At 71.2% G+C, this 115,343-nt stretch carries 92 protein-coding genes and 1 tRNA gene (1 of these 93 running past the window's edge); 41 read left to right on the plus strand and 52 right to left on the minus strand.

What is annotated here, in order from left to right:
- Nucleotides 1–103: 103 nt before the first annotated feature.
- From ACLQ23_RS25150 to ACLQ23_RS25180, 7 genes are all read right to left on the minus strand, one after another.
- On the minus strand, nt 104–892 hold the full coding sequence (locus ACLQ23_RS25150) for a DUF6602 domain-containing protein (protein ID WP_355598393.1): 789 nt from the start codon (nt 890–892) through the stop codon (nt 104–106).
- Entirely contained in the window at nt 889–1,434 is a 546-nt protein-coding gene (locus ACLQ23_RS25155) for a Mov34/MPN/PAD-1 family protein (RefSeq protein WP_355598395.1), read from the minus strand. The genes ACLQ23_RS25150 and ACLQ23_RS25155 overlap by 4 nt, the downstream gene beginning before the upstream one ends.
- Before the next feature lie 55 nt (nt 1,435–1,489).
- Complete coding sequence (locus ACLQ23_RS25160) at nt 1,490–2,884, minus strand: ThiF family adenylyltransferase (RefSeq protein ID WP_355598397.1); 1,395 nt, start codon at nt 2,882–2,884, stop codon at nt 1,490–1,492.
- Entirely contained in the window at nt 2,881–3,930 is a 1,050-nt protein-coding gene (locus tag ACLQ23_RS25165; protein WP_355598399.1) for an SMODS domain-containing nucleotidyltransferase, read from the minus strand. The genes ACLQ23_RS25160 and ACLQ23_RS25165 overlap by 4 nt, the downstream gene beginning before the upstream one ends.
- Before the next feature lie 262 nt (nt 3,931–4,192).
- Nucleotides 4,193–5,212 carry a tyrosine-type recombinase/integrase gene (locus ACLQ23_RS25170; RefSeq protein ID WP_355598401.1) on the minus strand — a complete coding sequence of 340 codons (1,020 nt, stop codon included), beginning with the start codon at nt 5,210–5,212 and terminating at the stop codon, nt 4,193–4,195.
- Nucleotides 5,209–5,544 (minus strand): AbrB/MazE/SpoVT family DNA-binding domain-containing protein, encoded by a 336-nt coding sequence (locus ACLQ23_RS25175; protein WP_355598437.1) that lies wholly within the window; start codon nt 5,542–5,544, stop codon nt 5,209–5,211. Before ACLQ23_RS25175 ends, ACLQ23_RS25170 begins: the two co-directional genes overlap by 4 nt.
- Before the next feature lie 257 nt (nt 5,545–5,801).
- Nucleotides 5,802–5,888, minus strand: a tRNA-Leu gene (locus ACLQ23_RS25180).
- A gap of 231 nt (nt 5,889–6,119) precedes the next feature.
- Here ACLQ23_RS25180 and ACLQ23_RS25185 point away from each other — a divergent pair.
- The 5 genes from ACLQ23_RS25185 (at nt 6,120) to ACLQ23_RS25205 (ending at nt 16,098) form a co-directional block, all read left to right on the plus strand.
- Nucleotides 6,120–8,618 (plus strand): tetratricopeptide repeat protein, encoded by a 2,499-nt coding sequence (locus ACLQ23_RS25185; protein ID WP_425881202.1) that lies wholly within the window; start codon nt 6,120–6,122, stop codon nt 8,616–8,618.
- A gap of 225 nt (nt 8,619–8,843) precedes the next feature.
- The gene (locus tag ACLQ23_RS25190; protein WP_425881203.1) at nt 8,844–11,468 is read left to right on the plus strand and encodes a fibronectin type III domain-containing protein; all 2,625 of its coding nucleotides are present in this window, start codon (nt 8,844–8,846) and stop codon (nt 11,466–11,468) included.
- 27 nt (nt 11,469–11,495) lie between these two features.
- The gene (locus ACLQ23_RS25195; protein ID WP_355594116.1) at nt 11,496–12,491 is read left to right on the plus strand and encodes an AAA family ATPase; all 996 of its coding nucleotides are present in this window, start codon (nt 11,496–11,498) and stop codon (nt 12,489–12,491) included.
- 14 nt (nt 12,492–12,505) lie between these two features.
- A complete protein-coding gene (locus tag ACLQ23_RS25200) occupies nt 12,506–13,702 on the plus strand; it encodes a DUF58 domain-containing protein (protein WP_355631549.1) in 1,197 nt (398 codons plus the stop codon).
- Nucleotides 13,678–16,098, plus strand: a complete 2,421-nt coding sequence (locus tag ACLQ23_RS25205) for a DUF3488 and transglutaminase-like domain-containing protein (RefSeq protein ID WP_425881204.1) — start codon at nt 13,678–13,680, stop codon at nt 16,096–16,098. Before ACLQ23_RS25200 ends, ACLQ23_RS25205 begins: the two co-directional genes overlap by 25 nt.
- Nucleotides 16,099–16,318: 220 nt before the next feature.
- Here the strand turns inward: ACLQ23_RS25205 and ACLQ23_RS25210 are convergent, their stop codons facing one another.
- Together ACLQ23_RS25210 and ACLQ23_RS25215 are read right to left on the minus strand one after the other, a co-directional pair.
- Nucleotides 16,319–17,110, minus strand: a complete 792-nt coding sequence (locus ACLQ23_RS25210; protein WP_355631551.1) for an SDR family oxidoreductase — start codon at nt 17,108–17,110, stop codon at nt 16,319–16,321.
- The gene (locus tag ACLQ23_RS25215) at nt 17,107–18,090 is read right to left on the minus strand and encodes an LLM class F420-dependent oxidoreductase (RefSeq protein WP_355631562.1); all 984 of its coding nucleotides are present in this window, start codon (nt 18,088–18,090) and stop codon (nt 17,107–17,109) included. The genes ACLQ23_RS25210 and ACLQ23_RS25215 overlap by 4 nt, the downstream gene beginning before the upstream one ends.
- A gap of 171 nt (nt 18,091–18,261) precedes the next feature.
- On the opposite strand from ACLQ23_RS25215, the gene ACLQ23_RS25220 reads away from it, so the two are divergent.
- On the plus strand, nt 18,262–19,125 hold the full coding sequence (locus ACLQ23_RS25220) for a DUF1028 domain-containing protein (RefSeq protein ID WP_355631554.1): 864 nt from the start codon (nt 18,262–18,264) through the stop codon (nt 19,123–19,125).
- Nucleotides 19,126–19,137: 12 nt separating this feature from the next.
- Here ACLQ23_RS25220 and ACLQ23_RS25225 read toward each other — a convergent pair whose 3' ends face one another.
- A complete protein-coding gene (locus tag ACLQ23_RS25225) occupies nt 19,138–20,025 on the minus strand; it encodes a phosphatase PAP2 family protein (protein ID WP_355594104.1) in 888 nt (295 codons plus the stop codon).
- A 161-nt stretch (nt 20,026–20,186) separates the two neighbouring features.
- Between ACLQ23_RS25225 and ACLQ23_RS25230 the strand changes: the two genes are divergently transcribed.
- Nucleotides 20,187–20,927 (plus strand): DUF3159 domain-containing protein, encoded by a 741-nt coding sequence (locus ACLQ23_RS25230; RefSeq protein ID WP_355594280.1) that lies wholly within the window; start codon nt 20,187–20,189, stop codon nt 20,925–20,927.
- A 340-nt stretch (nt 20,928–21,267) separates the two neighbouring features.
- Here the strand turns inward: ACLQ23_RS25230 and ACLQ23_RS25235 are convergent, their stop codons facing one another.
- Entirely contained in the window at nt 21,268–24,174 is a 2,907-nt protein-coding gene (locus ACLQ23_RS25235; protein WP_355594102.1) for a glycoside hydrolase family 48 protein, read from the minus strand.
- An 842-nt stretch (nt 24,175–25,016) separates the two neighbouring features.
- Here ACLQ23_RS25235 and ACLQ23_RS25240 point away from each other — a divergent pair.
- Nucleotides 25,017–26,360, plus strand: a complete 1,344-nt coding sequence (locus ACLQ23_RS25240) for a GH1 family beta-glucosidase (RefSeq protein WP_355594100.1) — start codon at nt 25,017–25,019, stop codon at nt 26,358–26,360.
- A gap of 77 nt (nt 26,361–26,437) precedes the next feature.
- Here ACLQ23_RS25240 and ACLQ23_RS25245 read toward each other — a convergent pair whose 3' ends face one another.
- The 3 genes from ACLQ23_RS25245 to ACLQ23_RS25255 form a co-directional block, all read right to left on the minus strand.
- On the minus strand, nt 26,438–26,860 hold the full coding sequence (locus ACLQ23_RS25245; protein ID WP_053652618.1) for a roadblock/LC7 domain-containing protein: 423 nt from the start codon (nt 26,858–26,860) through the stop codon (nt 26,438–26,440).
- Complete coding sequence (locus ACLQ23_RS25250; protein WP_355631556.1) at nt 26,857–29,403, minus strand: sensor histidine kinase; 2,547 nt, start codon at nt 29,401–29,403, stop codon at nt 26,857–26,859. The genes ACLQ23_RS25245 and ACLQ23_RS25250 overlap by 4 nt, the downstream gene beginning before the upstream one ends.
- 99 nt (nt 29,404–29,502) lie before the next feature.
- On the minus strand, nt 29,503–30,915 hold the full coding sequence (locus tag ACLQ23_RS25255; protein ID WP_355594096.1) for an FGGY family carbohydrate kinase: 1,413 nt from the start codon (nt 30,913–30,915) through the stop codon (nt 29,503–29,505).
- A 261-nt stretch (nt 30,916–31,176) separates the two neighbouring features.
- Here ACLQ23_RS25255 and ACLQ23_RS25260 point away from each other — a divergent pair, with 261 nt between their 5' ends.
- Entirely contained in the window at nt 31,177–33,093 is a 1,917-nt protein-coding gene (locus ACLQ23_RS25260) for an anthranilate synthase family protein (RefSeq protein ID WP_355594094.1), read from the plus strand.
- A 92-nt stretch (nt 33,094–33,185) separates the two neighbouring features.
- On the opposite strand, the gene wrbA is transcribed toward ACLQ23_RS25260, so the two are convergent.
- From wrbA to ACLQ23_RS25280, 4 genes are all read right to left on the minus strand, one after another.
- Nucleotides 33,186–33,803 (minus strand): NAD(P)H:quinone oxidoreductase, encoded by a 618-nt coding sequence (gene wrbA, locus ACLQ23_RS25265; protein WP_355594092.1) that lies wholly within the window; start codon nt 33,801–33,803, stop codon nt 33,186–33,188.
- 129 nt (nt 33,804–33,932) lie between these two features.
- Complete coding sequence (locus tag ACLQ23_RS25270) at nt 33,933–34,301, minus strand: DUF3037 domain-containing protein (protein WP_355594091.1); 369 nt, start codon at nt 34,299–34,301, stop codon at nt 33,933–33,935.
- A complete protein-coding gene (locus tag ACLQ23_RS25275) occupies nt 34,298–35,056 on the minus strand; it encodes a HipA family kinase (RefSeq protein ID WP_355594089.1) in 759 nt (252 codons plus the stop codon). Before ACLQ23_RS25275 ends, ACLQ23_RS25270 begins: the two co-directional genes overlap by 4 nt.
- Before the next feature lie 104 nt (nt 35,057–35,160).
- Nucleotides 35,161–35,553 carry a DUF4190 domain-containing protein gene (locus ACLQ23_RS25280; RefSeq protein WP_355594087.1) on the minus strand — a complete coding sequence of 131 codons (393 nt, stop codon included), beginning with the start codon at nt 35,551–35,553 and terminating at the stop codon, nt 35,161–35,163.
- A 140-nt stretch (nt 35,554–35,693) separates the two neighbouring features.
- Here ACLQ23_RS25280 and ACLQ23_RS25285 point away from each other — a divergent pair, with 140 nt between their 5' ends.
- The gene (locus ACLQ23_RS25285; RefSeq protein ID WP_425881205.1) at nt 35,694–36,797 is read left to right on the plus strand and encodes a winged helix DNA-binding domain-containing protein; all 1,104 of its coding nucleotides are present in this window, start codon (nt 35,694–35,696) and stop codon (nt 36,795–36,797) included.
- A 61-nt stretch (nt 36,798–36,858) separates the two neighbouring features.
- Here ACLQ23_RS25285 and malQ read toward each other — a convergent pair whose 3' ends face one another.
- From malQ to ACLQ23_RS25310, 5 genes are all read right to left on the minus strand, one after another.
- Complete coding sequence (gene malQ, locus ACLQ23_RS25290; protein WP_425881206.1) at nt 36,859–38,805, minus strand: 4-alpha-glucanotransferase; 1,947 nt, start codon at nt 38,803–38,805, stop codon at nt 36,859–36,861.
- Nucleotides 38,806–38,918: 113 nt separating this feature from the next.
- Nucleotides 38,919–40,127, minus strand: coding sequence for an ABC transporter ATP-binding protein (locus tag ACLQ23_RS25295; RefSeq protein WP_355594081.1), 1,209 nt, complete (start codon nt 40,125–40,127; stop codon nt 38,919–38,921).
- A 10-nt stretch (nt 40,128–40,137) separates the two neighbouring features.
- A complete protein-coding gene (locus tag ACLQ23_RS25300) occupies nt 40,138–40,974 on the minus strand; it encodes a carbohydrate ABC transporter permease (protein WP_355594079.1) in 837 nt (278 codons plus the stop codon).
- Nucleotide 40,975: 1 nt separating this feature from the next.
- On the minus strand, nt 40,976–41,956 hold the full coding sequence (locus ACLQ23_RS25305; RefSeq protein ID WP_334549271.1) for a sugar ABC transporter permease: 981 nt from the start codon (nt 41,954–41,956) through the stop codon (nt 40,976–40,978).
- A gap of 114 nt (nt 41,957–42,070) precedes the next feature.
- Nucleotides 42,071–43,360 carry an ABC transporter substrate-binding protein gene (locus tag ACLQ23_RS25310; RefSeq protein ID WP_425881207.1) on the minus strand — a complete coding sequence of 430 codons (1,290 nt, stop codon included), beginning with the start codon at nt 43,358–43,360 and terminating at the stop codon, nt 42,071–42,073.
- A 523-nt stretch (nt 43,361–43,883) separates the two neighbouring features.
- Here ACLQ23_RS25310 and ACLQ23_RS25315 point away from each other — a divergent pair.
- The 5 genes from ACLQ23_RS25315 to ACLQ23_RS25335 all read left to right on the plus strand — a co-directional run bounded on the left by ACLQ23_RS25315 (nt 43,884) and on the right by ACLQ23_RS25335 (nt 46,688).
- The gene (locus ACLQ23_RS25315) at nt 43,884–44,705 is read left to right on the plus strand and encodes an Ig domain-containing protein (RefSeq protein ID WP_355631058.1); all 822 of its coding nucleotides are present in this window, start codon (nt 43,884–43,886) and stop codon (nt 44,703–44,705) included.
- Nucleotides 44,706–44,997: 292 nt separating this feature from the next.
- Nucleotides 44,998–45,477, plus strand: coding sequence for a hypothetical protein (locus ACLQ23_RS25320; protein WP_355631061.1), 480 nt, complete (start codon nt 44,998–45,000; stop codon nt 45,475–45,477).
- Nucleotides 45,478–45,571: 94 nt separating this feature from the next.
- Nucleotides 45,572–45,745, plus strand: coding sequence for a VOC family protein (locus tag ACLQ23_RS25325; protein WP_355594071.1), 174 nt, complete (start codon nt 45,572–45,574; stop codon nt 45,743–45,745).
- A gap of 185 nt (nt 45,746–45,930) precedes the next feature.
- Complete coding sequence (locus ACLQ23_RS25330) at nt 45,931–46,362, plus strand: hypothetical protein (RefSeq protein ID WP_355594069.1); 432 nt, start codon at nt 45,931–45,933, stop codon at nt 46,360–46,362.
- Between the two features lie 47 nt (nt 46,363–46,409).
- Nucleotides 46,410–46,688, plus strand: coding sequence for a hypothetical protein (locus tag ACLQ23_RS25335; protein ID WP_355594067.1), 279 nt, complete (start codon nt 46,410–46,412; stop codon nt 46,686–46,688).
- 424 nt (nt 46,689–47,112) lie between these two features.
- Here the strand turns inward: ACLQ23_RS25335 and ACLQ23_RS25340 are convergent, their stop codons facing one another.
- The 3 genes from ACLQ23_RS25340 to ACLQ23_RS25350 all read right to left on the minus strand — a co-directional run bounded on the left by ACLQ23_RS25340 (nt 47,113) and on the right by ACLQ23_RS25350 (nt 49,408).
- On the minus strand, nt 47,113–47,787 hold the full coding sequence (locus ACLQ23_RS25340; protein WP_355594278.1) for an HAD family hydrolase: 675 nt from the start codon (nt 47,785–47,787) through the stop codon (nt 47,113–47,115).
- Nucleotides 47,788–47,907: 120 nt separating this feature from the next.
- Nucleotides 47,908–48,486, minus strand: a complete 579-nt coding sequence (locus ACLQ23_RS25345; protein ID WP_355594065.1) for a TetR/AcrR family transcriptional regulator — start codon at nt 48,484–48,486, stop codon at nt 47,908–47,910.
- Between the two features lie 61 nt (nt 48,487–48,547).
- Nucleotides 48,548–49,408, minus strand: coding sequence for an SDR family oxidoreductase (locus ACLQ23_RS25350; RefSeq protein WP_425735967.1), 861 nt, complete (start codon nt 49,406–49,408; stop codon nt 48,548–48,550).
- A 125-nt stretch (nt 49,409–49,533) separates the two neighbouring features.
- On the opposite strand from ACLQ23_RS25350, the gene ACLQ23_RS25355 reads away from it, so the two are divergent.
- Entirely contained in the window at nt 49,534–50,142 is a 609-nt protein-coding gene (locus ACLQ23_RS25355; protein WP_425735966.1) for a TetR/AcrR family transcriptional regulator, read from the plus strand.
- 120 nt (nt 50,143–50,262) lie between these two features.
- On the opposite strand, the gene ACLQ23_RS25360 is transcribed toward ACLQ23_RS25355, so the two are convergent.
- Nucleotides 50,263–50,880 (minus strand): TetR/AcrR family transcriptional regulator, encoded by a 618-nt coding sequence (locus tag ACLQ23_RS25360; RefSeq protein WP_355594059.1) that lies wholly within the window; start codon nt 50,878–50,880, stop codon nt 50,263–50,265.
- A gap of 100 nt (nt 50,881–50,980) precedes the next feature.
- Here ACLQ23_RS25360 and ACLQ23_RS25365 point away from each other — a divergent pair, with 100 nt between their 5' ends.
- Nucleotides 50,981–52,138, plus strand: a complete 1,158-nt coding sequence (locus ACLQ23_RS25365; RefSeq protein WP_425735965.1) for an FAD-dependent oxidoreductase — start codon at nt 50,981–50,983, stop codon at nt 52,136–52,138.
- Between the two features lie 122 nt (nt 52,139–52,260).
- On the opposite strand, the gene ACLQ23_RS25370 is transcribed toward ACLQ23_RS25365, so the two are convergent.
- Nucleotides 52,261–54,966: an MGH1-like glycoside hydrolase domain-containing protein gene (locus tag ACLQ23_RS25370; protein WP_355594055.1), complete on the minus strand. Its 2,706-nt coding sequence runs from the start codon at nt 54,964–54,966 to the stop codon at nt 52,261–52,263.
- A gap of 42 nt (nt 54,967–55,008) precedes the next feature.
- Between ACLQ23_RS25370 and ACLQ23_RS25375 the strand changes: the two genes are divergently transcribed.
- From ACLQ23_RS25375 to ACLQ23_RS25425, 11 genes are all read left to right on the plus strand, one after another.
- A complete protein-coding gene (locus tag ACLQ23_RS25375) occupies nt 55,009–56,952 on the plus strand; it encodes an amylo-alpha-1,6-glucosidase (protein WP_425735964.1) in 1,944 nt (647 codons plus the stop codon).
- Nucleotides 56,953–57,090: 138 nt separating this feature from the next.
- The gene (locus tag ACLQ23_RS25380) at nt 57,091–58,425 is read left to right on the plus strand and encodes a glycosyltransferase family 4 protein (RefSeq protein ID WP_355594051.1); all 1,335 of its coding nucleotides are present in this window, start codon (nt 57,091–57,093) and stop codon (nt 58,423–58,425) included.
- A gap of 83 nt (nt 58,426–58,508) precedes the next feature.
- A complete protein-coding gene (locus tag ACLQ23_RS25385; protein ID WP_425735963.1) occupies nt 58,509–60,278 on the plus strand; it encodes a protein kinase domain-containing protein in 1,770 nt (589 codons plus the stop codon).
- A 119-nt stretch (nt 60,279–60,397) separates the two neighbouring features.
- Complete coding sequence (locus tag ACLQ23_RS25390; protein ID WP_425881208.1) at nt 60,398–62,059, plus strand: serine/threonine-protein kinase; 1,662 nt, start codon at nt 60,398–60,400, stop codon at nt 62,057–62,059.
- 102 nt (nt 62,060–62,161) lie between these two features.
- Nucleotides 62,162–62,971 carry a metal-dependent hydrolase gene (locus tag ACLQ23_RS25395; protein ID WP_355594045.1) on the plus strand — a complete coding sequence of 270 codons (810 nt, stop codon included), beginning with the start codon at nt 62,162–62,164 and terminating at the stop codon, nt 62,969–62,971.
- A 387-nt stretch (nt 62,972–63,358) separates the two neighbouring features.
- A complete protein-coding gene (locus ACLQ23_RS25400) occupies nt 63,359–64,441 on the plus strand; it encodes a LacI family DNA-binding transcriptional regulator (protein ID WP_425881215.1) in 1,083 nt (360 codons plus the stop codon).
- An 86-nt stretch (nt 64,442–64,527) separates the two neighbouring features.
- Nucleotides 64,528–65,832, plus strand: a complete 1,305-nt coding sequence (locus tag ACLQ23_RS25405; RefSeq protein ID WP_425881209.1) for an ABC transporter substrate-binding protein — start codon at nt 64,528–64,530, stop codon at nt 65,830–65,832.
- 66 nt (nt 65,833–65,898) lie between these two features.
- Nucleotides 65,899–66,861, plus strand: a complete 963-nt coding sequence (locus ACLQ23_RS25410; protein WP_053652591.1) for a carbohydrate ABC transporter permease — start codon at nt 65,899–65,901, stop codon at nt 66,859–66,861.
- Nucleotide 66,862: 1 nt separating this feature from the next.
- Nucleotides 66,863–67,750 (plus strand): carbohydrate ABC transporter permease, encoded by an 888-nt coding sequence (locus tag ACLQ23_RS25415; RefSeq protein ID WP_355594041.1) that lies wholly within the window; start codon nt 66,863–66,865, stop codon nt 67,748–67,750.
- Complete coding sequence (gene yicI, locus ACLQ23_RS25420; RefSeq protein ID WP_425735962.1) at nt 67,747–69,987, plus strand: alpha-xylosidase; 2,241 nt, start codon at nt 67,747–67,749, stop codon at nt 69,985–69,987. Before ACLQ23_RS25415 ends, yicI begins: the two co-directional genes overlap by 4 nt.
- Entirely contained in the window at nt 69,984–71,393 is a 1,410-nt protein-coding gene (locus tag ACLQ23_RS25425; RefSeq protein ID WP_425881210.1) for a GH1 family beta-glucosidase, read from the plus strand. The genes yicI and ACLQ23_RS25425 overlap by 4 nt, the downstream gene beginning before the upstream one ends.
- Nucleotides 71,394–71,891: 498 nt before the next feature.
- On the opposite strand, the gene ACLQ23_RS25430 is transcribed toward ACLQ23_RS25425, so the two are convergent.
- A complete protein-coding gene (locus ACLQ23_RS25430; protein ID WP_355594274.1) occupies nt 71,892–72,485 on the minus strand; it encodes a nucleotidyltransferase family protein in 594 nt (197 codons plus the stop codon).
- 170 nt (nt 72,486–72,655) lie between these two features.
- Nucleotides 72,656–74,365, minus strand: coding sequence for a bifunctional 3'-5' exonuclease/DNA polymerase (locus ACLQ23_RS25435; RefSeq protein WP_355594035.1), 1,710 nt, complete (start codon nt 74,363–74,365; stop codon nt 72,656–72,658).
- A gap of 137 nt (nt 74,366–74,502) precedes the next feature.
- On the opposite strand from ACLQ23_RS25435, the gene ACLQ23_RS25440 reads away from it, so the two are divergent.
- A complete protein-coding gene (locus tag ACLQ23_RS25440; protein WP_355631096.1) occupies nt 74,503–76,293 on the plus strand; it encodes an ABC transporter ATP-binding protein in 1,791 nt (596 codons plus the stop codon).
- A gap of 50 nt (nt 76,294–76,343) precedes the next feature.
- Nucleotides 76,344–78,041, plus strand: a complete 1,698-nt coding sequence (locus ACLQ23_RS25445; protein ID WP_425735976.1) for an ABC transporter ATP-binding protein — start codon at nt 76,344–76,346, stop codon at nt 78,039–78,041.
- Between the two features lie 117 nt (nt 78,042–78,158).
- Here the strand turns inward: ACLQ23_RS25445 and ACLQ23_RS25450 are convergent, their stop codons facing one another.
- From ACLQ23_RS25450 to ACLQ23_RS25470, 5 genes are read right to left on the minus strand one after another with little or no spacing between them, the layout of a single operon-like run.
- Nucleotides 78,159–79,085 (minus strand): carbohydrate ABC transporter permease, encoded by a 927-nt coding sequence (locus ACLQ23_RS25450; protein ID WP_355594528.1) that lies wholly within the window; start codon nt 79,083–79,085, stop codon nt 78,159–78,161.
- Nucleotides 79,085–79,993 (minus strand): carbohydrate ABC transporter permease, encoded by a 909-nt coding sequence (locus ACLQ23_RS25455; protein ID WP_355594526.1) that lies wholly within the window; start codon nt 79,991–79,993, stop codon nt 79,085–79,087. Before ACLQ23_RS25455 ends, ACLQ23_RS25450 begins: the two co-directional genes overlap by 1 nt.
- A gap of 18 nt (nt 79,994–80,011) precedes the next feature.
- Nucleotides 80,012–81,448 (minus strand): N-acetylglucosamine/diacetylchitobiose ABC transporter substrate-binding protein, encoded by a 1,437-nt coding sequence (ngcE, locus tag ACLQ23_RS25460; RefSeq protein WP_355594524.1) that lies wholly within the window; start codon nt 81,446–81,448, stop codon nt 80,012–80,014.
- Between the two features lie 27 nt (nt 81,449–81,475).
- A complete protein-coding gene (locus ACLQ23_RS25465; protein ID WP_425735960.1) occupies nt 81,476–82,225 on the minus strand; it encodes a sugar isomerase domain-containing protein in 750 nt (249 codons plus the stop codon).
- Nucleotides 82,222–83,184: a MurR/RpiR family transcriptional regulator gene (locus ACLQ23_RS25470; RefSeq protein ID WP_355594522.1), complete on the minus strand. Its 963-nt coding sequence runs from the start codon at nt 83,182–83,184 to the stop codon at nt 82,222–82,224. The genes ACLQ23_RS25465 and ACLQ23_RS25470 overlap by 4 nt, the downstream gene beginning before the upstream one ends.
- A 192-nt stretch (nt 83,185–83,376) precedes the next feature.
- Here ACLQ23_RS25470 and ACLQ23_RS25475 point away from each other — a divergent pair, with 192 nt between their 5' ends.
- Nucleotides 83,377–84,363 (plus strand): N-acetylglucosamine kinase, encoded by a 987-nt coding sequence (locus ACLQ23_RS25475; protein WP_425735959.1) that lies wholly within the window; start codon nt 83,377–83,379, stop codon nt 84,361–84,363.
- 178 nt (nt 84,364–84,541) lie between these two features.
- Here ACLQ23_RS25475 and ACLQ23_RS25480 read toward each other — a convergent pair whose 3' ends face one another.
- The 3 genes from ACLQ23_RS25480 to ngcE (ACLQ23_RS25490) are packed head-to-tail and all read right to left on the minus strand — an operon-like array spanning nt 84,542 to nt 87,819.
- A complete protein-coding gene (locus ACLQ23_RS25480) occupies nt 84,542–85,441 on the minus strand; it encodes a carbohydrate ABC transporter permease (protein ID WP_355594518.1) in 900 nt (299 codons plus the stop codon).
- A complete protein-coding gene (locus tag ACLQ23_RS25485) occupies nt 85,438–86,346 on the minus strand; it encodes a carbohydrate ABC transporter permease (protein ID WP_355594516.1) in 909 nt (302 codons plus the stop codon). Before ACLQ23_RS25485 ends, ACLQ23_RS25480 begins: the two co-directional genes overlap by 4 nt.
- A gap of 60 nt (nt 86,347–86,406) precedes the next feature.
- Nucleotides 86,407–87,819 carry an N-acetylglucosamine/diacetylchitobiose ABC transporter substrate-binding protein gene (gene ngcE, locus ACLQ23_RS25490; RefSeq protein WP_425881211.1) on the minus strand — a complete coding sequence of 471 codons (1,413 nt, stop codon included), beginning with the start codon at nt 87,817–87,819 and terminating at the stop codon, nt 86,407–86,409.
- A gap of 193 nt (nt 87,820–88,012) precedes the next feature.
- On the opposite strand from ngcE (ACLQ23_RS25490), the gene ACLQ23_RS25495 reads away from it, so the two are divergent.
- Nucleotides 88,013–89,434, plus strand: coding sequence for an acyltransferase family protein (locus tag ACLQ23_RS25495; RefSeq protein WP_425735957.1), 1,422 nt, complete (start codon nt 88,013–88,015; stop codon nt 89,432–89,434).
- Between the two features lie 64 nt (nt 89,435–89,498).
- On the opposite strand, the gene ACLQ23_RS25500 is transcribed toward ACLQ23_RS25495, so the two are convergent.
- The gene (locus ACLQ23_RS25500; protein WP_425735956.1) at nt 89,499–90,797 is read right to left on the minus strand and encodes an aspartate aminotransferase family protein; all 1,299 of its coding nucleotides are present in this window, start codon (nt 90,795–90,797) and stop codon (nt 89,499–89,501) included.
- A 161-nt stretch (nt 90,798–90,958) separates the two neighbouring features.
- Between ACLQ23_RS25500 and ACLQ23_RS25505 the strand changes: the two genes are divergently transcribed.
- Nucleotides 90,959–91,924, plus strand: coding sequence for a hypothetical protein (locus tag ACLQ23_RS25505; protein WP_355594508.1), 966 nt, complete (start codon nt 90,959–90,961; stop codon nt 91,922–91,924).
- Here the strand turns inward: ACLQ23_RS25505 and murD are convergent.
- Nucleotides 91,912–93,270 (minus strand): UDP-N-acetylmuramoyl-L-alanine--D-glutamate ligase, encoded by a 1,359-nt coding sequence (gene murD / locus ACLQ23_RS25510; protein ID WP_355594506.1) that lies wholly within the window; start codon nt 93,268–93,270, stop codon nt 91,912–91,914. The genes ACLQ23_RS25505 and murD overlap by 13 nt on opposite strands.
- 82 nt (nt 93,271–93,352) lie before the next feature.
- Between murD and ACLQ23_RS25515 the strand changes: the two genes are divergently transcribed.
- Nucleotides 93,353–94,693 (plus strand): hypothetical protein, encoded by a 1,341-nt coding sequence (locus ACLQ23_RS25515; protein WP_425735955.1) that lies wholly within the window; start codon nt 93,353–93,355, stop codon nt 94,691–94,693.
- A 34-nt stretch (nt 94,694–94,727) separates the two neighbouring features.
- Here the strand turns inward: ACLQ23_RS25515 and ACLQ23_RS25520 are convergent, their stop codons facing one another.
- Entirely contained in the window at nt 94,728–96,506 is a 1,779-nt protein-coding gene (locus tag ACLQ23_RS25520; protein ID WP_355594502.1) for a PucR family transcriptional regulator, read from the minus strand.
- Between the two features lie 43 nt (nt 96,507–96,549).
- Nucleotides 96,550–97,452: a TrmH family RNA methyltransferase gene (locus ACLQ23_RS25525; protein WP_425735954.1), complete on the minus strand. Its 903-nt coding sequence runs from the start codon at nt 97,450–97,452 to the stop codon at nt 96,550–96,552.
- A 26-nt stretch (nt 97,453–97,478) separates the two neighbouring features.
- Between ACLQ23_RS25525 and ACLQ23_RS25530 the strand changes: the two genes are divergently transcribed.
- Complete coding sequence (locus tag ACLQ23_RS25530) at nt 97,479–99,326, plus strand: thiamine pyrophosphate-requiring protein (protein WP_355594498.1); 1,848 nt, start codon at nt 97,479–97,481, stop codon at nt 99,324–99,326.
- On the opposite strand, the gene ACLQ23_RS25535 is transcribed toward ACLQ23_RS25530, so the two are convergent.
- Nucleotides 99,292–99,915 (minus strand): TetR/AcrR family transcriptional regulator, encoded by a 624-nt coding sequence (locus ACLQ23_RS25535; RefSeq protein WP_355594496.1) that lies wholly within the window; start codon nt 99,913–99,915, stop codon nt 99,292–99,294. The genes ACLQ23_RS25530 and ACLQ23_RS25535 overlap by 35 nt on opposite strands.
- A 123-nt stretch (nt 99,916–100,038) precedes the next feature.
- Here ACLQ23_RS25535 and ACLQ23_RS25540 point away from each other — a divergent pair, with 123 nt between their 5' ends.
- Nucleotides 100,039–100,392 carry a DUF1330 domain-containing protein gene (locus tag ACLQ23_RS25540; protein WP_355594494.1) on the plus strand — a complete coding sequence of 118 codons (354 nt, stop codon included), beginning with the start codon at nt 100,039–100,041 and terminating at the stop codon, nt 100,390–100,392.
- Nucleotides 100,393–100,520: 128 nt separating this feature from the next.
- On the opposite strand, the gene ACLQ23_RS25545 is transcribed toward ACLQ23_RS25540, so the two are convergent.
- The 4 genes from ACLQ23_RS25545 to ACLQ23_RS25560 form a co-directional block, all read right to left on the minus strand.
- Entirely contained in the window at nt 100,521–102,722 is a 2,202-nt protein-coding gene (locus ACLQ23_RS25545) for a transglycosylase domain-containing protein (protein WP_425881212.1), read from the minus strand.
- 194 nt (nt 102,723–102,916) lie between these two features.
- Entirely contained in the window at nt 102,917–103,684 is a 768-nt protein-coding gene (locus tag ACLQ23_RS25550) for a hypothetical protein (RefSeq protein WP_355594490.1), read from the minus strand.
- A 150-nt stretch (nt 103,685–103,834) separates the two neighbouring features.
- The gene (locus tag ACLQ23_RS25555) at nt 103,835–104,941 is read right to left on the minus strand and encodes an SPFH domain-containing protein (protein WP_355594488.1); all 1,107 of its coding nucleotides are present in this window, start codon (nt 104,939–104,941) and stop codon (nt 103,835–103,837) included.
- Between the two features lie 4 nt (nt 104,942–104,945).
- Nucleotides 104,946–105,419: an NfeD family protein gene (locus ACLQ23_RS25560; RefSeq protein ID WP_355594486.1), complete on the minus strand. Its 474-nt coding sequence runs from the start codon at nt 105,417–105,419 to the stop codon at nt 104,946–104,948.
- A gap of 109 nt (nt 105,420–105,528) precedes the next feature.
- Here ACLQ23_RS25560 and ACLQ23_RS25565 point away from each other — a divergent pair, with 109 nt between their 5' ends.
- The gene (locus ACLQ23_RS25565; RefSeq protein ID WP_355594484.1) at nt 105,529–106,842 is read left to right on the plus strand and encodes a serine hydrolase domain-containing protein; all 1,314 of its coding nucleotides are present in this window, start codon (nt 105,529–105,531) and stop codon (nt 106,840–106,842) included.
- A gap of 57 nt (nt 106,843–106,899) precedes the next feature.
- On the opposite strand, the gene ACLQ23_RS25570 is transcribed toward ACLQ23_RS25565, so the two are convergent.
- The gene (locus ACLQ23_RS25570; RefSeq protein WP_355594482.1) at nt 106,900–107,712 is read right to left on the minus strand and encodes a DUF3097 domain-containing protein; all 813 of its coding nucleotides are present in this window, start codon (nt 107,710–107,712) and stop codon (nt 106,900–106,902) included.
- A 232-nt stretch (nt 107,713–107,944) separates the two neighbouring features.
- Between ACLQ23_RS25570 and ACLQ23_RS25575 the strand changes: the two genes are divergently transcribed.
- Nucleotides 107,945–108,739, plus strand: a complete 795-nt coding sequence (locus ACLQ23_RS25575) for a hypothetical protein (protein WP_053652565.1) — start codon at nt 107,945–107,947, stop codon at nt 108,737–108,739.
- A gap of 132 nt (nt 108,740–108,871) precedes the next feature.
- On the opposite strand, the gene ACLQ23_RS25580 is transcribed toward ACLQ23_RS25575, so the two are convergent.
- The 4 genes from ACLQ23_RS25580 to fabG form a co-directional block, all read right to left on the minus strand.
- On the minus strand, nt 108,872–109,738 hold the full coding sequence (locus ACLQ23_RS25580; RefSeq protein WP_355594480.1) for an HAD-IIA family hydrolase: 867 nt from the start codon (nt 109,736–109,738) through the stop codon (nt 108,872–108,874).
- Nucleotides 109,690–110,718, minus strand: a complete 1,029-nt coding sequence (locus ACLQ23_RS25585) for a ferrochelatase (protein ID WP_355594478.1) — start codon at nt 110,716–110,718, stop codon at nt 109,690–109,692. Before ACLQ23_RS25585 ends, ACLQ23_RS25580 begins: the two co-directional genes overlap by 49 nt.
- A gap of 127 nt (nt 110,719–110,845) precedes the next feature.
- Nucleotides 110,846–111,613 carry an enoyl-ACP reductase FabI gene (fabI, locus tag ACLQ23_RS25590; protein WP_053652562.1) on the minus strand — a complete coding sequence of 256 codons (768 nt, stop codon included), beginning with the start codon at nt 111,611–111,613 and terminating at the stop codon, nt 110,846–110,848.
- Between the two features lie 27 nt (nt 111,614–111,640).
- Nucleotides 111,641–112,345 (minus strand): 3-oxoacyl-ACP reductase FabG, encoded by a 705-nt coding sequence (gene fabG, locus ACLQ23_RS25595; protein WP_167943372.1) that lies wholly within the window; start codon nt 112,343–112,345, stop codon nt 111,641–111,643.
- Nucleotides 112,346–112,570: 225 nt separating this feature from the next.
- Here fabG and ACLQ23_RS25600 point away from each other — a divergent pair, with 225 nt between their 5' ends.
- The 3 genes from ACLQ23_RS25600 to ACLQ23_RS25610 all read left to right on the plus strand — a co-directional run.
- Complete coding sequence (locus ACLQ23_RS25600; RefSeq protein WP_355594476.1) at nt 112,571–113,809, plus strand: sensor histidine kinase; 1,239 nt, start codon at nt 112,571–112,573, stop codon at nt 113,807–113,809.
- Nucleotides 113,806–114,468 carry a response regulator transcription factor gene (locus tag ACLQ23_RS25605; protein WP_355594474.1) on the plus strand — a complete coding sequence of 221 codons (663 nt, stop codon included), beginning with the start codon at nt 113,806–113,808 and terminating at the stop codon, nt 114,466–114,468. The genes ACLQ23_RS25600 and ACLQ23_RS25605 overlap by 4 nt, the downstream gene beginning before the upstream one ends.
- A gap of 102 nt (nt 114,469–114,570) precedes the next feature.
- A protein-coding gene (locus ACLQ23_RS25610; RefSeq protein ID WP_355594550.1) for an alpha/beta hydrolase crosses the window boundary here: on the plus strand, nt 114,571–115,343 show its 5' portion. It continues 130 nt past the right edge of the window; only the first 773 of its 903 coding nucleotides appear in the window; it begins with the start codon at nt 114,571–114,573; the stop codon falls past the right edge of the window.

Genomic DNA, 115,343 nt, shown 5'->3' on the forward strand with positions numbered 1-115,343 from the left:
ACCCAACCGCATCGACAATGAACGATCACACGCGCGGGGCCGGAACGCCCGACATCAGCCGTGAACGATCGAGGCTAAAGGTCGTAGGCAGAGTCGCGGCCTCTCATCGTGCCGGAACCTCTGTTGGCAGTTCACGAGACGCGAGCACGGAAGTGTAAGCGTCGATGTTCATGGCTGAGACCGTGCCGATCTGTTGGAGCCGAGCAAGGAGCCGCATCGCAAAGAAGGCTAGGCCGACCTCGGCGTCCGCAGTGACGAGGCCGGGATCTGCCGTGGTGTTTTCGGGCAGCTCGAACGCGCCGTGTTCGAGGCCGCAGCCCAGATCGATGCGCTCGTCCTCGGTGAGATCATCCAAGCCTCTACGCAGGGCGCGGCCGAAGGGTGGATTCCAGTCGCTCCGGCAGGCCAGCAGGCCGCCGAGGATTCGCGGCGGCGGCTTCGGATTGTTGACGGTGCCGCCTGCGTGCACGATGGGTGCGGTGGTGCGATGCAGCCGGCGGACGCTGGCCAACTTTTCCCCGGCCTCACGTAGATATTCGCGGTTGAGTTCCTGCTTGGCTTCGAAGACGGCGTAGACGCTCTCTGCGGGCAGGAAGAGGGCACCGCCCATCTCCCGGAACAATGGGGTGAAGTGCCGGTCGAATACGACGACGTCGAGTTGGAGGCTTTGATGGCCGCAGCTGTCGACGACGAAGGCTTTGTCAACGGCGTATCGCCTCGGCAGAAAGTCGCGAAGCATCGTGATCCATTCGGCTTCGCTGCCGTCACCGATGGTTGGCATGTGACCGACGAGCTCCGGTGCGGCCTCCATGACGGCCCGAAGGCGTTTCGACTTCGCGGCGAAGGCGGAGCGCAGATTAAATGGCCGGTTGTCGTCGGATTCGGCGCTCAAGAAGACTCCCTTGTCGTAAGGGCCGTGGCTTCGGCTTCCAGGCTGGCTGCCGGGTCCTCGGTGATCGCCACCTCAGCCTCGTCGATCTGGACGGGGTTGATGGCGGCCACGGGCCAAATGTCTTGGCGGATCGCAGCGCGGCCGTGGACATGCGAGAGCCCTTGGGCTGGGTCGGCTAGAACGACGAGTGCTACAGGCCCTTGGGTGAGGCGGGCGATGGCTGCGAGGGCGCGCAGGTCGGTCCGGCTCGGGCCGATATCAGCGGGATGGGTGTGCCATTCGCCGACGTATCCCACCACGGGCGGGGCATCGCCGCGTCCGATGGCCATTCGCGCTTGTGCTTGGCGGTAGCGCCGCAGGTAGCCGCGCCGGCTGCTCTGCGGATCTGCGACCGTGACCGTACGGGTCACCACAATGAGGCGCGGTGTGCGGAAGCCGAGCAGAATGCCGCCGGTTTCGTTCGGAAGCGCCGCCATCCCGTCGGCGATCGTCGCGTCGAGTGCTTGCCGGGTGATGAGGATTTCAACCTTGTCCGCAGTCACTGATCCCGCCCTTCGGCGAGGGCACGTTGTTCGCCAGGCGTGGCGACACCGGGATTCAGCAGCAGGCCGATGGCGTGGCGGACGGCAAGGGCGGCGGCCTCCCACACCGCCGCCGGTGGTGTCTGGCTGATGGGGCTGCCACACCCGGTTTCGTAGACGTCGCTGCGGGGTGGCGGCAGTTGCGGGAGTGGCAGCGGCTGCTCGCCGTCACGGACGGGAGTGTGGTCGACTCGGATGGCGTAGCGACGAGCAGGGTGAGAGCGTCGGCAACGGATCGCAGCCGCTCATCTCGCCACTGCAGGGCACCGAACTTGGGACGTGTCTTGCGCAGCGCTTCCGCGACTGCACGGGCCTTCGGCAACCCGATCGCATCGCCATCAAGAAGGTGGCGTGTGGTGTTGCCCGGCAGAAGGAGGTCACTGTCGATCAGCACCAGTTCCCCGACGCCGCTGCGATGTAGCAGGTCAGCGACTACGGACCCGATAGCGCCGACGCCGACGACGGCGACTCGTTTGCTGCCGAGTTCCTCCGTTCGGGGATGTGCGCGGATGGTTCGCGTGGCGAGGTCGTCGGGAGCCGTCTTCAAAGACTTCAAGGTCACCTTGTCCTCCCTGTTGGCGGCGAGGGCGAGTCCCAGTACTCCTCGAACGTCGCGGTGACGGTAGATCAGCATCACCCTTCGCAGGCCTTCGTCATAGGCGCGGGTCAGAGCACGGGCACCGTCAGCGCCAACTGCGTCGCAGAGATCGTCCCAGTCCCGGATCGGGCCGTCCAGCTCCTTGGCTGCCAGTATCAGCACAGTGTCGGGTGGCCAGATTCGGTGGCCGCTGGCGCGGCCCTGCCGGCGAGGCGCCGCTACTGGGCCGACGCGAAGTACGCCGTGCCGTTTCCGGTGCAGCTGAAGCACTGTGCCCTCGTGTCCGGCCAAATTGCCGTACAGGATGAGGGCTCGTTCCTCCGAGGGGGGCAGGTACCGGTCGAGGTCCAACGCTGGTACGTCTTCGCTCCACCCTGCCGCATCCTGGGCCAGCCAGGCACGGGCTTGGTCCAGCAACTGCTCGCCGCCGGCCCAGGGGATTCGGGTGTGATCTGCTTGTATGAAGAGGCACATCGCGCCGTCGAGGTCGCGGTGCCAGCCGTTGCTGGCCTCGTAATAGTTGTCGGTGAACGTTCGCCCTGTTACCTGCTCAGCCCAGCCACGGCTCAGCGGCATGACCTTCGGTGCGGTGAAGGGAAAGGCGTCCTCAAGAACGATCTCGACCAGCGTCGTTCGCGTCGACCCGTTGTCTCGATTGGCTGGCCGGAACGTCAAACCACCGCGCCAGCGGTCCTTTGGGCCGCCAACACGCCGGAAGCCGGCGTGGGCCAGCACGTCGAGGAGCGCATCGCGAGCGACGGCCCTGCCGATACGCAGCGCTTCCGCCGCGTCGCTTCCTTCGACGGTGGTCATCCGAACCGGCGGTTACCTGCTGGGACGGTACGGTCTCCAGCGGTCACGGACGTGAACCGCTGGGCGGTGCCGTCAGCGTTGCAGTCCGCAGGCATCGGGAACACGTAGTCCGTGTCCCCTTGGTCATCGACGGCCTTGCCGAGTAGATCACGGAAGGTCTTCGCAGCAGCGCAGCGATTCTCGCTGGCCAAAGCCTCCTCGGCTCGACCAGCAGCGTCCAGAAACGCATTGGCGAGGTCGCGTCTGTCCTCGTCCTCAGCCCGGACGACCACCTTTTCGCCTGGGATCGTCGGATCATCGAGCCCGAGGCCGAGTACGAACGCGTCGTGCAGGACGTTGCCGGTCTCCCGTAGTGCGCTGGCGTAGTAGTCAGCCTGCGTCGGCCCCTCAACCAGGCCGGTGCGGAAGGCGTGCAGGGCGGCAATCTCGACGGTGAGCCCACCGGGCTTGCGCTTACCCATCAGGCTTCGGCGCGTCTGCCGCAGCAGCTTGACAGTCGGCACGTAGAAACCGTCGAAGTTGTCCTCGTTGTTCAACTCACTGGTGAGACCTGTCAGCTCGTGAGGGTTCGTCGCCTGCCAGCCCTGCGGATCGTCACCGTCTTCGCGCTTCGGCAGCTGCCAGGCCTCGACGCCGGTAGGCGAAGTCCACGGCCGCGCCGGGACGGCGTCTACGTACAAACCACCGTATTCCGGGAAACTCACCTGCAGGCTACGCGCCTGCCGGTGTACCCGTGTCTTGCCGTCCACTGACGGGAACACCCTTCTCAGTACACGCTCGAACTCGCCCAGCAGCGTGCTCGGTAAGACGTCACTACCGACATCCGTCAGCCGGCCGAAGACGTCGACGTCCTTGATTCGCCTGATGCTGACGTGCCGCTTGTAGCTACCGATCAGCAGCCGCTGGAAACCCCAACCTGCGATCACGGAATCGGCGGCGAGCGCGTCACTCACCTCTGCGTGAGCCAGCGGCGCGTTCGTCTTGTCGGCCTCCGTCGGCTCAATGTTCCTCAGTGCGTCGTCGAACTGCGTCACCAACGCCGGCATCGCCTGATCTCCTCCACGTACCTACCTCACTTCTCAAGAGTGAGTGGCTGGCTGTGCGCCTTCCCGTAGGCGGAGCCGCAGGGATGCCTGGCGTGGCATCCTCCGTCCTCCTGCTCACCGGCAAGCGACAGTAGCGGGAGGGTCTGACAAGAACTGCGGGGAAGAACCGCATCCGCCCGTCCCGCGTTCATCGATCTTGTTGTGAAGTAGCTTGCGCAGGTGGGCCAGACCCAGCGGTCAGGCCCACCCGCTGTCAACACGCTCAGGCCAAAGGATGGGCTTCGTTGGTCAGGGCAGCTAGAGCGGCGGCGACCTCCTGGAGGCTCGCCCGAACGTACGTACTGGTGGTGCCAACATCGCTACCGCTGTCGGAGTGCCCGGCGTACGCGCGAGCCACGGCGTAGCCGAAGTTCCGCTCGACCCACGTCAGCGTCGTGTGCCGCAGCCAGTGCGTGCTGATCTGCTGGACGTAGACCCACGGTAGGTGCTCACCGATGCGCACCCACAGGTGGTCGTAGCGTCGGTAGGTGATCGGCTGCCCATTGCGGTAACGCAGCAGCTGGCCCGTTCCCACCGCCTGGCGTTCCTCGGCATGCTGCTGCAGATGTCTCATCAGCGTCGGTGACACCGGCTGCCACCGCACCGTGTCGCCCTTCTCCCGCAGCAGGATGAGGCACTGGTCCGGGTCCAGGTCGACCGGGCGCAGGGCCAACGCACCGCCCCGACGGCACGCCGTCTCGGTGTGCAGCCGCAGCAGCAGGCTGTCCAGCGCCGGATCGTCGCCCGTGCTGGCGGCGACGGCGTTGATCTCCGCCAACCTGTTGTCGGCCACCGCCCGTCTGGTGCTGGGCAGGCGCCGCGGCTTGGCCACCTTGAGGGCCGGGTTGTCCGCAGCGGCGACGTACCCGTCGGCAACGGCCCGCTTGTACAGGCACCGCAGTGCCGCAATCAGATGCTCCGCCGCACTGCGTCCGCCACGCGCGTTACGCCGGGCCACCACATGCGTCTTGGTGTACTCGGCGAGCTGCTCAATCTCCGACGGCGTCGGCTCATCAAGCCGCCGCTGCCCCCACTGCTCCAGGACTCGCTTCCAGTACGAGCCGTACGCTCGCCGCGTACCGTCGCTGACCGCTGCCGCTACCACCGGCACGTACTCGGCGAACGTCGGCGCGGGTGGACGGTCCGACGCCGCCTCAACGAGGTCAGCCGGCGAGATCCCCATCCGCGCCAGCAACAACCGCGCGGCGTCGAGTTCCGCCCGGCCAACGGTGGTGTCACTCATGCCTGACCACCGCCCAGCAGGTCTGCGTGAACCGCCACGACCATCGCATCCAGGGCGGCGGGAGGATGCACCACCAGCAGGCCGTCAGCCGGGTTGGCGGCCAGGAGCACGCGGTCACCGGCGGTCAGCCCGCACCAGTGCCGGACAGCCGCCGGCAGGTGGAGATGGCCTTGTCCGGTGACGGTGAAGACGCCCTGCCGGTCCAGCCGGACGACGATGACGCCGGAGGCCTCGCGGATGTGCAGCCGCGTGCCCGGCCCCCAATCAAGGGTCCGGATGACCGTACGGTCGGCGATTCGACCGCTGTTATCGATGGCAGCCAGCCCGTACACCAACGTGTTGGCGCGCGGCGTCGGTAGTACCGGCAGGGGCAATGGCGGGCGACGGACGCCTCCACCACGTGGCCGATGCGGGCTCTGCTCCCGGTCCGACAGCCTCACGGGAGGGATGACGGGAGCCACGGAACGATCAGCCACGACAACCGCCCCCGATCGAGACAGGCTCGGTCGAGGGCGTCGCTGAGATGAGATTTGCGTGGTCAAGCGTGCTTGACCACCAGTACGCGAAACACAGCATGGATGCTGCAATTTGGTGTCCGAGGGGGGACTTGAACCCCCACGCCCTATACGGGCACTAGCACCTCAAGCTAGCGCGTCTGCCATTCCGCCACCCGGACCTGCTCGTTCAGCCTACCTTGCCACCCCGGATGATCTTTCATCGGAGGCCAGCACGGCGGGCCGCACGGGGAGTTACTGTACACGGCGCTCGTGGATCATGCACATCGCGTACCAGCGGCTTCCTCCCGGCCTTCTCGACGCTGGTCAGATCGGTTCGCCAACGGTCAACAAAGCCGTGTCGGAGGCGCGTCCGGGTAGCGTCGGCGGCTCTGTGCCGGCAGCATTGCCACGTGTCCCATCCCTCTCCCCTGGCTGCCGTCCAACGTCGGGCTCTCGCCCTGCGCACCGCGGGCGACCTCATCTCGGCCCGGCAGTTGCTCGCGGAGGTCGTCGAGTCCGCCCGTCCGCCGTACGGCACGGATCACCCCGAGATGCTGCACACGGCGCACCTGCTTGCCCGTTTGCACCGCGAGTCGGACGACCCGCTCGCCGCCCGCCGGGTCCTGGAGGAGGCGTTCGCGGCGGGTGAGCGACGCTGGGATCATGGCGAGCCGACGATGCTCGCGCTGGCCCTGGAGCTGGCCGAGGTCGCCGAGGAGTTGGGCAACCGGCACGAGGCCCGCCGTAACTACACCCGTGTCGCCACCGCGGGGCCCGCCGTGCTCGGGGAGCACCACCCGGCGGTACGCGCCGCCCGCCACTACCTCGGCGCGGCCAGCCCCAGCACCGGCGGTCCGGCCCATCCCGTCTCGGCCCCGCCCAGCCCTGACCCGGTCCGGCCGCACGTCACACCGCCGACGCCCACCTCGGCACCGACCCCGACCACGACGCCGACGTACACCCCGGCCCCGGCAAGCGTCGTCGACTCCGGCGCCCGCACGGCGTTGTCCGGCCCGACGCTCTCGCTGGCGACCCTGGCCGCTATGCGCCCGGCGGCCGACGGCTCTCCACCACCCACGTCGGCCTGGGCGCCCGTGCCGCCGACGCCTCCGCAGGATCCTCCGACGGTACGCACGCCCGCCGCCCCTGCACCGCCAACCGTCAGTGAGGATCAGCCAGCGCCGGCTTCCTCTGCCCGACCCGCCCCGCCCGAATCCGACACCCGGCCCGCGCCGACGGCTGCCGCACCGGTCCCACCGCCGCGTACGCCTTCCACACCCGCAGTGCCTTCCCCGCCGCCGACGCCAACCCTGTCCCCCGCTACCTCGAATCCTGCGGCGTCAGCCGTGGCTGTCCCGCCCAGCCCCACGCACCCGGCGCCGCCACGCCAGCGGTCCGCACAGCAGCAACTGCCACCGGCGACGCCCCCTGCCGAGGATCAGCCGCAACAGCAGCCGACGGCCGTACCGCCGCGCCAGCGGTCCGGGAACCAGCCGACCCACCCTGACGCCGAAACGCCGACGGCACGGCTGCCGGCCGCGCCACCTCCTCCGCCGCCGCCGCCGGTCACCCCGCGATGGGACAACCCGACGATTCAGGTACGCCAGATCGAACCGCTCCTGGCCGAGGAGGCAGCCCGGGTGGCAGCCTCCCGCTCTGGTGGGTCCGGTAGCGCCGTCGGCAGTTCGGGGCCGGACCCGGCGGGCAGCGGCTCGGCGGTCAGCAGCGCGATGGACGGGTCCGCCGTGAGCCAGGCGGTTCCCGCCATGCCTCCTCGACCCGTCTCGGCACCTGCCGCAGATTCCCGCTCGGTCTCCAGCCCGCCCGACCACACGAACCCCACGTCCGCACCACCAGCGCACGCCCGCCCGGTGTCCGGTCCGCCGGGGCACGCCTACCCGGTGTCCGGTCCGCCCGGACACCAGCCCGTGTCCACGCCACCCGGGTACACCCACCCGACGTCCGGACCACCTGGACACACCCACCTCGTGTCCGGGCCACCGGTCAGCGCGCAGCCGTGGGGGCTTGGTGCCTCGGCCTGGAACAGCAGCGCGCCGCCGCAACCAACGCCCGTCAGCGCGCCGCCCGCTGCGGACCCGGACGCGACAGTGGTTCGCGGCGAGATCACGTCGGGCGCCAGGCACCAGGACAGGTACGGGCCTGAGCCGGGCAGCGCCTCCGCGCCGACGGAGGTCTTCCCGACAGTCCAGCCGGCGACCGGGGCCGGGGCGTTGTCGCCGCACCCCGTCCCGTCGCCTCGCCGCGAGGCGGCGACGCCGGCCTGGGCGCCGCGCTCCGATGCAGGCCCGACCTCCGACCAACAGGCACACCAGCGGGGGTACGCGCACCAGCCGTACCCGCCGGCACCGGCTCCCCACGCGGTGCCGGGCCAGTACCCGACCCGCCAGCCGTACCCGGGCGAGCAGTACCACCAGGGCCAGCGGTATTCCCAGCCGTACGCCCAGGATGGCGGCACGTGGGGACGTCACCGCGGGGCGCTGATCGCCGCGGCGGTAGCGGTCGGGGTGGCCGCGGTCGGGCTTGGCGTCGTGCTGCTGAACCGCGACGATGCGCCGCCGCCTTCCGGGGCCGCTACGACGACGGCGGCTCCGACGGCGGCCGGGCCTGCACCGGGTGATCTGAAGCTGCGGGACGACTCGGCCACGATCACGCTGACCTGGACGGATCCGTCGGGAGGCGCGGTGCCGTTCATGGTGGCCGGCGGTCGGACAGGGCAGGCGCTGGGGGTGCTGGCCACTGTGGATCCGGGTCGGACTAGCTACACGGTAAGCGGTCTCAGGTCGCGAGTGGACTACTGCTTCACGGTGCTGGCTGTCTACTCCACTGACAGCTTTGCGACTTCCGGGCAGGTATGCACCGAGCGGGACCGGTCCACCCCGCCTACCTGAGCGGCACCCGCATCCGCGCCGTGGGGCGTGGCGGGGTCGGAACAGCCGCGATCGCAGCCGTCGTCAGGCTGAGCTGGGCGTCCACAACGCACACGCTCGGTATCCACAGGGGTGACGGTGCGGGTTCCCCCGCCAGCGGCCGGGCCATATGATGGCACCCGGCTCTGGGGAGGGGTCGCCGCGAGGCGGACGCCACCTGCCATGACTCAGGAGAGGCAGCCGGCTGTGGCCAGCATCGACGACGCCGAGCAGACCGACGCCCCCCGTTCCCGCTCCCGTCTGCGGGGTGGGCTGGTGACTGTCGGCACGGTGACCGCGCTGCTGGCCGCCATGGGGCTGACCGTCCTCGGGTTGGGTGCGGCGGACAACGCGGTGGCCAACTATGACGCGAGTTCCTGGCTGTGGAGCGCGGCGCGCAGCGAGCTGGCCCGCGTCAACGGGGTGACGGCCCGGGTGGATACGCGTACCGAGCTTCCTGGTGCCCGTCGGCATCCGATGCAGGTCACCCAGACCGATCGGCTGTTGATCCTGCGTGATCTTCAGACCGGGCAGGTCAGCTCACTGGATCTGGCCACCCTGCAACTCACCGCGACCACACCGACCACCCCTGGCCTGGGTGTGAGCGTCGCCCTGCACGAGGACGCGGCGTTCATCGTCGACGCGGTGCAGGGTGTCGTGCGTCAGCTCGACCCACGGTCGTTGAGCCCTGTCGGTGAGCCGGTGCGGTATCCCCCGGGCATCACCGGCGGCGCGTTCGACGGTAAGGGTCGGCTCTGGATCGCGGTGCCCAGCGAGGGCACCGTCTCGGCTGTCACCGCCGCGAAGCTGCCGTCGGCGCCGGCTTCGGCCGCGCCCGCCAACGGCGGGCTCAGCCCGGAGCGGGTCGAGACGTACGACGTGGCCGAGGCCAGTCACGAGCTCGTGGTCTCCACCCTGGACGACGGGGTTGCGGTGCTGGACCGTACGGCAGGGCGGCTGGTGCGGGTGCAGCGCGGTGAGGTCCGGCGGACGCCGTTGACGCTGCCCGGTCCGGCGGCGCTGCCGGCGCGCACCTCGGGGCCGCGCGTGCCGGTGACGGTGCCCGCGGAGCGGCGGGTGCTCGTGGTGGGTGACGCCGGTGCGGAGCAGTCGTTCACGGTGCCGGGCGGCGGCGACCGGCTGAGCCCGGCGGTGGCCTGGGCGGACCGGTTCTACTGCGCGGACGAGGCCACCGGCACGATCTACTCGTTCGACGCGGGCGGTCAACTGGTCGGCACCGTGCAGGGCAAGACGCCCGGGCCGCTGGAGCTTGAGGTGCGGGAGAACCACCTCTTCATCAACTCGCCCGACTCGGCGACCGCCCGGGTGGTGGACGACAAGCACCAGATGCGCGAGGTCGACAAGTACGCCAACGACGTGCTGGGTGGTGACCCTCCGCCGGCTCCCCCGCCGCCGCCTCCGCCGAAGAAGCCGCAGGTGGGCAAGCCGAGCGCGCCGCGCAGCGTCACCGCCGCCGCCGGCAACGCCCAGGTCCGGGTGAGCTGGCGGCCGGCCGCCGCGAACGGCGCCGAGATCATCAGGTACGTGGTGGAGGGCGCCGGTCAGCGCCTCCAGGTGGGTGCCAACCAGCGTTCGGTGGAGGTCAAGGGCCTGACCAACGGCGAGACGTACCGGTTCGCGGTGCATGCCGTGAACGCCAAGGGCAACGGTCCGGCGCGAAACAGCAACCCGGTGACGCCGACGGCCGCGGTGCCCGACCCGCCGGCGAGCGTCACCGCGCAGGAGCGGCCGGACGGCACGGTGCTGGTCAAGTGGCCGGCCGCGAACGGGCAGGGCAACAAGATCGCCAAGTACGCGGTGACGGCCAGTTCGGCGGGGACGAACGCGCCGGCCGGTGAGTCGACGAAGACGGAACTGGTGGTGCCCGCCGGGGATCTGGAGTTCGGCACGCAGTACGCGTTCACCGTGGTGGCGGTGAACGACAAGGGTGCCGGCTCGGCGGCGTCGCCGGTGAGCAACACAGTGGTGCCGTACGCGGCGCCCGGCCGGCCGCTGGACCTGCGCGCTGCAACTGTCGCCGACCAGCCGGGTGCGGTAACTGTGCAGTGGTCGCCGGCGGACGCGAACGGCCGCGCGGTGACGAAGTACCTGGTGGACGTCGGCGGCAAGACCCGCGAGGTGACCGAAACCCGCGCGACGGTCACCGGTCTGGGCGACGGTCAGAACGTCGCGGTGAAGGTGAAGGCCGTCAACGAAGCGGGTCCTGGCCCGGAGGCGACGGCCACGGCCCGGACTGTCGCAGTGCCCCGGGTCACGGTGACCGGCTCGTCGGCGACCGCCACGTCGGCGACTGTGACGTTCACAGTGGACGCTGGCGGTGGGAAGGCCACCTGCTCGGTGAGTACGCCGGGTGAGCCGGCCAAGACGGGCGCGTGTTCCAGCATCACGATGTCGGGGTTGACGCCGGGTACGGCGTACACGTTCACGGTGACCGCGAGCAACGCGGCAGGCAAGAACACCGCGACGAGGGCGCAGCGGACCGACGCGCTGTACGGCATCGCGACCTGCCGCAACGGCGCCTCCGGGCCGGAGTCGACCTACTGCGACAAGGACGTCGACGGCCGCAACGGAAATGAGATCTTCTCGGTTCCCCGGCAGGACAACGACAAGCAGGTGGGCTGGGCGAAGCCGGGCAAGCGACTCCAGGCGTACTGCAAGAAGTCCGGCGAAGAGGTGTACGCCTACATCTACAACAACGACAAGCGCAGCACCTGGTGGGTGCAGGTTGACTACGAGGGGAAGAACTACATTCCCTGGGCCTGGCTCAACCTTGAGGGCGGCGACAACATCAACGTCCTGCCCACCTGCTAGACCTGCCATGCAAGGAGCACAGCGACCGTGAACACCCACGAGCCGCTCACCCAGCCGGAGGTGCAGGGTTTCGCCGCCCTGGCCGCCCGGCTGGCCGAGAACGTCAACGCGGTGGTGCTCGGCAAGCCGCAGGTCGTCCGGCTGGCGTTGACAGCGCTGTTCGCCCAGGGCCATGTGCTCCTGGAGGACGTACCTGGAGTCGGCAAGACGACGCTGGCGCGGGCCATCGCCGCGACGGTGAAGGGCGAGTGGCGGCGGATCCAGTTCACCCCCGACCTGCTCCCCTCGGACGTGTCCGGTGTGACGATCTTCAACCAGGCGAGCAGGGACTTCGAGTTCCATCCGGGGCCGGTCTTCGCCAACATCGTCATCGCCGACGAGATCAACCGGGCGTCGCCGAAGACCCAGTCGGCGCTGCTTGAGGTGATGGAGGAACGCACCGTCACCGTGGACGGTGTGCGGCATCCGGTGCCGGCGCCCTTCCTGGTGGTGGCCACCCAGAACCCGGTGGAGATGGACGGCACCTACCGGCTGCCGGAGGCGCAACTGGACCGGTTCCTGGTGAAGCTATCCGTCGGATACCCCGACGAGGCGGTCGAGGTGGAGGTGCTGCGCGGTGCGACAGTACGCTCCCCCGAGGCACTCGCCCCGGTCACCGACACCGCCACCGTCGGGGAGATGGTCCGGATGGCCCGACGGGTGCACATCGCGGAGCCGCTCTACGCGTACGCGGTCCGGCTTGCCGCCGCCACCCGCACCCATCCGCAGGTACGCGTCGGGGTGAGCCCCCGGGGCGTGATCGCGTTGACGCGCGCGGCGTGCGCGTACGCGCTCATCGACGGTCGAGGGTGGATCATGCCGGAGGACCTGAAGACGCTCGCCGAGCCGGTGTTCGCGCACCGGCTGCTGCTCACCCCGGACGCCCAGGTACGCGGGATGACCGCCCCGGAGGTGCTGCGCCAGGCCATCGCCTCGGTGCCGGTGCCGCTGCCGTCGGGGCAGCCCGCCCCGGTGCAGGGCTGACCGGCAGCAGCGTCATGGGGATCACCGCCCGCGGGGTCGGGCTGCTCGTCGCCGCCGTCGTCCTGCTCGGCGTGGGCTTCCGGTTCGCGTACCCCGAGTTGACGGTGTTGGGCGCGGCAGCCGGCGCGGCCGTCGGCTACGCGGCGCTGACAGCGGCCTGGCGGCCCCGGCTGCTGGTGACCCGCCGGGCCGATCCGGACCGGGTGGCGCGCGGCGAGCCGGCCAGCATGACGTTGACCGTCCGCAACGGTGGGCGACTGCGTTCGGCGAACCTGCTGGCCGAGGACCGGTGCGGCGACCGGTCGGTGCCGGTGCCGCTGCTGCGGTTGCGACCCGGGCGGGACACCGAGGTCCGCTACGACGTGCCGACGCACCGCCGTGGGGTGGTGCCGGTGGGGCCGCTGCGGGTCACCAGGCGCGACCCGCTGGGGTTGGTGGCGTTGGCCCGCCCGTACGGCGAGACGACGCCGGTCTGGGTGCACCCTCGGATCCACCCGCTGACGGCGGTGCCCACCGGCGCGGGGCGCAGCCTCGACGGCCGGGTGGACGGGGTGCCACACGGGTCGATCACGTTCAACTCGTTGCGGGAGTACGTGGTCGGTGACGAGTTGCGGCGGGTGCACTGGCGCACCAGCGCCCGGGTCGGCGAGCTGATGGTCCGCGAGAACGTCGACACCAGCCTGCCCCGCCTTGTCGTACTCCTGGACAACCGCGCAGTGGCGCACCCGGATCGGGTGGACGGGGTGGCCGAGTCGTTCGAGGCGGCGTGCGAGGCGGCGGCGTCGCTCGTCACGGCGGCGCTTCACGCGGACCTGCCGGTGCTGCTGCTCCTGGTCGGCCCGGAGACGGACGGCACGGAGTCGATCAGCCGGGAGGCGACCGGCCCGGAGACGGTCGAGCCGCGCAGGTCAGCTGGGCCGCTGGACCGGCTCGCCGCCGCCGAGTTGTCCGGCGACGGCGACGCGCTGCGGGCGACAACCACCCGACTGCGCCAGGACCGGCTCGGCGACACGTTGATCTTCCTGACCGGTCCGGCCGGTCGGGGCGAGCTGGGGCATGTCGGGGCGCTGCGCGGCGCGTACCCGTCGGTGGTGGTGGGGGTTTTCGGCGCGGCCGAGCCGACGCCGGCGGGCGCTACGGGCCTTGTGGTGATCGACGCGGCGGACGGCGCGGGGTTCGCCGCCGAGTGGGACGGGGTGCGCCGGTGGTGACGGACGTCGGCCGGCAGCGGCAGAGCGGCCCGAGCATCGGCGGCCCGGCCTCGCCGCCGGACGGCTCGGCATCCCGGGGCGTCGGCACTGTCGTGCGGGCGCTGCGGGCGGCCGTCGTGCCGTTGGCGCTGATCGGGCTCACGGCGCTCGCCGGGCTGGTGCTCGGCCGGGTCTACGCGGGTGATCTGCTGACCTGGCTTGTCGTCGGCGCGGCGGCGGGATCGGTGCTGGTGAGCGTTGCCGCTCGGCGGCTGCCGTCCTGGCTCGTCGCGCCGGTGTCGGTGGCCGCGATGGCCGGTTGGACGCTCTGGTCGCTGCGGCTGGCCGCCGCCCACGCCGACCTGCCCGGCGACCTGTTGACGGTGAGCGCGGACGCGGCGCGCAACGGCATCCCCCGGCTGCTCACCGCGATGATTCCGGTGGAGCCCACCCCGGACACGGTGCTGGTCCCGGTGGTGGCGGCCTGGCTGGCCGGCCTTGCCGGCGCGGAGGTGGCCTTGCGCACCGGCCGTGTGCTGCTGGGTTACCTGCCTGCGGCGGGCCTCTACGCCGCCGCCCTCTACGTGGTCGGTCCGAACGCCGAGCCGGCGATCGGCGCGACGCTCGCGTTCGTCGCTGTCGCGGCGGTCGGCCTGGCAGCACCGTCGGGCCCGCCGCCGGCCGCCGGCGATCCGGTAGCAGGCCTTCCCCGAGGGGTACGCGCAGCGGTGCGGCTCCGGTTGACGGCCACGGCTGCGCTCGGTGTGGCGCTTGTGGTCGGGCTTGTCGCCCTGCTCAGCCCGATGATCGCCGGGCAGGTCGACGGGCGGCCAGTGGATCCGCGCCGGTACGTGGAGCCTCCGCAGGTGGAGACCCTCGACGAGAACCCCCTGATCCGGATCTCCGGTTGGGCGCTGCACCCGGAGCAGAAGCTCCTCGACGTGAGCACGGTCCGCGACGGCACGCCGCCCGGCGGCAGCTTGCCGAACCCGGACGGCACCGCACCGGATGGCGACGCCGACGAGGCAGCTGGCGGCCCGGACGCCTCCGGCGGCAGCGTGCGGATCCGGTTGGCGGTGCTCAGCGACTACGACGGGGTGACGTGGCGGGTCGGCGCGACGTACCGCAACGCGGGCCGGATCCTGCCGGCCACGGCACCGGCGCGGGACAGCACTGTGGAGACCATCCGACAGGACATCACAGTCGCCGAGCTGAGCGGCGGGTTGCTGCCGGCCGTGGCGACGCCCCGGGAGGTAAGCGGCGCGCGGGTGGCGTACGACCCGGAGACCGGGACGCTGATCCGGCCGGAAGGGCTGACGCCGGGGTTGCGGTACACGGTGACGTCGGCCCGGGAACGCCCGGACAACAACCTGCTGGCGACCGCGAACGTGCCGGCCGGCGAGGAGGTGGCCCGGGTGCTGCGGGTCGCCGACGGAGCACCCGACCCACTGCGGCGGCTGGCCACGCAGCTCGCCGAGGACAACGGCGCCCCGTACGCGCGGGCCACGGCGATCGAGCAGTTCCTCGCCGAGCACTATCGGGTGGCGGCGGACGCGCCGAGCGGTCACGCGTACCCGAATCTGGGTTTCTTTCTTTTCGGACCGCGCAACGGCGGCGGGCAGGAGGGCACCTCGGAGCAGTTCGCTGCGGCGTTCGCGGTGCTCGGGCGGCTCTGCGGGCTGCCGACCCGGGTGGTGGTGGGCTTCGAGTCCAGCGGGCAGGGGCCGGTACGGGCAGGCGACGCGTACGCCTGGCCGGAGGTGCTGTTCGACGGTCTGGGATGGGTGTCGTTCGACCCGCTGCCCCGCCCGGACAACGAGCCGAGACCAGTGGAGGAGGATTTCCGTCCGACGCCGGATGACCCGCCCCCCTCGGAGGCGCCGGCGCCCACTGTCGAGCCGACCGCGTCGCCGGAGCCGGTGAACGCCGCCGAAGGGCCGGACGGGTCCGGCGTGTCCACCCCGGTGCTTGTCGCCGGTGGCAGCGGTAACCTGCTGCTACTGGTCGGTGCCGTGTTGCTCGCCCTGTTGGCGATGCGCCGCTCGCTGACCCGCGCCCGGCTCGGCAGGGGTGACCCCGGTGAGCGCATCGCCGGCGCCTGGCGGGAGGTCACCGACGCGCTTCAGCTGGCCGGGCGGCCGGTCGGCGACGACCTGGCGGCGACCGAGGTGGCCGGGCGGGCCCGGCAGGCGCTGCTCGACGCCCGCGTCGACCGGTCCGACGGGAGTGTTCCCGGGGTCGACGACCTGGCCGCCCTGCTCAACCAGGTGGCTTTCGCGCCCGGTGCCGCCACCGCCGCCCAGGCCGATCGTGCCGGTGCGGTGGTCACCGCCTACGTGGACGGGTTGCGGGCCGCCCGCCCCTGGTGGCGACGGCTGCTCTGGTCCATCCATCCCGGCCCGCTGCGCCGCCGCTGACCGGCCTGTCAGCGGCCAGAAATCCGGCACGATGTTGCCCGCCAAGCCGCCCCAGGCCCGGCCGAGCCAGACCAAGCGGGGCCGAGCCGAACGGGGCCGAGCCGAACGGGGCCGAGCCGGGCGGGGCCGGGCGGGGCCGAGCCGAGCGGGGCCGGGCGGGGCCGGGCCGAGCGGGGCCGGGCCGCGCCCGGCAGGTGTGAGCAGGCCCGGCCGTGCCAGGTCAGGCGGTCAGGCGGCGGACGAGCTTGCGGAGGCCGGCCTGCCAGCCGTCCGGGTCCTCGGCGCGGCGGCGCGCGTAGTCGGCGACCTCCGGGTGCGGCAGGATCAGGAACCGCTCCTCGGCGAGCCCGGCGATTGCCGCGTCGGCGACCTGGTCGGGGGTGAGGACCGCGCCGGACGCCTCGATCACGCGGGCGCCCAGGTGGCCCTCGCGGATGCCGTCGGCGAGCATCGGGGTGTCCACGCCCTGCGGGCAGAGGGCGCTGACCCGGATGCCCCGATCCCGGTAGGTGATGGACAGCCACTCGGCGAAGCCCACCGAGGCGTGCTTCGTGGCGGTGTACGCGGCGTCGCCGACTGCGGTCAGCACTCCCGCCGCCGAGCAGGTGTGCAGCAGGTGCCCGCCGCCCCGGGCGAGCATCCCGGGCAGCACGGCGCGTGCCGAGTAGACGTGGGCGAGGACGTTCACCCGCCACGCCCGGTCCCAGCCGGCGTCGTCGACCTCCACTCCCCCGCCGGTGGTCACGCCCGCGTTGGCGCAGAACAGGTCGATGCGGCCGAAGCGTCGTTCGGTGTCGTCGACCACGGCGCGGACCTGCTCCTCGTCGGTGACGTCGAGGCCTGCGGCGTGGGCGACCGGGCCGATGCTCTCGGCCACCGCTCGGGCGGCGTCGGCGTCCAGGTCGGCGATGACGACGGCCGCGGCGCCCTCGGCGGCGAACCGGCGGGACAGCGCGGCTCCGATGCCCCCGGCGCCGCCGGTGACGACAACGATCCGGTCGGTGAGGTTCACGCGGACGCTCCCGAGGGCTCGGTGCCCAGTTGGGCGATGAGGGTGGTCAACGCGGCGGCACCCCCGGCGGTCACCTCGGGCGTGGGCAGCAGGGCGATGATTGGTACTTCCACTCCGGCGTCGGCGTAGCGGCGCACCTGGGCGCGGCAGTGCTCGGGTGAGCCGTGCAGCACCAGCGCGTCGACCACCTCGTCGGGCACCGCCGCGCTGGCCCCGCGCCGGTCACCGGCGGCCCACGCGTCCCACATCGGCGCCAGCGTCTTGTCGCGGCCGAGCCAGCGGTGGAACTCGGCGTACGCGGGGACCGTGAGATAGCTGGTGATCAGCCGCCGGCCGAGCGTACGGGCGTAGGTGGCGTCGTCGGTGGGGCAGACGAAGATGCGGGCGGCGACCTCGAAGCCGGGGCGGCGTTCGCCCAGCTCGGCGAGGGCGCGGGGCACGTCGTCGGCGCTGAGCCAGTTGAGGATGACTCCGTCGGCCTCGGCGCCGGCCAGCCGGAGCATCCCGGGGCGCAGCGCGGCGAGCACGATGGGCGGCGGTACGGCCGGCGGCCGTTCGAGGGTGAACCGGCGCACTGTGAAGGTGTCGTAGACCTCGTCGACGGTTTCCCCGCGCAGTGCGGCGCGCAGGAAACGCAGGACGTCGCGGGTACGCCGGAACGGCTCGTCGAACCGCACCGCGTTCCAGTCCCGCACGAGCACCGGCGAGGACGCGCCGATGCCGAGCGAGAACCGGCCCGGTGCGGCCTCGGCGAGCGCCGAGGCGCTCATCGCGAGCAGCCCGGGGCCCCGGGTGAAGACCGGGGTGATCGCGGTGCCCAGCCGCAGGCGGGGCTGCCAGGCCGCCGCGAGCGCCAGCGGGGTGAACGCGTCGGCGCCGGCGACCTCGGAGGACCAGACGTCTGTGAATCCGGCGCGGTCGAGCGTCGCGTAGACGGCCGCGTGGTCGGCAAGCGGAACTCCGCTCAACGGCACTGTCATGCCCCATCGATTCGTCACCGATCGATCGTGCCCGCTGACCGGGCCCGCGAGCAAGATCCCCGTCCTGGGCAGAATCGCCGGTCCCGCCTGCGCGGCGGTCGCGTCGGGCGCCCTGGTCGCGGCATCCGCGCGGGCCGATGTGCTGTCGGCAGGGCAGGCTAATCTCGGCTGGTGACCTTCTCCCTCGTCGCCCGCTCCGCCGACGGCCGCCTGCACGGCGTGGTCGTGGCCAGCAAGTTCCTGGCGGCCGGGGCGCTCGTGCCGGCCGCGGAGGCCGAGATCGGCGCGCTTGCCACCCAGGCGCACGTCAATCTCGCCTACCGGCCGCAGGGGTTGGCCCTGCTGCGCACCGGGGTTGCCGCCGCAGACGTGGTGGCCGGTCTGGTCGCCGCCGACGGCGACCGCGCGCACCGCCAGCTCGGTGTGGTGGGGGCCACCGGTCCGGGCGCGACCTGGACGGGCCCGGCCTGTCATCCGTGGGCCGGCGGCCGCACCGGCGACGGCTGGGCCGCGCAGGGCAACATCCTCGCCGGTCCGGAGGTCGTCGACGCGTTGGCCGACGCGTGGCTCGCCGGGTCGGCGCTGCCGTTCGCCGATCGGCTCGTGGCCGCGCTGCGCGCCGGTGACGAGGCCGGCGGTGATCGGCGCGGCCGGCAGAGCGCCGGTCTGCTCGTGGTCGAGCGCGGCGGTGGGTACGCCGGCACCAGCGACGTGCTTGTCGACCTGCGGGTGGACGACCATCCGGACCCGGTGACCGAGCTGGAGAGGCTGCTCGCCGTGCACACACTGCTGTTCAGCAGGCCCGACCCGGCGACCCTGCTCGACCTGAGCGGCGCGGTCGCCGAAGAGGTGGCGACGCTGCTCGCCGCGCTGGGTCATCAGGTGGCCGCCGAAGACCCGGAGGAGGCGTTGTTCTCCTGGGCCGCTCTGGAAAACCTGGAGGAGCGGCTGGTGCCGGGGCGCATCGACCCGGTGGTGCTGACGCACCTGCGCAGCGTCGCACCGCACGTGCCCGCGCCCCGACAGGCGAGCTGACCCCCGGCCGGCTCAGCCCTTGACGCGGGGCACCAGCCGGTGCACGACGGTGAGCACCAGCGCCATGACCACCGCCATCGTGCCGGCGATGCCTGCGGCGCTGCCCGCGTACGCGACGAAGAGGGGTCGGCGGCTCAGCTCGGTCGGCCAGGTGTCGCGAAGGCCAACCAGCCACGCCAGGGCGAGCCCGCAGACGATAAGCGCCAGCACGCCGGCCACGCCGAGCACCGCGCTGGCGACCCGGTGCGCGTCGCCGGGGGCGACCTCGGCCTGCTCCCGCTGGGTGATCAGCAGCACCAGCCCGGCCAGCGCAGCCCAGACACCCACCACCAGGTACGCGGCGACGGCGTCACTGGGTCGGTGCCATCCGGCCGAAAGGGTGGCGACCCCGGCGGCAGCGGCGTAGGCCGCGCCGATGAACGCGCCGGCGGCCCGTACCTTCCGGGGCAGGACGAGCATCAGCGCGACCGCCACCGAGGCTGCCACTGCGGTGTGCCCACTGGGGAGGCTGTTGCCCACCCCGGCGCGCTCCGGGTCGACGCCGTAGTCCGGGCGGGCCAGCCCGTACTTGAGCAGTTGGGTGGAGACGTTCGCGCCGGCGATGAGCAGGGTTGCGGTGACGGCAAGGGCGATGCGGCCCCGGATGAGCGCGATGAAGCCGATCATCGCGGTGGCGGCAAGCAGGGACACCACCGACATCGCGTTGAGGAGTCGGTCCACTGGACCGTCGATGCGATCCTGACCGATCTGGTTACCGGTGAGGGCGACAGTGTCGACCCACTGGCCGATCCCGGTGTGTACGGCCACCCGCCAGACGGCGAGGAAGGCGGCCGCCTGAACGAGGGCCAGTACGACCAACCAGACCGCGGTCCAACCCCTTGCCGTCGCGCGCATCCGCACACCGTAGCGGCAGGAGCGGGCCGGTCGGCTGGTGGCCCACCGCCTGTCGACGGTTAGGTTGAAGCGGGGTGGAGGAGGTTGCTGTGGACGGCACACCGGAGCGGAAGTCCGGCCAGGTCAGCCCCGCCTCGGAGCGGCGGGAGGCGGAGCCCGGCGGGCAGGTGCGCGCCGAGTCGTTGGCGGATCTGCTGGGCGGCCGGCGCGGAGCCATCGACGCCACGCTTCCTCCGGTGGCGTTCGCGGCGGGCTGGCTGATCGGCGGCGAGTCGCTGTGGGCAGGGGTCGGAGCGGCGCTGGCCGTCGGCGCGGCGGTGGCGGGCGTACGGCTGCGGCGGGGTGACCGCCCACGTTCGGTGCTGATCGGCCTGCTCGCGGTGTGCGTCGCGGCGCTCGTCGCGGTCCGTACCGGCCGGGCCGAGAACTTCTTCCTGATCCAGTTGCTGTCGAACGCGGCGAGCGCGTTGGCCTGGGCGGTGAGCATCGTGGTGCGGTGGCCGCTGCTCGGGGTGGTGGTCGGCACGGCGTTGGGTCAGCGCGGCCGGTGGCGGCGCGATCCGGTGCTGCTGCGCGGGTACGGCAGGGCCAGTTGGGTGTGGACGGCCACCTATGTGCTGCGGGTGGCGGTGTTCGTTCCGCTGTACCTGGGCGGGCAGGTGCTCGCGCTCGTTGTGGCCCGCGTCGCGTTGACCTGGCCGCTCGTGGCGGCGGCGCTGGCGGTGAGTTGGGTGGTGCTGCGCCGGTCGCTGCCGGCCGGGCACCCGGGTCTGCGGCATCCGGTCCTGGCCGACACTGTCACCGGGGCACCTGAGGCGCCGAGCGGCATCCCGGCCCACCTACCGGAGCCGGGACAAGGACCCGAGCCGGGACAAGCGCCGGAGCCGGGGCAACCGCCGGGGCGGTGACACCCGCCGGAGGCGGCTGACCGGCGGCGGGCGGCGGCGCTCGCCGGGCAGAAAAGTGGAGAGGCCGCCACGGGGGGAGCGGCCTCTCCGGTCAGGTACGTTACTCCGTCGTGGTCGTCGGCGTGATCCCACGTCAGCCAGAATTTCTGGGCTTTTTCGCGACTGTCTCCACTCCGGGCGGTGGGGTGGGCCGGTCGACCCGCTGCGTTGGCCGGATGACCGGCCCACCCCGGCCTGACCGTGGGTGTCAGGCCGTTCCGCCGGCCGGGTTCCTCAGTTCCCCCGAACCCGGCCGAACCCCGGGGTGGGCGGGGGCACGCTCGCCCACCCCGGGTCGTTGTCAGCCGTTCGGGAACAGCTTCCCGTAATCGGCGTACGCCATGGCCACGTCGGCCTGCGCCCAGAAACGGTGGTAGTTGAAGCTGGGCTCCGGACCACCGTCCAGGTACGCCTGGACCTTGGGCCAGTCCGGGTCGTTCTTGTAGAAGGACCGGATGTCGAGGAAGCTCTTGCCGGCGGCGATGGCGTCGCCGTTCGGCATCTTCCCGGTCCAGCCCGGCGGGACGTAGAGGCCCTGCCCGGTGGACGCGTCGTAGGTGTCGTCGAAGCGCCGGTAGTCGCCACGCTTCTCGGTGGTGGAGACACCCTTGGCGTCACTGGCCGCGGAGAGGGCGTCGAGCAGCCCCTTGGCGGTGTCCTTGGCCGCCACGTTGCCGGACTTGGCCGCGTACGCGATGAGGGTCCGGGCGTAGGCGGCGGCGACGCCGACGTCCTGGCCCTTGACGGTGACCTCGACGTGCAGGTTGGTGTTGGGCTGCGGGTTGCTCGGGTTCCAGGTGGTCGGCTGGCCGGTCCACTTCATGTCCGACGGGATCGACCAGTTGGTGCCGACAGTGGTGTTGGCGATCGCCCACGGCACCCACTTGTCCAGCAGGGCCTTGGCCTTCGCGTTGCCGGTCTGGAGGTACAGCTCCGCGATCCGCTGCATCGACCAGGCCTGCATGCCGAACCACTGGTTGGACGGCGGGTCGTTGTAGACCGGGTCGACGTCGTAGAACATGCCGTAGAAGGTGCTGGTGCCGGCCGGCGGCTGGGCGTAGCTACCGTCCCAGCTGTTGGTGGCGCCACCGGCGATGCCGCCCTCGGCGGACTGGAGCCAGGTGTAGAACTCCAGCTGCCGCTCGAAGCTCTTGGTCCAGTCGTCGACAGCTGTCGACGACTGCGGCTTGAGCTCCGGGGTGTTTGTCAGCGCCCAGGCCGCGAACGGGTTCTGGTAGCCGAAGTGGTTGTGGCTGGAGCCGATCCGCCAGGACCAGTTCTGGCTGGCGTCGTACGCGCCGCCCCAGGCGTAGTACCAGGAGAGCAGGTAGTGCGCCGACTCCCGGCCGGTGCCCGCGGGACAGGTGCTGGCACCGACGCAGTTGCCGATCTTCTTGAAGTACTTGTCGAACATCGCGTACCGCAGGTAGTCGCCCATCTTGGCGGCCTTGGCAACGGTGGCGGCGACGTCGGCCTGCTTGTTCTGCTCCTTGGCCCAGGTCAGCGCCCAGTACGCGGCCTGCACGGCGCGGGCGTCGGCGTCCGGGGCGTTCGTGTACTTCCACTGCTTGGCGGGGGCGCCGGAGTCCTTGACGAACAGGTCGAGGTAGCCGTACTGGCCGCCGTGCTTGAAGGTGTCGCAGGACGGCTGCGGGATGGTCTCCCACACCGACTCCTGCGTGCCGCGCTGGAAGGTGTTGATGTACGCCGGCTTGGTGGTGCCGTCACCGCAGTGGCCGAAGCCGTAGGTGTTGTCGACGTCCATCAGCCAGTGCATGCCGTAGATGTCGCCGGTGCCGTAGGTGGACTGCAGCTCCGCGCGGAGCGGGTCCTGTCCGACCGGGACGTTCGGGTTCAGCGCCGAGGGGTACTGGCTGGGCAGGTTGTATTCCGCGGCGTACTGCGGAGTGCCCGCGGAGCCCGCGGTCGGCTGGTCGGCGTGCGTGGGGATGATGTACTTCTCCATCACCGTCCAGGCGTTGTTGAACGGTGCCCAGTTCTGGGTGACCTGACCGTAGTAGGCCTCCAGCCAGAGCCAGAAGCTGAACGCCTCCGAGGTGGTCTCGTGCCCGTGGTCGGGCGCCTCGACGATGAGCGTCTCCACCGAGTGGTACGGCACGCCCTCGGGGCTGAAGTAGCCCGAGTTCTTGATCTTGCCGTACTGCTCGAGGAACTTCTTGATGTAGGCGTTGTCGCCGCCCGGGGTGTCGTTGTCGATCTCGGTGGCGGCGACCGCCAGCGAGGCGATTCCGGTGGCGGAGGCGGTGATGGTGGCGCTACCGCCGACGGTGTCGGCGTCCTCCGCCGCGGCGACCGTGACGGTGACACCGGTGTTCCAGTTGGACGGAGTCAGCGTGACGGTGGCCGGCGTGACAGTGATGTCGGTGTCGCCGGTGCGGGTGAGGGTGACCGGCACGTTCGCCGTCGGCGCGGCGCTGAGCTTGAGGTTGAAGGTGCTGGTGCCACCCTCGTTGACGCTCACCGCGGACGGAGTGGCGACGAGCGTCGGCCCGGTCGCGGCCCCGACGGTGAACGCCTTCTCGGCGACTCCGATGCCATTGGCGTTGTCGTACGCCTTGGCCTGGACGGTGTAGCTGCCGGCCGGCAGGTCCTCCTGCGTGTACGCGTACGGCGCGGTGGTGTCGGTGTTGATCAGCAGGCCGTTGCGGTAGAACTCGACCTTGCTGATGGTGCCGTCCGGGTCGCTGGCGGTGGCGGTCAGCGGCACGTCGGCCGGCGCGGTGAACGGCCCGGCGGGCAGGTCGAGGGAGACCGTCGGCGGCTGGTTGGCCGGGGTGCCGTTGCACGGGGTGCCGTTGAGGGTGAACGAGGTCGGCTTCGGGTTGCTGCCCGTGTGGGAGCCGTTGAAACCGATGGTGGTGGAGGCCCCGGTGCCGAGGTTGCCGTTGTACGACTCGTTTGTCGCGGTGACCTCGCTGCCGGACTGGCTGAACCTCGCCGACCACCCCTGGGTGACCCGCTGGCCGCTGTTCGGGAAGGTCCACTTGAGCGTCCAGTTGCTGATCGGATCGCCCAGGTTCTTGATGGTGACGTTGGCGGTGAAGCCGGTGTTCCAGTCGTTCGTCGCATAGACCACGTCGCAGGCCGGTGCGGCCTGCGCGGCACCGGCCGGCAGGGTCACCCCGCCGACGGCGAGCGCGGCGGCGGCGAGGATCGCCACTCGGCGGCGTCGTGCCAGTTGTCTCATGTGCGCGGTGTCTCCTCGGACCAGGCCGGGACGGACCCGGCGGGGCGCCTGCCCGCGAGTGTGGTGGTGTGCGGGGGATTCGAGGCGCCGGAATGGTGGTCGCCCCGGGCCCGGCCGGGGTGCGGCGGTGCGGCCAGGCGGGAGGGGGTCCCGCCGGCTGCGATCGGGTGCCGCGACCGGCGGTGATACTGCCGGCTGCCCTCGGCGGACCCCACGCCACGCGATCTGGCTCTGTCGCGTTGAATCGACAGTGTGCCATGGAAGCGCTCCCACAGCAAGCGCAGAGGGGCCCGGATCAGACACTTGTTTCGATCTCGTTTTGGGTCTTTCACAAAGGCGTGACGGGCGTTACAGTCGCAACATCGGTCGATGGGAGCGCTTCCATCGACAAAGGTTCCAACTAGAAGATCACCGAGGTTGTCCTCGCGACGACTTCGGGGAACCAGCCCGAAGGCTGACGGCGGGCCAGCCCGGACGCCGCCGTCAGCCATCGTCCCATCACTGGGAGGGAGGTGGAACCAGAGCCACTCGCGTGGCCCGGCTCCCGCGCGACACGCACGGCAGGACCCAAATTCCGCCCGTGCGTGTGCAGTTACGGTGGGGACGGGGGTTGCCCTCCCCCGTCCCCACACACTAAACCCCCGTACACGATGGGAAAAGAGGCCGACGGACAGGCGCGACGCGCCGCCCGGTCGGCCTCGTTCGCTGTCCGGGGCCCCCACCCGCCTCGACCCGGTAGCCCGAGCCGCCAAGCGGTCGGCTGACTGGGCGGGGGCGTTCCTGACCTATCCTGGGAGCGCTCCCGAATCTCGGCGGTGGCCCCGTACCCACGAGGAGAATCCATGTCGATACCCACCGGGCCCACCGGCCCGCTGCGCTTCCCCAGCGACTTCGGCTGGGGTGCCGCCACCTCCGCGTACCAGATCGAGGGCGCCACCAAGGAGGACGGCCGCGGCGAATCGGTCTGGGACACGTTCAGCCGCGTCCCCGGGCGCACCCGAAACGGCGACACCGGCGACGTGTCCGCCGACCACTACCACCGGTACGTCGAAGACCTCGACCTGATGCGTGACCTGGGGCTGCGCAGCTACCGCTTCTCCATCTCCTGGCCGCGCATCCAGCCCGACGGCACCGGTGCGCCCAACCAGCGCGGACTGGACTTCTACCGGAGGCTGATCGACGGCCTGCACGAGCGTGGCATCGAGCCGATGGCGACCCTCTTCCACTGGGACCTGCCGCAGGCGTTGCAGGACGCCGACGGCTGGGAGTCCCGCGACACCGCCCACCGCTTCGCCGACTACGCCGACGCCGTCTTCTCCGCCCTCGGCGACCGGGTGTCCGTCTGGCTCACCATCAACGAACCCAAGACCGTTGTGCAGAACGGCTACCTCATCGGCCACCACGCGCCCGGCCGGCAGGACCCGGACGCCGCCTACCTCGTCGCCCACCACCTGCAACTCGCCCACGGTCTCGCGGTACGCGCGCTGCGCGCCGCCAACAGCACCAGCCGGATCGGCCCCGCGCTCAACCTGCACCCCTGCTACCCCGCCGACGACTCGCCTGAGGCGGCCGCCGCCTCCCATCTCTACGACGGCTACGAGAACCGCCTCTACCTCGACTCCCTGCTCAAGGGCAGCTACCCGCAGGACGTGCTTGCCGACCTGGGCTCGCGCAGCCGGATGGTCCGCGGCATCCGCGACGGCGACCTGGCGGTGATCTCCTCGCCGGTCGACCTGCTCGCCGTGCAGTACTACACGCCGATCTACGTCACCGCCGACGGCCGCAGCGAGCAGCGCTGGCCAACCTCCGAGGCCGAATGGCAGCAGATCTACCCCGACGGGATGTACGACATGCTGACCCGGGTCACCCGCGACTACGGTCCGATCCCGCTCACGGTCACCGAGAACGGCCTGCCCACTCCCGACACCCTGGGTACCGACGGCACCGTCGACGACGCCGGCCGGATCACGTTCCTGCGCGACCACCTGGCCGCCGCGCACCGCGCCATCGCCGCCGGCGTGCCGCTGGAGAGCTTCCACGTCTGGTCACTGCTCGACAACTTCGAGTGGGCCGAGGGCTACGACCAGCGCTGGGGTCTGGTCTATGTGGACTACCCGACCCAGCGCCGCGTACTCAAGCGCAGCGCCCACTGGTACCGCTCCGTGATCGCCGAGGGCGGTTTCTGAACGGGGCGCCCGGACAGCCGGGCCCGGACGGCTCGGCTCCCGTGAGCCGGTGACCGTCCGGGTCACGCCCGGACCCCTCAGCGAGGCAACGCCTGCTGCAACTCCGCCCGTAGCGCCGGGGTGAGCATCTCCCCCGCCTGCTTCGCGAGCCGCGCCATCTCGTAGCCCACCACGCCGATGTCCGCGTCGCCCGCGGCCAGCGTGGCCAGGATCGAGCCGTCACGCACCTGCATCACCAGGAAGTAGCCACGGCCCATCTCGACCACCGTCTGCTTGACGATGTCGCCGTCGAACATCTGCGCGGCACCGGCAGTGATGCTCATCAACCCCGAGGTCACCGCGGCGAGCTTGTCGGCGTGGTCCCGCGGCAGGTGATCGGAGATCGCGACCAGCAGCCCGTCCGAGGACACCACCACCGCGTGCGCCACACCGGGCACCCGCTCCGCGAACGCGCTCACCAGCCAGCTCAGATCCCGCGCCTCCTGGCTCAACGTCGTCACTGTCGTCGTCCCCCTTCGTCGTGCCCCCACGAGGATGACACGGGTATCTCGGTGGTGTCCTCGGCCTCCGCACGCCGTACCCCGCTGTAGAGCCGGGAAAGCATGCCCCCCACCGCCGCCGGATCCGGATCGACACGTGTCGGCGTCGAGTCCGGCTGCGCCGGGCGGGTGACAGCGGAAAGCTGCGCCATCGGCACCCGTACCGGCAGGCCCCGTTCGTTCGTGCCCGCAGTCACCGGCGTCGCGGGCGGCATGGCCGGGCCGGTGACCGCCGGGCCGGCCGGCCCCTCACGGGACCACCACCCGCTGCCGTCGGACGCACCGGCCGGCGCGACCGGCGGGGCCAGCACATCCTCGGCGCGCACCGGCACCGGGCGGGCCTGCCGCGGCACGGCAGCCACCGGCGGACGACCGGCGAACGGCAACTCCATCGGCGCGGCGGCTGGCGCTGCCGCTCGGGAAGCCCTGGCCATCCGCTGCGCTCCGATGCCGCGCGCCGCGCCAGCCGCCAGCATCCGGGCCGGCATCGGCGGATCCAGCTCCACAGTGCCCGCCGGAGCCAGCAGGGAGGCGGGCAGCATCAGCCGGGCGACAAGGCCGCCGCCGTGCCCATCGTCGAGCCGCACGAGTACGCCCAGCCGGGCGGCCAGGTGACTGACCACGAACAGGCCCATCCGCTCGACCGTCGCGACGTTGGCAGCCGGTGGACTCGCCAGCACCGCGTTCGCCTCGGCGAGCGCGGCCGGCGTCATGCCGAGACCGTTGTCGGTGATGTCGATCTGCACTGCCGACGCCTCGACGCGGGCGGTCACCACGACTGCCGTGTCCGGGCGGGAGAACGCTGTCGCGTTCTCCAGCAACTCGGCGAGCATGTGCACCAGGTCGCCCACCGCGTGCCCGACCACGTTGACGTCGCCCGCCGGTTCCAGGCGGATTCGCTGGTACTGCTCGATCTCGGCGGCGGCGGCAAGCAGCACGCTGCCGAGACCGACCGGGCGGTTCCGCCGGCGGGTGGATTCCGAGCCGGCCAGCACCAGCAGGCTCTCGTCGTTGCGGCGCATCCGGGCGGCCAGGTGGTCGAGCTTGAACAGGTTCTCCAACTGGTCCGGGTCGCTCTCCTCGCGCTCCAGATCGTCAAGCAGCTCCAGTTGGCGCTCCACAAGCACCTGGCTGCGTCGGGCCAGGTTGACGAACATGCTGTTGACGGTGCGGCGCATCCGCGCCTGCTCGACGGCGACGGTGACCGCGCTGCGGTGCACAGCTACGAACGCCTCGGCCAGCTCGCCGATCTCGTCGAGCGAACGCACCACCGGCGGCGCGACGTCGATGTCGGTCACCCCGCCGTTCACCGTCCGCAGCCGGTCCAGCGCGTCCGGCAGCTCGATCTGCGCGATCCGCAGCGCCTGACCGCGCAACAAGCGCATCGACCGGGCAACCGACCGGCCGACGAGCAGCGAGATGAGCAGGGCGGCCAGCAGCACCGTGACGATCCCACCGACGACGAACAGGGTGTCCCGCAGCTGGCTGGAACTGACATCGTCGGCCTGCCGCACGGCGTCGTCGAGCACCCCCGCTTCGAGCTGACGCAGCAACTCCTGACGCTGCTGGCTCGCCGACCACCACTGCTCCGAGGGCAGCACCGCCGGGGTCGCCTCACCGGAGGGCAGGCTGCGCTCCTCCAACTGGGTGGCGACCTGGAACATCGGGTTCACCGAAGCCGTGTCGTACCGGCGGATCTGGTCGATGGTGGCGGCCACCCGGAACGCCCCCAGCGCGGTGAGCTGCTGGGCGCGCAGGTCGGAGAGCAGAACCCGGTCCTCGGTGCCGTACCGGCCGGCGCGGGAGGCGGCATAGAGCTGGGCGCGGATCCGGGAGGACAGCTCCTTGACCCGGGCCAGCTGGACGTAGCGCAGCACGGCGTCGCTCAACGCCGGTCGTTCCTGACCTGGCGTCGGCTCGTCAAGCAGATCGAGCAGCGCGTCGACGGCCCGGTGGTAGTTGCTCAGGATGGTGTCGTTGCTCAACACCGCAGGCGGCACAGCCACCCGGATGTCGACCACCTTGTCGTACGCCTCCAACGCCTCGGAGTAGGCGACCCGCCAGGACGCGTCGGCGTTGGCGAGCGGCCTGGCGGCCCGGCGCAGGTCGTCGACGGCCCGGTCGGTGGCCGACTGCAACGGCCTCAGGGCACTGGCCGCGGCCTGCCGGTCACCACCCCGGCGCAGCTCGCCCAGCTCACCCGCCGAGCGGTCGCGCTCCTGCTGGAGGTGATGCACCACTGCGGTGATCTGCCGGCCGATGCCGACCTGCCGGGCGAAGTCGTTCAGCTCGGTCGTCCGCCCGACGAGCGCGCTGGTCTGCACGCTTGCCAGCACCAGGAACGCCACCGACGGCACCACCAGGACGGTGGCCAGCTTGGTGCTCATCCGCCAGTCGCGCAGCCGGAACGGCGAGCGGCGCCGATGCGGAACGACCCGGACGTCGAAGCGACGCCGACGATGGTTCGACACCGAACCGTTCGTCGGATCGGGACCTGCCGCCACCCTGCATCCTCCGTCCTGCCGCGTCCACCGCGACCCGGGGAGCGCAGTCCATCCAACCAGGCCCGGAAGCCCTGTCAACGGTCCGGTCAGACCGAAAGTTCAGGAAGAATACTGCTGGTGCGGCCGACCTGTCGTCGTCGGTGGAACCGGCTCATCCGTCCGGCCGATGTCGGCGAGGTCGGCCGCGTCGCAGCAGCGGCCCATCGCCACCAGGGCCGCACCTGTGGCACCGACCTCCGGGTTGCGTTGGTGCGACACCGGTCGCGGCGCGAGCGTGGAGGCGAACGCCTGACGCCACCACACCGAGGCGGCCACCGCGCCACCGCCGAGCACCACGTCGACAGGACGGTCGATGGTGGATTCCAGCACCGCGAGGTCGTCGGCGACCAGCCCACAGAGCCCCTGCATGAGACCGGCCAGGATGTCCACGGCCGTGGTGCCGAAGCTCAACCCGCGCAGCTCGCCCGTGCCCGCCGGCGCGGTCCCGGGCGCCCGGTCACCGCCGAAGCGGGGATCCGCCGGCCGGCCACCACCGGGCGGCACCAGCGCCAACGCCGCGTCAAGTTCGTCGGCCGCCGGCAACCGCAGCTCCCGCTGAGCCCAGGCGAACAGGTTGCCGCCGCTGGAGTACGCAGCCCCCGTCACCACATGCTCGTGGTCGACCCGGTAACGCCAGAGCCGTTCGGGCAGCCGGGGCATCGGCTCGCCGGCCGGGATCCGCTGCATCAGGCGTACGGCGGCGGAGGTGCCGACCGTGATCGCGGCCCGACTCGGGTCGACGCAGCCCGACCCCACGTTGGACGCCCCGCCGTCGCCGACCGGCGGCGCCCAGCGCGCCTGCGCCAACTGGGGCCAGCGTCGCGCCCAGTCGGACCGGAGCCGACCGTGCCAGTTCAGCTCCCACAGCGGTGGCAGCTCACCGGGACGCGTCCCGGCCAGCGCCAGCGCCTCCTCGTCCCAGCGCAGGCTGCCCAGGTCCAGCAGGCCGGTGCCGGACGCCTGGGAGATCGACATGGGGGCCGCCTCCAGCAGCTCACCCAGGACGTACTCGGGCAGGCCGACGAAACGGGCGATCGAGGTGCCGGACTGCGCTCGCAGCCAGGGCAGGCGCATCGACCAGTAGGAGCGGTGCCACCAGCAGCCGGTGCGCTGGTGGAAGTCGTCCGGGTCGACCGGACCCGCCGCGCCCTCGGCCGCCGTGGGCCGGGTGTCCAGCCAGGTCACCACCGGGCCGAGCGGAGCGCCGTCGTGGCCCAGCGGGAGCACCGAGTGCCACTGCGCGGAGATCGCCACCAGGCCGATGTCCCGCAGGTGTCCCGACTCGGCCAACTCGTCCAGGCACTCGACGAGCAGCGTGCGGTAGTCGGGCCCGGACAGCGTGCCGGTGCCGTCGTCGCCGATGGCGAGATTGACCTTCCGTCGGGCCAGCACGCCGGGCAGCGGCCGAGCGTCACCGCTCAGCACCAGCCCGCGCACCGAGGATGTGCCCAGGTCGAGCGCGAGAATGTTCATCGCCGGTCAAGTTACCCGGTACCGGCCGGACAGCAACGGCGGTCACGCCGGGCACACCCGTACACCCGAACAGGTTCCGGACCCGAGCACGGACGCGTAGGGTGGTCGCATGCTCGCGCACCTGACCTGCTGGTGGCCCGCCAACCTGGCGGCCACCCCCCGCGCGTAGCTTCATCTCACGCGGCCGCCATCGAGGCGGCCGCCGGATCTCCCGGCCCGGATGGCCGCCCCGCTGGCGGCGCCCGGCCTACGGAGACTCCGATGACCCACCTGACCGATCTGCTCGCCGCCGTCGCCGACGGTGACGACCCCGGCCCCTTCGCGCTGGTGCGCCGCGAGGGCGCCGACGAGCTTGAGCTGTTCACCGGCCCCGTCGACACCGTCGAACGGCTTGCGGACATTCCGCTGCCGCCCGGTACGCCCGGAGCGCGGACGCTCGCCGTGGTGCCGTACCGGCAGATCGCCGAGCGCGGCTTCGCCTGCGTCGACGACGGCGCGCCGCTGGAGTGTCTCCAGGTCCGCGAGCACCGGCGGATCCCCCTGGCCGATGCTCTGGCCGCGCTGCCCGACCAACCGGTCCGCACCGAGGGCGCCGCGTTCGACGTCACCGACGAGGAGTACGCCGGGATCGTGCAGCGGGTGCTCGCCGAGGAGATCGGCCGGGGCGAGGGTGCCAACTTCGTCATCCACCGCGTCCTGAACGCCACCGTGCAGGGTGCGCCGCTGCTTGCCGCGCTCGCCGCGCTGCGCCGGCTGCTGGTCGCCGAGCGGGGCGCGTACTGGACGTTCGTGGTGCACACCGGCACCCGGATCCTGGTCGGCGCCAGCCCGGAGCGGCACGTGAGCGTCGACGACGGCCTCGTCATGATGAACCCGATCAGCGGCACCTTCCGGTCCTCCGGCGACGCACCGGACACCACGGCGCTGCTGCGGTTCCTCGCCGACCCCAAGGAGGTCGAGGAGCTGTACATGGTGCTCGACGAGGAGCTGAAGATGATGGCCACCGTCGCCGAGCACGGCGGCCAGGTGATCGGCCCGTACCTCAAGGAGATGTCGCACCTGGCGCACACCGAGTACCTGCTCGCCGGGCGGGGCACCCGCGACGTGCGGGAGGTGCTGCGCGAGACGATGTTCGCACCGACCGTCACGGGCAGCCCCATGGAGAACGCCTGCCGGGTGATCGCCCGGCACGAGGGGCGCGGCCGGGGCTACTACGCGGGGGTGTTGGCCCTGCTCGGTCACGACGACGCGGGCCGGCAGACGCTGGACGCCCCGATCCTGATCCGGACCGCCGAGATCTCACCCACCGGCCAGTTGCGGGTGCCGGTCGGCGCGACCCTGGTCCGGCACTCGACGGCGGCCGGCGAGGTGGCCGAGACGCACGCCAAGGCGGCTGGCGTGCTGGCCGCGCTGGGTCTCGGCCCTGCGGCGCCCGTCGGCGGAGGCGGGCCGGTCGCGCGGCTGGCCGACGATCCGGCGGTACGCGCCGCGCTCGCCGCGCGTAACGCCCCGCTGGCCCGGTTCTGGCTGGACCAGCGGGCACCGGACGCGCCGGGGCTGCCCGGTCTGGTGGGCCGGCGGGCGTTGATCGTGGACGCCGAGGACACCTTCACCGGCATGCTGGCCCACCAACTGGGCGCATTGGGGCTCGCGGTGACGCTGCGGCCGTGGCACGCCTGCGAGCCGGTCGACGGGTACGACCTGGTGGTTGCCGGGCCGGGACCGGGCGACCCGGGAAGCCCGGACGAGCCGAAGATGGTGGCGTTGCGGAAGCTGCTGACCGGGCTGTTGGCGTCCGGGCGGCCGACTCTCGCGGTCTGCCTCGGGCACCAGGTGCTGGCCGGGCTGCTGGGGCTGCCGATGCACCGCCGTCAGGCGCCCTATCAGGGGTTGCAGCGGGAGGTGCCGCTGTTCGGCCGGACCCGCCGGGTGGGGTTCTACTCGACGTTCACAGCGCTCGCCGACACCGACCGTCTGGAAACCGCGTACGGGACTGTGGAGCTGGCCCGGGACGTCAGCGACGGTGCCGTGCACGCGCTGCGCGGGCGCGGCTTCGCCGGCGTGCAGTTCCACCCCGAGTCGGTGCTCAGCCCGGACGGGCTCGCCGTGCTGTCCGAGCTTCTGGCCGACCTGTTGCCCGCCGCGCCGGCGGGCATAGCGGCCACCGTGCGGGGGTAGGGCTGGTGTGGCCGGTGGCACGGGCGGGCCGAGAGCCCCCGCTCGCGCCACCGGTCCCCAGTCGTATCGGCGGTCACGCTGCGGCTGCGGGGTCAGCCGGCCATGCCCTGCTTCAGCGCGGCACCGATCAGCACGGCCCGCCGGGCGGTGAGAGCGCAGGCGCCCAGCGCCACAGCGTCCGGGGCGATCTCACCGTTGTTGCTGACGTGGGAGGCACCGTACGGGTTGCCGGCGATGAACTGACTGGAGTCGGTGTAGCCGGGGGTGACCACGATCCCGCCCCAGTGGTAGAAGACGTTGAAGAGCGCGGTGAGCGTGGTCTCCTGCCCGCCGTGCAAGGTCGCCGTCGAGGTGAACCCGGAGTAGACCTTGTTGGCCAGCGCACCCTGGGCCCAGAGCGGGCCTGTGGTGTCGATGAACTGCTTCAGCTGGGCGGCGACCATGCCGTACCGGGTCGGCGCACCCATGATCACGACGTCGGCCCACGACAGGTCGTCGATCATCGCCTCGGGAACGTCCTGGGTCTCCAGGTGATGCGCCTGCCAACCGGAGTTGGAGCGGATCGCCTCGTCCGGCGCCAACTCCCGCACCTTACGGAGGCGTACGTCGGCGCCGGCTTCGCCAGCGGTCTCGCAGACGGCCTGCGCCATCTGGTATGTGATGCCTGTGGCGCTGTAGTAGATCACCGCCACCTTGATCTGGGCAGCCATAGGTGTCCCCTCTCGATTCAGCTCAAGCTCTCGCGACTACCCCCTCGTTCGCACGGCAAACGACAGCCGGGCTCCCGCCCTGCCTGTCGGGCTGTTCTGGCTCTCGTCAGAAGGCCTGTGGTCACGCCGTCAGCGGACCAGCGCCGCCATCAGCCGATCCACCTCGGCCGCCGGGTCGGCCGTGAGCCCGGTGTGCACCGGGCCGGCCTGGATCATCGTGCTGCGAGGTGCGGCCAGCCAGTGGAACCGTTCGCCGAGCCGCATCCGGGTCGCCGGCCCGTCACCGGCGCAGGTCCGGTCCCAGGAGTCGAGGACCGCGGCCACGGCAGGCAGGTCGATGTCGGGGGCCAGCGCACGGACCCGGTCGGCATCAAGGTGTGTGCGCGCGGCCAGGAAGTCGCGCTGCTGGCAGTACAGCAACACCCCGACGTTGATCTGCTCGCCGCGCTCGATGCGGGGCACCAGCCGGATGATGGCGTACTCGAAGGGGTGTCTCACGCGGCATCCCCCGCCGGTAGCCAGTCCGCCGAGCGGGCGACCCGCTGCGACAGGTGCGCCACGTACGCCTCCCGCGCCGCGTCGGCCGAGTCGAAGTCGGCGGCGGTCAGCCAGTCCGGGGGTACCAGCGCCAGCACCTCGGCGAGCAGCTCCGGGGTGATCCGGGGCGCCAACTCGGCGTCGGCCTCGGCCATCCGGTCGGCGTACGGCGCCAGCACGTGGTCCTCGGCCCGGTAGGGCCGGTGCACCGCGGCTTCGGCGCGCGGCCAGTTGTGGTGGAAGTACAGGGCCGCGCCGTGGTCGATCAGCCACAGGTCCCGGTGCCACACCAGCAGGTTCGGGTTGCGCCAGCTCCGGTCGACGTTCTGCACGTACGCGTCGAACCAGAGCACCCGGGACGCCAGCATCGGGTCCACGGGGTGCGCGACCGGGTCGAAGCCCAGCGCTCCCGGGAGGAAGTCCATCCCCAGGTTGGCGCCGCCGCTGTTGCGAAGCAGCTCCTGCACCTCCTGGTCGGGCTCGGCCCGCCCGATCACCGGGTCGATGTCCAGGACCACAAGTGACGGCACCCGCAGCTCCAACCGGCGGGCCAGCTCGCCGCAGATCACCTCGGCGACGAGCGCCTTCGGCCCCTGCCCGGCGCCCCGGAACTTCGCCACGTACGTGCCGAGGTCGTCGGCCTCCACCACGCCCGGAAGCGAGCCACCCTCGCGCAGCGGGGTGACGTAACGGATCGCGGTGACCTGGCGGAGCACGTGGCCAACCCTACTGTGACCTACGGCGCCGACCGGTCGGCCGGGTCGAGTCCGGGTAGGTCTCGGCGGGGCCACGGCGTGCCGTGGCCCCGCCCGCACCGACCTCAGTCCAGCTTGTCCCGCAGATCGTTTACCTGTTGCTGGAGGCGATCCACCGCGCCCTCGTTGTTGACGAAGGTGGTGATGCCCGCCGCGAGACCCAGGCCGATGAGCACCGCCAGGATGCTCAGCACCAGGCCGCCGATGGCGACGCCCCGACCTGTCACCCCGGGTCGTCGACTCATCTTGAGGCCCACGATGCCGAGGATGACCCCGATGATGCCCAGCACCAACCCGATCCAGGCCAGGATCGCGGTCAGCACGCTGAGCAGGCCGGCGACGCCGAAGACCAGGGCGAAGGTGGCGGCGGCGCTCGTCTTCGCGCGGTCGCCGCCCCGGTGGCTCCGGGACCCGGCCGTCACTCCGGCCCCCCGGGCCGGCTCGCTTGCGGCAGTCATGAGACTCCCTTCCGCACGCGCGGCGCGCGTACATCCGCCGAGCGGCTTTCCCACGACGACAGGCGTTAGACCTCGTGGGGGCGGAATCTGTCGGTGACCGGTCCTAGGCTGGCGGCCTTACTGCCGGAAGGGGCACCGCCATGGCTGTCGACCTCACCGCGGCCGACGCGCTTGCCCTGCGCATGACGAGTCTACTGCTGCGTCCGGCGGTCCAGCCCGACACCGTCGTTCAGGTGGTCGAGTGGTTCGGCGCGATGCAGGCGCAGGACATGGCCAGCGGGCTGTGGTCGCTGGGCGCCCGGCTCCCGGGGCGGACGACGTCCGACGTGCAGGCGGCGCTGGAGCGGCGGGAGGCGTTACGCACCTGGCCGATGCGAGGCACCGTTCACCTCGTCCCACCGGCCGACGCCCGCTGGATGCTGGAGCTGACAGGCGTCCGCTCACTGGCCGGCGTGGAGGCCCGCCGGGCGCGGCTCGGGCTCACCGACGTCGACGCCGACCGGGCGCTGGACGTCCTCGGTGCCGCGCTGGCCGGCGGCGGCCGGCTCACCCGGGCGCAGTGCCTCGCCGCCCTGCGCGAGGCCGGGATCGGCACCGACGAGCAGCGCGGCTACCACCTGCTCTGGTATGCGAGCGTCCGTGGGGTGACCTGCGTGGCACCGAACGTCGGCACCGAGCAGACCTTCGCCCTGCTCGACGAGTGGGCACCGGAGCCCCGCCGCCTCGACCGCGACAAGGCGCTGGCCCTGCTCGCCCACCGCTACGTCCGCTCGCACGGCCCGGTCACCGACCGCGAGTTCGCCGGCTGGACGGGCCTCACCCTCACCGACGCGCGCCGCGGCCTGACCGGGGCCGGCGACACGCTGACCCGGGTACGCGTCGACGGCGAGCAGACGTACGTCGACGCGGCGGTGGTCGACGCGCCGCGTACCCCGCTCGACGAGGTGCTGGCGCTGCCCGGCTTCGACGAGTACCTGCTCGGCTACCGCGACCGGTCGCTCATGCTCGACGAGGCGCACCGGTCGGCCGTTGTGCCCGGCAACAACGGGGTCTTCCAGGCCACGGTCGTGCTCGGCGGCCGGGTGGTGGGCGTGTGGAAACGCCGCCTCGGCAAGTCCACGGTGACCATCACAGTCCACCCGCTGACGCGCCTTACCGCCAAGGTGCGGGCGCGGGTGGAGCAGGCCCTCAGCCGCTACGCGGCCTTCGTCGAGTTGCCACCCCGGTTCGATTGGACGGCCTGACCGGCCCGCGGCACGGCAGGTAGGCAGCCGGGCAAGCCCGCCACGTCGGCAGCCGGCCGGGTCACCGCGCCGGGCGTGGGCGGGCCGCCGACATCAGCGCCGCGATCCGGGCCACCCGGGGGTCCGCGCGGATCTCCGCGAGGCTGGCCGGCAACGGCAGCCGCCAGTTCGGATACTCGTCCACCGTGCCCGGCATGTTGGGCTGCCGCACCTCGCCCAGCACGTCGTACAGCGAGACGCCGAGCAGCCGAGCCGCGCTTGCCGCGAGCGCCGCGTGCATCGCCACCACCGCCTCCTCGTCGTCCGACGGCGACTCGGTTTCCGGCAGCAGGCCCTCGGCGCGCAGCAGCGCCAGCAACCGCTGCCGTTCGTCCTCGGCGCGGGCCCGCTCCACAGCCACGTCGGTGCCGAGCAATTTCAACTCGTCGCGTACCCGGACGTGCTCACCGGTCAGGAAGCCCGGCGCGGTCGGAAGGTCGTGGGTGGAGATCGTGGCCAGCGCGTTGCGTGGCCAGCGCGACGGCGGAACGAAATCGCCGTCGTCGTCGCGGGCGAACCACAGCACGGTCGAGCCGAGCATGTTGCGCCCCCGCAGACCCCGGGTCACGGCGGGCTGGACGGTGCCGAGATCCTCGCCGACCACCACCGCGCCGGCCCGGTGCGCCTCAAGCGCGAGGATGCCGAGCATCGCGTCGGCGTCGTAGCGCACATAGGTGCCCTCGGCGGCACCGGCGCCCGGCGGGACCCACCACAGCCGCCACAGCCCGGCGACGTGGTCGACACGCAGGCCGTCGGCGTGCCGCAGGGTCCGCCGCAGCATGTCGCGGTACGCCGCGTAACCGGTTTCGGCGAGCCGGTCCGGCCGCCACGCGGCGAGCCCCCAGTCCTGGCCGAGCTGGTTGAAGTCGTCCGGTGGGGCGCCGACCCGCACGCCCTGCGCCAGTACGTCGGCGAGCTGCCAGCCGTCCGCGCCGCCCGGGTCGATGCCGACGGCCAGGTCGTGCACGACGCCGACAGGCATCCCCGCCGCGCGGGCCGCCGCCGTGACGGCGTCGAGTTGCTCGTCGCACAGGTGTTGCAGCCAGGCATGCAGGGCCACCCGGTCGGCGAGCTGTCTGCGCTGCTCGGCGACCGCCGGCGCGTCCGGGTGGTGCAGCTCCGCGGGCCAGGCCCGCCAGTCGTTGCCGTGCCGCTCGGCGAGCGCACACCAGGTGGCGAAGGTGGTAAGCGCCGGGTCCGCGGCAAGGTCCACCGGCTGGGCGTACGGGTACAGCAGCTCAAGCGCGTGCCGCTTGGCGGCCCACACCTCGTCGTAGTCGATCAGATCGCCACGGTCGGGGCGCAGCGCGTCGACAACGGCACGGGTCGCCGGGTCAGCAGCCCGGTACGCGGCGGTGTCGCTGACCCGCAGGTAGAGCGGGTTGACGAAGCGCCGGCTGGCCGGTGAGTACGGTGAGGTGGCCACCGGATGCGCCGGGCCGACCGCGTGCAGCGGGTTGAGCAGCACCAGCCCCGCGCCGTTGTCACCTGCAAAGCCGGTGAACTCGGCGAGGTCGCCGAAGTCGCCCATGCCCCACGACCGCTGCGAGCTGAGCGCGTAGAGCTGGAGCATCCAGCCCCAGGTGCGCGGCGGCACGGGCAGCCGGCGGGGCACCACGACGAGCGTCACGTCCCGGCCGGCGCAGGCCAGCCGGTGCCAGCCCAGCGGCAGGTCGCCCGGCAGCTCACCGTCGACAGTGCGGCGACCACCGTCCTCCAGGCTCACCACACCCGGGGCGGGAAGCTCCCTGGAGGTGCCCACCACGGTCGGCGGCAGCGCGGCACTGTCGACAGCGCGGGCGGCGGCGAGCGCGTCAGCCACCGCTGCCGGGCTGGTGGCGTCCACCCCGAGCAGGCCGAGGACGCCCACCACGGTCTCCGGGGCGACCTCGACGCGGCGGTGCCGCCAGTCCTCGTACCAGGTGGACACGCCGTGCGCGTTCGCCAGCGCGGCCAGTCGTCGATTCATTCGTCCCCCGCCTCACGACTCGACCTGCGACCACCTTGCCACGACCGGACGCTCCACGCAGGACAGAACGGGGGCCGGCGGGTTCGCCGCCGGCCCCAGCACGATGGACGCTGTCAGTCGGCGAGCGCCCCGGCCGCCCGGCCCTCGTGCAGCGTGAGGTTGCGACCGTTCGACGGATCGAACAGGTGGATCTTCTCCAGGTTGAACCAGACCCGACGCGACTCCCCCTCGGTGACCGGTGACTCCGCGGACAGCCGGGTCACCAGGTTGCCGCCGGCGCCGGCGAAGTCGGACGCGCCAGCGTCGGCGGCCAACTCCTCCAGCTCGGCGGCGCTTGCCTTCTCGCCCTCGACAGTGAAGTAGACGTACTTGTCCGAGCCCATCGACTCGACGATGTCCACCGGCGCCTCGAACTCGATGCCCCGGCGACGGGTGTCGTCGTCTACCAGTTCGGCGTCCTCGAAGTGCTCGGGACGGATGCCGAGGATCAACTCGCGGGGCGCGTCGGCAGCCTCCAACTCGCGGCGTACCCGGTCGCCGAGTGGCACGTCGCCAAGCGCGGTCCGCAGCCCTCCGTCCTGCACGGCGGCGTGCAGGAAGTTCATCGACGGCGAGCCGATGAAGCCGGCCACGAACAGGTTGCGCGGGTGGTCGTACAGCTCCTGCGGCGGACCGACCTGCTGGATCGCCCCACCTCTCATGATCACCACGCGGTCGCCGAGGGTCATCGCCTCGGTCTGGTCGTGGGTGACGTAGACGGTGGTGGTGCCGAGTTGCTTCTGCAGGCGGGACACCACGGTCCGCATCTGCACCCGCAGTTTGGCGTCGAGGTTGGACAGCGGCTCGTCCATCAGGAACGCCTTGGGCTTGCGCACGATCGCCCGGCCCATCGCCACCCGCTGCCGCTGGCCACCGGAGAGGTTGGCCGGCTTGCGGTCCAGCAGCGAGGTCAGCTCCAGCACCTTCGCCGCCTCGTCGACCTTGGAGTTGATGGTCTCCTTGTCGAGCTTGGCCAGCCGCAGCGGGAAGGCCATGTTCTCCCGCACCGTCATGTTCGGGTACAGCGCGTACGACTGGAACACCATTGCGATGTCCCGGTCGCGGGGAGCCTTGTCGTTCACCCGTTGGCCGCCGATGCGCAACTCACCGGAGCTGATGTCCTCCAACCCGGCGATCATGTTGAGGGTGGTGGACTTGCCGCAGCCCGACGGGCCGACCAGGATCACGAACTCGCCGTCGGCGATCTCCAGGTCGACGTCCTGCACGGCGACGGTCCCGTCCGGGAAACTCTTGCTCACCTTGTCGAGCACGATGTCAGCCATGACTTTCCACCTATCCCTTGACTGCGCCGGAGGTCAGACCGGACACGATGCGGCGCTGGAAGAAGAGAACGAACAGGATGATCGGAACGGTGATCACCACGGCGGCGGCGCAGATCGCCCCGGTGGGGTCCTCGAACTGCGACTCGCCGGTGAAGAACGACAGGGCGACCGGCACCGTACGGGCTCGTTCGGTGGAGGTCAGCGTGATGGCGAACAGGAAGTCGTTCCAGCAGAAGATGAAGACCAGGATCGCCGTGGTGAACAGGCCGGGCGCGGCCAGCGGGGCGATCACGCGCCGGAACGCCTGCGCCTGGGTGGCGCCGTCCATCTTCGCCGCCTTCTCCAGGTCCCACGGGATCTGCTTGAAGAACGCCGACAGCGTGTAGATCGCCAGCGGCAGCGCGAAGGTGATGTACGGCAGGATCAGCCCGGGCCAGGTGTCGAAGAGGCCGAGCTGACGCTCGATCTCGAACAGCGGTGACACCAGTGACACCTGCGGGAACATCGCGATCAGCAGGGACACCCCGACCAGCAGGCGCTTGCCCGGGAAGTCCAGCCGACTGATCGCGTACGCGGCCATCGCGCCGAGCACCACGGCGATGAGGGTGGCGATCAGGGCGATACCGATGGAGTTGATCAGCGCCCGGACGAACTGGTCGGTGTTGAAGATCGACTTGTAGTTGTCGAGCGTCCACTCGCGGGGGAAGAACTTCCCGTCGGTGAGAGTCGCAGGCGTCTTGAACGACAGCGAAGCGATCCACAGCACCGGGACCAGCGCGAAGACGATCACGAGGATGTCGAGCAGGCCCCAACGCACCTTCGCCCGGGTGGTGGTTTCGACGGCCATGTCAGCGCCTCTCCCCGTCGTCGCTGCCCGGGGCAGCGGTGCCGAACAGCTTCACGAAGACGAACGCGATGATCGCCACGGTGATGAAGATCAGCACCGACATCGTCGAGCCGATGCCGAGGTTCAGACCCCGGATCAGGTTGTTGTAGGCGAGCATCGACACCGACGACGTCTCGTTGCCGCCGGCCGTCAAAACGAAGATGTTGTCGAAGACCCGGAACGCGTCCAGGGTGCGGAACAGCAGCGCGACAAGGATCGCCGGCTTCATCACCGGCAGCATCACCTTGGTGAACCGCTGCCACGCGGTGGCGCCGTCGGTGGAGGCGGCCTTGAGCAGGTCCTCCGGCACCAGCGCCAGCCCGGCCATCAGCAGCAACGCCATGAACGGGGTCGTCTTCCAGATCTCCGCGAGCATGATGATCGCCAGCGAGCTGGCCCGCTCGGTGAGCGGCGCGCCGTCGCTGAACAGGTTGGCCAGGTAGCCCGTGCCGGGCGTCCACGCGTACCGCCAGGAGAACGCGGCGACGACAGTGACGATCCCGTACGGGATCAGCGCCGAGGTCCGCACAAGCCCGCGACCGATCAGCGTGCGGTGCATGATGATGGCAAGCCCCATGCCGAGCACCAACTCGACGGCCACGGTGACCACCGTGATCAGCATGGTCACCCCGAACGCCGTCCACCAGAACTCGTTCGTGAGCACGGTGATGTAGTTCTCCAGCCCGATGAACTCGCGCTGGTCGGGGAAGCGCAGGTCGTAACGCTGCAACGACAACCAGACCGAATAGATGATCGGGTACGCGGTCACCGCCACCATTACCAGCGCGGCGGGCGCGCAGAGCAGCCAGCCGAGCTTGCGTTCGGCCTTCTTGTTCTCGCTCAACGGCGGCTTGCGGCGACCACCCCGCTGGGCGGGCACTGTGGCTGGCTTGGTCTCTTCGGCGACGGTGTCGGTGCCGGCAGGTGTGGCGTTGACGCTCACGGCGTCACCTTCCTTCGCGACTGCGGGGCTCGCAGAACCGGCTCACTCCTCGCACTCACGGCGTCACCTTCCTTCCCGACTGCGGGGCTCGCAGAACCGGCTCACTCCTCGCGCTCACGGCAGCACCCCCTTTGACTCGAGGGCGTCGGCGATGGCACCGCGCAACTCGTCGGCGGTCTGCTGCGGGCGGATCGCCGACGGCGGCGACAGGATCGCCGACGTCACTGTGGAGATGCTCTGGTAGGCCGGGGTCAGGGGACGGGTCGCCGGGTCCTTCAGCTGCTCCAGGATGGTGTCCTTCATCGGGTACGCCTCGGTCATCTCCGGGTCGTCGAAGACGGCCTCGATGGTCGGCGGCACGCCGTCGTTGATGGCGGAGAACTTCTGGTGCTCGGCGCTGCGCAGGCACCGCGCCGCCTCGAAGGACAGCTCCGGGTGCTTGGAGTACGAGCTGACGGCCAGGTTCACCCCGCCGATCGTGACCTTGCTGGGCGTCCCCTCGTCGATGCCGGGCACGCGCGCCCAGCCGACCTGCTTGGCAAGCTCCCGGTTCGCCTCCTGAAGCGCCGGGTAGACGAACGGCCAGTTCACCTGGAACGCGCCCGAACCGCCCTGGAACTCCAGCCGCACCGGGTCCTCGGTGGCGTTGCTCAGCGATGGCGAAGTCACGCCGGACGTGGCGAAGCGCTGCAACTGCTCCAGCGCCCGGACCGCGCCCTCGTCCATCACCGCCTGCTTGCCGTCATCGGAGAGGATCTTGCCGCCGGCGCTCGCGGCGAGGGTGTTGTAGAGCACGACGAGACCCTCGTACTGCGCGCCCATCGTGAGCACCTGGTGGGGCTTGCCCTGGTCCTTGAGTTCCCGGGCCATCGTGATCATCTGGTCCCAGGTGGTCGGCGGCTGCGGCACGAGGTCCTTGCGGTACCAGAGCAGCTGCACGTTCGTGTTCTTCGGCGCGGCGTACAGCTTGCCCTCGTAACGGGCGGTGTCCAGCGGCCCTGCCAGGGTGCCCTGCTCGGCCTCGGCCTTGTCCTGGCCGGTCCACTCACGGATCCACTTGGCGCTTGCGAACTCCTGCGTCCAGGTGACGTCCAGCCCGAGCACGTCCATGCCGCTGTCCTCGGCGGCGAGCCTGCGCACCATCTGCACCCGCTGGTCGTCGGCCTGCCGTGGCAGCACCCGGTAGGCGATCTTGTAGCGCCCCTGGGCCTGCACGTTGCAGTCGTCGACGACCTTCTGGAGGTTCTGCTCCGGCGGGTAGTACAGGTTGATCGTCGGCGTACCGCCGTCACCGTCGCCGGTGCCGCACGCGGCGAGCGGCGCGACCAGTGCGAGCGCAGCAGCAGCCGCCCCCAGCCGGACAGCCGGCCGACGCCGGTGTCGAGCCGTTTCGGGGTCCGTCATCGCCCTCCCCCTCTCTTCGGCTAAAGACCGGGGAGGCATCCGCGCCCCGGTGCGCGGCGAGCCGCTTCCAAGCCGACAAGCTGCGGAAACACGCCGACCCGGATGCTCTGTGCGGCTACACTGCCCCACCCGCGAAGCCACGAAACCTGCCTGCGCGTGGGGCGACACGACTACCGCCGATACGTGCTCAGGGCATCCGTGCGGCTCAACGGCCCAGGTGAGCAACCCTGGCGGACACGCCCATCCCCAGTGAGCGGGTTTGGGGAATTGATAGGGACCGTTACCGACTACGTGCTGGAGGAAGCGCAGCAACCGCCAGGACAGTGGTCCTTCATGAGTTTAATTCACCATCCTCGGCCTTATAAAAATAATGTTGAAACGGCCCTGGGCTGGCGACAAAAGATTGGGAGTCACCGCTATTGGGCCGGCGAATCAACCGGATTGCGGCACCGGGGCCCGGGTCAACGGAACACCGGAGGCTCGGACATTGCCGACTCCGATGTTGCCATGCGATTATGCAGCGATGCATATCAAACTCTTGTGGCGCAACACATCCCGCCTACTGATGACCATGGCCTCGGTTGCCATCGTCATCGCGTCCCTGGGCTTCGCCGCACCGGCATCCGCCGCGGATCCCGACGGCCACAATTGTTGGTGGGTCTCGCCGGGCAACCCACCGGGATTGGTTGACCCCAAGACCATCCTCTACGGCGCGTCGATCCAGTGCGACGGTCCAGTGCGACGTATCGACCTCACCGTGGAGTTGCTTTACCACGGACTGGTCGCCGGCCCCGGCCAGACAGTGAACGGCCGTACTCTGGTTTGGCAGGACCCAACCCTAACCCCCGTTTTCGGCACTGGCGTCAACAATCCGGGCGAACGCTGCGAGTCGGGCTACTACTCGGGTCGCGCGACCGGCACAGTCCAATACCTTTCGGGGTATCCGGAGTTCATCACCAGATCGACAGAGTCTCAGCCGGTACTGCTGACCTGCCAGCCACCGGATATTCCCGTACCCCCGCCCAGCGGGGCGGTGACGGTTACCAACCCGGGGACCCAGAGCATGCTCAAGCTGGACACCGTGGCGCTGCAGATGCAGGCCACCGGCGGGAGCGGTTCGTACACCTGGTCGGCGACCGGCTTGCCTCCTGGGCTTGCCATCGCCCCCTCGACCGGCCTGATCAGCGGCACACTCAGCACCATTGGGAGCTACACCGTCACTGTCACCGCCGTCGGAGGCGGCGAGGGAAGTACCACCTTCACTTGGGGCGTCCGAAAAGAATCCTCCTGCCCCCGCTGTTCCCCTAGCTCGGGGCCCGAGCGAAACGGTTTCAGCGGTACGTAGGCTGCCCGGTCTGCGGGGATGAAACAGAATGCCGCGCAGCCGAGCGTGGCCGACCGGCACGCGTGCACGTCCGCCAGGACTCCGGTCCTGGCGGCGTTGCGGCCCTTGGGCGCGCAGCAGGAGGCAAGACCGGCCTTCCAGGGGCGTGTCCGGTGGCGGGTCGACACCCGATCGAGGCCATGACTGTCAGGCTCTCGTCGCCATGCCTAGTCCCACGATCGGCGCCGCTCGAATCGAACCCATACAGATACTCTGTGTGCCATCTTCGCGACGGACACGCCGAGAGGCATCGATGACCACCGACCAAATCCTTGTTCGTATCGGTGAGGCAGCGCAGCTGCACCATCACCAAGGTCAGCGAGACGCCGCTCGCCACCTGCTCAGCCAGATCTGGGACGAGATCGGCGGCGACCACGGCAACCCACTGCACGTGTGCGTGCTCGCGCACACGATGGCCGACGTGCAGGACGACGTGCATCAGGAACTGCTCTGGGACCAGCGGGCGCTCACAGCAGCCGACCGACTCACCGACGAACAGACAACGCAAGCGGGGGTAGCCCTACCAGTCGCCGGCTTGTATCCATCACTGCACCTCAACCTCGCCGACTGCTACCGCAAGCTCGGCGACCTCGCCCGCGCCCGCGAGCATCTGCGCCACGCCCAATCCGGAATCGACGCGCTCGGCGACGACGAGTACGGACGGCTGATCAGGAACGGCTTGCACACCCTCATGCAGCAGCTGACCGCCCCCGCTGTGCCGCAGGCGAAATGACCAGACCGTTCACCATTCTCGGCTTCGCTGACCTTCCCTAGACAACATTCCGCAAGTTATCCGATTCTTCCTGTGTGGGCTCGAGCCCAAGACGGTGAAGAACCGGCTGCACTGGGACGTCGAACTGGTCGCCCCGGAGCCGATGGCACTGATCGCGGCCGGCGCGACGCTGCTGCGGGAACCACTCGACGAGGCGCACTGGTGGTGGGTGCTGGCTGACCCGGAAGGCAACGAGTTCTGCGCCTTCGCACCCCGCCCTACCGGGTGAACGACCGACTACCGGGCGCGGGCCGCATCGACTAGCGTTTTTCCCAGCGCCGCAGCCAGCGCGTTCGCCGCCGCCGTCGACACGCCTCCGGCCGACCCCGCCTGCCCGATCGGCTGGTAATCGCGGGAACGTCGCACCGCCGCTTCCCCGGTTCGGCAGGATCCTTCCAACGAGGAGGTGCCGTCGTGCAGGACACCCGCGCTCTCGCCCTGACATTCGAGGTGAGCGGCCTGCCACCGGTCAAGACCGAAGCGCTGTCCATCTTCGCCGCCGGGCACCGGCAGGCGACGAGGGTCCGCGCCCTACTCCAGGCCGCCCTGCAAGCGGCCCAGCGCACCGGCTGGACGCCGCTGCCCGGGCCGATCACTGTCGACCTGGTCCTGCGCTGCCCGCCCGGGCACCGTACGTCCGACGCCAGCACCCTGCTCGGCGGCGTCTGTGCCGTGTTGCAGGACAAGAAGCGGGTGTCCAACATCGGCCTGGCGCACCTGGGCGTCCTGGTGGACGTCGCCCTCTACGACGACGACAGGCAGATCCGCCGTTTGTCGTACCAGGAGGAGCCCGCGGAGGAATTCTCGTACCAGGTGCGGGTTGCCGCCGTACCGACAGGCGTTTGACCGACGGCCGCGGTGGGGTATCGCGGACGCCGACGAAGGGAGCACCGATGTCGGAACCACATGTCACGCTCGACCCGCGCGGGCTCGACGCTGTGCAGCAGAAGTTGCGTGGTCCCCTGGAGGACCAGCTGACCTCGGCGCTCCAGGCGGCCACCGACCGGGTCCGTGCCGACTACGGCGGCGAGCCGGTGGAGCAGGTCTGCCAGCGGCTGCTGGACGAGACCCGATCCGGGTTGCACCCCGACATCGCGGCCGGCTTCAACCCGGACATGGACGAGTTCTGCCGCGTGGCGGTGGCAATCGTCCGCGGCGGCGCGCCGTCCTGAGCCCGAGAACGATGCCGATGCCGGCCGCCAGCGCGGCCGGCATCGTCCGACTGGTCGTGTTCTCATGCGGCGGAGCGTGGTCAGGACCGGGTCCGCAACTACCCGGCCCTGACCCCCGGCGGACCGGCAGGGAGCGGACAGCTCCGGCACCCCGTCACGCCCGGGCGTGGCACGACGCCGCGCAGCTCGACGGAGAGAGCCGGCCGCTTCAGCACTCAGCTCCACGGTGCCCACCCGCCGGACGCCGGTACGCCCCCGGCACACCCCGAAGGACCGTGAGCGCCGGCCCAGGTTAGGCGGGCCGCGACGGGCCGGACAAGCCGCCACGGACCGTCGGCGGGCGTGACTGATCTCAAAGGGGAAAAGCGGCACGTCGGCGTAACGCACCAATCGCCGCTGGCGCTGTTCAGATTCCTGGGGGCGCTCAGAAGTGCCGCAGCAGATCGCGGAACTCGGCAAGCCGCAGGATGCCCGTGTCGGTTGGATCCAGTTCGTCGTGCTCCAGTACCCAGGTGTTCTCGTTCGGGATGAACACGGCGTTCAGTCCGGCCGCCCGGGCCGGCACGATGTCCGACTTCGGGGAGTTGCCGATCATCCACGCGCCAGCCGGGTCGAAGCCGTGCTCCCCGATCAGCCACCGGTACGTGTCGACCTTCTTCTCGGCGACGATGTGCGCGGCGCGGAAGTGGTGCAGCAGCCCGCAGGCGTCCAGCTTGCGCTGCTGTTCCTCACGCTCGCCCTTGGTGAGTAGCAGCAGCTCGTGCCGACCGGCCAGTTCGTCGAGCGCCTCGGCGACGCCGGGCATCAGCTCCACCCGGTGCTCCACGAGCGCCAGGGCCAGCCGGTCGATCTCCTGCCGTTCGGCGTCGGTGGCCGGTCGCTCGCGCAGCCGTTCCAGGCAGTCCGCCAGGCTGCGCAGGAAGACCTTGCTGCCGTACCCGTGCGCGACGGCGTTGGCCCGCTCGATGTCATCGAGGATGGTCCGGATCTCCGCCCGGTCCAGGGTGGGGTGGTCGAGCCACCCGAGGAAGTCGTCGATCACCCGCTCGAAGACGACGTTGTTCTCCCAGAGTGTGTCGTCCGCGTCGAAGATCAACACCTGAGCGCCCCGCCGAGCCGCCACGTCCACCGTCACACCGCCACCTCTCGCGCTGACTCCGTCGACGATCCGAGACTCTAGGCCGTCCCCGGCACCGGACCCAGCGACTTTCCGCTGCCGTCACGGCCACCGCAGCAGCCTCTCCGCGATCATCGCTTCCCTCTCCTCCTGCCCCTCGGGTCGCAGCCGGCCACCCCGGGTGAGCATCACGACGCCGTGCAGCAGGCTCCAGCCCACCTCGGCGAGGGCGTCCGGGTCCCTACCCTCGGCCAGCGGGGCGAGGGCAGCCCGCAGCTCGGCGAAGACCGCCCGCGGCGCGGCCGGCACCCCATCCACGCCGAGGGCGAGGTCGGGGGTCATCGCGAGCATCGCGTCGTAGACCTCCGGATTGGCGTACGCGAAGTCGAGGTACGCGCTCGCGACGGCCGGCCAGGCACCCTCGGCGCTGCCGGCGGCCTCCGCGTGCGCCTCCGCCAGGTCGGCGGCCAGGTCGACGAGTGCACACGCGGCGACAGCGGCGAGCAGCGCCTCCAGATCCGCGAAGTGTCGGTAGAGGTCACCGAGGTCGACGGCGGCCCGCTCGGCGAGACGCCTGGTGCTCACCTCCGGCCAGCCCTCCGCCTCGGCCAACTCCCGTGCGAACGCGACGATGCGGTCGCGCCGCTCCTCTTCGGTGGCCTTCTCGGTGGGTCCGGGCACGCACACGAGCGTACGGTCGAACACCGCAGGTAGTCGCTTGGTGACGGATTGGTGACTGGCGTCAGGGTGTGCCACCAGGGGCCGGGACGGCGTGCTCGGCGAGCCTGCTCACCTGCTCCCAGCCGGCCCAGGTGTCCATCCGGCGGCGGGAGATGTCGAACGCCAGGTCGTAGACCGTGCTGCCGAGCAGGAGCCGCAGCGGCGGATCGTCACTGTCGACGAGTTTCAGCAGCGCCTCGGCGGCCAGTCGGGGCTCGCTGTCGATCGAGTCTTCGGCCCACTGCCGCTCCAGTTCGGCGCGCAGTGGCCCGTACTCCTCCATCGGGCTTGTGGAGGTCGCGCTTGTGTACAGGTCGGTCCAGTAGCCGCCGGGCTGCACGATGCTGACCGTTGTCCCGAAGGTCGCGGCCTCCATCGCCAGCGCCTCACTCATGCCCTCCAGCGCGAATTTGCTCGCGCTGTACATTCCGGTGCTCGGAAAGCCGCCCAGCGCGGCGATGCTGGAGATCTGCACGATGTGGCCGGCCCGCCGGGCCCGCAGGTACGGCAGCGCGGCCTGGCTCACCCAGAGCGCGCCGAACACGTTGACCTCGAACTGTGCCCGCGCCTGCACCTCGGTGAACTCTTCGAGCATGCCCAGCGACATGGTGCCGGCGTTGTTGACGACGATGTCGAGCCCTCCGAAGTGCTCGGCAGCGGTGGTGACGGCGGCGAAGACCGCCGCCCGGTCGGTCACGTCGAGTGGAAGGGCGAGCAGGCGGTCGCCGTGGCGCTCGTCGAAGTCGTGCCGGGCGATGGTCCGCGCCGCGCCGACCACCTGATCGCCGCGTTCGAGGGCGGCGATGGCGAACGCGCGGCCCAGGCCGCGGCTGGCGCCGGTGATGAACCAGGTACGCGGTGCGGTGCCGGTCGGGGTGCGCACAGTCGATCTCCATCCTCCGTCGATACGAGACGAGACGGACCGTCTCGCCTGCACCTGACGGTAGGTCGCGCCCACCCCTCCCGTCAAGACGAGACGGACCGTCTCGCACCTGGTATCTTCGGCCCATGGCGACGCAACACCGGGCCGCTCCCAACGCCGCCCGCCGGAAGGAGACCTCGCGCCAGGCCATCCTCACGGCCGCGTTCGACCTGCTCAGGGAGGTCGGTTACGCCAAACTCAGCATCGAGGGCATCGCCGCGCGCGCCGGCGTGGGCAAACAGACCATCTACCGCTGGTGGCCGTCAAAGGGCGCTGTCATCTTCGACGCCTTCCTCCTGCTCAGCGCCAGCGAAGGTGAGCCCCCGGTGCTGCCCCACACCGGAGACCTGGAAGCCGACCTGCGCGCGGTGCTCCGCGCCACCGTCGAGGAGTTGAACGACCCCCGGCACGACCAGCCGATGCGGGCGTTGGCCACCGAGATCGCGCACGACCCGGACTTGGCTGCCGTCTACGCCGAACGGCTGGACGGGCCGTTGAAGGAAGCCAAGCGTCAGCGGCTGCGCAGCGCCCAGCAGGCGGGGCAACTCGCCGAGGACCTCGACCTCGACGTGGCCGTGGAGATGATCTGGGGTCCCCTGCTCAACAGGTGGCTGCACCGCAGCGGCCCCCTCACCGCCGAGTACGCCGATCGCGTCGTAGCCACAGCGCTCAACGGATTGCGCCCGCGCCACTGAACCCGGGCCCTCGCCCAACGACCACCACGCGGCGGCCGCCGATCGCGACGATCGTGCTCGAACCAGGAAGCGGTGGCCTCCTGCCGCAAGCGACACCACCGCAACAATGATCGAGCACGATCATTGGCGCGGCGGCGCGACCTCGGACGCGACGGCGGGGAAGCCGCTGGTGAGGACGCCTATCGCACGCTCGACGCGGTGGGACGCCGATGAGTCGGCCTGGCTGGTCAGCGCGACGTGGTGCAGCGCGCCGACGACCACCAGAGCCAGCGCCTCGGTGTCGACCCCGGCGGGCACCCGCCCGATCCCCTGCTCGGCGGCCAGATAGCCGGCAATCGCGCGCTCGATGCCGTGCAACCCCGAGATCCCACTGCCCAGCACCGCCTCGACCTGTGCCGTCAGCTCCGGCCGGGAGGCAGTGAGCCGGGCCAACGCCGTAAGCGTGCCCAGCGGTGTCGCAAGGACCGCCTGCCGCAGGTTTTCCGCCACGGTGTCGGACCCGGCGCGCTCCGGTAGGCCGGCCACCTCGCCGGAGACCTGGAACGCCCGGTCGATCGCGTAGGCGGTAAGGAAGTCGTCGAAGTTGGCGAAGTGCGCGTAGAGCAGACCGGTCGCGACACCGGCTTCGCGCGTCACGGCACGGCCGGTGAGTCGACTCGGTCCGTCTTGCGCGATCAGCCGCTCGACGGCAGCGAAGAGCTGCTGCCTGAGCGCTGGGATGGCGACACCGCGCGGCATGCCTGAAGTCTAGGCGGTACCGCCGCCGCCATTTACATCGGTATGAACATTCGCTCATACTAGTTTGAGCAGATGCTCATTCCTGGTTGCGAGGTACTTGATGAAACGCGCGGTGATCGTGGGTGCCGGCATAGCCGGGCTGGCCACAGCCCTCCGACTCGGGCGCGACGGGTGGCACGTCGTCGTCGTGGAACGCGCGCCAGGCCGCCGCAGCAGCGGCTACATGGTGAACCTGATCGGCCCGGGGTACGACGCCGCCGAACGCCTCGGACTGCTCCCCGCCCTGTCCGCCTCCGAACTGGGACTCTTCACCACAGTGCTGGTGCACGCCGACGGACGACCCAAGTTCACAGTGCCTGCCGCCATCGCCGAAGCCGCCCTCGGCGAACGCACCATGTCGGTGTTCCGCGGCGACCTGGAAACCAGCCTCTTCGAAGCGGCGCGGGACCGTGCGGACATCCGCTTCGGCGCCACTGTGGAGTCCGTCGAGCAGGACACCGATGGCGTACGCGTGGAGTTGAGCGACGGCACCACCGAACACGCTGACCTGCTAGTCGGCTGCGACGGAGTGCACTCGGCAACGCGTACCGCGGTCTTCGGGTCTGATTTCGTGGTTGACAGTCCGTACCTCGTGGCCGCCTTCCCTCTGGACCACCCGGTGCCCGGCGTGCCCGAGTCTTCCGCGACGACGTTCATCGGTCCGGGCCGGACGGCCGCCATCGTGAACCTCGGCCCGCAGCGGTCGTCGGTGTTCTTCACGTACCGATGCGCGGACCCGGGCGCCGATCTCCGGCGCGGGCCTGTCGAGGCGCTGGGCACTGCGTTCGGGGATCTGGGCGGCGGCGTTCCCGAGGCGATCCGCCACCTCACGAAGGACCCGGCCAACGCCTACTTCGACGCCGTCAGCCAGGTGGTCATGCCGCACTGGAGCACAGGCCGGGTCGTGCTGCTCGGAGACGCGGCGTGGTGCGTCACGCTCTTCGCCGGACACGGCGCGGCCCTCGCACTGGCCGGCGCCGACCACCTCGGCGCGGCACTGCGGCGGCACGGCGACGACCTCCCGGCGGCACTTGCCGAGTGGGAGACCGGCCTACGCCCGGAGGTCAGCAAGCGACAGGCACTCGCCCGCCGGGGAATGCTCCAGTACGCGCCACCAAGCCGATTCCACGTCTGGATGAACGATCTGACAATGCGGGCGATCACCCTTCCCGGCGTCAGCAACCTGGTCCGCAGAGGCATCGAACGCGCAAACCGCTGAGAAGCACGTCCCGGCCCGCGCCGGCAAGATCCGCGCACTTTCGGTGATGGTGCTGTCTCCCGGAGGCCGGAGGCAGCAGCATCCCTGATGTTGCTCGGATCTTGCGGGCAGGGCAGGGCGGGTCAGCGGCGCAGGGTGAGGATCAGGTCGGCTACCAGGGCCGTCCAGCCGGTCTGGTGCCAGGCGCCCAGGCCGGCGCCGTTGTCACCGTGGAAGTACTCCGGGAACGCGATCAGGTCCCGCCAGTCCGGGTGGGTCTGGAACAGCTGCGCCGCGCCGTAGATCGGGCGGCGCCCCCAGTCGTCCTGGGTGAACAGCGAGATCAGCCGGGCCGAGAGGTCGTCGGCGATCTCGTCCAGCGACCGTTTCACACCGGAGCGGGTCGGATACTCCACCTGGAGGTCGTCGCCGAAGAACGCCGCGTAGTCGCGCAGCGCGCTGATCAGCAGGAAGTTCGTCGGCATCCAGATGGGACCACGCCAGTTCGAGTTGCCGCCGAACAGCCCACTCGTCGACTCGGCAGGTTCGTAGCCGACGGAGAACTCCTGCCCGCCGAGGGTGACCGAGAACGGCTTGTCCAGGTGCGCGCGGGACAGCGTACGAAGGCCGAAGTCGGAGAGGAACTCGTCGGAGTCGAGCATCCGGGCGAGCAGCCGGACCACCTGCTCCGGGCCGACCATTGACAGCAGCCGCTGCTGGCGTCCGTCCGGGCCGAGGCGACGGGTGCCGATCACCTGCGCGTACTCCGGGCGGTTGGTGAGGAACCAGCGCAGCCGGGCGCCCAGCTCCGGCAGCCGGTGCAGGGTCTTGGCGGTCAGCCTGGTGGTGGCGGCCAGCGGCAGCAGCCCGACCACCGAGCGGACCTTCAACGGCACCTTCGTGCCGTCGGCGAGGCGCAGCACGTCGTAGAAGAAGGCGTCCTCGTCGTCCCAGAGCCCCTGCTCGTACGCGGCGGCGGCGATGTACGCGAAGTGCTCGAAGAACTTGGTGGCCGTGTCCACCCAGGTGCGGTCGTGTTCGGCGAGCACGATCGCGATGTCCAGCAGGTTGAGGGCGTACATGGCCATCCAGCCGGTGCCGTCGGACTGCTCCAGCACACCCGCCACCGGCAGCGCCGCCGAGCGGTCGAACGGACCGACGTTGTCCAGCCCGAGGAAGCCTCCCTCGAAGACGTTGTTGCCGCCGGTGTCCTTGCGGTTGACCCACCAGGTGAAGTTGAGCAGCAGCTTGTGCATCACCCGGGCCAGGAACTCGAAGTCCCGCCCGCCGTCGATCTCGAAGACCTTCAGCGCCGCCCAGGCGTGCACCGGTGGGTTCACGTCGCCGAACGCCCACTCGTACGCGGGGATCTGCCCGTTGGGGTGCAGGTACCACTCGCGCAGCAGGAGCAGCAGCTGCTCCTTGGCGAAGCCGGGGTCGACGCGGGCGATGCTCACGCAGTGGAAGGCCAGATCCCAGGCTGCGTACCAGGGATATTCCCACGGGTCGGGCATGGAGATCACGTCGAAGCTGGTCATGTGCCACCAGGCGCTGTTGCGTCCGTGCCGGCGCCCGGCCGGCGGCGTCGACCCCGGGTCGCCTTCGAGCCAGCGCTTGACGTCGAAGTGGTAGAACTGCTTGCCCCACATGAGCCCGGCGATGGCCTGCCGGGCGACCAGCGCCTCATCGGCTGTGGCGGCCTCCGGGATCACGCTTGCGAAGAACCGGTTCGCCTCGGCCCGCCGCGCCCACACCACCGCCTCGAAGCCGTCGCGCAGGTCGGCCGGGGGCGGCGGGGCCGACGCCGGAGGCGACGCGGTACGGGTAAGTCGCAGCCGGATCTGGCGCTGCCCGCCGGGCGGCACGTCGAGGACGTAGTGCAGCGCGCCCTTGGTGCCCTCCCGGGCCGGGTTGACGGTGGCCGCGCCATTGACCACGTGGTCGTTGATGCCGTCCTTCGGGTACTTCGAGCGGCCCGGCAGGCCCCAGAGCCGCTCGGCGTTCGTGTCGTTGTCGCAGAGCAGCGGCACCGGGCCACCGTCGCCCTCCAGCAGCAGTTGGCCGAGGACCCGGTGCTCACCGACCAGCCGGGTGCCTTCGCCGGTCAGTCGGGGAATCCGGTCGCCCCCGGGCAGACCCCACGCCCACGTGTTGCGGAACCACAGGGTGGGCAGCACGTGCAGGGTCGCCGCCCGGTCACCCCGGTTGGCGACCGTCACCACCATGCACAGGTCGGTCGGGGACGCCTTGGCGTAGTCGACTGTCACCGCCCAGTACCGGTCCTCGTCGAAGATGCCGGTGTCCACCAGCTCGTACTCGGTGTCATCCCGGCCGCGCAGCGCGTTCACGGCGACGAGTTCGTCGTACGGGAAGGCCGCCTGCGGGTAGTGGTAGCGCCAGCGCATCCAGGAGTGGGTGGGCGTGGAGTCCTCGTACCACCAGTACTCCTTGACGTCCTCGCCGTGGTTGCCGCTGTCGCCGCCCAGGCCGAACATCCGCTCCTTGAGGATCGGGTCCTTGCCGTTCCAGAGCGCGAGAGCGAACGCGAAGGTCTGCCGGTCGTCGCAGACGCCTGCCATCCCGTCTTCGTTCCACCGGTAGGCTCTGGACCGCGCGTGGTCATGCGGGAAGTAGTCCCACGCCGTACCGTGCTCGCTGTAGTCCTCCCGTACCGTCCCCCACGCCCGTTCGGACAGATAGGGACCCCATGCGCGCCAGTCCTGCTCCCCCGAGTCGGCCTGGGCGAGCCGGAGCCGCTCAGCGTCGGGTGGCGAGGCGTCGGAGGACGATCGGTCAGTGATCACGTACACATCCTTGACGCCGTCTCCGTACTTGACCACAGCAGCCATTGTCGTCGTGGCGTGTTACACCTTGCCGTCGGTGGAGGAAAGTTGATCGACATTCACTTCGGCCCGCAGGTCTGTGGCGATCTGGCGAGCGCGTCCAGCCGGGAGTGGCTGGTGCCCGACGGTGTCGGCGGGTACGCGATGGGCACGGTCTCCGGACTGCGGACCCGCCGGTACCACGGTCTGCTAGTGGTGCCGGGCGAAACACCCGCGTCCCGTCAGGTGGGACTGGCGAGTCTCGATCCGGCGGTCACCCTGCCGTCGGGCGCGCGGGTCCGGCTCGGCGCGCACGAGTGGGCCTCCGGCGACGTCGACCCGCGCGGCTTCGAACTGCTCGAACGCTTCGACCTGGTCGACGGGCTGCCCCGGTGGCGGTGGCGGATCGGCGGCGTCGTGATCGAGCGGGAGCTGGCCATACTGCCCGGCCGGTCCTGCGTGGCGGTGGTGCACCGGCTGATCGCCGGCGGCCCGGTCCGGTTGGAGCTGTCGGCCGCCTGCACCTGGCGCGACGCGCACGGCGAGCGGCGGGCCGACGGTCCCACGCCGCAGGTCGAGACGGTCGGCGACGGCGCCGTGGTCGAGGGCGCGTACCGGCTCGCCGGCCCGGGCTGGACGCCGGAAGGGCAGTGGTGGCTTGGCGTGCACCACCGGGAGGAGGCCATCCGAGGGCTGCACCCGGACGAGGACGTCTGGTACGCCGGACGCTTCGTCGGTGAGCTGGAACGCCCCGGCGACACGGTGTCGGTCCGGGCGTGGGCGGGCCGGCTGGACGAGGAGCCGCCGCCCGCCGCGCAGATCGTGGCGACCGCCCGGCGACGCAACCGTCAGGTGGTGGCGACGGCGAACCCGACGGATGACGTGGAGGCGACGCTCACGCTCGCCGCCGACGCGTTCGTGGTGCGTCCTGGCGGCGGAGCGGTCGACGTGGTCGCCGGGTATCCGTGGTTCGGCGCCTGGTCGCGGGACACGATGATCTCCTACGAAGGGCTCTTCCTCTGCACCAATCGCGCCGCCGAGGGCCGGGAGCTGCTGCGGGCGTACGCGGCGACGCTGTCCGAGGGGATGCTCGCCAACACGGCCGACACCGGGCGGGTGGAGTACAACACCGTCGACGGCACGCTGTGGTTCCTGCACGCGGTGAGCCGACACGTCACCGTCACGGGTGACACCGATCTCGGCGACGAGTTGCTGCCCGCGCTGCGTACGGTGATCGACGCCCACGTGGCGGGCACCCGCTACGGCATCGGCGTCGACCCGGCCGACGGGCTGCTCGCCCAGGGCGCCCCGGGCACCGCCCTGACCTGGATGGACGCCCGCGTGTACGGGGTGCCGGTCACTCCGCGTACCGGCAAGCCTGTCGAGGTCAACGCGCTGTGGATCAACGGGCTGGCCGGGCTCGCCGAGCTGACCGAGTTGGCCGGTCAGGACGCGGACGAGCTGTGGCGGCGGCACGGGCAGGCGACCGCCTCGTTCCGGGGCCGCTATCCGTCCCCGGCCGGCTGGTTGTACGACGTGCTCGACGCGCCCGCTCCCGCGTACCCGCTGGGTGGCGCGGCCCTGCACGACGACGACGCCTTGCGACCCAACCAGCTGCTGGCGTGGTCGTTGCCGTTCGCGCCGTTGGAGCCGGACGAGCCGACGTTGCGGCGGGTCGCGGCAGGGCTGCTCACTCCGTTGGGGCCGCGCAGTCTCGCACCGGATTCGCCGGAGTTCGTGGGTCGGCACCGTGGTGGTCCGGCGGAGCGGGACGGCGGCTACCACCAGGGCACTGTGTGGCCGTGGCTCGTCGGCCCGTACGTCGACGCGTGCCGCAGGGGCAAGATGTCGGTCGATGACGTATTGGTCGGTATTGAGGCTCATCTGACCGAATATGGGTTAGGCTCGGTGAGCGAGACAGCCGACGGCCTCGCGCCGCACGCCGCGACCGGATGCCCCTTCCAGGCATGGTCGGTCGCCGAGCTGCTGCGGGTGCGCCGAAAGGGCCAGTAGCGCTTTACATGACCGCAACGGCGGTGTCTCCGCTGGTTATCTCGGCCCCGGCAGGATGGGGCCCGATCCAGACGCGACGGCGGCACCGGGTTCGGTGCCGGTCGGCGCGCGCCCGGGGACAACTCAAAGGGGGCCGCAATGTCACCCGACGCCCACGTGATCGACATCCACCCCACCCGTCACCTGCGGGTGCTGATGCTGTCCTGGGAGTACCCGCCGGTGCTCGTCGGTGGCCTCGGCCGACACGTCCACGCCCTCTCCGTAGCCCTCGCCAAAGCCGGCCACGAAGTCACAGTCGTCACCCGCCACGCCGACGGCGCACCCCTTGAGGAGTACGCCGACGGCGTCCGCATCCTGCGCGCCCCCGAAGACCCCGTCACCTTCCCCCTGGCCACCGGCAGCCTGCTGGCCTGGACCATGGCCTTCAACCACACCCTCACCCGCACCGCCCTGCGCGCCACCGAAGCCGGCACCTACGACGTCATCCACGCCCACGACTGGCTCGTCGCCCACACCGCCATGACCCTCTCCGACCACCTGGACCTGCCGCTTGTCACGACGATGCACGCCACCGAGGCGGGCCGGCACCAGGGCTGGCTGCCCGAGGAGATGAACCGCACGATCCACGGCGTCGAGCACTGGCTCACCGGGGCCTCCACCCGCGTGATCACCTGTTCGGGTTACATGCGCGACCAGGTGGGCGCGCTCTTCGACGTACCCGCCGAGCAGGTCGACGTGGTGCCCAACGGCGTCGACGACCGGGCCTGGCGGGCCCGGCCCCGCGCGGTCGCGTCGGCCCGTGCCCGGTTCGCCGCCGACGGCCCCCTCGTCGGGTACGCCGGACGGCTCGTCTACGAGAAGGGCGTGCAGCACCTCGTGCACGCCGTACCCCGGCTGCGCGAGCAGCACCCCGGGCTGCGCGTGGTGATCGCCGGCGATGGCCCGTACCGCGCCGAGTTGGAGGCCGAGGCACGCCGTCTGGCGCTCGGTTCGACAGTCAGCTTCACAGGCTTCCTCGACGCCACCCAGCTTCCGGCGGTACTCGGCGCCACCGACGCGACAGTGGTCCCCAGCCTCTACGAGCCGTTCGGCATGGTGGCGCTGGAGGCGGCTGCTGCCGGTGCGCCCCTGGCAGTGGCCCGCACCGGCGGCCTCGCCGAGATCGTCGAACCCGGCGTGACAGGTGTGACGTTCCCGCACAGTGACCCCGCCGCCCTCGCCGGCGCCGTCGGTCAGCTCCTCGGCGACGAGATCTTCGCCAGGCGGGTCGCGCGACGCGCCCGTGCCATGGTCGGTGAGCGGTACGGCTGGGCCACCATCGCGGCCCGCACCGCCGCAAGTTACGCGAGCGCCCGCCGCGAGCACGGCCCCCTCCAGGCCCGACGCGCCGCTGCCCAACTGGCCGGCGGCCGTACCCGGATCGCCGTACCGGAGGGCAATCTGCTCGCTGCCGCCGACCACGCCGCCTGCTGAGGTAAGTCGGACGACCGATAGGTGACTTCCGATCCGCTGGATAGGGTGTACCCCGGACAGCGGCTGAGGAGGAGCGTGCGCAGGTGCTGATTGCCGGTCGGTACCGGCTGCTCGACCTGGTGGGTCGCGGGGGCATGGGTCGGGTGTGGCGAGCCCACGACGAGATGCTGCACCGCGAGGTCGCCGTCAAGGAGGTCGTACCGCCGAGTTGGCTGACCGACCACGACCGTGCCGAGTTGCGCTCGCGCACCCTGCGGGAGGCCCGCGCCGCGGCCCGGCTCAACCACCCCGCCGTGGTCCGGCTCTACGACGTCGTCCCGGTCGAGGGCAGCCCGTGGATCGTGATGGAGTACGTCCCCTCGCGCACCCTTCAGGACGTCCTCGACGACGAGGGGCCGTTGGCGCCGGTCCGCGCCGCCCGGATCGGCCTTGCCCTGCTCGACGCGCTGCGCGCCGCGCACGCGGTAGGGGTGCTGCACCGCGACGTCAAACCGCAGAACGTGCTCATGGCCCACGACGGGCGGGTGATGCTCACCGACTTCGGGCTGGCCACCTTCGACGGTGGCGACGGCGCGATGACCCGCCCCGGGATGGTCCTCGGCTCCCCGCAGTACGTCGCTCCGGAGCGTGCCGCCGAGGGAGTGTCCACAGTGGCTGCCGACCTGTGGTCGCTCGGCGCCACCCTGCACGCCGCGGTGGAGGGCCGCTCCCCGTACGCCCGCAGCACCGCGATGGCCACCCTCAGCGCGTTGGCCGCCGGCCCACCGGACCCGGCCCCGCACGCCGGGCCGCTCGCGCCGGTGCTCGCCGGGCTGCTGTCCCGCGATCCACTGCACCGCCTCGGCCACGACGAGGCCCACCGGTTGCTCGACGCCGCCGCGACAAGCGACGCCGCGGCGCCGGTCGCCAGTTCGGATGCCGGCAGCTCCGACGGCGCCGGCCCAGATGACGCGGGCCCGTCCGACGGCGGTTCGACCGACACCGGCCCGGTCTCCGCCAGCGCTGGTGACGGCGGGCCCGGTCGTCGGCCGTCGGCGAAGGTGGCGTCCACAGCAGCGGCGGCGGCCGCCCGATCGGGACGGCTACCGACGCGACGCCAGGCGGCGGTTGTCGGCACGGCGCTGCTGGTGGTGGTCGCCGCGGGCGTCGGCACCGCGCTGGCGTTCGCTGGCGACGGCCCGAGCGACACCGCCGCCCGCCCCACTGTGTCGTCGACGGATCAGCTACCCGGCGGCGGCCCGGACGGGCAGTACGGCGACGGCGGCCCGAACGACGGTGGAGGCCCGGACAGGCCGCCCGGCGACGGCCGTGGCCGACCCGTCCCGCCACCTGGCGGACAGAGCATCGCTCCTCCCCCCTTTCCCTGCGTACGCCCGGACATCGTCGGCACGCCGGTGCCGGCCTGGTCGCCGCCACCGGGCGAGCGGCTGCGACTTCCACCCGGCTGGGTGTGGCACGCCGACACCACCGGCTTTCGGATCTCGGTGCCGGCGACCTGGCGTTACTCCCGCGACGGGGCCGTGGCCTGCTTCCAGGACCCGGCGACCGGCCGGGCCCTCAGCGTCGCCGAGGGCGGTGCGCCCGACCCGCTGACCCGGCTGCGCGCGCTCCGCGACGCGGCCGCCGCGGCCGGCGCCCTCGTGGGGTACGACGAGGTGCGCCTCGCCGACACCGGCGCGGGCGCGGAGTGGGAGTCCCGGTGGCGGACACCGCACGGCGGAATGCTGCACGCGCGGCAGGACGTCGTCGGGGGCGGGCGCTGGACGCTTGGCTGGATCACCCACGACGGGGACTGGACGGCTGCCAACGCTGACTGGCCGGTGATCCGAAGCAGTTTCCGACCACCCCCCTGACCTGCGCCGTACGGCCGTGGTTGCCCCCTCTGTCCGTCGTGGATCGAGGCCGCTCAGCGGATGAGAAAACCCGCATCGGTGGTTATCGTGTAACTCGGGGTGACCGAGGGGGAGCGACCGTGCAGCAGTTGCTGATCGCGGGTCGGTACCGGCTGCTCGACCTGGTCGGCACCGGCGGGATGGGCCGGGTCTGGTTGGCTCGCGACGAAATGTTGCACCGCGACGTCGCGGTGAAGGAGGTCGTTCCGCCGTCCTGGCTGGCCGAGTCCGACCGCGCCGAACTCCGGTTCCGGACGCTGCGCGAGGCGCGTACGGCCGCCCGGCTCAACCACCCCAACGTCGTGCGCATCTACGATGTCGTGCACGACCGGGACAGCCCGTGGATCGTGATGGAGTATGTGCCGTCCCGATCGGTGCAACAGATCATCAGCGCCGAGGGTCCGCTGAGCCCGCAGCGTACGGCCCGGATCGGGTTGGCGGTGCTCGCCGCGTTGCGGGCCGCGCACACCGCCGGTGTGCTGCACCGCGACGTGAAGCCGCACAACGTGCTCGTCGCCGACGACGGGCGGGTGGTGCTCACCGACTTCGGGTTGGCGACGTTCGACGGCGGCGACGGGACGATGACCGGCCCGGGTACGGTGCTCGGCTCACCGCAGTTCGTCGCCCCGGAGCGGGCCCGCGAGGGTGTCTCCGACCCACGTACCGACCTGTGGTCGCTGGGCGCGACGCTCTACGCGACGGTCGAGGGCCAGTCCCCGTACGCCCGGTCCAGCGCGATGGCAACGCTCAGCGCGCTGGCAGTCGAACCGCCGGACCCGATGCGCCGCGCCGGACCGTTGCGTCCCGTGCTCACCGGGCTGTTGCAGCGCGACCCGTGGCGGCGGCTGACAGCCGCCGAGGCCGAGCCGCTGCTGCGCGCCGCCGCTGTCGCGGCCCACGACCAGCCTGCCGAACCGGCCCGCTCGGCGGCGGTGGCGGCTCTGCGTGACGCCGGCCGGTCGGCGTCACCTCCCGCTGAACCGCCCGCCGAACTGCCCGCTGACCTGCCCCCGGAGCAGCCGGCCGAGCTGCCCGTGCCGCCCGCCTGGCCAGCGGGCCGCCGGGGCGTACGGCGTGGGCGGTTGATCGCTGCGGCTGGCGCGGTCACCGCTGTGGCGCTGCTGGTCGCCGGAGGCGTCACGGCTGTGCTGATCAACCGCCACGACGAGCGGGCGACACCGTCCGGCGCCGGCGGCGGTGCGACAGCCACCCGACCGGCGGCGTTCGCCTGCGCGACGCCCCCGCCACCCGTGGCCACGCCGGTGCCGTCGATGTCTCCGCCGGCCGACTCACGCTACCGGCTGCGGACCGGCTGGACCTGGCACGACGACCCCGCCGGCTTTCGGATCGCAGCGCCGGTGGGCTGGGCGCGCTGGACCGAGGAGGCGGTGACCTGCTTCCGGGAGCCCAGCGGGGCCCGGGTGCTCAGCGTCGAGGTCGGTCCGCGACGGGCCGACCCGGTGGCGCACTGGAAGGCCGAGGAGACCCGGCTCGTCGGCGGCGCGGCACTGCCTGGCTACCGGAAGGTGGACATCTCGGGGCTCGACGTCTTCGACGGCGCCGCGCTGTGGGAGTGCAGTTGGGAGAACGCCGCCGGGGAGCGGGTGCACAGCATCCGGCTGCTCGCCAACACTTCGGCGGGGCAGGCGTTCACCGTCTCGTGGTTGACAAAAGAGTTCGATTGGCAGGTCAACGCGGCATACTTCGTGATGATCCGGCAGAGCTTCACACCCACCCTCTGACACCGTCCGTTGTAGACGGTTCGGCTGATGCCCCTGCGGCGCGGCCCCTGACTACAGTGGCGTAGTTTTGGCGCTCAAGATCCCTGGGGAGGGTGAGCCGAGATGATGGGACCGTCGCACGCGCTGTCCGGCGCGGCGGTATGGCTGGCCGGGTCCTGGGCGCTGGACCAGTTCGCCGACTACCAGCAGTCACCGCTGGCGTTGGCCGTGGGCACCGCTGTGTGCGCGGGTGGGGCGCTCTTTCCCGACCTCGACCTGTCGGGCAAGGTGACCCGCAACCAGGGTGGCGCCACAGTGGCCCGCACCTTCGGGGTCTTCTCCCTCTTCGTCGCCGAGGTCATGGAGAAGATCTCCCTCGGGGTCTACTACGCGACGAAGCTCAGCAAGGATCCGCGCCGCAACAACGGCCACCGGACGCTTACCCACACCATCCCGTTCACGCTGCTTGTCGGCTGGGGCACCACCGCGCTCTGCGCCGCGTACGGCAAGTGGGCGGTGATCACGATCCTGTTCTTCATGTTCGGCCTCGCCCTGCGAGGGCTCTTCGACAAGTGGGCCGAGCGGGCCGGCTGGGTGATCGTGACCCTCGCGTCGGCCGGCGCGGCCTGGTTCACCTTCGCCAACCTGCCCGGCGGGCGGGGCTATCCGCTGATCGGCACGGCCGTGGGGGTGGGCTGCTTCGTGCACATCCTCGGCGACATGATCACCAGAGCCGGTGTGCCGATCCTGTGGCCGATCCCGATCAAGCGTCGGATGTGGACGATGATCGGCCTGCCGAACAGCATCGCGCTGCGCACCGGCAGCAAGACCGAGGTCGTCGTGCTGCGCACCGTACTCACAGTGGTGTCTGCGCTCGCCACCGCCGGCCTGATCGCCCCGTCGGTGCTGCAACGGTTCAACATCGACATGTAGGCGGCCCGGCTGCGCCCATCATCGCCGCGCCCCGCGCCCCGCGCCCCGCGCCCCGCGCCCCGCGCCCCGCGCCCCGCGCCCCTGATCGTGCTCGATCCTGGATGTAGTGGTCTCCCTCTTGGCCGAGGGGACCATTTCCAGGATCGAGCGTGATCATGACGCCGCACGCCCTCGCCGCAGGCGCAGGTGAGAGTGGGCCGGGTCCGACCGCCGCCGGCAAGGGCGCGGGCCTGGACCGCCGGAGGGTCCTGACTTCATTTCGACATCGGCTATTGACGACGCCGTAACAGGTGCCCTAGCGTCTGTCGAAACGCTTAGTCGAAACGCTTCGACGCTCAATTCGGGATCACTCCCCCACCGGGCCGAAGGAGGTACGCGGTGGCCACCATGCACGACGTCGCCCGCCTCGCACAGGTGTCGGTAAGCACCGTGTCGTACGTGCTCACCGGCACCCGGCCGATCTCGCAGGTGACCCGGGACAAGGTCCTCGCGGCGATAGCCGAGCTCGACTACCAGCCCAACGCGATGGCCCGTGGCCTGGCAAGCCGGCGCAGCCGGATCCTCGGCCTGCTGATGCCCATGGACGAGCGCGGCCTGGGTGCGACCGAGACCGCGTTCGTCACCGGGGCTGCCGCCGCGGCAAGCGTCGCCGGCTACCACCTGGTGCTCTCTCCGATCGGCGGCGGCGGTGACCTGGACGACCTACGGCGGCTCGCCACCCAGCGGATGCTCGACGGCGTCGTGCTGATGGAGGTGCAGCTCGCCGACGAGCGGGTCACAGTGCTCCAGGAGGCCGGCGTGCCGCTGGTGCTGATCGGCCGCACCGGCGACGCCGACGCGCTCTCCTACGTCGACATCGACTTCGAGCAGACCGTACGGGAGGCCGTCGAGCACCTGGTCGGCCTGGGGCACCGGCACATCGTGTACGTCAACCACTCGGCCGCCACCCTGGCCAGCGGCTACGGCCCCGCGCTGCGTACCCGGGACGCGTTCGTGGCGGCGATGACCGGGTACGGCCTCGATCCGGTGATGATCCCCACCGAGGACAGCGCCGCCGGCGGCCGGGCAGCCCTGGCCGCCGCGTTCGCGCAGGCGCCGGCGCTGACCGCGGTGCTGGCCATGAACGAGACCGCGATCTTCGGCATCCTCGGGGAGTTGACGGGTCGTGGGCTGTCGGTGCCCGACGACGTCTCGGTCGTTTCGATGGTCACCTCTCCGCAGGTTGCCGAGCTGGCCACCCCGGCGCTGACCGCCATGACGTCGCCCGGATCGGCGCTGGGGCGGATCGCGATCGAGGCGTTGGTGCGGCACCTGGACGGGCCCGGCAACGAGCGCCACCAGCAACTGCTGCCGTGCGCGCTGGAGATCCGCGGATCGACCGCCGCGCCACGACGACCGACAGTGACCACCTCTGGACCACGACGGCCGACAGTGACCACCTCCGAACCGTTACCGACGGTCGGGGGCTGACCAGCTAAAACGGCCCGCCGCCGCGCTGCAACGCGACGACGGGCCCAGTGAGATACCGGGCTCGATACTCAACGAGGAGGATAGCAATGCAGCGAATCCGTCGGATCGTCGCCGCGATCGCCCTGGCGGCGACCGCGACGACCACCGTGGCCGCCTGCGGCGGCGGTGACAGCGGTGACGACAGCGGGGCCAAGACCCTGAAGCTGTGGCACTACGAGAGCGCCAACAGCGCCATGGGGGTCGCCTGGGACCGGGCGATCGAGATCTTCAAGTCCGAGCATCCGGGCGTCGAGGTGCGCTTCGAGCGCAAGGCGTTCGAGCAGATCCAGCAGAACGCCGGCATGATCATCAATTCGTCCGAGGGCCCGGACATCATGGAGTACAACAAGGGCAACGCCACTTCCGGGCTGCTCTCCTCGCAGGGCCTGCTCACCGACCTGACCGCCGAGGCCGACAAGCGCGGCTGGGCCGACAAGCTCAGCACCAGTCTGCAGACCACCGCCCGCTACAGCGACAAGGGCGTGATGGGCTCGGGCAACTGGTTCGGTGTGCCGAACTACGGCGAGTACGTCACCGTCTACTACAACAAGGACCTGTTCCAGCAGAACGGCGTCACGGTGCCCACCACCCTCGCCGAGATGACCGCCGCGATGGACACCTTCGTCGCCAAGGGCGTCACCCCGCTGGGCATGGCCGGTGCCGAATACCCGGCCGGGCAGCTCTTCTACCAGCTGGCGCTGGCCAGGGCCGACCGGCAGTTCGTCGACAACTACCAGCTCTACAAGAACCCCGTCGACTTCAAGGCCGACCCGTTGAAGTACGGCGCGGACACCTTCGCCGAGTGGGTGAAGAAGGGCTACGTCGCCAAGAACTCCGCGAGCCTCAAGGCCGAGGACATGGGCACCGCGTTCATCGGCGGCAAGACCCCGATGATCGTCTCGGGCAGCTGGTGGTACGGCCGGTTCAAGGCCGAGATGAAGGCCAACTGGGACACGTTCCTCTTCCCGGGCAACACGCTGCACGCCGGCTCGTCCGGCAACCTCTGGGTGGTCCCGACGTCGAGCAAGGCCAAGAGCCTGGCGTACGACTTCATCGACATCACACTGCGCCCGGAGATCCAGGACCTGATCGGGAACAACGGCGGCGTACCGGTGGCCGGTGACCCCGCGAAGATCACCGATGAGAAGGACCGCAAGCTCATCGAGGACTTCAACACCGTCAGCAAGCAGGACGGCCTGGCGTTCTACCCGGACTGGCCGGTGCCCGGCTACTACGACGTGCTCGTCGGTGGCTTCCAGGCCCTGATCAACGGGTCGAAGTCTCCCGATGCGGTGCTCGACACCATCGCCAAGCCGTACGCCGATGGCGTCAAGGAGATCACCGGCAAGTGACGCGGCGGGTGGCGGGCGCGACCGGCGCAACCGGCGCGTCCGCCGCCCCACCGGGAAGGATCTTCCATGGCAGTCTCCGAGACCGTCGCCGCCCCGGCCGCGACACCGACCCCTCCCGCACCCCGCCGCGCACCTCGCGGCCGCAATGCGGCGTACTGGCTCTATCTGCTCCCCGGAGCGGTCCTGTTCGTCCTGGTCATCGGCGCGCCGCTGGTCGGCACCGGTTACCTGTCGCTGACCAAGTGGTCAGGCGTCGGCGACCCCACATTCATCGGGCTGGACAACTACCGGCAACTGCTGCACGACGAGGTGTTCTGGGCGTCGTTCCGCAACACGGTGGCGATGCTCGTGGCAATGGTGGTGGCGCCGACAGTGCTCGGGCTGCTGCTCGCCTCGGTGCTCTTCGACATCATCGGCCGCCGGTTCAAACCCCGCACCGCCGCCGCCCTCCGGGCCGCGTTCTACCTGCCGCAGGTGCTTCCCGTCGTGGTGGCCGGCATCGTCTGGGGCTGGATCCTGCGCCCCGACGGCGCGTTCAACAGCCTGCTCGACGCGGTCGGGCTCGGCGCGCTGCGCCACGACTGGCTCGGTGACCCGGGCACCGCCCTGCCCAGCGTGATGGCGGTGATGATCTGGGTGCAGATCGGCTACCCGGTTGTCGTCTTCATGGCGGCGTTGCAGCGGGTCGACCCCGAGTTGTACGAGGCGGCCGAGGTCGACGGCGCGAACTGGCTGCACCGGTTCCGGGCGATCACCCTGCCGCAGATCCGGCCGGAGACGTTCGTGGTGGCGCTTACCTGCACCATCGCCGCGTTGAAGGTGTTCGGGCCGATCTTCGCCCTGACGCGGGGCGGCCCGGAGAACGCCACGAACGTGCCGTCCTACTTCGCCTACTACACGTTCTTCAAGAAGCTCCAGGTCGGCTACGGCTCCGCGATCTCGACAGTGCTCACACTGATCATCGTGGTGGTGGCTGTGGTCTTCATCTGGATGCAGGCCCGCAGCGAGCGCCGGGACCGGGGGTTCTGACATGTCCGTCACGCTCACTCCGACACCCACGCCGGTAGCGCCGCGCCGCCCGGTTCGCGACAGGCACCACCGCGGCGCCGGCCGGTGGATCGTGCTCGCGCTCGTCACGATCGCCGCGCTCGCCATGCTCGTGCCGTTCGCGTTCATGCTGCTCAACGCGTTCAAGTCGCCGAGTGACTACTCGTCGAGCGGGCCGCTGAGCTGGCCGAGCGAGTTCTACACGAAGGGCCTGCGGACGTACTGGACCGAGGTCAACTTTCCGCTGAAGCTCTGGAACTCGGCGCTCATCGCCGGGTCCGTGGCGGTGCTCGGCGTCGCCGTCTCGCTGCTCAACGCGTACGCCCTGGGCATCGGCCGGGTCCGGGGCCGGCTCTGGATCGTGGGGCTCTTCCTGCTGGCGAACATGCTTCCGCAGGAGGCGCTGATCTACCCGCTGTACTACGTGGCGAAAGAGGTCGGGCTCTACAACACGCGGCTCGCGGTGATCATCATCTTCACCGTCATCCAGAGCGCGTTCGGCACGTACCTGCTCGCCTCGGTGATGAGCACGTTCCCGCGTTCGCTGCTGGAGGCCGCGGCGCTCGACGGCGCCGGCAAGTGGACTGTGCTGTGGCGGGTGGTCTTCCCCAACCTGCGGCCCACCCTCGCGGTGCTGCTCATCTTCTTCTTCATCTGGACCTGGAACGAGTTCCTCATCCCACTGGTAATGCTCATCGACAACCAGACGCAGACCATCCCGGTCGCGATCGCGTCGTTGCAGGGCGACCGGCTGATGGACGCCCCGACGACGAACGCGGGCGCGTTGATCAGCCTGGTGCCGGCCATCCTCTTCTTCCTCATCTTCCAGCGCACTCTGGCGCGCGGCATCACGGCAGGAGCCGAGAAGTGAAGTTCACCGACGGGTACTGGCAACTGCGCCCAGGGGTCAGTGTCCTGCGCCCCGGCACAGTCGAATCGGTGGAGCCGGACGACAGCGGTTTCACAGTCTTCGCGCCGTCCGGTCAGATCACCGGTCGGGGCGACACCCTCAACCGCCCGGTGGTCACGGTCCGGTTCTTCTCCCCCGCGCCCGGCATCGTCGGGGTGACAATCGGCCACCACAGTGGCGGGCTGCCCCGCGAGCCGCACTTCGGGCTGACCACCGACGACGAGTTCCCGGTCGCCGTCGACATCACCGGGATCACCGCCTCGCTCACGACCGGCGAGTTGACCGCCCGGGTCGCGCTCGTCGACGGCTGGCGGGTCGACTTCCTGCACGGCGACCGGCTGATCACCGCGTCCACCGCGCGCAGCGTCGGCATCGTTACCGACGGCGAGGGCCGCCGGTACGTGCACGACCGTCTCGCGCTCGGCGTCGGCGAGACGGTGTACGGGCTGGGCGAGCGGTTCGGCCCGTTCGTGAAGAACGGTCAGACCGTCGACATCTGGAACGCCGACGGTGGCACGGCAAGCGAGCAGGCGTACAAGAACGTGCCGTTCTATCTCAGCAGCGCCGGCTACGGGGTCTTCGTGGACCATCCGGAGCACGTGTCGTTCGAGGTCGGCTCGGAGGTCGTCGCGCAGACACAGTTCAGCGTCGAGGGCCAGTCCCTCACCTACTACGTCATCGACGGGCCCACCCCGAAGGACGTGCTGCGCCGCTACACAGCGCTGACCGGCCGGCCGGCCCGGGTCCCCGCCTGGTCGTACGGGCTGTGGCTGTCGACGTCGTTCACCACCTCGTACGAGGAGAAGACCGTCACCGAGTTCGTCGACGGGATGGCCGAGCGGAACCTGCCGCTGTCGGTGTTCCACTTCGACTGCTTCTGGATGCGCCAGTTCCACTGGGTCGACTTCGTCTGGGACCCGGCGATGTTCCCCGACCCGGAGGGGATGCTGCGTCGGCTGCACGAGCGTGACCTGAAGGTGTGCGTCTGGATCAACCCGTACATCGCGCAGCGGTCGTACCTCTTCGAGGAGGGACGGCAGGCCGGCTACCTGGTCCGCAACCCCGACGGGTCGGTGTGGCAGTGGGACAAGTGGCAGGCCGGTATGGCGCTCGTCGACTTCACCAACCCGGACGCGGTCCGCTGGTTCACCGGCAAACTCAAGGTCCTGCTGGACATGGGCGTCGACTGTTTCAAGACCGACTTCGGTGAGCGCATCCCGACCGACGTGGTGTGGCACGACGGTTCGGACCCGCAGCGGATGCACAACTACTACTCCTACCTCTACAACAAGGCGGTCTTCGAGCTGCTGGAGGCCGAGCGCGGCAAGGGCGAGGCCGTGCTGTTCGCGCGCTCCGCGACCACCGGCGGGCAGCAGTTCCCGGTGCACTGGGGTGGCGACTGCGAGTCGACGTTCGTGGCGATGGCCGAGTCGCTGCGCGGCGGGCTGTCCCTGGCCGCGTCCGGTTTCGGCTACTGGAGCCATGACATCGGCGGTTTCGAGGGCACCCCCGACCCGGCCGTGTTCAAGCGGTGGATCGCCTTCGGGCTGCTCTCGTCGCACTCCCGGCTGCACGGCTCCGGCTCGTACCGGGTGCCGTGGGCGTACGACGAGGAGGCCGTGGACGTGCTGCGGCACTTCACCCGGCTCAAGCTCAGCCTGATGCCGTACCTGGCGGCCGCCGCGCAGGAGGCGCACCGCGACGGAATTCCCATGATGCGCCCGATGATCCTGGAGTTCCCGGACGACCCCGCCGCGGCGCAGTTGGACCGGCAGTACATGCTCGGCTCCGACGTGCTTGTCGCGCCGGTGCTCAGCGCCGACGGACAGGTCACCTACTATGTGCCCGCCGGCACCTGGACGCACCTTGTGACCGGCGCGCAGGTCACCGGCCCGGCGTGGGTCACCGAGAAGCACGAGTTCGACAGCGTGCCGGTGCTCGCCCGGCCGGGCGCTGTCATCCCGTTCGGGGCACGCTCCGACCGGCCGGACTACGAATGGGCGGACGGCGTGCAGTTGCGGCTCTACGCACCGGCGCCGGGGCAACGCCAACGGGTGCGGATCCCGGCACCCGGGGACGGGCCGGGCGCGGAGTTCGACGTGAGTTTCCGCGACGGGGTCGCCACCGCCGAGTTGGTGGCGGGCGCCTCGTCGGGATACGACTGTGTGGTGGCTGGCACGGAGGTGGTGGGGCGATGACGGAACGTACCTTCCCGGAGAGTTTCGTCTGGGGTTCGGCGACGGCGGCGTACCAGATCGAGGGCGCTGCGACGGAGGACGGCCGCGGCCCGTCCATCTGGGACACCTACAGCCACACCCCGGGGCGGACGCTCAACGGCGACACCGGTGACGTGGCCGCCGACCACTACCACCGCTGGCCGCAGGACCTCGACCACATCGCCGAGCTGGGCCTGGGCGCGTACCGTTTCTCGATCTCCTGGCCGCGGGTGCAGCCGGGCGGCTCCGGGCGGTTCAACCAGGCTGGCCTGGACTTCTACTCCCGGCTGGTCGACGGCCTGCTGGAGCGTGGCATCCGACCGGTCGCCACCATGTACCACTGGGACCTGCCGCAGGAGTTGGAGGACGCCGGCGGCTGGCCGGTGCGGGACACCGCGCTGCGCTTCGAGGAGTACGCGTCGGGGATCGTCGCCGCGCTCGGCGACCGGGTGCACACCTGGACGACACTCAACGAGCCGTGGTGCTCGGCGTACCTGGGTTACGCGTCCGGCGTGCACGCGCCGGGGCGTACCGAACCGGCGGCAGCGCTGGCGGCGGTGCACCACCTGAACCTCGCCCACGGCCTTGCCGGTCGCGTGGTCCGGGCGTTGGCCCCGAGCGCCGAACTGTCGGTGACGCTGAACCTGCACGTGGTCCGGCCGGAGTCGGACTCGGCGGCGGACGCGGACGCGGCGCGGCGCATCGACGCGCTGGCCAACGGGGCTTTCCTCGGCCCGATGCTCACCGGCGCGTACCCGGCGGACCTGCTTACCGACACCGCGAGTGTCACCGACTGGTCGTTCGTGCGCGAGGGCGACGAGAAGGTGATCGCCGTGCCGCTGGACGTCCTGGGTGTCAACTACTACTCCAGCACCCTGGTACGCGCCTGGGACGGGCACTCGGCCCGCTCGGACGCCGACGGTCACGGCGCGTCGGCGCACTCACCGTGGGTCGGCGCCGACGACGTCGACTTCCTGCCGCAGCCCGGCCCGTACACGGCGATGGGGTGGAACATCGACCCGGCGGCGCTGACCGGACTGCTGCTGCGGCTGCACCGCGAGTACCCGAGCCAGCCCCTGATGATCACCGAGAACGGCGCGGCGTTCGACGACGTCGTCTCGGCCGACGGCCGGATCCACGACGAGCGGCGCGTCGACTACCTACGTCGCCACATCGGCGCGGTGGCCGAGGCCCGCGCGCAGGGCGCTGACGTCCGGGGCTACTTCGTCTGGTCGCTGCTTGACAACTTCGAGTGGGGTTACGGCTACGACCGCCGCTTCGGGATCATCCGCGTCGACTACGACACCCAGGAGCGCACCTGGAAGGACAGCGCCCACTGGTACCAGCGACTCGCCGCGACCGGCGAGCTGGGCGAGGCTCCGGAGTAACCGCACCACGACGCGCCGCCGACTGCCCGGGAGGGCGGCCTGCGGCGCGTCTGCGGCCGGCCGCCTTCAGCCCTCGGCCCCCGACCTCGGCCCTGGGTCGTCCACGACCCGCGACCCGCGACCCACGCCCTGGCACGACCACCCTGGCCCCACGCCCCCACGACCCGTGGCCCACGCCCCACGGCTGACGGCCCACGGCCCACGGCCCACGGCCCACCGCCCACGGCCACGGCCACGGCCACGGCCACGGCCACGGCCACGGCCACGGCCACGGCCACGGCAGGGTGGGTCACGCCCTTTGCTCTGCTTCAACTGACGCAACAGCCGGTGTCCGACTATCGGACGCGCGGTGTTGCGTGGGTTGAAGCAGAGCAAAGGAAGCGAAGGGTACGTTCCCACCCCTCCTCCGACGTCACCCATCACCGAACCGGCGACGTTGCACACCGCCACGCGTCATCGCTGCGGCCTGCCGGGCCGCCGGGCTGCCGGGCCGGCTGACTAGACGCCCACCCGCTGCGGCGGGACGGTGAGACCGTAGAGCGCCATCAACTCCGGGGTGTCGACGCGGCTGCCGTCGGCCACCGAGTCGCAGGCGATGTCGACGATCTGGTCCTTGTGCGCCAGCAGGTACGGCCGGGCGCCCACGTCGGCGCTGGCCAGGGTGGCGATGCCGGGCCAGTGCCGGCGGCCGAACAGCATCGGGTAGCCGCGCAGCCCGTCGTAGGTGGCGCAGACCAGCACGTCCGGGTACGGCAGCGCGGCCACCCGGCGGACCGCTGCGGCGGTCAGGCCCGGCATGTCGACCGGGACGACCACCACCGCCTCGATCCCCTCGTCATCCATCGCTGCCAGGCCGGCCCGGATGGACGACCCGACCCCGGTGCCCCACGCCTTGTTGATCACTACGGTGGCCCTGCCCAGGTCGGCGGTCTGTCGGACCTGCTCGGCGGCGGCACCCAGCACGACCACGATCTGCTCGCAGCCCGCCTCGGTCATCGTGTCGATCATCTGGTTGACCAGAGGCTTCTCCCCCTGGTGCAGCAGCGCCTCGGGACCGCCGATGCGGCGGCCCCCACCGGCGGCGATGATCATTCCTGCGATCCGGTTCAGCTGCGCCCCCTCAAGCACGGGACCGACCGTGACCGGCCGGCCCCTCCTACGGACACTGCAACGAGGACGGCCGGGCGAGGGTGGCGGGGCGAAAAGGAGAAATAGCGCAACCGTTACACGTCCGGCATCACCCGGCGCGGACGGGCGACCGGTCAGGCAGCGTCGGCGTAGCAGTCGACGATGGACAGATCCAGCGGAAACCGCACCGGAGTCTCGCCGAACAACAACGCGGTGGCCCGCTCACCACTGCGCTCCACCGCCGCCGCGACCGCCTCGGCCTGCTCCGCCGGAGCATGCACGATCACCTCGTCATGCTGGAAGAAGACCAGCTCGGCGTCGGTGCCGACCAGCGCGGTCCGCAACGTGGCAAGCAGTGTGGACGCCCACTCCGCAGCGGTGGCCTGGATGACGAAGTTGCGGGTGAACCGCCCCCGCGACCGCGCGGCACGCGCCCGCGGGCTCTGCCGGTCGGCCGCGCCGTCCGGGTCGACCGGACCGTCGTCCGGGTCACCCAACCCGAACGAGCCGGGCGGACACGTCCGCCCCAGCCAGGAGCGCACCAACCCACCGGCCTCACCGGTGCGCGCCGCCGCCTCCACGTAGGCGAACGCCGTCGGGTAGCTGCGTTTCAGCACCGCCAACGCGGGCAACGCCGCCCCGCCGGTCTGCCCGTACATCGCGCCAAGCATCGCCAGCTTGGCCCGGTCCCGGTCACCGGCGAACGAGTCCCGGGCCAGCGCGGCGTAGAGGTCGCCCGCGCCGCCCGCCGCCGCGAGCCGCGCGTCGCCGGAGACCGCCGCCAGCACCCGCGGCTCCAGTTGGCCGGCGTCGGCGACCACCAAACGCCAACCCGGGTCGGCCACCACCGACCGACGGATCACCTTGGGAAGTTGCAACGCGCCCCCACCACGGGTGGCCCAGCGGCCGGAGACCACCCCGCCCGGCACGTACTCCGGCTGGAACCGCCCGTCGCGCACCCACTGCTCACGCCAGGACCAGCCGTGCGCCGTCCAGATCCTGTAGAGCTCCTTGTATTCCAGCACCAGTGGCACCGCCGGATGGTCCACCCCGCGCAGCACCCACGCCCGCGTGTTCGGCAACTCCACACCCGCCCTGGCGAACGCCTTCAGCAACTCGGCCGGCGAATCGGCGTGCAACTGCCGGACGCCGAGCGCGTCCGCGATCCGGGTGGCCAACTCGGCGAGCCGGCGCGGCGGACCGCCCACCGGGGACGGCTCGCCCAGCAGCTCGGCGAGGACCGCGTCATGCACCTCAGCCCGCCAGGGCAGCCCCGCGACACCCATCTCCACAGCGATGAGCGCTCCGGCCGACTCGGCGGCCACCAACAACCGGAACCGGCCCGGATGCTCGGTGTCGGCTACACGGGCGAGCTGGTCGGCGTACACCTGGATCAAGGCGTCGATGCCCGGGCCCGCCGGGCCGGGCAGAGCGTCGAAGAGCGCCACCTGGCCGTGCCCGGGCGGCGCGATCGGGCGCGGCGGCGGATCCGGCGGGACCGGTGCGCCGGTGAGCCGCGCCCAGGCCGCGGCGAGGGAACGCGGCTCACCCCAGCGGCCGGCGTGGCCGAGCAGCAGCGCCTCGGTCAGCTCCACGTCGTGACAGCGGTCGACGCGCACGCCGGCCCGCAGCAGCGCCGGATAGACAGTGCTGGCGGTCGGCCAGACCCAGCGCGGGCGCTCGGTGGCCTCCCGCGCGGCCACCGCGGCGGCCAGGTCGGCGACGGTCTCGGTCGGGCCGGTGGGCCGGCCAGCAACGTCCAGGGGGCGCAGCTCGCCCCCACCGCGCTCATCGGACACCACCGCCACCAGCACGGATGTGATTCTGCCTCGCCCGTCCGACATCGACCGAGCCCACCCTACGGAAGCGGGCCGACGCAGGCGAAAACGGGTCGGTGAATGGCGGGAACGGTCGGTAGCGTGACCGGGTGCCCCCACAGATCCCCCACCCCGAGCCCGGCATTCCGGACACGAGGGGGCCGATGCGCTACCTGTGGTGGCTGGTCCGGCGCCAGCCCGGGCGTGTGCTTCGCGGGAGCCTCCTGGGTACGGCCTGGATGGTCGCGCTGTCGTTGCGGCCCTACCTGATCGCCCGCGCTGTCGACGACGGGCTGCGCGCACGTGACATCCGCGCCCTTGCCCTCTGGGTCGTGGCGATCGTCGTCGCGGGGGTGGGGCTGTCGTACCTGGGCACCATGCGGCACCGCACCATGACGTTCATCCGGGAGGACGCCAAGGCCCGGTCGGCGGCTGTCGTGTCGCGCCAGGTGTCGCGCATCGGCGCGGCGCTACCGCGCCGGGTGGCCGCCGGCGAGGTGGCCACCATCGGCGGCTCCGACATCGACTGGTCGGCGCAGGTGCTGACGCTGACCGGGCCGGGTGTCGGCGCTGTCGTCGCGTACTCGGTAATCGCCGTGCTGCTCTGGTCGATCTCCCCGCTGCTCGCGCTCTGCGTGCTGGTGGGAGTACCGGTGGTCGGGCTGGTCGTCGGGCCGCTGCTGCGACGCCTGGAGCGGGCCGAGTCGGTCTACCGCAAGCAGCAGGGCGCCCTCACCGCCCGGTCCGGTGACATCGTGGCCGGGCTGCGCGTGCTCGCCGGGGTGGGCGGCCGGGACCTGTTCGCGCGGCGGTACGCGGCAAGGTCGCAGAACCTGCGCGCCGAGGGCTACCGGGTGGGCGCTGTCAACAGTTGGATCGACGCGGCGATCGTCGCCATCCCCGGGCTGTTCCTGGCGGCGGTGGTGTGGCTGACGGCCCGGATGGCGGTGGCCGGTGACGTCACGGTCGGTGAACTTGTCGCCGTCTACGGCTACGTGGCGACCCTGATCGTGCCGGTCTGGTTCCTGCTGGAGGGCAGCTACCAGCTGATCCGGGGCCGGGTTGCCGCCCGGCGGATCGTCGCCCTGCTCAGGCTGCCCCCCGACGACGTCGGCGGCCCCGGCCGCCGCCAGTCGGGCACCCTGTCCGACGCTCGCCGGCCCGGCGCCGTGCCCGACGCACGCCAGCCCGGCACTGTGCCCGACGCACGCCAGCCCGGTGTGCTGGCTGCGCCGGCCGGGCCTGCCGACCTGTACGACCCGGTGACCGGGCTGACCGTGCGCGCGGGCCGGCTGACCGGTGTGGCGGCAGACGATCCGGCCGCGGCAGTCGCGTTGGCCGACCGGCTCGGCCGCTACGTCGTCAGCGAAACCACCTGGGGTGGCGTACCGCTGACCGGGATCGCCCTGGACGAGGTCCGGGCCCGGATCCTGGTGGCCGACCACGAGTCCTACCTGTTCGCCGGCACCCTGCGGGACATCCTGCACACCGCCGCCGACGACGACGACCGGTTCAACGCGGCGTTGCGGGTCGCCTCCGCCGAGGACGTCGTCGACGCCCTGCCCGCCGGGTTGGACACCCCGATCGACGCCCGGGGCCGGACGCTGTCCGGGGGCCAGCGCCAACGCGTACGCCTGGCTCGGGCACTGCTCGCCGAGCCGGAGGTGCTGATCCTCGTCGACCCGACGTCGGCGGTGGACGCGCACACCGAGGCGCGGATCGCCGAGCGGCTGCGTGCCGCGCGGGCCGGACGGACCACAGTGCTGATCTCCACGTCGCCACTGCTGCTCGGTCGCGCCGATCTGGTCGCACACCTGAGCGCCGGCCGGATCACCGCCACCGGCAGCCACGCCGACCTGCTCGACCGGGACGTCGACTATCGGCACCTGGTGGCCCGGGGCAGTGACGACCCCGACCTCGACAAGCCCGCCGACACCGAGGAGGCGTACCGGTGAGCCGGCTGCCGGTGGCCGACCGCCGCACCGTACGCCGGGCTCTGCGGGACATGATCAGCCGTCACCGCCGCGCGGTAGGGATCGTGCTGGCGCTGCACAGTGCCGCCGCCGTCGCCGGGCTCGCTCCGCCCTGGCTGCTGGGCACCATCGTCGACCGGGTCACCGCGGGCGCGGGCGTGACCACCGTGGACCGACTGGCGCTGGCCATCACCGGCTGCGTCCTGGTGAGCGCGTTGCTCTCCCGCTACGCCCAGTACGCCGGCCACCGGTTCGGTGAGCGGGCCGTCGCCGAACTGCGCGAGGAGTTCGTCAACAGGACGCTCGGGCTGCCCGTCTCGGTGGTCGAGCACGCCGGCTCCGGGGATCTGGCCACCCGCAGCTCAGTCGACGTGGCTACGGTCGGCACCACAGTGCGCGACGTGGTGCCCACGATCGTCATCGCGACGGTCCAACTGACGTTGCTGTACGGGGCGGTGTTCCTGCTGCACCCGCTGCTCGGGCTGGCCGCGCTGGCCGGGTTGCCGTCGATCGTGGCGGTGACCCGCTGGTACCTGCGCCGGGCCGGCCCCGCGTACCTCGCCGAGGGCGCAGCCTCGGCCGAGCTGACCGAGACCCTGACCACCACCGCCGAGGGCGCGCGCACTGTCGAGGCGCTCCGGCTGTCCGACGAGCGGATCAGCCACAGCACCACCCGCATCGCCCGGCTGTGGTCGGCCCGACGGGCGACACTCGCGCTGCGTACGGTGTTCTTCTCGGTGGTGGAGGCGAGCTATCCGCTGCCGGTCGCCCTGGTCCTGCTCGTCGGGGGCTTCCTGCTCTTCCGGGACGCTGTCACGCTCGGCGCGGTGGTCGCAGCCGCCCTCTATCTGCAGCAGGCGATCGAGCCGTTGGACCGGCTGTTGCAGTGGACGGAGCAGGCGCAGCGCGGCTTCGCGTCGTACGCCCGGGTGCTCGGTGTCGGCATGGTCCCGCCGGAGCCGCCCGGCAGGACTGCTGCGTCGCGGGGTGAGCGGCTCGTCGTGCGGGGCGCGCGGTTCTCCTACACCGACGGGCAGGACGTGCTGCACGGCATCGACCTTCAGGTGCAGCCGGGTGAGCGGCTGGCAGTTGTCGGTCCGTCGGGAGCCGGCAAGTCCACACTTGCCCGGCTGCTGGCGGGGATCGACGCACCCCGGCAAGGTGTCGTCAGCATCGGCGGTTGCCCCGTCACCGACCTGGACCCGGCCGAGCGACGTCGCCGGATCGCCCTTGTCACCCAGGAGCACCACGTGTTCATCGGCTCGGTGCGCGACAACCTCGCCTTCGCCGCGCCCGACGCGTCCGACGAGCAGATGCGCGCCGCGCTGGCCACGGTTGGCGCCGACTGGTACGCCGACCTGCCGGAAGGGCTGGACACCGCGCTCGGCGACGGTGCCCGGCAACTCGGCGCGGCCGAGGCGCAGCAGCTGGCGCTGGCCCGGTTGGTTCTCGCCGATCCGCACACGCTGATCCTGGACGAGGCGACCGCCGCACTTGACCCGACCACAGCCCGGCGTACCGAACGGGCGTTGGCAGCAGTGCTCGTCGGGCGTACCGTCATCGCGATCGCGCACCGGCTCAACACCGCGCACGACGCCGACCGGGTCGCCGTGCTCGCCGACGGTCGGATCACCGAGATCGGCAGTCACGACGAGCTGGTCGCGGCCGGCGGGGCGTACGCGGCGCTCTGGCACTCCTGGCACACCCGGGCCGACGAGCACCCGAGGTGACCGAGGTGAAAGGAAGGGCCCCTTGTTAACACCTCGTCTGTGGAAGGTGTTAACAAGGGGCCCTTCCTATACACCAGGCGTTAATAAGGTGCCCTTCCTTACTTCTCGGCGCCTTTACTACTTCACCGCACCGGAGGTGAGGCCGGCCTGGATCTGCCGCTGGAACACCGCGTACACGATGATCATCGGGAGGATGGCGATTGTCAGCGCGGCGAACAGCCCGGACCAGTCCGCCTCGTAGCCGGCGTTTACCGAGATGTCTGCGATGCCCTGGGTGAGGACCCACTTGTCCTTGGCGTTGGACAGCAGCACCAGGGGAAGTTGGTACTGCGCCCACTGACCGATGATGTTGAAGATCGCCACGCTGATCAGGCCGGGCTTCGCCATCGGCATCATGACCTGGAAGAACAGCCTGGTGTGCCCGCAGCCGTCGATCATGCCGGCCTCGGCGACCGACGACGGCAGCGTCTTGAAGAACGCGGCAAGGAAGAACACGGTGAACGGCAACGAGTAGGCGATGTAGACGAGCACCACGCCGGTGTGGGTGTCCAGCAGGCCCAGGTTGCGCACCACGAAGAAGAGCGGCACCAGGGCCAGGAAGACCGGGAACGCCAACCCGGACACGAACAGGTAGTAGATCGCCCGGTTGCCCCAGAACTTGTACCGGGCCAGCACGTACGCCGCCATCGAGCCGAGCAGCATGGTGCCGAACGTGCTGAAGCCGACGACGATGACGCTGTTGAGGAAGTAGCGGCCGACGTTGGCCTTGGTCCAGGCCCGACCGAAGTTCTCCCAGCGCAGCTCCCCGGGGAGCGTCCACGGGCTGCTGAAGATCTCGCTGGTGTTCTTGAACGCGGCGAGGAACGTCCAGAGGATCGGCACGATCACGATGACCGCCCAGACGGCGAGCGCGATGTGCCCCATACCGGCCAGGAGCCGCACCTCCGAGCGGGGGCCCTTGCCCCGCCGGCCGGTCGCGTCCGGGTCGCCGGTCTTCGGCGGTAGCGCCGCAGGTGTGGGCGGCAGCGTCGACTGCGGGTTCATCAGTACTCCACGCTTTCCCGCTTGGTGAGCCGCAGCGTCAGCGCCGCGAACGTGATGGTGAGGAAGAACAGCGCCACACCCATGGCGGAGGCGTAGCCGTACTTCGAGTAGACGAACGCGTTGCGGTAGATCTCCATGGCCAGGACCGTGGTGGCGCCGTCCGGGCCGCCGCTGTCCACCGAGAGCACGGCGACGATGGCGAACGCGTCGAACGCCGCGATGCCCAGGTAGACCCAGGCCACCTGGAGGGTGTCCCAGAGCAGCGGCAGGGTGACCCGGAAGAACAGCGTCACCTTCGTCGCGCCGTCCATCTCCGCGGCCTCGTAGATCTCGCCCGGGATGGAGGCCATCCCGGCCGAGAAGAGCACCACGTAGAAGCCGACGGCCTGCCACACAAGCACCGCGATGATCGACCAGAGGGCCAGGTTCGGCTGGACCAGGAACAGGATCGGTTCCATGCCGAACTTCATGAGTACGCCGTTGATCAGGCCGGACTCGTTGGGCCGGTACACCATCTGGAACAGCACCGCGATGATCGCCACCGCCAGGACCTGGGGGAAGAAGAACACCACCCGGTAGAACTTCGCCCCCCAGACCCCCTGGCGTTGACCGCCGCTGCTCTTGCCACCCACGTTGAGCAGGAAGGAGAAGAACAGCGCGATCGCGATGGTGATCAGCGGCAGGGCAAGCAGCAGTACGCCGTGGTGCTGGACCGCCTTCAGGAAGCTGCCGTCGTCGAGCAGCCTCCGATAGTTGTCGAAGCCCACCCACTGCGGGGCCGACAGGCCCCGCCAGTTGGTCATCGAGATCTGGAACGCCTGCGCGTACGGCGCGATGACGAAGACCACGTACAGCGTGACCGGGGCGAACAGGAACCCGACCACGAATGGATACTTGCCGTGCCGCATGACCCTAGCTCCGATCGATCAGCGCTTGAACTTGGCGACGGAGCTGTCCTTCTTGATCGCGTCGGCCTTCTTCTGGATGCGCTCCACGAAGGCGTCGGCGTTGATCCGACCGAACATCAGCTCGTTGGTGGCGGTCCGCGCCTCCGTGTCGAGCTCCTTGTACCAGCCGTCGAAGTACAGGTTGAACACGTCCTGACCGGCCGCCTTGAGCGCGGCCTGCGAGCTGGCCACACCGGGCGGGAAGGCGAAGCCCTCCGAGCCTGCGGTGACAACGGTCGGGGCCTTCACCACCTCGGTGAAGCCCTTCGCGCCCGCCGTGGAGAGCATCTGGCGCATGTACTCCAGGCCGCCCTTGGGGTTCTTGCTCTTCGCCGAGACGAAGTAGCCCTCGCCCGCGGTGGCCCGCAGGGCGGTGGCCGGCATCTTGTCCGACGCGGTCAGGCTCGGCACCGGCATGAGCTGGTAGTCGAAGCCGGGCGGGGTGTCCTGCTTCTGCTCGCCCTCCAGCCAGTCACCGCTGGGGTACAGGGCCACCTTGTACTGGTTCTGCCGCAGCTGCACGTCGGTGTGCTTGAGCCCCTCGAAGCTCTTGTCGCTGAACTTCGCGCCCACCTCTGCCCACGCGGCGGCGGCCTGCTTGACGGCGTCCTGCTTCCAGGCGCCGTCCTCCAGGTTGTCGATGTTCTTGAGTACGTCCGTACCGCCGATCTTGGCGGCCTGGGTGAGGATCACGTTCCACTGGTAGTAGGCCGCGTTCGACCCGGCGTACCCGTAGGGCGTGATGCCCTTGGACTTGATGGCGGTGAGGAGGGCGATGAAGTCGTCCCAGGTCTTGGCCGGTGCCCAGCCGTTGTCCTTGAACAGCTTGCCGGAGTACCAGATGCCGAAGACCGTGGACACGTAGTACAGGACGTACGGCTTGCCGTTGAACGAGCCCGCCTCGACGGTGCCGGGCACCACCGTGTCGCGGACCTTCTTGGCCGGGTCGTCGACCGACGGGGCGTCCCACAGCTCGGTGAGGTCCTGGAGCTGACCGTCGGCGACGAGCGCACCGAAGTCCATAAGCTTCTCGCCCGAGTTGTTCACGAACTCCGGCGGGTTACCGGACGCGAAGCGCGGCTGGAGCACGGTGGAGACGGCCTGCGTGGCCTGGTGCTTGACCTCCGCCTTGGGGAACGCCTTCTTGTACAGCGGCTCGTGCACGTCGGTGGCGTACTTCTCGCCGTAGCCACCGTTGAAGATGATCACCTCGATCGGGGCGTCCTCCTTGACGCCCAGCGGGTTGGTGGCGCTCTTGGTGCCCTCGGCGACCTGCTCGTTCTTCTCGTCTCCGCCGCTGGTGGCGCAGGCGCTGAGCAGGCCGATGGCCGGAGTGGCGAGCATGCCCACGGCGGCGGCGCGACGCAGCACAGTGCGACGGTCGAGTGCTGCCGGGTGCTCGGGGGTAATCGACATCGTCGTCTCTCCTTGTGGAATTTCGGGTCAGGCGGTGCGCCGGAGACGCCCGGCGTACCGCGACTCGAGGGCGAGGTTGTGCTCGTCCCCACCGGGGACGTTGGCGGAGAGGTAGATAGGGGGTACCTCCCCGGCCTGGTGGAACCGTCGTACGACCTCCGCGGTCAGCAGCTGCGCCAGCAGCGCCGTGGTGACCGAGGAGACCGCACAGACCGCGCCGCCGCCCTCGAGCGGCAGCAGTGCATCGCCGTACGGCGCGCCGTTGTCCAGTACGACGTCGGCGAGGTCGGCGAGTCGGTGACCGGACGGGTGCCGTGGGGCGACCCGTGCGGTGTGCTCGACGGAGGTGACAGCGATCAACGGGTGACCGCGCTCGGTGACCAGCGCGGCCAGCTCGACGACCGAGCCGTTGATGCCGGACTGGGACGCCACCACGAACACGTCACGCGGCTGGGGTGCCGCGAGGTCGTAGATCTGGTGGGCGATGCAGGGGTCGCGTTCCAGCTTGGGGTCGGCGAGCACGTCGCGCGGGGCGTCGCCGTGCACCACCAGGTCCCGTACCGAGAGCCGGTTGGTGGGGACCAGCCCGCCGGCCCGGGCGACCAGTTCGGCGGCGAACCCCTCGGAGTGCCCGGCGCCGAACGCCTGGAGCACACCTCCGGAGCGCAGGCTGTCGGCGATCAGGTCGGCGGCACGGGTGATCCCGTCCGCCTCGGAGTCGAGCAGCCGGTCGAGCACCGGGCGGACCGCGTCCGCGTACCCCTGGGCACTGATCATGAAGTGGCTCCCTTCGCGGCCTTGTGCCCGTCGACGGCCTGCGCGGTACGCCGGAAGGCCGCGTGGGCGCGGTCGTGGGTGCGCTGGGCAACGGCGATGTAGAGCAGGTCGAGTACCACCAACTGGGGGTGGCGGGCGGAGAGCGCATCCGGCCGGAAGGTGGTGGCCTGGCTGGCGGTGAGCAGCACGATGTCTGCCAGTTCGGCAAGCGGTGAGCGGGGGAAGCCGGTGAGGGCGAGGGTGGTGGCGCCCCGGCTGCCGGCCTCGGCGAGCATCTCGATGGTCTCCCGCGTCTGCCCGGTGTGCGAGATGCCCAGCGCCACGTCGCCGGTACGCAGCAGCGCCGCGCTGGCCAGACCCTCGTGCACGTCGTTCCAGGCCCACGCGGCCACCCCGATGCGGTGCAGGCTGAACTGCATCTCCTCGCCCACCAGTGCGCTGCCGCTGGCGCCGAAGATGTTCACCCGGTTGGCACCGGCGATCGCCACCGCGGCCCGTTCCACCTCGACGAGGTCGAGCAGCGCGGCCGTGTCGTGCATGGCCCGGGTGTCGGCGGCCATGATCTGGTCGAGGACCCGCGCGAGGGGGTCGCCCGGCTGGATCTCCCGGCCGATGTCGACGGTCCAGCCGGCGGAGCGGGCCCGGCCGGTCTCGGAGGCGATGCCGAGCCGCAGGTCCGCGTAGCCCTCGAAGCCCATGGCCCGGCAGAAGCGGGTGATGGTGGCCGGTGAGGTGCCGCTGCGCTCGGCGAGCTCCACGATCGTGGATCGGGCGGCGGCTTCCGGGTCGCTCAGCACGTGCTCGGCGACGCGGCGCAGCGCGCCGGTCAGCTCGCCGAGGCCGTTGCGGACCCGGGCCAGCACCCCGTCCGAGGCGGATCCGAGCGTGCCGCGCCTGTCGAACACGTCGGCATCGACCACCGCGGTCCCCGCGGCGGTGTCCACCTCGTGTTCACTCATCGACGCCTCACCTTTTCGAAAAGACTGTTAACTGTTAGTGGTAAAAGTTCTTACTGAAGGGCCCTCTGTGTCAAGACCGTGGGCGAAGTTTTCAAACTGTTACCTGGCGCACTCGCCGGGTCTTGCCCCGGGCGACGGCGCCGACCAGCATGAACAGGCCCCGACACCGCGCAACGCAAGGAGGCCGTGCCGATGTCCGACACCGTCGTGATCGGGCTCGACATCGGCGGTACGTCCACCCGGGCGACCGCCCTGACCCTCACCGGTGAACGTCTCGGCACCGGCCGCGCCGGCGGTGGAAACCCCACAAGCCACGGTGCCGAACAGGCCGCCACCGAACTGCTGACCGCGCTGCGCGGGGCGCTCGCCGGCACCGACCCGGCCCGGGTCGCCGCCGGCACCATCGGGCTGGCCGGAGCCGCACGCCTGCACGCCGACCCCGCCGGCCGGGCCGCCTTCGACCGGGCCTGGCACGACGCGGGCCTCCGCTGCCCGTACGCCGTGCACGGCGACGCCCTCGTCGCGTACGCCGCGGGCACCGCCGAGCCCGACGGCACAGTGCTCATCGCCGGCACCGGGGCGATCACCGCACAGGTCCGCGACCTGCGGCTGGACCGCGTCGCCGACGGTCACGGCTGGTTGCTCGGCGACGCCGGATCGGGCTTCTGGCTCGGTCGCGAAGCCGTCCGCCGGCTCCTCGCCGACCTGGACACCGGCCGCACCCCCGGCGCGTTGGCCACCGCGGTGCTCACGGAACTGATGGGCAGCGCCGAGATCGCCGCCCGCCCCCGGGACACAGTGGACTCCACCATCCAGGCGGTCACCCGACGGCCACCGATCGAGCTGGCTCGACTCGCCCCACTTGTCGTCACCGCCGCCACCGATGGCGAACCGGTGGCCACCGCGCTCGTCGCCGAAGCCGCCGCGCACCTGGCCGCGAGCGTCGGCCGGATCCGCCCAGCCGGAGCCACGACACCGGTAGTGCTCGGCGGCGGACTGCTCACCGGGGACACGCCGCTGGCCACCGCCGTCCGCGCCGAGATCGCCCGGCACTGGCCGGACGCGCCGCTGCGCACCGCAGGCGACGGTGCCGCCGCGGCGGCGTGGATGGCCGCCCGCGACCTGCCCGAAGTGACCGACCCAACCGCCCTACACGCCCGCCTCTTCCCCACCCCCTGACCACCGCCCCACCGCACCCGCACCCCGCCCCGCCCCGCCCCGCCGCCCCGCCACGCCGCCACCCCCAAGATCCGCACACTTTCGGTGAAGTTGCTGCCTCAGCGCGCCGCGAGGCAGCAGTTTCACCGAAGTTGCGCGGATCTTGGATGGCAGAGAGGGAGGCCCAGCCCGACAGGCGCTACTTGAGTTGGCCTGCCGTCAGGCCGGCCTGGACCTGGCGCTGAAAGGCCACGTAGACGGCGAGCACCGGCAGCACCGCGATGCTCAACCCGGCGAACAACCGCGCGTAGTCGCCGGCGTAGCCCTGGCTCACCGACAGCGCGAACAGCCCCTGGGCGAGCACCCACTTGGACTCGTCGCCCTGCATCAGCACCTGCGGCAGCAGGAACTGGTTCCAGTGGCTGAGGAAGTTGAAGATCGCGACACTGATCAATCCCGGACGTGCCATCGGCAGCATCACTCGGAAGAAGAGCCGGAAGTGACCGCAGCCGTCGACCATGGCTGCCTCCGCCACCGAGGTGGGCAGGGTCCGGAAGAACGCGGTAAGGAAGAACACCGTGAACGGCAGTGAGTACGCCGAGTACACGAGGATCAGGCCTGTCCAGGTGCCGAAGAGCCCGGCGTTGCGGACCACGAAGAACAGCGGCACCAGCGCGAGGAACACCGGAAACATCAGCCCACCCACGAACAGGTAGTAGACGAACTGCCGGCCGCGGAACTCGTACCGGGCGAAGACGTACGCGGCCGTGGCGCCGGTAAGCATGGTGAGGCTGACCGAGCCGGCGACGACGACGAGGCTGTTGAGGAAGTACCTGCCGATGTGCGCGCCGGTCCAGGCCCGCGCCCAGTTGTCCCAGTGCAGCGCCCCGGGCAGCCCCCACGGGTCGGCGAGGATCTCGCCGTTGCTCTTGAACGAGCTGAGGAACATCCACAGCAGCGGCAGTACGGTGAGCAGGCCCCAGAGCAGCAGGAAGCCGTGCGAGAGGGTGTTTGCGACGCCGAGTTCGCGCCGCACCGGGCGGTCCCGGCCGGTGGTCGACGTCGGCGCTGAGACGGCTGGCTGGTCCACAGTGGTCACGAGTACTCGATCCGATCGCGCCGGCCGACCCGCAGTGACAGCACCGCCACCGAGAGGGTCAGGAAGAACATCACCACGCCGATCGCCGAGGCGTAGCCGAACTTTGTCTCACTGCCGAAGGCGGTGTCGTACATCCGCACGCCGATCACGTCGGTGGAGAAGTTCGGCCCGCCGTTGGTCATCAGCTGTACGAGGATGAACCCGTCAAGAGCGAAGATGGCCAGGTAGACCCAGGCGACCTGCACGGTGTCCCAGAGCAGGGGCAGGGTGACCCGGCGCAGCGTCGTGAACCGGGACGCGCCGTCGAGCAGCACCGCCTCGTAGATCTCCTTGGGCACTGCCGACATCGCGGCGCCGAACAGCACGACGTAGAAGCCGACGTTGCTCCACACCATCACCGCCAGCACGCACCAGAAGGCGGTGGCCGGGTCACCGAGCCAGGTGGGAGCGGGCAGGCCGAGCCCGTGCAGGGCGGCGGTGAGCAGACCCTTGTTGGGGTGGTAGACCTCCTTCCACAGCAACGCGATGATGACCACGGAGAGCACCTGCGGGAAGAAGTACACAGTCCGGTACAGCGCGCCACCGCGTACACCTGTCACGCCGGCGCGGCCCTTGCGCCCGCCCAGGGCGAGCATCGTGGCGAAGAAGAGCCCGAGCACGATCGTCAGCACGGGCACCAGGGCCAGCAGGATCGCGTTGTTCTTCAACGCGTTCCAGACGTAGTCGTCGTGCCACAGGGCTTTGAAGTTCGCCAGGCCGACCGGGTTGGCGTCGGCCGAGTAGCCGAGCCAGTCGGTGGTGGAGATCTGGAATGCCTGAAGGTACGGCGAGACGACGAAGACGACGTAGAGCAGCACCGGCGGCACCAGGAAGGTGACGATCAGCGGCCACTTGCCATGTTTCACTGTGGACCTCTCCCGGGGTGCGGCCGGCGGGAGCTGGTGCGCCCCCGCCGGCCGGGCTGTTCAGGCCGCTCGCTTGTACTTCTTGATCGAGCTGTCCTGGGCGATCGAGTCGGCACCCTTCTGGCACTGTTCGAGGAACTCCGCCGGGCCGATCCGGCCGCTGAAGAACTCGCCGCAGGCGGCGTCGACGAGGTTGCGCTCCAGCTTGCGGTAGTAGTTGTTGTAGACCCAGTTGAAGCCGTTCGTGCCGGACGCGTCGAGCGCCTTGACGACGGTCGTCAGCCCGTACGGCAGCTCCACGCCCTCGGTGGCACCGGCGACAACTGTGAGGCTGGCGACCTTCTTTGTGAAGTCCTGTGCGCCCTTGCGGGACAGCATGGTCCGGAAGTATTCAAGGCCACCGGCGACGTTGCGGGCCTTGGCGGGCACCATGAACGGCTCGCCGGCGGTGCCGCGGATCGCCTCGTACGGCAGCTTGTCGCCGCTGCCCAGACTCGGGGTCGGCGCGATTGTCATGTTGAACCCGGCGGGGGTGACGTCCTTCTGCTCGCTCTCCAGCCAGGAGCCGCAGGAGATGAACGCGGCCTTGCCCTGGCACCAGGCGGTCTGGGACTGCTTGTGGTCGAGCCCTGGGGAGCCCTCCAGGATGAACTTGTCCTTGACGATCTGGTGCCACGCGTCGGCGGCGGTCCTCATCGACTCGGACTTCCAGGCGTTGGGCTCCAGGTTGTCGATCGCGGTGGCCACCGAGGGCCCGCCGAGCTTGATGGCTGTGGCGATGAGCGGCCAGCTCATGTAGCGCGGGTGCAGGCCCGCGTACGTCCAGGGGGCGATGCCGGCGGCCTTTATCTGCTTGCACAGGGCGATGTGGTCGTCCCAGGTCTTGGCGTACTCCCACTTGCGTTCGGTGAACAGCTTCTCGGAGTACCAGATGCCGTACGCGGTGTAGGTGTAGTTGAGCACGAGGAACTTGCCGTCGTACGACCCGACCTCGACAGCGCCGGGCAGCAGGGTGTCCTTGACGGTCTTGCCGGGCACGTCGAGGCTCGGCGCGGCGAGCAGCTCGCCCAGGTCGGCGATGGCGTTCTGGCTGACCAGGCCGTTGAAGTCGATCTGGCCGGCGCCGGAGTTGTTGACCACGTCCGGTGGGGTGCCGTCGACGAAGCGCGGCTGGAGGGTCTTGCTGATCTCCTGGGTGGCGGAGTGCTTGATCTTCGCCTTCGGGTACTTCTCGGTGTACATGGCCTCGTGGGCCTTGGCGTACTCCTCGCCGAACCCGCCGCCGAAGATCACGACCTCGAGTGGCGCGTCCTCCTTGACGCCGAGCGGGTTGTCGGCGCTCTTGGTGCCCTTGTAGGTCTCGGTATCGTCCTTGTCGCCGCCGCCGGTGGCGCAGCCGGCAAGCAGGCCGGCTGCGGGGGTGGCCAGCAGGCCGGCCGCGGCGCTGCGCCGCAGAATGTCACGCCTGTTCATGAGGTCTCCTCGGGTCGGGTCGGGCGGGCCACCGGTGCTGGGGGAAGGGCGTCCGCCACGCGAGGCACGTCGATTCTCTTCAGCTCACTGGTTGTTGCTGAAGAATTTCTACGACAGCCGGCCCCGGACTTCAAGTCCTGACTGTCGAACTGTTATCGCCACCGGCCGCCACCGGCTCGCCTAGCCTGGGACGATGCGCCGTCTGCGCCAACTCGCCGAGCGCACCCCGGCCGGACGCGAGCGGTACGTCGACCTGCTCCGCGCGCTCGCGATCACCATGGTCGTTATCGGACACTGGGGCGTCACGGTGATCGGGCGGGACACCGCCGGGCGGCCCGTCGGGCACTCCGCGCTCGGGGACCTGCGCTGGGCGTACCCACTGACCTGGCTGGCCCAGGTGATGCCCGTCTTCTTCCTGGTCGGCGGCTACGCCAACGCGGCCTCGCTGACCCGGCTGCGCGCCCGGGGCGGCGACGCCACCGGCTGGCTGCTCGACCGCAGTGCCCGACTCGTCCGCCCCACCAGCACGCTGCTGCTCGTGCTCACCGGCGCGGCGGTGGTGGCCCGGCTCCTCGACGCCGACCCGACCCGGGTCCGCGAGGTGTTCTGGTTCGCCACCATCCCGCTGTGGTTCCTGGTCGCCTACCTGGCCGTGGTCGCGCTGACCCCACCGATGTACGCGCTGCACCGCCGCTTCGGCCTGGCCGTCCCGCTGGTGCTGGTCGTCCTGGTGGGCCTCGGCGACCTGGCCCGGATGACCGGGCCGGAGGAGCTGAGCTACGGCAGCTACCTGTTCGGCTGGATGGCCGTACACCAGCTCGGTTTCGCCTGGTACGACGCTCGCGACACACCGCCCACGGCCGGGGCCGCACCGCCGTCGGCCGCCGCCGAGACCGCCGGCCCGCCGACCCACGACCATTCGGGGGTACGTCGACGACGACTGCCCACCTCCAGACGGGCCGGGCTCGTCTTCCTGGCCGGCGGGCTGGCCGCCGTACTGCTGCTCACCGGGCCCGGCCCGTGGCCGGTGGCCATGCTGCACGTGCCCGGCGAACGCCTGGACAACTCCAGCCCGCCCAGCCTCGCACTGCTGGCCGTCGCCGCCGCCCAACTCGGCCTGGTCCTGCTGCTACGCGGCCCGGCCGGACGCCTGATGCGCCGCACCGGCCCGTGGCAGCTGGTGATCGGGGTCAACCTGGTGGTGCTGACCGTCTTCCTCTGGCACCTGGCCGCCGCGATCCTGCTGATCGGGCTGCTCGACGCCACCGGCACCCTGCCCACCCCTGCCGTCGGCTCCGGCGCCTGGTGGGCGTGGCGCGTCCCGTGGCTGCTGCTGCTCGCGGTCGTCCTGGCGGTGCTGGTCGCCATCTTCGGGCCGGTCGAGGCGCGCAGCGCCCGGCACCGCACCGCCCGCCGGGCGGGCCGGGGCACCTGGGCTCGCAGAGTACTGACCGTGGCCGGGTACGCCGCAGTGGTGGTCGCGCTGCTGATCAACAGCGCCACGGCGGAGCAGGTACCCGAGCCGCTCGGCACGCCCGCCCCGGCACTGCTGACCTACCTGGCCGGGGCGGGCGTGCTGCGGCTGCTCAGGTCTGGGTGGGGAACCCGAGGTTGACCCGCCGTGTCGACCTCGGTGGACGTGCCACCGGCCCGCTTGCCATCCACGAAGTGCCCGATGGTCAGGCCGCCGCCTCCGCCGACGAGCGGATCGCGTCGACGAGGATCGCCAGGCCCTCGCGGGCCTCCTCCTCGGTGAGCGTCAACGGCGGCCCCATCCGCAGCACGTTGCCGTACAGGCCGCCCTTGCCGGCGAGCAGGCCACCGGCACGGCACGCCTCGAAGACCCGGTTGGTAAGCGCCGGGTCCGGCTCACTGGTGCCCGGCACGACGAATTCGACGCCGAGCATCAGCCCCTTTCCGCGTACCTCGGCGACGCAGTCGAGGCCGCCCACGGCGGACCGCAGGCCGTCGGCGAGGATCGCGCCGACGCGGGCCGCGTTCGCCTGGAGGTCGTGCGCGATCAGGTAGTCGAGCACCGCGTTGCCGGCCGCCGTCGAGATCGGGTTGCCGCCGAACGTGGAGAAGCTGATCCCCGGCACCGACTCCAGCACCTCGGCCCGACCGACCACGCCCGCGAGGGCGAAGCCGTTGCCGACGCCCTTGGCGAAGGTGAGCAGGTCCGGCGTGATGCCGTGGGCCTGGTAGCCCCAGAAGTGCTCGCCGGTACGCCCCCAGCCGGTCTGCACCTCGTCGGCGATGAACAGGATGCCGTGCTCGTCGAGGATCTTCTTCCAGCCCGCGAAGAGCCCGTCCGGCGGGTGCACGAAACCACCGACGCCCTGGATCGGCTCGGCGATCAACGCGGCAACGTCGCCTGTGGTCTGGGTGGCAAGCACCTCGCGCAGGTCCTCCACCGCCGCGTCGACCTGCTCGGCGGCGCTGAGCCGGGCCAGCAGACCACGCACCCGGTCACCCGAGTGCAGCCAGGCGACCTGCAACGGGTTGAGGCCGCTTGCCGACCAGGTGCGGTTGCCGGTGACGCCCATCGCCGCGTACGACCGGCCGTGGTAGCTGTTGCGCACCGCCAGGATCTGGTGCGAGCGGCGGTAGTTGGTGGCCACCAGCAGCGCCGCCTCGTTCGCCTCGGTGCCCGAGTTGGTGAAGAAGACCCGGGCGTCCGGGATGCCGGAGCGCTGCGCGATCTTCTCGGCCAGCTCGACCTGCTGGCGGATCAGGTAGAGCGTCGAGGTGTGCACGATGCCGGTGGCGAGCTGACGCTCGACGGCCTCCCGGATCTCCGGGATGTCGTAGCCGACCATGTTGGTAAGCACCCCGCCGAAGAAGTCCAGGTAGGTGCGACCCTGGGCGTCGGTGACCCGGCGGCCCGAACCGGAGACCAGCTCGATCGGCTCGGCGTAGTAGAGCGGCATCCAGGACGGCAGCACAGCCCTGTGCCGTGCCAGCAGGTCATCGGTCATCGGGGCAAACCTTTCGACGGCGTACGCGGATACCGCACGGTCCCACCGCCGGCCAGTATGGACAACTGCCACTGTGTAGCGCAGCTGGCGCGCCCTCCTGACAGTGCGTCAGGGCACCCGGTCCGCGCCGTACAGGGCCGCCGCACCGGTACGATCCGGCGGTGCCTGAGCTGCCCGTACCGCTGCCCCGCTGTGCGCCGGGTGAGCCCACCGCAGGCATCGCCGCCTGGGTGTGCGCGGACCCGGTCCGCCGCCTGGTCGCACACTTCGGCGGCACCTGGCCCGACGGCGACCTCACCGATGTGCTCCGCTTCCTCGACGAGTTCTCCGCCCGGCACTGGGACTTCCGCGCGGGCCGGGAGCGGCCCGACGCACGGGAACCCGACCTCGACCCGGCCACCGCCGCGCTGGTGCTCGCCTCGGCCGCCGCGCTCGGGCTGATCCGCCCGGCGCGGCCGACCCGCGGCGCGTACGCCCACCTTGTGGTGCTCGGCGGCCTGGCGCACGCCTGCGTACGCCGCGTCGCCTACGCCGCGCACCTGCTGCGTGCCGGGCTGACGGTCGACGGCGAGGTGGCGGTGCTGGGCAGCTTCCGGCCGCTGTCCGAGTGGGAACGCGCGACGCTTACCGACGCCGGCCTGCCAGTCGACGACACCGAGGTGGACGTGCTGGACACGACGGTCCGGCGGGTGTTCGGGGTGGCCGAGCCGGCGGAGCACGACGGGATCGACGCCGGACACCCGCACCACTCCTGGTCGTCGCGGACCTACCGGCCGGCGGGTCTGCCACCGGTGCGGGTGCTCGCCGCGCCGTCGAGCGAACCGCACCGGCGACGGGCGCACACCGCCGACACGCAGCGGTTCTGGGCCGGGCACGCGCAGCTCGCCCCGGGCGACGAGGTACTGATGGTCACGGCACCCATCTACGTGCCGTTCCAGCACTGCGACGCGCTACGCACCCTGGCGATCCCGTACGGCTGCCACATCGACACCGTCGGCGTGGACCCGGCGCTCACCGACCCGGCGGCGCTACCCGAGCAGACCCTCACGCCCGGCCGCTACCTCCAGGAGATCCGCTCGGCGATCCGCTCGATGCGCACCCTGCACTCCCCGCTTCACGCGCGCTGACGGCCGGCGGTGTCGGCGACAGCCTGGGCGAAGACCTCCGAGCGGTGCTCGAAGTTACGGAACCGGCCGTAGCTCGGCGCGGCCGGCGACAGCAGCACCACCCCACCGGCCGGAGTCAGCTCCCGGGACAACCGGACCGCGTCGACCAGGTCGTCGACCATCTCGGTTCGCACAGTGGGCAGGCCGGCGAGCGCCTCGACGATGCGGGCCCCGCTGTCCGGGATGCCGATCACCGTCAACTCCCGCTCGGCGAGGTGCTCGGCCAGCGGCGTGTAGTCCAGACCCCTGTCGGTGCCGCCGACGATCACCGTCAACGGCCGCCCGTCGTACGCGTCGATGGCGTGCATCGCCGCGTACGGGCTCGTGGCAAGTGTGTCGTCTACGAACGTCAGCCCGGACGGGTCGGTGATCTCGGTGAGCCGGTGGGCGAGCCCCTGGAACTCGGCGACAGCGATGGCGAGGCTGTCCTTCTCGGCCACCACGTCGATGCCGAGCGCGTCGAGCACGGCCAGGGCCACGCACAGGTTGCCCTCGTTGTGCCGGCCGACGAGCGGCAGCACGGCGCGCGGGAAGAGCGGCTGGTCGCCGAAGTGGAACCACTGGGTGCCGTCCAGGCCGGCGGCGACGTGGGTGGTGTCCGGGCGACCCGCCCGTACCGCCGGCAGCTCTCCCAGCTCGGCGGCGAGCCGAGGATCCGCGCCGTTCACCACTATCGTCTGCGGGTCGTGGGCGAGCAGGTTGAGCTTGTCCCGGTAGTACTCCCGCTCCCCGCCGTGCGCGTCAAGGTGCTCGGGGAACAACGCGGTGACCACCGCCACCCGGGGCGAGTCGGTGAGGTCGCTGCACTGGTAGCTGGACAGCTCCAGCACGTACAGCTCCGACTCGGGCAGGTCGAGGGTCGGCACGCCGATGTTGCCGCCGAAGACGTTCGGCCGACCCATCGCGGTGAGCAGGTGGCTGATCAGACTGGAGGTGGTGCTCTTGCCCTTGCTGCCGGTGACCCCGACGGTGCGCGCGGCGTGGTCGGCCATCCACAGCGCGGTGCCCTGGGTGACCGGAACGCCCCGTCGGCGCAGCTCGACGAGCCAGGGATGGGTCTGCGGCACACCAGGCGAGCGAACCACCACGTCTGCGGCGGCCAGCCGTTCGAACCCCGCCTCGCCGGTGACAAGCGGCGCCGCCTCGGCCAGCGGGCCGTCCCAGGGCAGCGACAGGAAATTGGCGCTGTCGTCGACGGCGACCAGATCGGCGGGGCCGTGCGCGGCGATCGCTGTCACAGCGGCCCGGCCCTCCCGACCGGCCCCCCAGACGGCGACGGTACGTCCGCGCAGGTCAGACAGGCGCAAGGGACTCTCCTCAGAGATCGCGGCGGCGACTGGACGGGCCCGGTCCGGACACGGCCGGACGAACCAGGGCCTAGTATGGCGTGTGCCCAACGAGCAACTCCGGCGGATGGACGCCTTCAGCTTCCCGTCCTACTCGATCGACTTCGTCACCGGCGAGGTGTTGTTCGACTACGCGTTGACCGGCCCGGCCGGCGAGCAACGATTCACCGAGGTGATCAACCTCCCGTTGCCGACGGAGCCGCCGTCGGACGAGACGGCTGCCACCCTCGGCCGCGTGTTGGAGCTGCTGCACCTGGTCGCCGGGGTCAGCTACTACAAGGCCGCCGCGCCGCCCCGCCTGGTGCTGCCGGCGCCGCTGGGCGCGGCCACCGTCGACTACGTCACCGCCGTCTACACCAAGGGCCTCGCCGAGTACGCGTACCGCAACCAGCTGCCGCACGTGCTCCACCTGCGCCCGGAGGTGCCCGCGGGTTCGCCGGAGCCGCCACGGGTGTACGACAACTCCGACCGTCGCCCGCTCTCCGCTGTCGGTGGTGGCAAGGACTCCATCGTCAGCCTGGAGGCGCTGCGCCGGGCCGAGATGGACCCGGTGCCGTTCTCGGTCAACCCGAACCACGTGATCGTCTCGGTGAACGAGGCGTCCGGGCTGACCCCCCTCGCCGCCCGGCGGCGCCTCGACCCGGCGCTGTTCGACCTGAACGCGGCTGGCGCGCTGAACGGCCACATTCCGGTCACCGCCATCAACTCGCTGATCGCGGTCGCCACGGCCGTCCTGCACGGGCTGGGTCCGGTGGTGATGTCCAACGAGCGCTCGGCGTCCGACCCGAACCTCGTCTGGGACGGCCACGAGATCAACCACCAGTGGTCGAAGGGCGTCGAGGCCGAAGGGCTGCTGCGCTCGGCGCTTGCCGAGCACGCCGGCCTGACCGAGCCGTACTTCTCCCTGTTGCGCTCGCTGTCGGAGCTGCACATCGCCAGGTTGTTCGCCGAGTTCACCCGTTACGACGACGTGGTGACCAGCTGCAACGCCGCGTTCAAGCTGCGTGACGCGAGCGAGCGATGGTGCCGGAACTGCCCGAAGTGCCGGTTCGTGTTCCTGGCCATGGCGCCGTTCATGCCACGCGAGCGGGTCACCCACATCTTCGGTGGTGACCTGCTTGCCGACGAGTCGCAGATCCCCGGCTACCGGGAGCTGCTGGGCGTGGACGGGCACAAGCCGTTCGAGTGCGTGGGCGAGGTCGAGGAGTCGGTGGTGGCCCTCGGCCTGCTCGCCGAGCAGGACCAGTGGCGCGACGCCCCGGTGATCCGGGCCCTGGTGGAGGCCGTCCCCGCGACAGCCTGGTCCGCGGTGGCCACCTCCGACGTCTTCACCCCCGGCGGCCCCAACCACATCCCTCCGGCCTACGCGAAGACCCTGCCCTGACCCCTGCCCTCAGCCGCGTCCGGCGGCTGGGGGTTCAGGGGGTACGCACTGCCTCCAGGGCCAGGAGGGCCACGTGGAGGGAGAGGCAGGCTTCCACGGAGTCGAGGTCGACGTCGAGGATGCGGGCGATGCGGGCCAGGCGCTCGTAGAAGGCCGGCCGGGACAGGTGGGCGGCGGCGGCACCGGCGGTCTTGTTGCGCCCCTGCTCCAGGTACGCGCGCAGGGTGTCGAGCAGCCGCTCGCGGGGGTGCCGGGCGTCGTACTCCAGCAACGCGCCGAGTTCCCGCTCCACGAACGTCTGCAACCGGGGCTCGTCGCGCAGCAGGTGTAGCAACCCGGCCAGGCCGACGTGCGGCAGCCGGAAGACCGGCAGGTCACGCCGGTCCCGGCGGGCCGCCTCGGCGATCTGCCGCGCCTCGACGAGCGACCGCCGCGCCTCCCGCAGGCTGCTCACCCCGGACCCGGCCGCCACGATCAACCCGTTCGGGGCGCCGCCGGCAGCCCGCGCCAGATCCGCGGCGTTCTCGACGGCAGTGGTGGCTCTTGTCGGCTCGATGCCGGCGGTCGCGCGGACCGCGCCGGTGTCGAGGCGTACCCGGCGAAGGGCGCTTGCGAACGCGGACAGCGCGCGGTCCTCGGCGGCCGGGTCCGGCAGGGCAAGCAGGGCGCCCACCGAGTTGTCGTCGACGGCGCTTGTCAGCCCGGTCAGCTTCGCCTCCCGCAGCGCCTGGCCGACGGCCTCGGACAGGTCCCGCAGTCGGGCCTGTCCGTCCTCGGGGCGGCCCTCCGCGGCGGGGTCGTCGGCGCGGTGCCGGACCAGCACGCCGACGAGGTGCCGACGGTCGAGCACCACGCCGAGCGCCTTGGCGCGCAAGGCGACCTCGTCCACCGGTCGGGAGTGGTCGAGCAGGGCGGTCAGCAGGGTGCGGTGGATCTGCCGTTCCAGCCCCTCGGCGTCGCGGCGGATCAGCCGGCCCAGCGCGAGGGTGGACGCGGCCCGCTCGATCAGGATGGTGAGCCGGGTGGGTGGTCCGGCGTTCGGTGGCGTCGACTCACCGGCCGGTCGGGTGGGCAGTTCCCCGCCAGGCGGCCAGCGCATCAGCAGCCGCCCCCAGTCCTGCCCCCGGGCGCCGACGACAGTCACCAGCCAGCCGCTGTCCGGGTCGTACGCCGTCCGCCCGGCAGGCCGGATCCGCCGGGAGTGCTGCTCCCAGCCGTCCAGCAGCAGTTCGGCGCTCTCCCCCGCCGGGTCGTACCCGAGGACCTGCCGGGACAGGTTCTCCAGCACCACCGGGCACCCGGACAGGTCGGCGGCCTGCCGGATCACCTCGGCGGCGTCGGCGCCCTCGACGGAGAGGTCGGTGAACCGCTGGTGAATCTCCTCGGTGGCCCGCAGTTCGGTAAGCTGCGCGTCGACGATGAGCGCGTGCACCGCCTCGGTGATCCGTACGAACGGGGTGGCCCGGCGTAGCTCGACAAGAGGCAGCCCGCGCCGCTCGGCGGCGGCGATCATCACCCGGGGCACCCCGCTGCCGTAGCGGCGGCCCAGCTCGACGACGAGCCCGGACACGCCGACGTCGGCGAGGTCGCCGATGAACGCGCGCAGCCCCGCGTCGTCGCCGGGCAGCCCGATCCCGGTGGTGAGCACCAGCTCCCCACCGCCGAGCAGGCTGGCGATGTCGGGCACCTCGGCGACGTGTACCCAGCGGACCCGACCGTCCAGCCCAGCCTCCCCGGCGACCACGCGCGGCGTACCGTGGCGGACCGGGTCCAGGGAGAGGACCTCACGGACGGTAGGGAACACGGCCGACACGCTACCGTCCGTGACGCCGGATCACGACATCTGACGGCGGCCGTCACCAGGGGTCGTCGCGGCTCAACTCCCAGCAGGCGACGGCGGTGGCGGCGGCGACGTTGAGCGAGTCGACGCCACGACGCATGGGGATGACCACGCGGGCGTCGGCGGCGTCCATCGCGGCCCGGGTCAACCCGGCGCCCTCGGCGCCGAGCAGCAGCGCCGAGCGGGCACGCTGGGCGGCGTCGAGGCGTTGGATCGGCACGGCGTCCGGCGCCGGGGTCATCGCCAGCACGGCGAACCCGGCCGCCTGGACCTCGGCGAGCGCGTCCGGCCAGGGGTCAAGCTTCGCGTACGGCACGGCGAACACCTCACCCATGCTGACCCGCACGCTGCGCCGGTAGAGCGGGTCGGCGCAGCTCGGCGAGAGCAGCACGGCATCCACGCCGAGCGCCGCGACTGCCCTGAAGATCGCGCCGAGATTCGTGTGGTTGTTGACGTCCTCAAGGATCACCACCCGGCGCGCGGCGGCGAGCACCTCGGCCGCCGTCGGCAGCGGCCGGCGGTGGAACGACGCCAGCACCCCCCGGTGTACGTGGAATCCGGTGGCCTTCTCCAGCACGTCCTGCGTTGCCGCGTAGACGGGCGCGTCGCCGGTGTCCAGGTCGGCGAGTTGGTCGATGCGCTTGGCGTCCACCAGGTACGACCGGGCCGGGTAGCCGGCGCGCAGCGCGCGGCGCAACACCAACTCGCCCTCGGCGATGAACAGGCCGTGCGGCGGTTCCCAGCGGGTACGCAGCTCGACGTCGGTGAGCGCACGGTAGTCGGCGATCCGGTCGTCGTCGGGGTCGGTGATCTGGTGGACGGGCACCCGACGATTCTGCCGGACGGCCACCCGGGCGCTCCGCCGCCCGCCTTTCGGGGCGTTTTGTCCGGCGAAGAACGGGAATGGCCGGCGGAGCATCGGACGCGACGGGAAGGACCAGTCAGGTGAGCGCTGATCACCCACCGCCGGGCGAAGCGGGCACTCTGCCACGTCGCCCGACCGTCGCGGACCACATCGTCTCCCGCCTGTTCAGCTGGGGCGTACGCCGCTACTTCGGCTACCCCGGCGACGGCATCAACGGCCTCACCTCCGCGTTGCAACGCACCAGCGGACGCGCCCAGTTCATCCAGGTGCGGCACGAGGAGACCGCCGGGTTCGCGGCGTCCGCGCACGTCAAGTACGGCGGCGGGCCGCTGGGTTGCGCGCTCGTGACAAGCGGGCCGGGCGCCATCCACCTGCTCAACGGCCTGTACGACGCCAAACTCGACCACCAGCCGGTGGTCGCCCTGGTCGGGCACACGGCTGTCACGGCCGAGGGCGGCGGCTACTACCAGGAGGTCGACCTGCTGGCTCTCTACAAGGACGTGGCCTCGGGCTTCCTGGCGCAGCTCGACCACCCGGCGCAGGTTCGCCACCTTGTCGACAGGGCGTGCCGTACGGCGCTGGCCCGGCGTACCGTCACGGCGCTGGTGCTGCCCTCGGACCTCCAGGACGAGCCCGCCATCCCGGACCCACCGCATGCGCACGGCTACTACCACACCAGCAACGTGCCGAGCAGCACGCCGACGGTGCCACCGGAGGCGGACCTGCGCCGGGCCGCCGAGGTGCTGCGCGGCGGGCACAAGGTCGCGATGCTCGTCGGCCAGGGCGCGCTCGGGGCGCAGGACGAGGTCCGGGAGATCGCCCACCGGCTCGGCGCCGGGGTGGCCACCGCGCTGCTCGGCTTCACCGCAGTGGACCACCGGGAACCGTGGGTGACCGGCGCGATCGGGCTGCTCGGCACCCGGCCGAGCTGGAAGTTGATGAACGACTGCGACCGGCTGCTGATCGTGGGCAGCAACATGCCGTACTCGGAGTTCTATCCACCGCCGGGGCAGGCCCGTGCCGTGCAGATCGACCTGGACGGCTCCCAGCTCGGGCTGCGTTACCCGACCGAGGTGAACCTGACCGGCGATGCCCGGCCCACCCTGCGGGCGCTGCTGCGCGAGCTGGGCCCCGGCCCCGGGCCGACCGCCTGGCGGGCGGAGATCGCCACTGCCACCTCGGCGTGGCGGCGGGCGCAGCGGGACCTGGCCGAGCAGAGCGCCGACCCGGTAAACCCCCAGTTGCTGTTCAGCGCCCTCAACGACCGGCTGCCCGACGACGTGATGCTCGCCGTGGACTGCGGCACCGCTACCGCCTGGTACGCACGGCACGTGCAGGTCCGGCCCGGCATGTTGGCAAGCCTCTCCGGCACCCTGCTGTCGATGGGTGGCGCCATGCCGTACGCGCTGAGCGCGAAGTTCGCCCACCCGGACCGGCCGCTCGTGGCGCTGATCGGCGACGGCGCGATGCAGATGAACGGGGTGAACGAACTCATCACGGTTGCCAAGTACTGGCGCGGCTGGGCCGACCCGCGGTTCGTGGTGCTGGTGCTCAACAACCGGGATCTGGCGTTCGTCAGCTGGGAGCAGCGCTCAAGCGAGGGAACCCCGATGTTCCCGGACAGTCAGCAGTTGCCGGACATCGGCTACCACCAGTGGGCGCAGGTGCTCGGGCTGCACGGCGAGTTCGTCGACGACCCCGCTCAGGTGCCGGGCGTCTGGGACCGGGCGCTCGCCGCCGACCGTCCTGTGGTGATCAACGCGCTTGTCGACCCGGCCGAACTGATGCTCCCGCCGCACTTCACCCTCGAACAGGCGCGCAACACGGCGGCTGCGGTGCTGCGGGGCGACACCGACTGGGCCGGGATCATCAGGCGCGGCCTGCCATCGACGATCAGCACCTACCGTCCTCGCCGTCGGGAGCGCTGACCGGGGCCGACAGGGCTTCCCGCGTGGTCTGGAGGATCTCCTCGGACAGGGGCGTCTGGCCCGTCGCACGGGCCAGCATGAGCGCACCGACCATCGTCGCGAGATCGAAGATGGCGCGCTGGCGGGCCTCGGTAGCGCCCCGGCCGGACGCGTCCTCGATGCCGGTCAGCCGCTTGAGGGTCTCCTGGACACCTGTCGCGTACGACACGCGTAGCGGACTGCCAGCGGACGCCCGGGCGGCGTCGGCGGCCAGCGCGGTGTTGGCGCATCCCGTGCCGGGTGTGTCGCGGTGCTCGGCCGACAGGTAGTGCCGCAGCAGCGCGGAGCGCGCCTCTGCCCGGTCGGGTAGGTCGTCGGAGAGCCGGTCCAGCAGGGCAAGGAGTTCACCGAACGCCGTCGTGGCGGCGATGCCCAGCAGCTCGTCCTTGGAGCTGAAGTGCTTGTAGAAACCGCCGTGGGTGAGCCCTGCCGCGCCCATGAGGTCCTGGACGCTCATCCCCGCCGCCCCGCGCTCACGGAGCAGCTTCGAGGTGGCGGCCACCACTTCCTCGCGGTGCCTCGCCGCCTCGGCACGTGACGTCCTGCCCATCGCGATTCCCCTCTCCCCGTTTCCCAACTATAGAGGATGACCCTAATCCAAAACTTGTCGCCGGCGTCCTCGGCCGTTAGATTATTGCCGTCATCCAAAACGCCCTGATGATCGGAGATCACCATGAGCACCTACCTGATCAACCACCTGCGCATCCCCGGCGGCGTCCCGAACGAGGCGGGGCTGTCATACCTGGAGCAGGTCGAGGCCACAGTGCACCCGTACGGCGGCAGGTGGCTCGCCCAGGGCGAGGGGGACGTGGTCGAGGGGGCCTGGCCGGGGTCCGTCGTCCTGATCGAGTTCCCCACCCGCGCCGATGCCGAGAACTGGTACAACTCGCCGGAGTACCAGGCGATCCTGCCCCTGCGGACCAACAACGCGATCTCGGACATCATCCTGATCGACAGCCTGGCCCCGGACTTCACAGTCGCCGGGTTCGCCAAGCAGGTACGCGCCGCGGTCGCCGCCGCCCGCTGAGGATGGCGCGAAGAGCACGGCGGCCCGGCCCAATGTGGGCCGGGCCGCCGTCGAGTTTCGCCGTCAGCCCTGGGCGGTCGAGCTGGAGCCGTCTGCCCTGGGCGGTTTCGGCGGTCGAGCCAGGGCTGTCAGCCACGGCGGTCGAGCCAGCGTTGCAGGGCCGCGCGGGGGTCCTGGCTGGGCTCGCGCTCGCGGTCGGGAGTGGCCGGGGCGCGCGGCACCGGGCGGCGGGGCTCACCTGCCAACTCGCGGCTGGGAGCGGTGAACGCAGTCTCCGGCTGACCCTTGACGGCGGTGCCGATGACCCGGGCAACCGCGTCGATCACCCTGGCCTGCACGGCGGAGCCCACGGAGTCGGTCGGGTCGTCCGGGTTGGCGGCGATGCCCGCGACGGCCACCTGCGGGGTGAAGCCGACGAACGTCTCGGTGGCGTTCTTCTCCGAGCTACCCGTCTTGCCGGCCACCGGCCGACCGTCGAGGATGCGGTTCACAGCAGTGGCGGTGCCGCCGTTGCACTGCCCGTACGGCGACTGCTGGCCCACCGGGCAGCGGGCGGCGTCGGTGGCAGCGCGGGCCACGTCGGCGTCCAGGACCCGCTTGCAGGACGGCTCACCGACCGGCACCTTCGCGCCCGTCGCGTCGGTCACCGAGACCACCGGCACCGGCGTGCAGTAGGTGCCCTCGGCGGCCACCGTGGCGTACGCGTTCGCCAGGTCCAGCGGGGTCGTGGCGGCCACGCCCAGCGTGAACGAACCCCAGTTGGCGGCGTTGTCCTTGGCGAACGCGGCGTCAGACTCGGCGCGGAACGTGATGCCGAGGCGCTGTGCCATCTCCACCACCTTGTCCTGGCCGACCTGCTCGGCGAGCCAGACGAAGTAGGTGTTCACCGAACGGCCGAAGCCGTCCCACATCATCCGGTACCCGTCCATCCAGTCCGGGTTGGCGTTGACCGGGCACCAGCGGCCGTCGCAACTGCCCGGCCCCTCCGCCGCGTACCGGGTGCGCAGCTTGGCGGGCGCGTCGAAGCCCGTGGACAGGGTCCGGCCCGACTCCAACGCCGCGAGCATCGTGAACAGCTTGAACGTCGAACCCGCCTGATACCCGTCCACGCTGGCCCCGCCAGAGATCAGCGGATTGACCGTGTTCGGGTAGTTGGCCTGCCCGTCCGGGTTGTCGGCCAGGCTGTAGTGCCGGTTCACGGCCATCGCCAGCACCTGGCCGGTGCCCGGCTGCACGGCCGCGATCGGCAGGGCGCGCTTGTTGTCGTACCCGTAGACCTTTGTCGCCTGCTGCTGCGCGGTGGCCTGGACCTCCGGGTCAAGGGAGGTGACAACCGTGTAGCCGCCCGAGCGCAGTGCCTGCTCCCGCTCCGCGGCCGTGGCGCCGAACGCGGGCTGGGTCAGCCACCACCGGCGCAGGTAGTCACAGAAGAAGCCCCAGTCGTCGTGCCCCTGCGCCACGGCGGTGCAGCCGTTGGGCTGCGCTGTGGGCTTCAGAGCCAGCGGCTCCGCCTTCGCCTGCGCGGCCTGCGCGGCGGTGATCGCCCCGGTGGCTGCCATCGAATCCAGCACGTACCCCCGGCGGGCCAGCGCCGCGTCCTTGTTCCCGTCGATCGGGCTGTACGCGTCCGGGGACTGCACCAGACCGGCCAGCAGCGCCGCCTCGGCGAGCGTCAACCGCGCCGGAGGCTTGCCGAAGTAGCGCTGGCTGGCCGCCCCGATCCCGTACGCGCCGGAGCCGAAGTAGGCGATGTTCAGGTACCGGTTGAGGATCTCGTCCTTGCTGAGGCTCTGCTCCAGCGCGCTCGCGTACCGGATCTCCTGAATCTTGCGGCCGACCGTGGGGTCGGTGGCGGCGGCCCGCTCCTCGGCGCTGCGCGTGGGGTCGGTCTTGAGCACGTTACGGACGTACTGCATGGTCAGCGTCGAGCCGCCCTGCTCGGTGCCACCGCCCTTGACGTTTGCCACCAACGCCCGGAGCAGACCCCGCACGTCCGCGCCGCCGTGGTCGTAGAACCGCCGGTCTTCCGACGCCACGATCGCCTGCCGCATCACCGGCGCGATGTCCGCAAGCGCGACGTCCGTACGGTTCACGTCGTAGAACGTCGTGATCAGCGTCTTGCTGTCGTTCGCGTAGAGATACGAGCGCTGAGGGGTGGCCGGGGTACGCAGAGCCTCGGGCAGCGCGGCGTACGTGCCGATCGCGGACTGGGCGGCGAACCCGAACAGCAGGTTGCCCGGCAACGCGGCCACGGCCAGGACGAGCCCGGCCAGCAAGCCGGCGAGCAGCACTGTGAACAGCCGCGACAGCGGCGAGCGAGGGGCGGCCATGGTCCCCAGGATTGCCACGAAAGCCACCAACCGACCACCCTCGCGGCCCAACTGTCAGCAACTTCACCGCCCCTGACCAGCACCCGGCCAGTTGATCATGAGGTTGGCGGTGCGCCACGCCGGAACCGAGCACGCCAACCTCATGATCACCGCAAGTGGGCGGGCGCGGACGGCGGGCGGGAGTGGGCGGCGGGTCAGGGGGTCGGGGTCGTTAGGCTGGCGCTTGCGGCGTCGCGGACGGTTTCGCGGGGCATCAGGCGGCCGGAGCGGTAGCCGATGCCGATACCGGCGACCAGCACGAAGATCGCGCCAAACGTCTGTAGCGAGCCGATCAGGGCGCCGCCCAGGCCCAGCAACGGTGCCGCGATGATCAGCATGACGCCGTCGCCGAGGCTGAACGTGCCGGAACGGGCCACCGCCCACCCGGTGAAGAACCAGCCCACGCTGTAGAAGGTGGCACCAACCAGGACAAGCGAACGCGCGGTGGTGCCGAAGACCGGTGTCTGCTCGGTCAGCCCGGCGAAGGGCAGCATGAGTACGGTGCCCGCGATGCTTAGCATCAGCCCGGCCACTGCCACCCGTCGGCTGCGCGTGGCCGCCAGCAAACCGGTGAGGGCAAGCAGCGCGAGCAGGCCGAGCCAGACCGCCGCGACCCAACCGATGAGGTACGCCGCCTGTCCGTCGGCGGGATACGGGTCGTTGCCCACCCCGCCGTCGCTGGCCATCGCGACCACGCCGTAGAGGATGGCGTACGCGGGCAGCAGCCACACCGCGGCGCGTGCGAACCTGCGCAGCGACCAGGCCCAACTGGCGTTTGTCGCCGGCCCCGGCGGGGTCGGTTCGTCGATGAAGGGCAGTACGCCGAAGCCACCGCCGCTGCGCCGGGAGCCCAGTGGGGCGATCGGGTCGTGCGCGCCGGGTACCGGGGCCGAGGACCACGTCCGGTTCACGGGATCCTTCATGCGTCACCTCGCTCGTCCACGAGCGGTGCGAGACGCGCCGGGGCGCCCCGATCACCTGGTCACCACCCGTCCTAGGACCGATCGTGGCAGGCTACGGAGCGCCCCATGAGTCTTTTTCGTATTTACCCGGCCGGTTGGCCGGTGTACGGATCAGCCGCGCTCGCGCTGGTCCGCCGGGTCCTCCATGAGGCTGGTCGGGGACACCGGCTCCGGGGCCGGCAGCCCCTGCGGCTTGTTGCCACCGGTGGCCTGCGCCTCGGCGACGCGTACCTCGTCGTGGATCTGCTGGGCGGCGTCCGCCGCGGCCTGCGCCGCCTCCGCGGCCTCACGCTCCACCTGGCTCGCGTGGTCGGCCGCCTCCGGTGCGGGCAGGTCCCCCACCATCTGGCTCAGCCCACCGAGCGCGCCACCCATGCCCTCCAGGGCCTTGGTCAGCTCGGCCGGCACGATCCAGACCTTGTTGGCGCTGCCCTGGGCGATCTGCGGGAGTGCCTGGAGGTACTGGTAGGCGAGCACCTTCTGGCTCGGGTTCGCCTGGTGGATGGCGTCGAAGACCGTGCGGATCGCCTTCGCCTGACCCTCGGCCTGCAGGATCCGCGCCTGCCGGTCACCGTCGGCGCGCAGCACCGCGGACTGCTTCTCACCCTCGGCCGTGAGGATCTGCGACTGCTTGTGCCCCTCGGCGGTGAGGATCGCCGCCCGACGGTCACGCTCGGCGCGCATCTGCTTCTCCATCGAGTCGCGGATGCTTGCCGGCGGCTCGATCGCCTTGATCTCGACCCGGGTCACCTTGATGCCCCAGCGGCCGGTGGTCTCGTCAAGCACCCCGGAGAGGTGCCTGTTGATCTCGTCGCGGCTGGTGAGCGCCCGCTCCAGATCCAGCGAGCCGATCACGTTACGCAGCGTCGTGACGGTCAGCTGCTCGATGGCCTGGAGGAAGCTGGAGATCTCGTAGGTCGCCCGGACCGAGTCGACAACCTTGAAGTAGAGAACCGTGTCGATCGAGACCACGAGGTTGTCCGAGGTGATCACCGGCTGCGGCGGGAAGCTGACGACCTGCTCCCGCATGTCGACCTTCGTGCGCACCGCGTCGACGAACGGCACCAACAGGTTGAGGCCAGGACTCAGGGTGCGCTTGTACTTGCCGAGCCGTTCCACCACATCCTGGCGCTGCTGCGGAACGATCCGCACCGCCTTCGCCAGGGTCACGACGGCGATCAACGCTACCGCGATGAGCAGCACACCTATGAAGTCCATCCGTTCACCCTCTCGCTTCCGGCAGCTCGCCGGCGGAAGAAACATCGTCCTGCCACACCAGGGCTGTCGCGCCCCGGACCTTTATCACCCGAACCCGTTGACCGGCTTCGAAAGTCTGCGTCGTGTCGTACGCCCGCGCGGTCCACAGCTCCCCGTCGATCTTGACGAGGCCCTCCTCGGCGTTCACCCGCTCCAGCACCAGCGCCGTGGATCCCTCAAGGGCCTCCACACCGAACGGCTGCTCACCGCTCTCCAGCGCCGAGCGGCGGTGCCGCCGGACGACCGGCCGGGCCATCGCCAGGCTCAACGCCGACACCACAGCGAAGACGAGCGCCTGCACGGCCACCGGTGCACCAAGGGCCGCAGCGCCCGCAGCGGCGAACGCGCCGACCCCGAACATGATCAGGAAAAGGGTCGTCGTGAAGATCTCACCGACCGCCAGAATCACACCCAATACGATCCACACCACGGCGTCCACCACCCGATCGTGACACGGAAATGCACGAGCAGCCCACCCGTGATGATCAGTAGGCTCTGCGGAAACAACCGCACGGCCCGTATCAGACCGGCTGAACGAGGAGTTTCCATTGACGCTGGTGCCCGAGACCGCCCGGCAGATCGACATGCAGGTCGCCCGCGCTCAGGCCGACGGCCACGTCCCGTCACTGGTGCTTGGCGTCGTCCGTGACGGCACGGTGGCGCACCTCGCCACCGCAGGCGAACACCCCCGCCCCGGCGTCGACATTCAGTACCGCCTCGGCTCGATCAGCAAGACCATGACCGCCACCCTTGTCATGCAGTTGCGCGACGCTGGCCGGCTCGCGCTGGACGACCCGCTGGAGCGCCACCTGCCGGGAACCGGCGTCGGCGAGATCACAGTGCGCCAGATGCTCGCACACGCCAGCGGCCTGCAACGCGAACCCGACGGCGACTGGTGGGAGCGCGCCGCCGGCGTCGACCTGGCCACCCTGCTCGCCGGCCTCACCGCCGACAAGATCGCTCACCCGCCGCACGCCACGTACCACTACTCCAACCTGGCGTACGCGCTGCTCGGCGGAATGCTCGAACGACTCACCGGGACGCCCTGGATCGACCTCCTCGACGAGCGGATCCTCACCCCGCTCGGTATGCGCCGCACCACCTACTCGGCCACCGAACCGTTCGCCCGCGGCTACGTCGTCCACCCCTGGCACGACACGCTGCGCGAAGAACCCCGCACCGACACCGGGGCGATGGCCCCCGCCGGGCAACTCTGGTCGACAATCGAGGACCTGGGCCGCTGGGCCGCGTTCCTCGCCGACCCCGACCCGTCGGTGCTGGCCGCCGACACCCTGACCGAGATGTGCTCCCCCGTGGTGATCAGCGACCACACGGCATGGACGCACGGGCACGGTCTCGGCCTCGAACTCCACCGGGAAGACAACCGGGTGTACGTCGGGCACGGCGGCTCGATGCCCGGCTACGTCGCCTCGCTGGCAGTGCACCGACCCAGCCGTACCGCAGTTGTCGGCTTCGCCAACTCGTACGGCTTCCGTACCGGGCACATCGGCGCGCTCGGCCGGCAACTGCTCACCCTCGTGCTGGACGCCGAGCCGGCGCCGGTCACCCCGTGGCAGCCGGCCGAGGCCGCGCCGCCCGCCGACCTCGCCGAGTTGACCGGCCGCTGGTGGTGGATGGGCACCTCCATCGAGGTGTACGCCGACAGCGCGGGCGACCTGCACGCCGGCCCGGTCGGCGCACCCGACCTGCGCTTCGTGGCCGCCGGCCCGGACCGGTGGCGGGGCCGCGCCGGCGAGCAGGACGGCGAGATCCTCACCGTCCGCCGCGACGAGCGGGGCCGGGCGGTCGCGCTGGACATCGCGACGTTCGTCTACACCCGCGATCCCGACGACGAGCCCTGAGTCACGCCCACGTTCCGGCGGCGGCTGATCGCCGACGTCCAGCGGCGGCGGTGGTTGTCAGGCCGGCTCGGTGACGAAGTCGATGAGGCGTTCCATCGCGTTGATCAGGGGCGTCTCCACGTCCGCGAAGCTGTTCACCCGGGACAGGATGTGCCGCCACATGTCGGCCGGCTCGGCCACCCCGAGGGCAGCGCAGACGCCCTCCTTCCACGGGCGGCCCGGCGGCACCACCGGCCAGGCCGCGATTCCCAGCGCCGCCGGCTTGACCGCCTGCCAGACGTCGACGTAGGGGTGCCCGGTCACCAGCACGTACGGCGAGTTGACCCGTGCCACGATCCGGCTCTCCTTGCTGCCGGGCACGAGGTGGTCGACAAGCACACCGAGCCGTCGGGTCGGCCCCGGCCCGAAGTCACGCACCTCGGCGTCGAGGTCGTCGATGCCGTCCAGGGGCTCCACGACCACGCCCTCGATCCGCAGGTCGTCACCCCAGATGCGCTCGACGAGCGCGGCGTCGTGAATGCCCTCCACCCAGATGCGGCTGGCCTTGGCGACCTGGGCGCGGACGTTCTCCACCGCCACCGAGCCGGATGCGGTCCGTCGACGGGCCGCAGGCACCGGCGCGCGGGTCGGTCGGCGCAGCGTCACCGGGCGACCGTCGAGCAGGAACGCCGCCGGTAGCAGGGGAAAGTTGCGCCGCTTACCGTGCCGGTCCTCCAGGACGACGGCTCCGGAGTCGAAGCCCACCACCGCTCCGCAGAACCCGGAGTCGGCGTCCTCCACCACGAGATCGGGTTCGGCGTCCACCTCGGGGGTGACCTTCCGTCGCCGCCAGTCCCCCGCCAGCACGTCCTCGCCGTATCGCCCCGCCATGTCGATCACGCTAACGCCGCCAAACCCCAACCCCCACCCCGACACACCCCCCACGCCGCTCCATCCCCGTCGATCATGGAGTTGTGGTGCCCCACGAACCGTAGCTAAACGTCCTCTTTCGGCCACCACAACCCCATGATCGACGCTGGAGGTGGGTGCGGGCTCGCGGGGAGGGCGGGCGGTCGGAGCGGCAGCCGAGACAGGGCCGGTCGTGACCACGTACCCTTTCGGCATGTCCACCCCCGCAACGGGCGCGGCCACACTCGCGCCGCGCCGGTCGAGCCGGTTCGTTGCCTGGGTGCGCGCGTGGCGCGCCGGGTTGGTGCCGTTCGACGAGGTCGCCGACGCCATCGCCGGCGACGAGGAGCACCTCGTTGCGGACGCCCCCGGCACCTGGACCGACGTCCCGCTCGGCGCCGCGCTGCCTACCCTGGCCAAGCTCTCCCCGGACGAGATCCGGCTGGTGCTGCCTGCGCCGGGTGATCCCCGAGGCCTGCCCGGTCCTGGGGACTTCGCAGGTGCGGCGCTGGTGACGGGCGAGGCGGTGGTGGCCGGTGGGCTCGGGTTGATCCCCCAGGTCCGCAACCACACTTCGGGCTCGGGTGACTGTTTCGAGACGGTGCTGTGGCGTGTCTACCCGCTGCCGGCCAACGCACCCGCCGCGTCCCTCGCACTGCCCGGCGCAGCCGAGGCCGAGGCGGAGCTGGCTGCCGCGCTGGCCGAGACCACCGCCGCGCTGACCCGCCTCGACGTCGCCCAGTGGCGGCCCGAGTTGGCCGGGGCGCTTGCCGCGCTGCGCCGCCCCGACGGTGCCACCGACCTGCCGCCGGGCTTCGACCCGCGGGCACGCCGGCTGTTCGCCCGCGCCGCGGTGCTCGACCGGGTGCTCGCCCTGGCCGGCCACGCCGCACCCGGCGGTGCGATCAACAACTACGAGGCGCAGCAACGCGACGCGGCGCTACGACCACTCACCGCGGCCTGCCGGCAGGCCCTCGTCGCCGCCTGCAACGCCCCCCTGCGCCCCTGACCACGCCGCCGCGCGCAGGCATGATCGTGCTCGATCCAGGATGTAGTGGTGTCCAAGTAGGAGCGTTACCACTAAATCCTGGTTGCTGCGCGATCAGCGGCGGCGGGCCGCGACGGGGCGGCCGGCCGACGGTCAGACCTCGTCGAGCAGGTCGGCGACCGAGTTGACGATCCGGGACGGGCGGTACGGGTAGCGCTCCGCCTCGGTACGGCTGCTGATCCCGGTCAGCACCAGGATGGTCTCCAGCCCCGCCTCCAGACCACACAGGATGTCGGTGTCCATCCGGTCGCCGATCATCGCGGTGCTCTCCGAGTGCGCGTTGATGGTGTTCAACGCCGACCGCATCATCATCGGGTTGGGTTTGCCGACGAAGTACGGCTCCACCCCCGTCGCCTTGGAGATCATCGCGGCGACAGAGCCGGCGGCGGGCAGGGCGCCCTCGACGGACGGGCCGGTCACGTCGGGGTTGGTGCAGATGAACCGCGCCCCGTCGTTGATCAGCCGAACCGCCTTGGTGATCGCCTCGAAGCTGTAGGTGCGGGTCTCGCCGAGCACCACGTAGTCCGGAGCGAAGTCGGTGAGCACGTAGCCGACAGCGTGCAGCGCCGTGGTCAGGCCGGCCTCACCGATGACGTACGCGGTGCCGCCCGGCCGCTGGTCGGCGAGGAACTGACCGGTGGCAAGGGCGGAGGACCAGATCGCCTCCTCCGGGACGTCCAGCCCCATCCGGCTCAACCGGGCCGTCAGGTCACGCGGCGTGTAGATCGAGTTGTTGGTGAGCACCAGGAACGGCTTGCCCGAGGAGCGTAGCCTCTTGACGAACTCCGGCGCGCCGGGCACCGGCTGGCCCTCGTGCACCAGCACGCCGTCCATGTCGGTCAGCCAGCTCTGCACCGGCTTGCGGTCCTGCATCGATGATTCCCCGGGGGTGTCGGTGGGCGGTTGGGTCGTCAGGGGCGGCGGGTCGGCACGCAGCAGACAGTGGGGCAGGTGTCCCACATCGGCAGCTCACCCAGGCGGCGGCGCAGCTGCGCACCGTCCGGGTCGGTGCGCTCGGTGACCAGCTCACGGACCATTGCCACGAAGCGCGGGTCGGTGCCCGGTGTGCCGGCCCGGACGAAGTCCAGACCGAGCCGCTTGGCCGTCTCCAACGCCTCGGTGTCCAGGTCCCACACCACCTCCAGGTGGTCCGAGACGAAACCGATCGGGCTTACCACCACGCTTGTCGTGCCGTTCTCGGCGAGGGTGGCGAGGTGGTCGTTGACGTCCGGCTCCAGCCACGGCACCTGTGGCGGGCCGGATCGGCTCTGCCACACCAGGTCGTACTCCAGGTCGGGGGCGGCGGCCGCCGCGACCAGGCGGGCGGCCTCGTGCAGTTGCGCCTCGTACCGGCCGCCGTGCGGGCCGGCGCTGGCCGCCATCGAGGTGGGTACGGAGTGTGCGGTGAACACCAGCCGGGTGGTGTCGCGCCGGGCCGGATCGAGCTGGGTCAGAGCGGCCCGGACAGCGTCCACGTGCGGCTCGATGAAACCGGGGTGGTCCCAGAACTGGCGCAGCTTCTCGATCACCGGCGCGTCGGGGCCGACGGCGGCCCGGGCGGCGGCGATGTCCTCCTGGTACTGCCGGCAGGACGAGTAGCCGCCGTACGCGCTGGTGACGAAGGCAAGGGCGCGGGTGACGCCGTCGTCGCGCATCTGCGTCACGGTGTCGGCGAGCATCGGGTCCCAGTTGCGGTTGCCCCAGTAGACGGGCAGGTCGACACCGTTCGCGGCGAAGTCGGCGCGGACGGCTGCCAGCAGGTCACGGCACTGCTGGTTGATCGGGGACACCCCACCGAAGTGCTGGTAGTGCTCGGCGACCTCGGCCAGCCGCTCGGGCGGCACGCCCCGGCCGCGTGTCACGTTCTGCAGGAAAGGCATCACGTCCTCGGGCCGTTCCGGCCCGCCGAAGGACACCAGCACCACCGCGTCGTACGACATGGCCCCATTGTTCCTCGCCCGCCAGCACACCATCCGGTCGGGGCGGTGACCACTGGATCGCGCCGCGTTAAGAAGGGCCCCTTCCTATGCCTGAGGCGTTAAGAAGGGGCCCTTCCTTACACCCAGGTCAGGCGCCGATGGCGTGGTAGCCGCCGTCGACGTGGACGATCTCGCCGGTGGTGGCCGGGAACCAGTCCGACAGCAGCGCGAGGCAGGCCCGGGCGGCCGGCTCCTGGTCGGTGAGGCTCCAGCCCAGCGGCGCCCGCTCGGTCCAGGCGTCCTCGAACTGGTCGAAGCCCGGGATCGACTTCGCGGCGATGGTGCGCAGCGGCCCGGCGGCGACGAGGTTGCTGCGGATGCCCTGCTTGCCCAGGTGCAGCGCCAGGTAGCGGGATGCGGACTCCAGGCCGGCCTTGGCCACGCCCATCCAGTCGTAGACCGGCCACGCCTTCGTGGCGTCGAAGGTCAGGCCGACCACCGCGCCGCCGGGCGACATCAGCGGCAGCGCCGCCATGGCCAGCGACTTGTACGAGAAGGTGGAGACGTGCAGGGCGGTCGCCACGTCCTCCCAGGGCGCGTCGAGGAAACCGCCGCCGAGGCAGCTCTGCGGGGCGAAGCCGATCGAGTGCACCACGCCGTCGAGCCCGTCGACGTGCTCGCGGACCCGGTCGGCAAGGCTGGCCAGGTGCTCGGCGTTTGTCACGTCCACCTCGATGACCGGCGCCGGCTCGGGCAGCCGCTTGGCGATCCGCTCGACCAGGGATAGCCGTCCGAAGCCGGTCAGCACGACCTGCGCGCCGTTCTCCTGGGCGAGCTTCGCCACCGAGAAGGCGATCGAAGCGTCGGTGATGACGCCGCTGACGAGCAGCCGCTTACCGGCGAGCAGTCCGGACATGCAGGGTTCCTCCGTAATCAAAGGGGGTCAGTGGCCCATACCGAGGCCGCCGTCGACAGGGATCACGGCGCCGGAGACGTACCCGGCGCTGTCGGAGGCCAGCCAGGTCACCACGGCCGCCACCTCGTCCGGGGTGGCCATCCGGCCGGCCGGGATGGACTTGCGGATCTCCGCCTTGCGGTCCTCGGACAGGCCGGCGGTCATGTCCGTGTCGATGAAGCCGGGTGCCACCACGTTGGCGGTGATGTTGCGGCTGCCCAGCTCACGGGTGATCGAGCGGGCCACGCCGACCAGGCCGGCCTTGCTGGCGGCGTAGTTGACCTGCCCGGCGCCGCCGGAGAGACCGACCACCGATGAGATGAAGATCATGCGGCCCCACTTGGCCCGGAGCATCTTGCCGGAGGCCCGCTTGGCGACCCGGTACGAACCGGTGAGGTTGGTGTCCACCACGCCGGTGAACTGCTCCTCGGTCATCCGCAGCAGCAGCGTGTCGTCGGTGATGCCGGCGTTGGCGACAAGCACCTCGACCGGCCCCAGCTCGGCCTCGACGGCGGTGAACGCGGCGTCGACGGAGGCCGCGTCGGTGACGTCGGCGCGTACGCCGAACAGCCCGTCCGGCGCCTCGCCGCTGCGATGGGTGACCGCAACCCGGTCACCCTGCTTGGCGAAGGCCTGCGCGATGGCCAGGCCGATCCCCCGGTTGCCCCCGGTCACCAACACGGTACGGGCCACGGTTCCCCCTTGCTCAGCTGATCTCAGTCGGAGGCGAGCCTAGGCGTTACCGGCAGGTAAGCGCTAACGGGAGAGGCACCTGAGCGGCGCGAAGAGCAAGCCGGAGGTGCGCCGACGGAGGCCCCAGGTGATGCCCTCCGGCTGGACGGTGTCACACCAAAGTACGACACAGGGATCGGACCCTGGTGGCACTCCTCGCGCGGGCTCGGACCGTAGCCTGCTGTGGTGAACCGGCAACCGGCCGCCGTGGCCCTGCGAGCCCTCCGGCAGACCCTGGTCGGCCCCGACACCTCGCCCGCCCGGCCGCTGCTGGCCCGCTGGCCGCGGCTCGCCCGGTACGCCGCCCCGGCCGGTCTGCTCGCCGCCCTCGGCCTCTTCTGGATCACGCTGGCCATCGAGAGCGAGTGGGGTCTGCCGACACCGGTAGCGGTGCTGTTCGCGGCGATGACAGTGGCGCCGCTGCTGGCGCTGCCCCGGCGTCCCCTGCTGGCCTGGCGACTGACGGTGCTGGCCCTGCTGGTGTGCACGTTCAACGCGCCGGCCGAACAGCCCGGTCCGTGGACGGCGCCGCTGGCGCTCGGGTCGATCGCGGTGGTCGCGGTGGTCGTCGCGCGGGTCGACAGACCGGTGCTGGCCTGGGTGGTGGCGATCACCTCGGTGCCGGTGCTCACCCTGGTACGTCCGGCTGACCGGGCCGCCGTCCTGGCGCTGCTCGGCGTGCTGGCGATCGTCGGTGACCTGATCAGGCGCAACCGGCTGTCCCGGCGCGAGCTGGCCGCGCAGACCGAGTTGAGCGAGCGGGAGCAGGAGCGCCGCGCGGTGCTTGAGGAACGCACCCGGATCGCCCGGGAGTTGCACGACGTGGTGGCCCACCACATGTCACTGATCGCGGTGCAGGCCGAGACCGCCCCGTACCGGCTGACGGGCGTGCCAGCGCCGGCCGCCGCGGAGTTCGTCGCCATCGCCGCCTCGGCCCGCGACGCGCTTACCGACATGCGTCGGCTGCTGGGGGTGCTGCGCAGCGAGTCGAGCGACCCGCAGACCGCGCCCCAACCGGACCTCGCCGACCTGGGTGCGATGGTGGACGCGGCACGCCGCGCCGGCCTGCCGGTGACCCTGGACACCGGGCCGCTGGACGAGCAGCAGGTGCCCGCGCCGGTCGGGCTGGCCGCGTACCGCATCGTGCAGGAGGGCCTGGCCAACGCGGCCCGGCACGCGGTCGGCGCCGCGGTGCGGGTCACCGTCCGCGCCGAGCGGTCCGCCCTGGAGGTACGCGTGCAGAACGCGCCACCGGACGACGCGGGTGTCCGGACGGGCGCCGAGGCGGTTCCCGGGCACGGGCTGACCGGCATGCGGGAACGGGCCACGTCGCTGGGCGGTACGTTCACCGCCGGGCCCCTGCCTGACGGGGGTTACGCGGTGGCGGCGCAGTTGCCGTACGACACGGAGGGCGGGAACCTGTGATCAAGGTGTTGATCGCCGACGACCAGGCGATGGTCCGCCAGGGTTTCGGCGCGCTGCTCGCCGCCCAGCCGGACCTGCTCGTGGTCGGTGACGCCGCCGACGGCGCGCAGGCCGTCACCGCCGCCCGCCAACTCGACCCCGACGTGGTGTTGATGGACGTGCGGATGCCGGTAATGGACGGGCTGGCCGCCACCCGCAAGCTGCTCGGCGACCGGTCGGCGCAGCGCCCCCGCGTGCTCATCCTCACGACCTTCGACCTGGACGACTACGTGTACGAGGCGCTGCGCGCCGGCGCCAGCGGATTCCTGCTCAAGGACGCCCCGGCGGCCGACCTGGTGCAGGCGGTGCGGGTGGTCGCGGCCGGCGACGCGCTGCTCGCCCCGGCGGTCACCCGTCGGCTGATCGCCGAGTTCGCGGCCCGCCCGGACCGCCGCCGCCCGCGCCCCACCGACCTGGCCGGGTTGACCCCTCGGGAGACCGAGGTGCTGCGGTTGATCGCCCGGGGCCGCAACAACGCGGAGATCGCTGCCGACCTGGTGGTGGCCGAGCAGACCGTGAAGACGCACATCGGGCGGATCCTGGCCAAGCTGGGTCTGCGCGACCGCGCCCAGGCCGTCGTGCTGGCGTACGAGACGGGTCTGGTCGCCGCCGGCGAGTAGCTCCCAGGGGGCAGTCCGGGAACGGCTCTCCGGGACGACGACCGCGCACCACCCGCCGTCGCACTCTCTCCCGCGGAAGACATTCCGCTAGGGGGGAACGTGATGCGACGACGAGGTGCCGACCGCCTGGCGCTGGCCTTGCTGCTCGGCGTGAACCTGGTGCTACCCGTCCGGGCCGAGCCGGTCGCGGCGGCCGGGTTCGTCGAGGCGTACCCGGTGACGGAGGCGGCGATGCGCGCGGCCGGCCCTCCGTACGCGGACTGGGTGGCCGGCGGGCGCCGGTTTCTGCTGTTCGATCCGCGCGGCGACGGCCGCGTCGTCGAGGTGCTCGGCGACCTGGCCGACGCGGACCGGATCGCGGTGCTGGTGCCCGGCGTGGGCAGTACCCTCGCGGACTTCGACAGTGGGTTGGGCGGTGTCGCACAGCGGGCGCCTGCGGCGCAGGCCGGGCAGCTCTATCGGCAGCTGCAGGCGATCGCCCCGGGGGCGCGGGTCGCGGTGCTGGCCTGGCTCGGCTACGACCCGCCCGACGGGGTGGTGACGGCCGCCGGGACAGCCGGCGCCCGGCGCGGCGCGGACGCGCTGGTCGCGTTGTTGCGGCAGTTGGCAGCGCGCCGACCGGCCGCAACGATCACAGTGGTCGGGCACAGCTACGGCGCGCTCGTGGTGTCGCTGGCGGCGGCCGGCGCACCGGCTCAGGTCACCGACGTGGTAAGCCTTGGCGGCGTCGGCGCCGGGGTGCAGCACGCCGACGACATGCGCGGTCGGCGGTTCTGGGCGGCCGAGGCACCGACCGACTGGATCCGCCGGGTGCCGCCGGTGCGGCTGCCGGGTCTCGGCTTCGGCCGCCGCCCGGGCGACCCCGCGTTCGGCGC

The sequence above is a fragment of the Micromonospora sp. DT41 genome (assembly GCF_049841715.1).
In the GTDB taxonomy this organism is placed as follows: domain Bacteria; phylum Actinomycetota; class Actinomycetes; order Mycobacteriales; family Micromonosporaceae; genus Micromonospora; species Micromonospora profundi.

Excerpts from the sequence above, each read along its gene's own strand:
- ACLQ23_RS25415 (WP_355594041.1), top strand. The coding sequence starts at position 66,863 with ATGTCCGTCACGCTCACTCCGACACCCACGCCGGTAGCGCCGCGCCGC.
- ACLQ23_RS25450 (WP_355594528.1), bottom strand. The coding sequence starts at position 79,085 with ATGAACCCGCAGTCGACGCTGCCGCCCACACCTGCGGCGCTACCGCCG.
- ACLQ23_RS25370 (WP_355594055.1), bottom strand. The coding sequence starts at position 54,966 with ATGGCTGCTGTGGTCAAGTACGGAGACGGCGTCAAGGATGTGTACGTG.
- wrbA (WP_355594092.1), bottom strand. The coding sequence starts at position 33,803 with ATGGCTGCCCAGATCAAGGTGGCGGTGATCTACTACAGCGCCACAGGC.
- ACLQ23_RS25380 (WP_355594051.1), top strand. The coding sequence starts at position 57,091 with ATGTCACCCGACGCCCACGTGATCGACATCCACCCCACCCGTCACCTG.
- ACLQ23_RS25525 (WP_425735954.1), bottom strand. The coding sequence starts at position 97,452 with ATGCTCCGCCGGCCATTCCCGTTCTTCGCCGGACAAAACGCCCCGAAA.
- ACLQ23_RS25585 (WP_355594478.1), bottom strand. The coding sequence starts at position 110,718 with ATGTCGTACGACGCGGTGGTGCTGGTGTCCTTCGGCGGGCCGGAACGG.
- ACLQ23_RS25260 (WP_355594094.1), top strand. The coding sequence starts at position 31,177 with ATGACCCACCTGACCGATCTGCTCGCCGCCGTCGCCGACGGTGACGAC.
- ACLQ23_RS25200 (WP_355631549.1), top strand. The coding sequence starts at position 12,506 with ATGGGGATCACCGCCCGCGGGGTCGGGCTGCTCGTCGCCGCCGTCGTC.
- ACLQ23_RS25440 (WP_355631096.1), top strand. The coding sequence starts at position 74,503 with ATGCGCTACCTGTGGTGGCTGGTCCGGCGCCAGCCCGGGCGTGTGCTT.
- ACLQ23_RS25475 (WP_425735959.1), top strand. The coding sequence starts at position 83,377 with ATGTCCGACACCGTCGTGATCGGGCTCGACATCGGCGGTACGTCCACC.
- ACLQ23_RS25360 (WP_355594059.1), bottom strand. The coding sequence starts at position 50,880 with ATGCCGCGCGGTGTCGCCATCCCAGCGCTCAGGCAGCAGCTCTTCGCT.
- ACLQ23_RS25445 (WP_425735976.1), top strand. The coding sequence starts at position 76,344 with ATGATCAGCCGTCACCGCCGCGCGGTAGGGATCGTGCTGGCGCTGCAC.
- ACLQ23_RS25550 (WP_355594490.1), bottom strand. The coding sequence starts at position 103,684 with ATGAAGGATCCCGTGAACCGGACGTGGTCCTCGGCCCCGGTACCCGGC.
- ACLQ23_RS25405 (WP_425881209.1), top strand. The coding sequence starts at position 64,528 with ATGCAGCGAATCCGTCGGATCGTCGCCGCGATCGCCCTGGCGGCGACC.
- ACLQ23_RS25500 (WP_425735956.1), bottom strand. The coding sequence starts at position 90,797 with ATGACCGATGACCTGCTGGCACGGCACAGGGCTGTGCTGCCGTCCTGG.
- ACLQ23_RS25355 (WP_425735966.1), top strand. The coding sequence starts at position 49,534 with ATGGCGACGCAACACCGGGCCGCTCCCAACGCCGCCCGCCGGAAGGAG.
- ACLQ23_RS25165 (WP_355598399.1), bottom strand. The coding sequence starts at position 3,930 with ATGCCGGCGTTGGTGACGCAGTTCGACGACGCACTGAGGAACATTGAG.
- ACLQ23_RS25215 (WP_355631562.1), bottom strand. The coding sequence starts at position 18,090 with ATGACAGTGCCGTTGAGCGGAGTTCCGCTTGCCGACCACGCGGCCGTC.
- ACLQ23_RS25455 (WP_355594526.1), bottom strand. The coding sequence starts at position 79,993 with ATGCGGCACGGCAAGTATCCATTCGTGGTCGGGTTCCTGTTCGCCCCG.
- ACLQ23_RS25320 (WP_355631061.1), top strand. The coding sequence starts at position 44,998 with ATGACCACCGACCAAATCCTTGTTCGTATCGGTGAGGCAGCGCAGCTG.
- ACLQ23_RS25555 (WP_355594488.1), bottom strand. The coding sequence starts at position 104,941 with ATGGACTTCATAGGTGTGCTGCTCATCGCGGTAGCGTTGATCGCCGTC.
- ACLQ23_RS25280 (WP_355594087.1), bottom strand. The coding sequence starts at position 35,553 with ATGACTGCCGCAAGCGAGCCGGCCCGGGGGGCCGGAGTGACGGCCGGG.
- ACLQ23_RS25335 (WP_355594067.1), top strand. The coding sequence starts at position 46,410 with ATGTCGGAACCACATGTCACGCTCGACCCGCGCGGGCTCGACGCTGTG.
- ACLQ23_RS25545 (WP_425881212.1), bottom strand. The coding sequence starts at position 102,722 with ATGGCCGCCCCTCGCTCGCCGCTGTCGCGGCTGTTCACAGTGCTGCTC.
- malQ (WP_425881206.1), bottom strand. The coding sequence starts at position 38,805 with ATGAATCGACGACTGGCCGCGCTGGCGAACGCGCACGGCGTGTCCACC.
- ACLQ23_RS25470 (WP_355594522.1), bottom strand. The coding sequence starts at position 83,184 with ATGAGTGAACACGAGGTGGACACCGCCGCGGGGACCGCGGTGGTCGAT.
- ngcE (WP_355594524.1), bottom strand. The coding sequence starts at position 81,448 with ATGTCGATTACCCCCGAGCACCCGGCAGCACTCGACCGTCGCACTGTG.
- ACLQ23_RS25465 (WP_425735960.1), bottom strand. The coding sequence starts at position 82,225 with ATGATCAGTGCCCAGGGGTACGCGGACGCGGTCCGCCCGGTGCTCGAC.
- ACLQ23_RS25535 (WP_355594496.1), bottom strand. The coding sequence starts at position 99,915 with ATGGGCAGGACGTCACGTGCCGAGGCGGCGAGGCACCGCGAGGAAGTG.
- ACLQ23_RS25395 (WP_355594045.1), top strand. The coding sequence starts at position 62,162 with ATGATGGGACCGTCGCACGCGCTGTCCGGCGCGGCGGTATGGCTGGCC.
- ACLQ23_RS25435 (WP_355594035.1), bottom strand. The coding sequence starts at position 74,365 with ATGTCGGACGGGCGAGGCAGAATCACATCCGTGCTGGTGGCGGTGGTG.
- ACLQ23_RS25540 (WP_355594494.1), top strand. The coding sequence starts at position 100,039 with ATGAGCACCTACCTGATCAACCACCTGCGCATCCCCGGCGGCGTCCCG.
- ACLQ23_RS25240 (WP_355594100.1), top strand. The coding sequence starts at position 25,017 with ATGTCGATACCCACCGGGCCCACCGGCCCGCTGCGCTTCCCCAGCGAC.
- ACLQ23_RS25300 (WP_355594079.1), bottom strand. The coding sequence starts at position 40,974 with ATGGCCGTCGAAACCACCACCCGGGCGAAGGTGCGTTGGGGCCTGCTC.
- ACLQ23_RS25255 (WP_355594096.1), bottom strand. The coding sequence starts at position 30,915 with ATGAACATTCTCGCGCTCGACCTGGGCACATCCTCGGTGCGCGGGCTG.
- ACLQ23_RS25400 (WP_425881215.1), top strand. The coding sequence starts at position 63,359 with ATGCACGACGTCGCCCGCCTCGCACAGGTGTCGGTAAGCACCGTGTCG.
- ACLQ23_RS25570 (WP_355594482.1), bottom strand. The coding sequence starts at position 107,712 with ATGGCGGGGCGATACGGCGAGGACGTGCTGGCGGGGGACTGGCGGCGA.
- ACLQ23_RS25365 (WP_425735965.1), top strand. The coding sequence starts at position 50,981 with ATGAAACGCGCGGTGATCGTGGGTGCCGGCATAGCCGGGCTGGCCACA.
- ACLQ23_RS25160 (WP_355598397.1), bottom strand. The coding sequence starts at position 2,884 with ATGACCACCGTCGAAGGAAGCGACGCGGCGGAAGCGCTGCGTATCGGC.
- ACLQ23_RS25310 (WP_425881207.1), bottom strand. The coding sequence starts at position 43,360 with ATGACGGACCCCGAAACGGCTCGACACCGGCGTCGGCCGGCTGTCCGG.
- ngcE (WP_425881211.1), bottom strand. The coding sequence starts at position 87,819 with ATGAACAGGCGTGACATTCTGCGGCGCAGCGCCGCGGCCGGCCTGCTG.
- ACLQ23_RS25425 (WP_425881210.1), top strand. The coding sequence starts at position 69,984 with ATGACGGAACGTACCTTCCCGGAGAGTTTCGTCTGGGGTTCGGCGACG.
- ACLQ23_RS25430 (WP_355594274.1), bottom strand. The coding sequence starts at position 72,485 with ATGATCATCGCCGCCGGTGGGGGCCGCCGCATCGGCGGTCCCGAGGCG.
- ACLQ23_RS25170 (WP_355598401.1), bottom strand. The coding sequence starts at position 5,212 with ATGAGTGACACCACCGTTGGCCGGGCGGAACTCGACGCCGCGCGGTTG.
- ACLQ23_RS25235 (WP_355594102.1), bottom strand. The coding sequence starts at position 24,174 with ATGAGACAACTGGCACGACGCCGCCGAGTGGCGATCCTCGCCGCCGCC.
- ACLQ23_RS25285 (WP_425881205.1), top strand. The coding sequence starts at position 35,694 with ATGGCTGTCGACCTCACCGCGGCCGACGCGCTTGCCCTGCGCATGACG.
- ACLQ23_RS25575 (WP_053652565.1), top strand. The coding sequence starts at position 107,945 with ATGTCCACCCCCGCAACGGGCGCGGCCACACTCGCGCCGCGCCGGTCG.
- ACLQ23_RS25495 (WP_425735957.1), top strand. The coding sequence starts at position 88,013 with ATGCGCCGTCTGCGCCAACTCGCCGAGCGCACCCCGGCCGGACGCGAG.
- fabI (WP_053652562.1), bottom strand. The coding sequence starts at position 111,613 with ATGTCCGGACTGCTCGCCGGTAAGCGGCTGCTCGTCAGCGGCGTCATC.
- ACLQ23_RS25295 (WP_355594081.1), bottom strand. The coding sequence starts at position 40,127 with ATGGCTGACATCGTGCTCGACAAGGTGAGCAAGAGTTTCCCGGACGGG.
- ACLQ23_RS25410 (WP_053652591.1), top strand. The coding sequence starts at position 65,899 with ATGGCAGTCTCCGAGACCGTCGCCGCCCCGGCCGCGACACCGACCCCT.
- ACLQ23_RS25315 (WP_355631058.1), top strand. The coding sequence starts at position 43,884 with ATGCATATCAAACTCTTGTGGCGCAACACATCCCGCCTACTGATGACC.